Annotated in this window: 111 protein-coding genes and 1 other RNA gene (2 of these 112 cut by a window edge); 68 read left to right on the top strand and 44 right to left on the bottom strand. The window is 61.6% G+C overall.

Going from position 1 to position 114,317, the window contains the following annotated elements:
• The 4 genes from QMG56_RS08545 to groES form a co-directional block, all read right to left on the bottom strand.
• Positions 1-505: the 5' end (the start) of a M13 family metallopeptidase gene (locus QMG56_RS08545; protein ID WP_375713668.1), read on the bottom strand. 1,511 nt of this gene lie to the left of the window's left edge; only the first 505 of its 2,016 coding nucleotides appear in the window; the start codon lies at positions 503-505; its stop codon lies off the left edge, out of view.
• A gap of 131 nt (positions 506-636) precedes the next feature.
• The gene (locus tag QMG56_RS08540; RefSeq protein WP_281822127.1) at positions 637-1,770 is read right to left on the bottom strand and encodes an acyltransferase; all 1,134 of its coding nucleotides are present in this window, start codon (positions 1,768-1,770) and stop codon (positions 637-639) included.
• Between the two features lie 401 nt (positions 1,771-2,171).
• Positions 2,172-3,824, bottom strand: coding sequence for a chaperonin GroEL (gene groL, locus QMG56_RS08535; RefSeq protein ID WP_230186883.1), 1,653 nt, complete (start codon positions 3,822-3,824; stop codon positions 2,172-2,174).
• A gap of 124 nt (positions 3,825-3,948) precedes the next feature.
• On the bottom strand, positions 3,949-4,236 hold the full coding sequence (gene groES, locus QMG56_RS08530) for a co-chaperone GroES (RefSeq protein WP_230186884.1): 288 nt from the start codon (positions 4,234-4,236) through the stop codon (positions 3,949-3,951).
• A 319-nt stretch (positions 4,237-4,555) separates the two neighbouring features.
• Here groES and sppA point away from each other — a divergent pair, with 319 nt between their 5' ends.
• The 8 genes from sppA (at position 4,556) to QMG56_RS08490 (ending at position 12,081) form a co-directional block, all read left to right on the top strand.
• Positions 4,556-6,439, top strand: a complete 1,884-nt coding sequence (gene sppA / locus QMG56_RS08525; protein ID WP_281822126.1) for a signal peptide peptidase SppA — start codon at positions 4,556-4,558, stop codon at positions 6,437-6,439.
• A 133-nt stretch (positions 6,440-6,572) separates the two neighbouring features.
• Complete coding sequence (recO, locus tag QMG56_RS08520) at positions 6,573-7,307, top strand: DNA repair protein RecO (protein ID WP_281822125.1); 735 nt, start codon at positions 6,573-6,575, stop codon at positions 7,305-7,307.
• A 56-nt stretch (positions 7,308-7,363) separates the two neighbouring features.
• Positions 7,364-8,422: a 3-isopropylmalate dehydrogenase gene (gene leuB / locus QMG56_RS08515; protein WP_281822124.1), complete on the top strand. Its 1,059-nt coding sequence runs from the start codon at positions 7,364-7,366 to the stop codon at positions 8,420-8,422.
• Between the two features lie 101 nt (positions 8,423-8,523).
• The gene (locus QMG56_RS08510) at positions 8,524-8,931 is read left to right on the top strand and encodes a hypothetical protein (protein WP_230186904.1); all 408 of its coding nucleotides are present in this window, start codon (positions 8,524-8,526) and stop codon (positions 8,929-8,931) included.
• Positions 8,932-9,094: 163 nt separating this feature from the next.
• Positions 9,095-10,303, top strand: a complete 1,209-nt coding sequence (gene metZ, locus QMG56_RS08505) for an O-succinylhomoserine sulfhydrylase (RefSeq protein ID WP_281822123.1) — start codon at positions 9,095-9,097, stop codon at positions 10,301-10,303.
• Positions 10,304-10,334: 31 nt separating this feature from the next.
• Positions 10,335-10,733: a Co2+/Mg2+ efflux protein ApaG gene (apaG, locus tag QMG56_RS08500; RefSeq protein WP_281822122.1), complete on the top strand. Its 399-nt coding sequence runs from the start codon at positions 10,335-10,337 to the stop codon at positions 10,731-10,733.
• Positions 10,730-11,551, top strand: a complete 822-nt coding sequence (locus tag QMG56_RS08495) for a LysR family transcriptional regulator (RefSeq protein ID WP_281822121.1) — start codon at positions 10,730-10,732, stop codon at positions 11,549-11,551. The genes apaG and QMG56_RS08495 overlap by 4 nt, the downstream gene beginning before the upstream one ends.
• Positions 11,548-12,081, top strand: coding sequence for a GNAT family N-acetyltransferase (locus QMG56_RS08490; protein WP_281822120.1), 534 nt, complete (start codon positions 11,548-11,550; stop codon positions 12,079-12,081). The genes QMG56_RS08495 and QMG56_RS08490 overlap by 4 nt, the downstream gene beginning before the upstream one ends.
• A 150-nt stretch (positions 12,082-12,231) precedes the next feature.
• On the opposite strand, the gene QMG56_RS08485 is transcribed toward QMG56_RS08490, so the two are convergent.
• Both QMG56_RS08485 and QMG56_RS08480 read right to left on the bottom strand, forming a co-directional pair.
• Positions 12,232-14,022 (bottom strand): ABC-F family ATP-binding cassette domain-containing protein, encoded by a 1,791-nt coding sequence (locus QMG56_RS08485; protein ID WP_281822119.1) that lies wholly within the window; start codon positions 14,020-14,022, stop codon positions 12,232-12,234.
• Positions 14,023-14,068: 46 nt separating this feature from the next.
• Positions 14,069-14,443, bottom strand: coding sequence for a MerC domain-containing protein (locus tag QMG56_RS08480; RefSeq protein WP_281822250.1), 375 nt, complete (start codon positions 14,441-14,443; stop codon positions 14,069-14,071).
• A 164-nt stretch (positions 14,444-14,607) separates the two neighbouring features.
• Between QMG56_RS08480 and QMG56_RS08475 the strand changes: the two genes are divergently transcribed.
• From QMG56_RS08475 to QMG56_RS08455, 5 genes are all read left to right on the top strand, one after another.
• Positions 14,608-15,333, top strand: coding sequence for an SIMPL domain-containing protein (locus QMG56_RS08475; protein WP_281822118.1), 726 nt, complete (start codon positions 14,608-14,610; stop codon positions 15,331-15,333).
• A 93-nt stretch (positions 15,334-15,426) separates the two neighbouring features.
• Entirely contained in the window at positions 15,427-15,741 is a 315-nt protein-coding gene (locus tag QMG56_RS08470) for a PepSY domain-containing protein (RefSeq protein ID WP_230186912.1), read from the top strand.
• A gap of 39 nt (positions 15,742-15,780) precedes the next feature.
• On the top strand, positions 15,781-16,446 hold the full coding sequence (locus QMG56_RS08465) for a response regulator transcription factor (RefSeq protein ID WP_230186913.1): 666 nt from the start codon (positions 15,781-15,783) through the stop codon (positions 16,444-16,446).
• A gap of 197 nt (positions 16,447-16,643) precedes the next feature.
• On the top strand, positions 16,644-17,951 hold the full coding sequence (locus tag QMG56_RS08460; protein ID WP_309298551.1) for a HAMP domain-containing sensor histidine kinase: 1,308 nt from the start codon (positions 16,644-16,646) through the stop codon (positions 17,949-17,951).
• A 166-nt stretch (positions 17,952-18,117) separates the two neighbouring features.
• Entirely contained in the window at positions 18,118-18,702 is a 585-nt protein-coding gene (locus QMG56_RS08455) for a GNAT family N-acetyltransferase (protein ID WP_281822116.1), read from the top strand.
• A gap of 195 nt (positions 18,703-18,897) precedes the next feature.
• Here the strand turns inward: QMG56_RS08455 and QMG56_RS08450 are convergent, their stop codons facing one another.
• Together QMG56_RS08450 and QMG56_RS08445 are read right to left on the bottom strand one after the other, a co-directional pair.
• Entirely contained in the window at positions 18,898-19,749 is an 852-nt protein-coding gene (locus tag QMG56_RS08450) for a DMT family transporter (protein WP_281822115.1), read from the bottom strand.
• Between the two features lie 50 nt (positions 19,750-19,799).
• Complete coding sequence (locus QMG56_RS08445; protein WP_230186917.1) at positions 19,800-20,078, bottom strand: chorismate mutase; 279 nt, start codon at positions 20,076-20,078, stop codon at positions 19,800-19,802.
• A 133-nt stretch (positions 20,079-20,211) separates the two neighbouring features.
• On the opposite strand from QMG56_RS08445, the gene QMG56_RS08440 reads away from it, so the two are divergent.
• The 4 genes from QMG56_RS08440 to QMG56_RS08425 all read left to right on the top strand — a co-directional run bounded on the left by QMG56_RS08440 (position 20,212) and on the right by QMG56_RS08425 (position 24,540).
• On the top strand, positions 20,212-21,237 hold the full coding sequence (locus QMG56_RS08440) for a polyprenyl synthetase family protein (RefSeq protein ID WP_281822114.1): 1,026 nt from the start codon (positions 20,212-20,214) through the stop codon (positions 21,235-21,237).
• A gap of 80 nt (positions 21,238-21,317) precedes the next feature.
• Positions 21,318-21,713, top strand: coding sequence for a hypothetical protein (locus tag QMG56_RS08435; protein ID WP_230186919.1), 396 nt, complete (start codon positions 21,318-21,320; stop codon positions 21,711-21,713).
• A gap of 47 nt (positions 21,714-21,760) precedes the next feature.
• A complete protein-coding gene (hrpB, locus tag QMG56_RS08430; RefSeq protein ID WP_281822112.1) occupies positions 21,761-24,205 on the top strand; it encodes an ATP-dependent helicase HrpB in 2,445 nt (814 codons plus the stop codon).
• Positions 24,206-24,261: 56 nt separating this feature from the next.
• A complete protein-coding gene (locus QMG56_RS08425) occupies positions 24,262-24,540 on the top strand; it encodes an ETC complex I subunit (RefSeq protein WP_230186921.1) in 279 nt (92 codons plus the stop codon).
• 9 nt (positions 24,541-24,549) lie between these two features.
• Here the strand turns inward: QMG56_RS08425 and QMG56_RS08420 are convergent, their stop codons facing one another.
• Genes QMG56_RS08420 through QMG56_RS08405 form a run of 4 tightly spaced genes read right to left on the bottom strand, consistent with a single transcriptional unit; the run spans position 24,550 to position 27,155 of the window.
• The gene (locus QMG56_RS08420; protein ID WP_281822110.1) at positions 24,550-25,101 is read right to left on the bottom strand and encodes an NUDIX hydrolase; all 552 of its coding nucleotides are present in this window, start codon (positions 25,099-25,101) and stop codon (positions 24,550-24,552) included.
• Positions 25,098-25,781: a TPM domain-containing protein gene (locus QMG56_RS08415; protein ID WP_281822109.1), complete on the bottom strand. Its 684-nt coding sequence runs from the start codon at positions 25,779-25,781 to the stop codon at positions 25,098-25,100. The genes QMG56_RS08420 and QMG56_RS08415 overlap by 4 nt, the downstream gene beginning before the upstream one ends.
• Positions 25,781-26,581 carry a YgcG family protein gene (locus QMG56_RS08410; RefSeq protein ID WP_281822108.1) on the bottom strand — a complete coding sequence of 267 codons (801 nt, stop codon included), beginning with the start codon at positions 26,579-26,581 and terminating at the stop codon, positions 25,781-25,783. Before QMG56_RS08410 ends, QMG56_RS08415 begins: the two co-directional genes overlap by 1 nt.
• A gap of 10 nt (positions 26,582-26,591) precedes the next feature.
• A complete protein-coding gene (locus tag QMG56_RS08405; RefSeq protein ID WP_230187257.1) occupies positions 26,592-27,155 on the bottom strand; it encodes a LemA family protein in 564 nt (187 codons plus the stop codon).
• 172 nt (positions 27,156-27,327) lie between these two features.
• On the opposite strand from QMG56_RS08405, the gene mscL reads away from it, so the two are divergent.
• The 4 genes from mscL (at position 27,328) to QMG56_RS08385 (ending at position 29,361) form a co-directional block, all read left to right on the top strand.
• Complete coding sequence (gene mscL / locus QMG56_RS08400) at positions 27,328-27,783, top strand: large conductance mechanosensitive channel protein MscL (RefSeq protein WP_281822107.1); 456 nt, start codon at positions 27,328-27,330, stop codon at positions 27,781-27,783.
• Positions 27,784-27,932: 149 nt separating this feature from the next.
• Entirely contained in the window at positions 27,933-28,202 is a 270-nt protein-coding gene (locus QMG56_RS08395) for a hypothetical protein (protein ID WP_230186926.1), read from the top strand.
• Positions 28,203-28,307: 105 nt separating this feature from the next.
• Positions 28,308-28,658, top strand: a transfer-messenger RNA (tmRNA) gene (gene ssrA, locus QMG56_RS08390).
• Positions 28,659-28,974: 316 nt separating this feature from the next.
• Complete coding sequence (locus QMG56_RS08385; RefSeq protein ID WP_230186927.1) at positions 28,975-29,361, top strand: tetratricopeptide repeat protein; 387 nt, start codon at positions 28,975-28,977, stop codon at positions 29,359-29,361.
• 80 nt (positions 29,362-29,441) lie between these two features.
• Here the strand turns inward: QMG56_RS08385 and QMG56_RS08380 are convergent, their stop codons facing one another.
• From QMG56_RS08380 to QMG56_RS08370, 3 genes are read right to left on the bottom strand one after another with little or no spacing between them, the layout of a single operon-like run.
• Positions 29,442-30,269, bottom strand: a complete 828-nt coding sequence (locus QMG56_RS08380; protein ID WP_281822105.1) for a class I mannose-6-phosphate isomerase — start codon at positions 30,267-30,269, stop codon at positions 29,442-29,444.
• Entirely contained in the window at positions 30,266-31,930 is a 1,665-nt protein-coding gene (locus tag QMG56_RS08375; RefSeq protein WP_281822104.1) for an amidohydrolase, read from the bottom strand. The genes QMG56_RS08380 and QMG56_RS08375 overlap by 4 nt, the downstream gene beginning before the upstream one ends.
• On the bottom strand, positions 31,927-32,796 hold the full coding sequence (locus QMG56_RS08370) for an NAD(P)-dependent oxidoreductase (RefSeq protein WP_230186930.1): 870 nt from the start codon (positions 32,794-32,796) through the stop codon (positions 31,927-31,929). The genes QMG56_RS08375 and QMG56_RS08370 overlap by 4 nt, the downstream gene beginning before the upstream one ends.
• A 107-nt stretch (positions 32,797-32,903) precedes the next feature.
• Between QMG56_RS08370 and QMG56_RS08365 the strand changes: the two genes are divergently transcribed.
• Positions 32,904-34,151 carry a threonine ammonia-lyase gene (locus tag QMG56_RS08365; protein ID WP_281822103.1) on the top strand — a complete coding sequence of 416 codons (1,248 nt, stop codon included), beginning with the start codon at positions 32,904-32,906 and terminating at the stop codon, positions 34,149-34,151.
• Positions 34,152-34,194: 43 nt separating this feature from the next.
• On the opposite strand, the gene QMG56_RS08360 is transcribed toward QMG56_RS08365, so the two are convergent.
• Complete coding sequence (locus QMG56_RS08360; RefSeq protein ID WP_230186932.1) at positions 34,195-34,350, bottom strand: hypothetical protein; 156 nt, start codon at positions 34,348-34,350, stop codon at positions 34,195-34,197.
• Positions 34,351-35,335: 985 nt separating this feature from the next.
• On the opposite strand from QMG56_RS08360, the gene QMG56_RS08355 reads away from it, so the two are divergent.
• The 5 genes from QMG56_RS08355 to QMG56_RS08335 all read left to right on the top strand — a co-directional run bounded on the left by QMG56_RS08355 (position 35,336) and on the right by QMG56_RS08335 (position 40,677).
• Complete coding sequence (locus QMG56_RS08355) at positions 35,336-35,815, top strand: polysaccharide biosynthesis/export family protein (RefSeq protein ID WP_281822102.1); 480 nt, start codon at positions 35,336-35,338, stop codon at positions 35,813-35,815.
• 83 nt (positions 35,816-35,898) lie between these two features.
• Positions 35,899-36,372, top strand: a complete 474-nt coding sequence (locus QMG56_RS08350; RefSeq protein WP_281822101.1) for a hypothetical protein — start codon at positions 35,899-35,901, stop codon at positions 36,370-36,372.
• Positions 36,362-37,720, top strand: coding sequence for an outer membrane beta-barrel protein (locus QMG56_RS08345; protein ID WP_281822100.1), 1,359 nt, complete (start codon positions 36,362-36,364; stop codon positions 37,718-37,720). Before QMG56_RS08350 ends, QMG56_RS08345 begins: the two co-directional genes overlap by 11 nt.
• A 62-nt stretch (positions 37,721-37,782) precedes the next feature.
• Positions 37,783-39,912, top strand: coding sequence for a Wzz/FepE/Etk N-terminal domain-containing protein (locus QMG56_RS08340; RefSeq protein WP_281822099.1), 2,130 nt, complete (start codon positions 37,783-37,785; stop codon positions 39,910-39,912).
• A gap of 54 nt (positions 39,913-39,966) precedes the next feature.
• Positions 39,967-40,677: a hypothetical protein gene (locus QMG56_RS08335; protein ID WP_281822098.1), complete on the top strand. Its 711-nt coding sequence runs from the start codon at positions 39,967-39,969 to the stop codon at positions 40,675-40,677.
• Here QMG56_RS08335 and QMG56_RS08330 read toward each other — a convergent pair.
• The 3 genes from QMG56_RS08330 to QMG56_RS08320 all read right to left on the bottom strand — a co-directional run bounded on the left by QMG56_RS08330 (position 40,674) and on the right by QMG56_RS08320 (position 46,967).
• The gene (locus QMG56_RS08330) at positions 40,674-42,023 is read right to left on the bottom strand and encodes an O-antigen ligase (RefSeq protein WP_281822097.1); all 1,350 of its coding nucleotides are present in this window, start codon (positions 42,021-42,023) and stop codon (positions 40,674-40,676) included. The genes QMG56_RS08335 and QMG56_RS08330 overlap by 4 nt on opposite strands.
• A gap of 3 nt (positions 42,024-42,026) precedes the next feature.
• Entirely contained in the window at positions 42,027-44,366 is a 2,340-nt protein-coding gene (locus QMG56_RS08325; protein WP_281822096.1) for a hypothetical protein, read from the bottom strand.
• A 102-nt stretch (positions 44,367-44,468) separates the two neighbouring features.
• Entirely contained in the window at positions 44,469-46,967 is a 2,499-nt protein-coding gene (locus tag QMG56_RS08320) for a zinc-dependent metalloprotease (protein WP_281822095.1), read from the bottom strand.
• A 147-nt stretch (positions 46,968-47,114) separates the two neighbouring features.
• Between QMG56_RS08320 and QMG56_RS08315 the strand changes: the two genes are divergently transcribed.
• Together QMG56_RS08315 and QMG56_RS08310 are read left to right on the top strand one after the other, a co-directional pair.
• Positions 47,115-48,641: a phospholipase D-like domain-containing protein gene (locus tag QMG56_RS08315; protein WP_281822094.1), complete on the top strand. Its 1,527-nt coding sequence runs from the start codon at positions 47,115-47,117 to the stop codon at positions 48,639-48,641.
• 60 nt (positions 48,642-48,701) lie between these two features.
• On the top strand, positions 48,702-50,579 hold the full coding sequence (locus QMG56_RS08310) for an ABC-F family ATP-binding cassette domain-containing protein (protein ID WP_281822093.1): 1,878 nt from the start codon (positions 48,702-48,704) through the stop codon (positions 50,577-50,579).
• 38 nt (positions 50,580-50,617) lie between these two features.
• Here the strand turns inward: QMG56_RS08310 and QMG56_RS08305 are convergent, their stop codons facing one another.
• The 5 genes from QMG56_RS08305 to map all read right to left on the bottom strand — a co-directional run bounded on the left by QMG56_RS08305 (position 50,618) and on the right by map (position 59,289).
• Entirely contained in the window at positions 50,618-52,645 is a 2,028-nt protein-coding gene (locus tag QMG56_RS08305) for a bifunctional diguanylate cyclase/phosphodiesterase (RefSeq protein ID WP_281822091.1), read from the bottom strand.
• Between the two features lie 241 nt (positions 52,646-52,886).
• Positions 52,887-55,391, bottom strand: a complete 2,505-nt coding sequence (locus QMG56_RS08300) for a calcium-binding protein (RefSeq protein ID WP_281822090.1) — start codon at positions 55,389-55,391, stop codon at positions 52,887-52,889.
• 254 nt (positions 55,392-55,645) lie between these two features.
• The gene (glnA, locus tag QMG56_RS08295) at positions 55,646-57,058 is read right to left on the bottom strand and encodes a type I glutamate--ammonia ligase (protein ID WP_230186945.1); all 1,413 of its coding nucleotides are present in this window, start codon (positions 57,056-57,058) and stop codon (positions 55,646-55,648) included.
• Positions 57,059-57,157: 99 nt separating this feature from the next.
• Positions 57,158-57,496, bottom strand: coding sequence for a P-II family nitrogen regulator (locus QMG56_RS08290; RefSeq protein WP_230186946.1), 339 nt, complete (start codon positions 57,494-57,496; stop codon positions 57,158-57,160).
• Positions 57,497-58,458: 962 nt separating this feature from the next.
• The gene (gene map / locus QMG56_RS08285; protein WP_230186948.1) at positions 58,459-59,289 is read right to left on the bottom strand and encodes a type I methionyl aminopeptidase; all 831 of its coding nucleotides are present in this window, start codon (positions 59,287-59,289) and stop codon (positions 58,459-58,461) included.
• 79 nt (positions 59,290-59,368) lie between these two features.
• On the opposite strand from map, the gene QMG56_RS08280 reads away from it, so the two are divergent.
• Positions 59,369-60,130, top strand: coding sequence for a molybdopterin-binding protein (locus tag QMG56_RS08280; RefSeq protein WP_230186949.1), 762 nt, complete (start codon positions 59,369-59,371; stop codon positions 60,128-60,130).
• A gap of 93 nt (positions 60,131-60,223) precedes the next feature.
• Here the strand turns inward: QMG56_RS08280 and QMG56_RS08275 are convergent, their stop codons facing one another.
• Complete coding sequence (locus QMG56_RS08275) at positions 60,224-60,574, bottom strand: UrcA family protein (RefSeq protein WP_281822088.1); 351 nt, start codon at positions 60,572-60,574, stop codon at positions 60,224-60,226.
• A gap of 288 nt (positions 60,575-60,862) precedes the next feature.
• Here QMG56_RS08275 and QMG56_RS08270 point away from each other — a divergent pair, with 288 nt between their 5' ends.
• From QMG56_RS08270 to QMG56_RS08235, 8 genes are all read left to right on the top strand, one after another.
• A complete protein-coding gene (locus QMG56_RS08270; protein ID WP_281822249.1) occupies positions 60,863-61,696 on the top strand; it encodes a sulfite exporter TauE/SafE family protein in 834 nt (277 codons plus the stop codon).
• Positions 61,697-61,757: 61 nt separating this feature from the next.
• Positions 61,758-63,056 (top strand): homogentisate 1,2-dioxygenase, encoded by a 1,299-nt coding sequence (hmgA, locus tag QMG56_RS08265; RefSeq protein WP_281822087.1) that lies wholly within the window; start codon positions 61,758-61,760, stop codon positions 63,054-63,056.
• A 277-nt stretch (positions 63,057-63,333) separates the two neighbouring features.
• Positions 63,334-64,044, top strand: a complete 711-nt coding sequence (locus QMG56_RS08260) for a response regulator transcription factor (protein ID WP_281822248.1) — start codon at positions 63,334-63,336, stop codon at positions 64,042-64,044.
• Complete coding sequence (locus tag QMG56_RS08255) at positions 64,041-65,393, top strand: ATP-binding protein (protein ID WP_281822086.1); 1,353 nt, start codon at positions 64,041-64,043, stop codon at positions 65,391-65,393. The genes QMG56_RS08260 and QMG56_RS08255 overlap by 4 nt, the downstream gene beginning before the upstream one ends.
• A 267-nt stretch (positions 65,394-65,660) precedes the next feature.
• Complete coding sequence (locus QMG56_RS08250; protein WP_230186953.1) at positions 65,661-66,503, top strand: TorF family putative porin; 843 nt, start codon at positions 65,661-65,663, stop codon at positions 66,501-66,503.
• A gap of 187 nt (positions 66,504-66,690) precedes the next feature.
• Complete coding sequence (locus tag QMG56_RS08245) at positions 66,691-67,314, top strand: EF-hand domain-containing protein (protein ID WP_281822084.1); 624 nt, start codon at positions 66,691-66,693, stop codon at positions 67,312-67,314.
• 102 nt (positions 67,315-67,416) lie between these two features.
• Complete coding sequence (locus tag QMG56_RS08240; protein ID WP_230186955.1) at positions 67,417-68,136, top strand: response regulator; 720 nt, start codon at positions 67,417-67,419, stop codon at positions 68,134-68,136.
• Positions 68,133-69,488 carry an ATP-binding protein gene (locus QMG56_RS08235; protein WP_230186956.1) on the top strand — a complete coding sequence of 452 codons (1,356 nt, stop codon included), beginning with the start codon at positions 68,133-68,135 and terminating at the stop codon, positions 69,486-69,488. The genes QMG56_RS08240 and QMG56_RS08235 overlap by 4 nt, the downstream gene beginning before the upstream one ends.
• Here the strand turns inward: QMG56_RS08235 and QMG56_RS08230 are convergent.
• The 13 genes from QMG56_RS08230 to flgB all read right to left on the bottom strand — a co-directional run bounded on the left by QMG56_RS08230 (position 69,485) and on the right by flgB (position 79,773).
• A complete protein-coding gene (locus QMG56_RS08230) occupies positions 69,485-70,546 on the bottom strand; it encodes a flagellar motor protein MotB (protein WP_230186957.1) in 1,062 nt (353 codons plus the stop codon). The two genes, QMG56_RS08235 and QMG56_RS08230, sit on opposite strands and share 4 nt — an antisense overlap.
• Positions 70,547-70,549: 3 nt before the next feature.
• Entirely contained in the window at positions 70,550-71,413 is an 864-nt protein-coding gene (gene motA / locus QMG56_RS08225; protein WP_230186958.1) for a flagellar motor stator protein MotA, read from the bottom strand.
• 157 nt (positions 71,414-71,570) lie between these two features.
• Complete coding sequence (locus tag QMG56_RS08220; protein ID WP_230186959.1) at positions 71,571-72,416, bottom strand: flagellin; 846 nt, start codon at positions 72,414-72,416, stop codon at positions 71,571-71,573.
• Positions 72,417-72,444: 28 nt separating this feature from the next.
• Positions 72,445-73,779, bottom strand: coding sequence for a flagellar hook-associated protein FlgK (gene flgK, locus QMG56_RS08215; RefSeq protein ID WP_281822083.1), 1,335 nt, complete (start codon positions 73,777-73,779; stop codon positions 72,445-72,447).
• Positions 73,776-74,102, bottom strand: a complete 327-nt coding sequence (locus tag QMG56_RS08210) for a rod-binding protein (protein WP_375713662.1) — start codon at positions 74,100-74,102, stop codon at positions 73,776-73,778. Before QMG56_RS08210 ends, flgK begins: the two co-directional genes overlap by 4 nt.
• Positions 74,102-75,226: a flagellar basal body P-ring protein FlgI gene (locus QMG56_RS08205; protein WP_230186961.1), complete on the bottom strand. Its 1,125-nt coding sequence runs from the start codon at positions 75,224-75,226 to the stop codon at positions 74,102-74,104. Before QMG56_RS08205 ends, QMG56_RS08210 begins: the two co-directional genes overlap by 1 nt.
• Positions 75,227-75,243: 17 nt before the next feature.
• The gene (locus QMG56_RS08200; RefSeq protein ID WP_230186962.1) at positions 75,244-75,912 is read right to left on the bottom strand and encodes a flagellar basal body L-ring protein FlgH; all 669 of its coding nucleotides are present in this window, start codon (positions 75,910-75,912) and stop codon (positions 75,244-75,246) included.
• 14 nt (positions 75,913-75,926) lie between these two features.
• A complete protein-coding gene (flgG, locus tag QMG56_RS08195) occupies positions 75,927-76,715 on the bottom strand; it encodes a flagellar basal-body rod protein FlgG (RefSeq protein WP_281822082.1) in 789 nt (262 codons plus the stop codon).
• A gap of 23 nt (positions 76,716-76,738) precedes the next feature.
• The gene (gene flgF, locus QMG56_RS08190) at positions 76,739-77,482 is read right to left on the bottom strand and encodes a flagellar basal-body rod protein FlgF (RefSeq protein ID WP_281822081.1); all 744 of its coding nucleotides are present in this window, start codon (positions 77,480-77,482) and stop codon (positions 76,739-76,741) included.
• 27 nt (positions 77,483-77,509) lie between these two features.
• Positions 77,510-78,331, bottom strand: coding sequence for a flagellar hook-basal body complex protein (locus QMG56_RS08185; RefSeq protein ID WP_230186965.1), 822 nt, complete (start codon positions 78,329-78,331; stop codon positions 77,510-77,512).
• A 25-nt stretch (positions 78,332-78,356) separates the two neighbouring features.
• Complete coding sequence (locus QMG56_RS08180) at positions 78,357-79,010, bottom strand: flagellar hook assembly protein FlgD (protein ID WP_230186966.1); 654 nt, start codon at positions 79,008-79,010, stop codon at positions 78,357-78,359.
• Complete coding sequence (flgC, locus tag QMG56_RS08175; protein ID WP_375713661.1) at positions 79,007-79,420, bottom strand: flagellar basal body rod protein FlgC; 414 nt, start codon at positions 79,418-79,420, stop codon at positions 79,007-79,009. The genes QMG56_RS08180 and flgC overlap by 4 nt, the downstream gene beginning before the upstream one ends.
• Entirely contained in the window at positions 79,417-79,773 is a 357-nt protein-coding gene (gene flgB / locus QMG56_RS08170; protein ID WP_230186968.1) for a flagellar basal body rod protein FlgB, read from the bottom strand. The genes flgC and flgB overlap by 4 nt, the downstream gene beginning before the upstream one ends.
• A gap of 261 nt (positions 79,774-80,034) precedes the next feature.
• On the opposite strand from flgB, the gene QMG56_RS08165 reads away from it, so the two are divergent.
• From QMG56_RS08165 to QMG56_RS08130, 8 genes are all read left to right on the top strand, one after another.
• Positions 80,035-80,715: a MotA/TolQ/ExbB proton channel family protein gene (locus QMG56_RS08165; RefSeq protein ID WP_281822080.1), complete on the top strand. Its 681-nt coding sequence runs from the start codon at positions 80,035-80,037 to the stop codon at positions 80,713-80,715.
• Entirely contained in the window at positions 80,712-81,191 is a 480-nt protein-coding gene (locus tag QMG56_RS08160; protein ID WP_281822079.1) for a flagellar motor protein MotB, read from the top strand. The genes QMG56_RS08165 and QMG56_RS08160 overlap by 4 nt, the downstream gene beginning before the upstream one ends.
• A gap of 57 nt (positions 81,192-81,248) precedes the next feature.
• Positions 81,249-81,797, top strand: coding sequence for a flagella basal body P-ring formation protein FlgA (locus tag QMG56_RS08155; RefSeq protein ID WP_375713660.1), 549 nt, complete (start codon positions 81,249-81,251; stop codon positions 81,795-81,797).
• Positions 81,798-81,870: 73 nt separating this feature from the next.
• On the top strand, positions 81,871-82,146 hold the full coding sequence (gene flgM / locus QMG56_RS08150; protein ID WP_281822077.1) for a flagellar biosynthesis anti-sigma factor FlgM: 276 nt from the start codon (positions 81,871-81,873) through the stop codon (positions 82,144-82,146).
• Between the two features lie 8 nt (positions 82,147-82,154).
• The gene (locus QMG56_RS08145; protein WP_281822076.1) at positions 82,155-82,457 is read left to right on the top strand and encodes a hypothetical protein; all 303 of its coding nucleotides are present in this window, start codon (positions 82,155-82,157) and stop codon (positions 82,455-82,457) included.
• A gap of 193 nt (positions 82,458-82,650) precedes the next feature.
• Positions 82,651-83,487: a lytic transglycosylase domain-containing protein gene (locus QMG56_RS08140; protein ID WP_281822075.1), complete on the top strand. Its 837-nt coding sequence runs from the start codon at positions 82,651-82,653 to the stop codon at positions 83,485-83,487.
• 9 nt (positions 83,488-83,496) lie between these two features.
• Entirely contained in the window at positions 83,497-85,635 is a 2,139-nt protein-coding gene (flhA, locus tag QMG56_RS08135; RefSeq protein ID WP_281822074.1) for a flagellar biosynthesis protein FlhA, read from the top strand.
• Between the two features lie 13 nt (positions 85,636-85,648).
• Positions 85,649-86,383 carry a sigma-70 family RNA polymerase sigma factor gene (locus tag QMG56_RS08130; RefSeq protein ID WP_281822073.1) on the top strand — a complete coding sequence of 245 codons (735 nt, stop codon included), beginning with the start codon at positions 85,649-85,651 and terminating at the stop codon, positions 86,381-86,383.
• 8 nt (positions 86,384-86,391) lie between these two features.
• Here QMG56_RS08130 and mdoH read toward each other — a convergent pair whose 3' ends face one another.
• The 3 genes from mdoH to QMG56_RS08115 form a co-directional block, all read right to left on the bottom strand.
• Entirely contained in the window at positions 86,392-88,323 is a 1,932-nt protein-coding gene (gene mdoH / locus QMG56_RS08125; protein WP_281822072.1) for a glucans biosynthesis glucosyltransferase MdoH, read from the bottom strand.
• Between the two features lie 103 nt (positions 88,324-88,426).
• Complete coding sequence (locus QMG56_RS08120; RefSeq protein WP_281822071.1) at positions 88,427-89,917, bottom strand: glucan biosynthesis protein; 1,491 nt, start codon at positions 89,915-89,917, stop codon at positions 88,427-88,429.
• Between the two features lie 320 nt (positions 89,918-90,237).
• A complete protein-coding gene (locus QMG56_RS08115) occupies positions 90,238-91,068 on the bottom strand; it encodes a flagellin (RefSeq protein WP_230186979.1) in 831 nt (276 codons plus the stop codon).
• 423 nt (positions 91,069-91,491) lie between these two features.
• Between QMG56_RS08115 and QMG56_RS08110 the strand changes: the two genes are divergently transcribed.
• From QMG56_RS08110 to fliS, 19 genes are all read left to right on the top strand, one after another.
• Positions 91,492-92,748, top strand: coding sequence for a sigma 54-interacting transcriptional regulator (locus tag QMG56_RS08110; protein WP_281822070.1), 1,257 nt, complete (start codon positions 91,492-91,494; stop codon positions 92,746-92,748).
• A gap of 14 nt (positions 92,749-92,762) precedes the next feature.
• Complete coding sequence (gene fliE, locus QMG56_RS08105; RefSeq protein ID WP_281822069.1) at positions 92,763-93,119, top strand: flagellar hook-basal body complex protein FliE; 357 nt, start codon at positions 92,763-92,765, stop codon at positions 93,117-93,119.
• 3 nt (positions 93,120-93,122) lie between these two features.
• Positions 93,123-94,847: a flagellar basal-body MS-ring/collar protein FliF gene (gene fliF / locus QMG56_RS08100; RefSeq protein ID WP_281822068.1), complete on the top strand. Its 1,725-nt coding sequence runs from the start codon at positions 93,123-93,125 to the stop codon at positions 94,845-94,847.
• Positions 94,840-95,853: a flagellar motor switch protein FliG gene (gene fliG, locus QMG56_RS08095; protein ID WP_230186983.1), complete on the top strand. Its 1,014-nt coding sequence runs from the start codon at positions 94,840-94,842 to the stop codon at positions 95,851-95,853. The genes fliF and fliG overlap by 8 nt, the downstream gene beginning before the upstream one ends.
• On the top strand, positions 95,846-96,502 hold the full coding sequence (locus QMG56_RS08090) for a FliH/SctL family protein (RefSeq protein ID WP_281822067.1): 657 nt from the start codon (positions 95,846-95,848) through the stop codon (positions 96,500-96,502). Before fliG ends, QMG56_RS08090 begins: the two co-directional genes overlap by 8 nt.
• On the top strand, positions 96,499-97,830 hold the full coding sequence (locus tag QMG56_RS08085) for a FliI/YscN family ATPase (RefSeq protein WP_281822065.1): 1,332 nt from the start codon (positions 96,499-96,501) through the stop codon (positions 97,828-97,830). Before QMG56_RS08090 ends, QMG56_RS08085 begins: the two co-directional genes overlap by 4 nt.
• The gene (locus QMG56_RS08080) at positions 97,827-98,249 is read left to right on the top strand and encodes a hypothetical protein (RefSeq protein ID WP_281822064.1); all 423 of its coding nucleotides are present in this window, start codon (positions 97,827-97,829) and stop codon (positions 98,247-98,249) included. Before QMG56_RS08085 ends, QMG56_RS08080 begins: the two co-directional genes overlap by 4 nt.
• Positions 98,246-99,787, top strand: coding sequence for a flagellar hook-length control protein FliK (locus QMG56_RS08075; RefSeq protein WP_281822063.1), 1,542 nt, complete (start codon positions 98,246-98,248; stop codon positions 99,785-99,787). Before QMG56_RS08080 ends, QMG56_RS08075 begins: the two co-directional genes overlap by 4 nt.
• Positions 99,788-99,861: 74 nt before the next feature.
• Complete coding sequence (fliL, locus tag QMG56_RS08070) at positions 99,862-100,530, top strand: flagellar basal body-associated protein FliL (protein ID WP_230186988.1); 669 nt, start codon at positions 99,862-99,864, stop codon at positions 100,528-100,530.
• A gap of 52 nt (positions 100,531-100,582) precedes the next feature.
• A complete protein-coding gene (locus tag QMG56_RS08065; protein WP_230186989.1) occupies positions 100,583-101,452 on the top strand; it encodes a flagellar motor switch protein FliM in 870 nt (289 codons plus the stop codon).
• A 10-nt stretch (positions 101,453-101,462) separates the two neighbouring features.
• Positions 101,463-101,801 (top strand): flagellar motor switch protein FliN, encoded by a 339-nt coding sequence (fliN, locus tag QMG56_RS08060; RefSeq protein ID WP_230186990.1) that lies wholly within the window; start codon positions 101,463-101,465, stop codon positions 101,799-101,801.
• Between the two features lie 37 nt (positions 101,802-101,838).
• On the top strand, positions 101,839-102,138 hold the full coding sequence (locus QMG56_RS08055; protein ID WP_230186991.1) for a flagellar biosynthetic protein FliO: 300 nt from the start codon (positions 101,839-101,841) through the stop codon (positions 102,136-102,138).
• 49 nt (positions 102,139-102,187) lie between these two features.
• Positions 102,188-102,976, top strand: a complete 789-nt coding sequence (fliP, locus tag QMG56_RS08050) for a flagellar type III secretion system pore protein FliP (RefSeq protein WP_281822062.1) — start codon at positions 102,188-102,190, stop codon at positions 102,974-102,976.
• Between the two features lie 102 nt (positions 102,977-103,078).
• Positions 103,079-103,351 carry a flagellar biosynthesis protein FliQ gene (fliQ, locus tag QMG56_RS08045; RefSeq protein WP_230186993.1) on the top strand — a complete coding sequence of 91 codons (273 nt, stop codon included), beginning with the start codon at positions 103,079-103,081 and terminating at the stop codon, positions 103,349-103,351.
• Positions 103,348-104,130, top strand: coding sequence for a flagellar biosynthetic protein FliR (gene fliR / locus QMG56_RS08040; RefSeq protein ID WP_230186994.1), 783 nt, complete (start codon positions 103,348-103,350; stop codon positions 104,128-104,130). Before fliQ ends, fliR begins: the two co-directional genes overlap by 4 nt.
• A 3-nt stretch (positions 104,131-104,133) precedes the next feature.
• A complete protein-coding gene (gene flhB / locus QMG56_RS08035) occupies positions 104,134-105,276 on the top strand; it encodes a flagellar type III secretion system protein FlhB (RefSeq protein WP_281822061.1) in 1,143 nt (380 codons plus the stop codon).
• A gap of 87 nt (positions 105,277-105,363) precedes the next feature.
• Positions 105,364-105,846, top strand: a complete 483-nt coding sequence (locus tag QMG56_RS08030; RefSeq protein ID WP_230186996.1) for a hypothetical protein — start codon at positions 105,364-105,366, stop codon at positions 105,844-105,846.
• Between the two features lie 91 nt (positions 105,847-105,937).
• On the top strand, positions 105,938-107,335 hold the full coding sequence (gene fliD / locus QMG56_RS08025) for a flagellar filament capping protein FliD (RefSeq protein ID WP_230186997.1): 1,398 nt from the start codon (positions 105,938-105,940) through the stop codon (positions 107,333-107,335).
• A 51-nt stretch (positions 107,336-107,386) separates the two neighbouring features.
• Positions 107,387-107,803 carry a flagellar export chaperone FliS gene (gene fliS / locus QMG56_RS08020; RefSeq protein ID WP_281822058.1) on the top strand — a complete coding sequence of 139 codons (417 nt, stop codon included), beginning with the start codon at positions 107,387-107,389 and terminating at the stop codon, positions 107,801-107,803.
• On the opposite strand, the gene QMG56_RS08015 is transcribed toward fliS, so the two are convergent.
• From QMG56_RS08015 to QMG56_RS08005, 3 genes are read right to left on the bottom strand one after another with little or no spacing between them, the layout of a single operon-like run.
• Complete coding sequence (locus QMG56_RS08015) at positions 107,804-108,334, bottom strand: phosphoribosyltransferase (RefSeq protein ID WP_281822057.1); 531 nt, start codon at positions 108,332-108,334, stop codon at positions 107,804-107,806.
• Positions 108,335-108,349: 15 nt separating this feature from the next.
• Complete coding sequence (locus QMG56_RS08010) at positions 108,350-110,575, bottom strand: xanthine dehydrogenase family protein molybdopterin-binding subunit (RefSeq protein WP_281822055.1); 2,226 nt, start codon at positions 110,573-110,575, stop codon at positions 108,350-108,352.
• On the bottom strand, positions 110,572-111,045 hold the full coding sequence (locus QMG56_RS08005) for a (2Fe-2S)-binding protein (RefSeq protein ID WP_230187001.1): 474 nt from the start codon (positions 111,043-111,045) through the stop codon (positions 110,572-110,574). The genes QMG56_RS08010 and QMG56_RS08005 overlap by 4 nt, the downstream gene beginning before the upstream one ends.
• 269 nt (positions 111,046-111,314) lie before the next feature.
• On the opposite strand from QMG56_RS08005, the gene QMG56_RS08000 reads away from it, so the two are divergent.
• From QMG56_RS08000 to QMG56_RS07990, 3 genes are all read left to right on the top strand, one after another.
• The gene (locus QMG56_RS08000) at positions 111,315-112,511 is read left to right on the top strand and encodes an aspartate aminotransferase family protein (RefSeq protein ID WP_281822053.1); all 1,197 of its coding nucleotides are present in this window, start codon (positions 111,315-111,317) and stop codon (positions 112,509-112,511) included.
• Between the two features lie 154 nt (positions 112,512-112,665).
• Positions 112,666-113,592: an ornithine carbamoyltransferase gene (gene argF / locus QMG56_RS07995; protein ID WP_281822052.1), complete on the top strand. Its 927-nt coding sequence runs from the start codon at positions 112,666-112,668 to the stop codon at positions 113,590-113,592.
• A gap of 148 nt (positions 113,593-113,740) precedes the next feature.
• Positions 113,741-114,317, top strand: partial view of an Hsp33 family molecular chaperone HslO gene (locus tag QMG56_RS07990; protein WP_230187004.1) — the 5' portion only. 344 nt of this gene lie beyond the right edge of the window; 577 of the gene's 921 nt are visible here — the first part of the coding sequence; it begins with the start codon at positions 113,741-113,743; its stop codon lies off the right edge, out of view.

Genomic DNA, 114,317 nt, shown 5'->3' with positions numbered 1-114,317 from the left:
CGATGTAAGCGTCGGGGGCCTTGTCGTCCTGACCGACATAGAGCGCGAACGGACCCTTTACGCCGTTACGCGCGGCCTTGGCGACCAGCGCGGCATAGCCCTTGCGATCCTTCAAAGCCTTGATGTCGTTCAGCCACGGCGTGATGGGTGCCAGGCCTTTGGCCTCGACCGTCGCTGCGTCCAGATAGCTGGCATAGGCTGCACCGACCTTGCTTTGCGGATCGCCCTTGGCCGCATCCAGAATTTCGCGGGTGCGTGTCTTGGAAAGGTCGTCGAGGACGGTGAACATGCCGAAGCTCGATTTATCCGCCGGGATCGGATGGCTGCGTGCCCAGCCGCCATTGGCATGATCGTAGAATTCATCGCCCGGCTTGACCGTTGGGTCCATCCCCGCCGTGTCGAAGCCATAGGTGCCAAGTTGCGGCTTGGCGGTCGTCGATGCGGGTGTGGTCGTGCTTGTCTTGGCGGTCTGCGCAAAGGCCGGATACTGCATCGCGAATACCATCGCGGTGGCGGTTGCGAACCTGATCGATTTTTTCATGGACGTCCCTCTCGTGTCGATTTGCGACGATATTGGGGATGTCGTTCGTCTGCTGTCCATGCATTTCGTCGAAAATTGATCGAAACGACAATATGTTACGCGACGCGCGGTTTCTCTAATCGTTCGCTGCGTTTTGGCGGGGATTTCGGTAATGGCGCAAGACGCCCTCCGCTCAATGCCCGGGCGAAAGCAGGCGATATGCGCAGGATGATCCGCGCCACGACAATCGAAGCGCCGAGCACCAGCAGCGGATGGAGAATCAGGAAGGCGGGGTACAGCGGCGATCCCACAGGCCCGGTCCACTGGCCGATGAACGGTCCACCAAGCCAAATCAGGATCAGGTGGCAGCAGAAGAGGAAGAACGCATAAGGCTCTATCGCCAGCAATGCGTCGCGCATCCTAGAAGTCGCCAGCGCATTGGCCATCCGCCAGAAAAACAGTGCAGCCGCGATCCGCGTTACCAGATCCAGCGCCGCCATGGCATGCGGCTGAGTTGTCGGGAAAGGCGCGGGGGGTAGCGATAATGCCACCTTCACCGGAACGAGGATCGCAAAGGGCAGCAGCGCCAGCAGAGCCGGGAGCGCAGCAGTCCGCTCGGCCAGCGAAAGACGCCGCGCGATCATCCCCGACAGGAAGAAGAACAGGATGATCGGCCGCAGCAATATCGGTTGCGGCCATCCCCCGATGGCCAGCGCCGCAACGGCAAATGCCAGCACCGCCATGCCGCGCACCGGAAGGCGTACGAGCAAGGGCGCGACGATCATGCAGATGAACAGGTCGCGCAGGAACGGCATCTGTACATTGATGTCCGGCGCGCGCGTGAGGGCCAGCATTTCCTCGACTACCCAGCCGAGGCTGTGCGGGGTGGGCGCGAGTATCCAGCCAGCCGCCGCCGCGCCCGATACGCACAGGATCGCAATGGCGTTCCAAAGCAGCATTGGCAGCAGGATCGTACGTGCCTTCCCGGCGACATGCTGCCGCCAGTCGAGCACGCGGCGCGATCCGGCGACCAGATAGCCCGATATCATGCCAAGCAACGGAACCGCGCTTTTGCCCAGCCCCTCCATCAGCGTCCAGCGCAGCATTTCCTGCCCGGACCCGACCAATTGCGCCAGTTCCTCCCCCGTACGTCCGGTCCAGGCATGCACATAAACGACGCCGAGAATACAGAGGACGCGGGCAATGCCGATGGCGTCGTTGCGGGGATGGGTAACGGGTGAGGGAGGCAAGCAGGGGTTCCGGTGCGGTTCTAACGAGCGGGGAGCGTAACGATTGCGGGAGGAATTGTCAGCCTTTGGAGGTGGGGCGGGCCATTGTCGGGCTCTCCCGTGTTCCTGCGAAAGCAGGAATCCAGGGCGCTGTGCACGACCGTTTGCGTTCGCCGCCCTAGGCTCCTGCTTTCGCAGGAGCACGCGGAGGGTAACTTCAAATCCGCGTCATCCTGAACTTGTTTCAGGATCCATCGGGCCCCAGGCGCCGCGCCAAGAGGATAAATGGATCCTGAAACGAGTTCAGGATGACGGATGACCGTAAGGCACGCCGCCTCACCCACTACACCCCCCCCCACCCACAAGAAAAGGGCCGGGAGATCGCTCTCCCGGCCCCAATTCGTAGTGCGTGAACGCAGGACTTAGAAGTCCATGCCGCCCATGCCACCCATGCCGCCCATGCCACCGGGCATGCCGCCACCGGCCTTGTCGTCGCTCGGGCTGTCGCTGATCGCCGCTTCGGTGGTGATCAGCAGGCCAGCAACCGATGCCGCATCCTGCAGAGCGGTACGAACGACCTTGGTCGGGTCGATCACGCCAGCAGCGACGAGGTTTTCATAGACGTCGGTCGAAGCGTTGTAGCCACGGGTTTCGTCATTTTCGCGCAGCAGGTTGCCTGCAACGACGGCGCCATCGACGCCTGCGTTCTGGGCGATCTGCTTGACAGGTGCAGTGATTGCCTTGCGGATGATGTCGATACCACGGGTCTGGTCGTCGTTCGCGCCCTTGAGGCCTTCGAGAGCCTTGGTTGCGTACAGCAGAGCCGTACCGCCGCCGGGAACGATGCCTTCTTCAACGGCAGCGCGGGTAGCGTGGAGAGCGTCGTCGACGCGATCCTTGCGTTCCTTCACTTCCACTTCGGTCGAACCGCCGACCTTGATGACGGCAACGCCGCCAGCAAGCTTGGCAAGACGTTCCTGCAGCTTTTCCTTGTCGTAGTCGCTGGTCGTGTTCTCGATCTGCGCACGGATGGCTTCCACGCGGCCCTTGATCGCATCGGCATCGCCGGCGCCATCAACGATGGTGGTGTTGTCCTTGTCGATCGTGACGCGCTTGGCGGTGCCGAGCATACCGATCGTGACGTTTTCGAGCTTGATGCCGAGGTCTTCGGAAATCATCTCACCCTTCGTCAGGATCGCGATGTCTTCCAGCATCGCCTTGCGACGATCGCCAAAGCCAGGAGCCTTGACTGCTGCAACCTTCAGGCCACCGCGCAGCTTGTTGACGACCAGAGTCGCCAGCGCTTCGCCTTCGATATCTTCGGCGATGATCAGGAGCGGACGGCCCGACTGAACGACTGCTTCCAGAATGGGAAGGATCGCCTGCAGGTTCGACAGCTTCTTTTCGTGGATCAGGATGTAAGGATCCTGAAGCTCGACGAGCATCTTTTCCGGGTTGGTGATGAAGTAAGGCGACAGGTAACCGCGGTCGAACTGCATGCCTTCCACGACGTCCAGTTCGAAGTCGAGGCCCTTGGCTTCTTCAACGGTGATGACGCCTTCCTTGCCGACGCGCTCCATGGCTTCGGCAATCTTTTCGCCGACGATGGTGTCGCCATTTGCCGAAATGATGCCAACCTGCGCGACTTCGGACGAACCCGAAACCGGCTTGGAACGTGCCTTGAGGTCTTCGACAACCTTGAGAACGGCCAGATCGATGCCGCGCTTCAGATCCATCGGGTTGATGCCGGCAGCAACCGACTTCATGCCTTCACGGACGATTGCCTGCGCCAATACGGTCGCAGTGGTCGTGCCGTCGCCAGCGATGTCGTTGGTCTTCGAAGCGACTTCGCGGACCATCTGCGCGCCCATGTTCTCGAACTTGTCTTTCAGTTCGATTTCCTTGGCGACGGTAACGCCGTCCTTGGTGATGCGGGGCGCACCGAAGCTCTTGTCGATGACGACGTTACGGCCTTTGGGGCCCAGCGTTACCTTGACCGCGTCGGCCAGGATATCGACACCACGCAGAATGCGCTCACGCGCGTCGCGGGAGAATTTTACGTCTTTTGCAGCCATGAGAAATTACCTCTGCTATTGTTCAACTGTCATCCCAGCGAAAGCTGGGATCTCAATTCTTTCTGCTTCGTACATCCCTCAAGAAGAGGAATCCCCGCTTTCGCTGGGATGACGAAGCAAGGCGTTAGCCAACGATCCCGAGGATGTCCGATTCCTTCATGATGATCAGGTCTTCGCCTTCGACCTTCACTTCGGTGCCCGACCATTTGCCGAACAGAATCTTGTCGCCAGCCTTGACGTCGAGCGGCGTAACCTTGCCATCTTCGGCCTTGGTGCCGGTGCCGACGGAGACGACTTCGCCTTCCTGCGGCTTTTCCTTGGCGGTGTCGGGGATGATGATGCCGCCAGCGGTTTTCGCTTCGGCTTCGATGCGACGGACCAGTACGCGGTCATGCAACGGACGGAATGCCATAAATTTGCCTTTCCCTTCGAGAAGGGAACGAACGACAGCGGCCTCGATGCGAACGGGACATGATTGTCATGCCCTTGGCTCCACAATCGATGGTCCGACTCTCTCCCGCTCCCAGTGAACTTCTGTTTGTTAGCACTCTCCGGTGAAGAGTGCCAGCGCCGCAGATATGGTTCTGCGCTATTCCTGGTCAAGACCTCATAAAAGAAAAATGTGACGGTTTGAGGGGGTAGGCGAGGCAGGTCGCATGATGCGCGGGCATTGAAGCGACCATCGCAAAGCATTAGTTGAGCAGCAGGTTCGGAACGGAAGGCAGCACCCTTTGGCATTTGTACGCAGCGCATGGCGCATATTGGTCGGCATCAAGGACGCGCTGGTGCTGTTGTTCCTGCTACTGTTCTTCGGCTTGCTCTACACCGCGCTGTCTTATTCCCCAGCGCCGGTCGCCAGCGTGTCAAGCGGTGCGCTCGTGCTCGATCTGGAAGGCGTGGTGGTTGAGCAGCCGCAGGACGTCAATCCGCTGGCGTCGCTGCCGGGCCGCGCGCCGCAGATGAAGGAATATCGCCTGCGCGATGTCGTCACGGCGCTGGACGCGGCAAAGACCGACGGCAACGTAAAGGCAGTAGTCCTGAACCTCGACGGGTTCCTTGGCGGCGGGCAAGTCGCTTTGTCGCGCATCGGCAAGGCGCTCGATGACGTGCGCGCCGTGAAAAAGCCGGTGCTGGCGTATGCCACGCTCTACAGCGCCGATGGCTATCAACTCGCCGCCCATGCCAGCGAAGTGTGGCTCAATCCCTTCGGTCAGGTCGTGCTGGCCGGACCGGGCGGATCGCGGCTCTATTATAAAGGGCTGATCGACAAGCTGGGCGTGACCACGCATGTCTATCGCGTGGGCACCTACAAGAGCTTCGTCGAACCCTATATCCGCGCCGATCAGTCGCCCGAAGCGAAGCAGGCGGATCAGGCGCTGGCCGGTGCGCTGTGGCAGAACTGGCTGGATGAAGTCGCCAGGGCACGGCCCAAGGCAAAGCTCACCGCTTATGTCGCCGATCCGCTGGCAGCGGCACAGGCCGTGCGAGGCGATCTGCCCAAGGCCGCCGTGAATGCCGGACTGATCGACAAATTGGGCGAGGAATCGGCTTTTGCCGCGCGCGTCGCGGCATTGGTCGGGCCAAGCACCGACAAGAAACCGGGCACCTTCGCGGCTATCGACTATGCGCGCTATGTGAAGGCGAACACGCCAGCCAATAACGGCCAGATCGGCGTGCTGACCATCGCGGGCGAAATCGTCGATGGCGAAGCCGGTCCCGGCACGGCGGCGGGCGATACGCTGTCCGATCTGCTGTATACGGCGCTCACCGAAAAGTCGCTCAAGGCACTGGTGATCCGCGTCGATTCGCCCGGCGGGTCGGTGCTGGCGTCGGAGAAAATTCGCGGCGCTATCATGGAGGCGAAGCGGCGCGGCCTGCCGGTCGTGGTGTCGATGGGCAATGTCGCGGCCAGCGGCGGCTATTGGGTCTCCACCCCCGCCGACCGCATCTTTGCCGAGCCGGGGACAATCACCGGCTCCATCGGCGTGTTCGGCATCCTGCCCAGTTTCGAAGGAACGCTGGCGAAGATCGGCGTGACCACCGACGGATCGAAGACCACCCCGCTATCGGGCGAACCCGATCTGGCTGGCGGCGTCAGCCCGCAATTCGATGCCATCGCGCAGGCCGGCGTGGAACAAGTCTACACCCGCTTCATCGGGCTGGTTGCCAAGGCGCGGGGGCGGACGCCTGCGCAGATCGACGGCATCGCGCAGGGCCGCGTCTGGGACGGCGGCACCGCGCGGCAGATCGGCCTGGTCGATCAGTTCGGCGGGCTGGAAGACGCCATCGCGGCCGCCGCGAAACTCGCCAAGCTCGACCCGGCCACCGCCAAACCCTATTACATTGAAAAAGCCCCCGACAAATTCGCGCAGTTCATCGAAAGCTGGCTGAGCGACGGCGCAGAAGAAGCCGCGATCCCGACCGACCTGCTGGGACGGCAGGCATGGATCCAGCGCCAATGGGCGATGCAGGCGGTGGTCGATGCGCAGGGGCTGGTAACCGGCGGCGCCATGAAAGCCGCCTGCCTGGAATGCCGCGGCTACGGCGCACCGCAGCCAGTGGGTTCAGGCGAGGAGAAATCGTTCTGGGCGATGCTGGTGGGGAAGCTTTGGTAGGGGCCTGAGTCCTTGTCGTCGCCCCAGCGAAGGCTGGGGCCTCCGGCGCGGGCGGGATGAAGCCGGAAATACCGCTCCGGCCATACCCACCCCATTACCCGCACCCCGCAACTGCGCTACACCCTCACCCACAATGCCGCACCTCACCACCCCCGCGATAATCTGCGCCGTGCGCCATCATGGCGAGCATGGCGCAATCGTGCGGGCGATGACGCCTAACGACGGCCTCGTCAGCGGCTATGTGCGGGGCGGGCGTTCGCGGCAGGTGCGGCCTATCCTGCAACCCGGCAACATCGTGCAGGCCGAGTTCCGTGCGCGGACGCAGGATCAGCTTGCCAGCCTGACGGTCGAGATGATCCACAGCCGCGCGCCGCTCCTCGCCGAGCCATTGCCTGCCGCCGCCATCGACTGGACGTGCGCGCTCACCGCCGCTGCGTTGCCGGAGGAGAATGGCTATCCCGTTCTCCATCAGGCGCTCGACGCGGTGCTGGCGGCGGTGGAGGCGGCACCGGCGGCACGCGGATGGGCGGTGGCGCTGGTGCGTTATGAATTGCTGATGCTCAATGAGCTGGGTTTCGGCCTCGATCTCGACCAGTGCGCCGTCACCGGATCGCGCGAGGATCTCCATTATGTCAGCCCCAAAAGCGCGGCTGCCGTCAGCACGGCGGCTGCCACCGGCTATGAAACGCGGCTGCTCCCGTTGCCGTCCTTCCTTGTGACGGGCGGGCAGGCGGGGTGGCCGGACATTATCGACGGCCTGCGCCTCACCGGCCACTTCCTCGAACGCTCGATCCTCACCGACCGCCGCCGCGATGTGCTGGCCGCGCGGGAGCGGCTGGTGGATCGGTTGAAAAGAGCGGTTGCGTAACGGAAGCCATCCCCATAAGCGTCGCCCACATTTTCCGTCTATTGGGGATACTGACTATGCTTATCGCGCTGTTGCCGGGGGACGGGATCGGGCCGGAAGTCATCGCGCAGGCGCGTCGCGTGCTGGACGCACTGGCCATCGACGGCCTTGTCTATGAAGAAGCCCTTGTCGGCGGCGTAGCCTATAAAGCGGTCGGCCATCCGCTCCCTGCCGAAACGCTCGACATCGCCCGCCGCGCGGACGCGATTCTGTTCGGCGCAGTTGGCGACCCGGATTGCGACGCGCTCGAACGCCACCTCCGTCCCGAACAGGCGATCCTGGGTCTCCGCAAGGAACTCACGCTCTTCGCCAATCTGCGCCCGGCCAAGATGTTCCCCGAACTGGCGGACGCTTCCACTCTCCGTCCCGAAGTCGCTGCTGCCATCGACCTGATGATCGTGCGCGAGTTGACCGGCGACGTCTATTTCGGCGAAAAGGGCATGCGCAAGACCGCCGACGGTCAGCGCGAAGGCTATGACGTCATGTGCTACAGCGAAAGCGAAGTCCGCCGCATCGCGCATGTCGCCTTCCGCACGGCCCAAGCGCGCGCCAAAAACGGAGGGGGGGGCAAACTCTGCTCGGTGGACAAGGCCAACGTCCTCGAAACCTCGCAACTGTGGCGCGACGTGGTGATCGAAACCGCTGCCGAATATCCTGACGTTACCCTGACTCACATGTATGTCGACAACGCCGCAATGCAGCTTGTCCGCAATCCCGGCCAGTTCGACGTCATCGTCACCGGCAATCTCTTCGGTGACATCCTGTCCGATCAGGCGAGCATGTGCGTGGGCTCCATCGGGATGCTGGCGTCCGCTTCGCTCGATAGCAATGGCAAGGGTCTGTACGAACCGATCCACGGGAGTGCGCCGGATATCGCGGGACAGAACAAGGCCAATCCGCTCGCCACGATTCTCTCCGCCGCGATGATGCTGCGCTATTCGTTGAACCTGCCTGCCCAGGCGGACCGGATCGAAGCGGCGGTGGCCAAGGCGTTGGCGGGTGGCGCGCGCGGTGCCGATCTGGGCGGCAGCATGTCGACGGTGCAGATCGGGGATGCAGTACTCGCCGCGCTGTAAATGTAACGCGCGGAACCGGAAATGTAACATCCGAGAACCGCTCGTTAACGGATGCATCGTAGGCGTGGTTTGCAAAAAAAGCACATCAGCGGGCGTACCAAATGCAACTAAATCAAGACCATGACGATTTACGGCGGTTAACCCGCGAATTTGCGCGCGCGATGAATGCTGCCAATCCCGATATGGCGGACATATCCCGCCGCCGTATCGCCTTTTCGCAGCTTTTTCGGCAGTATCTGATACGGAAGCAGGAACTTGTCGCCACCGTACGCCTAAAGACAACATCGGTGCAGGTCGAAAACACGTTGCGCGCCCATGCGGACGGGACACGCGATCTTTTCCTGCAATATAACGCGCATATCAAGGTGTGGACGCCCGACCGCATCGCGGGCGATTGGCCAGGCTATCGCACTGCCGTTCTTAGCCTGCAACGGCAACTGAACGAACGGCTGGAGTGGGAGGAAACGACGCTCCACCCGCTCGCTGTGGCTACGGTCGAAGCGGCCTGAAGCGCCCCGCGACGCTTCCTCTGCCATCATAGGGCCAATTGGCGCAGGCTGGTTCTATCCTTCATCGTGATCGCGCGATACATGCGCATCCAGCTTGCGGTTCTGCGTATGCGCGGTATTGGCACATGCAACGTCCAGCGACGGCGACAAGGGCATAGAGCGTATGAAGAGAAAGACCGGGCAAGACCCCAGCATCACCGCCAACTGGCGCCCCGCGACTCTCGCCGTGCGCGGTGGGACGGCGCGCTCCGAATATGGCGAAACGTCCGAAGCGCTCTTCCTGACGTCTGGCTATTGCTACGACCGGGCCGAAGACGCGGCTGCGCGTTTTGCAGGCGATCAGCAGGGCATGACCTACAGCCGCCTGCAGAACCCCACGGTCGAAATGCTCGAAAAGCGGATCGCGCTGCTGGAAGGCGCAGAGGCCTGCCGCGCCACTGCCACCGGCATGGCGGCGATGACTGCCGCGCTGCTGTGTCAGCTTTCGGCGGGCGATCATGTCGTCGCGGGCAAGGCGTTGTTCGGTTCGTGCCGCTGGCTCACCGATACGCTGCTCCCCAAATTCGGGATCGAGACGACCACCGTGGACGCCCGCGATCTTTCCGCATGGGAAGCGGCCATCCGCCCTAATACGAAGGTCTTCTTCTTCGAAACCCCCGCCAACCCGACGATGGACGTGGTCGATCTCGCGGCTGTCTGCGGTCTGGCAAAGGCGCATGATATCGTTTCGGTCGTCGACAACGCCTTCGCCACGCCTGCGCTGCAACGCCCGATGGATTTCGGCGCGGATGTCGTCGCCTATAGCGCGACCAAGATGATGGACGGGCAGGGCCGCGTCCTCGCCGGTGCGATCTGCGGCACTGAGGATTTCATCGTCAACACGCTGCTCCCCTTCCACCGCAACACCGGCCCGACGCTCAGCGCGTTCAACGCCTGGGTTGTACTCAAAGGCCTGGAAACGCTCGACCTGCGCATCCGCCGTCAGAGCGAGAACGCGATTCTGGTCGCCAACTTCCTCGAAAGCCGCGTCGCGCGCGTCGTCTATCCCGGCATCCCCAGCCACCCGCAGCACGACCTTGCCATGCGGCAGATGGCAATGGCCGGTCCGATCTTCTCGCTCTATGTCGGCGGCGGTCGGGCGGAGGCGCACGGCCTGCTCAACGGCCTCGGCCTTATCGACATCAGCAACAACATCGGCGATTCGCGCAGCCTGATGACGCATCCGGCCTCCACCACCCATTTTGGGATGGCGGAGGAAGCCCGGCTGGAAGTCGGCATTACCGAGGATATGCTGCGTATCAACGTCGGCCTCGAAGACCCCGAAGACCTGATCGCGGACCTCGATCAAGCGCTTTCGTCGATTGGCCGTTGACTGTCCGGGGCCGCTGGGTGATTTTGGCCGCGTGAAATCGCTTTTCCCCTTTGCCTTGACCACGCGGGATATCACCGTGCGCGTCTCGGTCAGCTTTCTGCCTGAACAGTCGGAGCCGGATCGGGGTCGCTGGTTCTGGGCCTATCACATTCGCCTGGAGAATGAGGGGACGGCCCCCGTCCAGTTGCTCACGCGCCGCTGGCTCATCACCGATGGGCGCGGCGCGCAGCATCATGTCGAGGGCGAGGGCGTCGTCGGCGAGCAGCCGGTGCTGCACCCGGGCAAGTCCTATGACTATGTCTCCGGCTGCCCGCTGCAGACGCCCACGGGCGCGATGAAGGGTAGCTATCACATGCTCGGCGCGGATGGTGAGATGTTCGACATCGCCATTCCCGAATTTCCCCTGATCGCGCCTGCCATCGCCGAATGAAACGCACGCATCTGCCTTTGAACGGCCTGCGCGTGCTGGACGCCGCGGCGCGGCACCTGAGCTTCACGCGCGCCGCCGATGAGCTGGCAGTGACGCCGGCTGCCGTGGGGCAACAGATCCGCGCGCTGGAGGATATGCTGGGCGTCGTCCTGTTCCGCCGCACGCCCAAGGGGCTGGAACTGACGCCGGAGACCGAAGCGGGTCTCGACGCGCTGCGGTCCGGCTTCCTGATGTTCGAGGAATCGGTCCGCGCGATGCAGGTCGGCCAGTCGAGCCAGTCGCTCACCATCGCCGCCCCGCGTGACATCACCGCGAAATGGCTGCAGCGTCAGCTCGCGCTCTATGCCGCCAATCAGCCCGATCTGCATTTCGCGCTGGTCGCTGCCGACGATACGCTCGACTTCACCGAAGCCAATCTCGACATCGCCTTGCGCCTCACCGACGGCCCCGGCGACCATGAAGGAGTGCGGGTCGGCGATGCGTCGTTCGTTACTGTCACTGCACCGCAAAATGGGCCGCAGAACGGGAACGATCATCTGATCGATTGGCCGGGTTGCCCGATGGAAACCGAAGGCGGGGATGCGCTGATGCGCGTCGCCGATGCCGGTCTTGCGATCGAAGCGGCAGCCAATGGTTTCGGCCGCGCCACCGTGCCGCTGCTGCTCGCCCAGCGCGATCTGGCCGATGGCCGCGTCCGCCAGATCGGCGAGCCTGTCGACTCCGCGCGCGGCTACTGGCTCGTCGCGCCGCTGCCCCAGTGGCGGCAGAAGAAGGTGAAGGCGCTGGTGGAAGCGCTCAAGGGCGGCAACCCGACATGATCGCGCCGGAGCTTGTCGCGACCGATCGCCTGACGCTCCGCCCTTTGTTGGCCAGCGATGCGGAAGCATTGTTTCCGGCTTTCTCCGATCCCGAATTGATGACCTGGTGGTCCAGCGGTCCCCATGCCAGCGTCGAGGAAACCCGCGCCTATATCGCCCCCGATGGCGGTTATGCAGAAGACTGGTTCGCCTGGGCAATCACGCTGCGCGGCGGCGAAGCGCTGGGCCGCGTCGGTGCGGGGATGCGTCGCGCCAACGTATGGGAAATCGGCTATCTCCTGCGCCGCGACCTGTGGGGCAGGGGCTATGCCCGCGAAGCCGTGTCCGGCATCGTCGATCATCTGTTCGCGGAAAAAGATGCCCGCCGGATATTTGCCGATGTCGATCCCGACAATGTCCTCTCCATAGGCTTGCTCCGCCGCCTTGGCTTCCGCGAAGAAGGCCTCCTGCGCGGCGAATGGGAAACGCATCTGGGTGTGCGGGACAGCCTGATCTTCGGATTGCTGAAGGACGAGTGGAACGCGCGCTAATTTCCCTCTCCCCTTCAGGGGTCGATAAGAGGCACGTGACTCTTATCGAGGTGGCAAGCGAAGCGAAGCCGGGAGAGGGGGAATCACTGGAACGTCCCAGTCACTCCCCCTCTCCCCGACCCTCTCCCCTAAAGGGGAGAGGGAGCTTTATCACCCCAACCCCTCGGCCTTCTCTGCCAGTTCCAGCCACCGTTCTTCCGCCGCATCCTTCTCCGCCCGCGCCAGATCGATAGCCTTCGTCAAAGCCGCGAACTTCTCCGGATGCTTCACATACAGTTCCGGGTCCGCGAGCAACGCTTCGTCCCGCGCAATCGCCGCTTCGATTTCCTCGATCCGTCGCGGCAGCAATTCATAATCCCGCTGATCCTTGTACGTCAGCTTCACGGCCTTCACGGGCGGAGGCGGCGCATCGGGCGTGCGTGATGCTTCGGCTTTCTTGAAAGCCTTGGGCGCCATCCGCGCCTTGCGCTGCTTCACCCAGTCCTGATAGCCGCCCACGACGATATCGATCTCGCCTGTCCCGTCGAGACCCAGCGTCAGCGTCACGGTCTTGTCGAGGAAATCGCGATCATGGCTGACGATCAGGACGGTGCCGTCATAATCGGCGATCACTTCCTGCAACAGGTCCATGGTTTCCAGATCGAGGTCGTTGGTCGGCTCGTCGAGCACCAGCAGATTCGATTCGCGCGCAAATTCCCGCGCCAGCAACAGCCGCGACCGCTCGCCCCCTGAGAGCGTCCCCACCTTGGCCTCCGCCAGCGACGGATCGAACAGAAACTCCTTCAGATAGCCATGCACATGCTTGCGCACGCCGCGCACGTCGATCCAGTCGCCACCCTCGGCCAGCACTTCGCGCACCCGCTTTTCCGGGGCCATCAAACTGCGCTGCTGATCGATGAAGATCATGTCGAGCGTCTTCGACAGGGTCACTGTGCCGCTATCCGGCTCCATTTCGCCGGTCAGCAGCTTGAGCAGCGTCGTCTTGCCCGCGCCATTGCCGCCCACGATGCCGATCCGGTCGCCGCGCTGGATGCGGATCGAAAAATCCTTGATGATGGTCCGCTCGCCGAAGTTCTTGGTCGCGTGCGCTGTCGTGATGACGCTCTTGGTCTTGCTCCCGTCGCTGGCCATCGCCAGCTTCGCTATCCCCTGCGGCCCCACCATCGCCGCGCGCTGTTCGCGCATCTCGTACAGCTTGGACAGTCGCCCCTGATTGCGCTTGCGCCGCGCCGTCACGCCGCGTTCCAGCCAGTGCGCTTCGATCTTCAGCTTCGCGTCCAGCTTTTCCGCCGCGCGGGTTTCCTCGGCGTAGATTTGCTCCATCCACGCATCGAACCCGCCAAAGCCGATCTCGGCCCGGCGGATATTGCCGCGATCCAGCCACAGCGTCTGCTTGGTCAGCTTCGTTAAAAACGCCCGGTCATGGCTGATGACCACGAACGCGCCATTATAGCGATTGAGCCAGCTTTCCAGCCAGTCGATGGCCGAAATGTCCAGATGGTTGGTCGGCTCGTCCAGCAACAGCAGGTCCGGCTCGCTCGCCAATGCGCGACAAATCGCCGCCCGCCGCCGCTCACCGCCGCTTGCGGTCTTCGCCTCGCGCGACAGGTCCACGCCCAGTTGATCGGCAATCGCTTCGACTTCATGCGGTTCGGGTGAACGGTCCCCCGACAAGGCGAAATCATGCAACGTCGCAAAGGCGCTGACGTCCGGATCTTGCTCCAGCATCACGATATGCTTGCCCGGCGCGATGGAGCGTATGCCCTGATCCGCTTCGATGCTGCCGGCCAGCAATTTGAGCAGCGTCGTCTTGCCCGCGCCATTGCGCCCGATCAGCGCCAGCCGGTCGCGCTGGCCGACCTGAATGTCCAGTCCCTTGAACAGCCAGTCGCTGCCCTGATTGATGCCGAGATTTTCGAAGCTGAGAATAGGTGCCGCCATGCCGGTGCAGCTAGGCGTTGGACAGCCGCGAGGCAAGGGGCGAGCGTCAGTGCATGCGACGCCAGTTGCGCAGATGCGCTGTCGCCAGCAACAGGCTGCCCGTGACGGTCACCGGTACGTCGAAGGCGCCACCCAGAAGCGCGCCGATCAGCAGGAACAGCAGCCCCGCGGCCCCGATCAACGGTATCGCGGCGACACGATGGTGGAGATAGCCCTTGAATATTGCCGTTCCGCTGATGGGGATTGCGATCGCGATCATCACGAAATGCACCACCTCATGCTCGGGTATGATGCTGCTCATCACCGGCAATATCGCAATTATTATCGGTAACAGCAGGCAATGGATCAGGCACAGCCCGGAAAGGGCAAACCCCAGTCGATCGAGACGCGACACGGGGGCTGGGGCAGAGGAATCGCGCATTGCACAGGCTTTCATGGAGGAGGGCTCCATCTATGTAACAGTATATCATTGTTCAAGGGCTGATGCCGCTCATCCCCCGTTCAGCACGCTTCGTCATATGTGGTTTCGGAACCGCTACGATCCCCCTGCGTTAGCGGTCAGACTTTATTTCGGAGAGACCCCCCATGAAAATCGCCGCCCTGATGCTTCCCGCATTGCTCCTCTCCACATCCGCTTTCGCCCAGACTCAGGTGAACATCACCGAAACCGCGCCAGTCGTGACGCTGAACGTCTCCGAAGCGGTCGAGGCTTCGCCTGACATCGCCACGGTCGGCACCGGCGTAGAAACCCGCGCGCCTACGGCAAAGCAGGCCATGGCCGACAACGCCGCGCAGATGACGAATCTGATCGCCGCGCTTTCCAAAGCGGGAATCGCCAAAAAGGATATCCAGACCAGCGGCCTCCGCTTGAGCGCCCAATATGATTACAGCGCGCGCAATCCCGACGGGTCGCAGGCACCGGCAAAATTCGTCGGCTACGAAGCCGCCAATCAGTTGAGCGTCACCCTGCGCGACGTGGCGAAGGTCGGCGATCTGCTCGACCGGATGGTCGCGGCGGGCGCGAACAGCATCAGCGGCCCGACATTTTCGATTGCCGATCCTAAGCCCTTGCTGGTGCAGGCGCGCGGCGCGGCGCTGAAATCTGCCAAGTCTCAGGCTGATTTTTACGCGCAACAGGCCGGTTTCCGCACCGCGCGCCTTGTCTCGATCAGCGAAAGCAACAGCGGCGGCGGTCAGCCCATGCCGATGATGGACCGCATGATGGTCGCGAAATCGGCGCCTACACCGATCGAGCCAGGTCAGGTTTCCGCTTCCGTAAGCCTGACGGTCCAGTACGCGCTGGAGCGGTAAGCGAATAGGCGCGATATGGGCGACCTTAGAGAAGTTCCACATATCGCGCCTTATTCACCACCTGTTCAATGCGTGGCTGCTATGCCATGACCCATGTCCATGCTTGCCAAGTCGTTCCTGTCCCTCGCGCTCGCCGCCACCTTCGTCACCTTTTCCGTGCCGACCGTTGACGCCATGGGGCGTCGAGACGAACAGGACGCGGCCCGCCGCGCGATGCTGGACGGGCATGTCATGCCCTTCTCGATTATCAAGCGCCGGGTCGAAGCCGAAATGGGCGATGCGACCTATCTGGGGTCGGAATTCAATCCGGGTTCGAACATCTATCGTCTGAAATATGTGAAGGACGGCAAGGTCGTCTGGGTGGACGTCGATGGCAGGACCGGCGATATACGCGGCTGGGCACGATAATTTTACCGGCACCTGCCGCAAGACAAGAAAAGGGGCTTTATGCGTCTGTTGATCGTTGAGGATGAGCCCAGCCTGGGCCAGCAACTCAAGAATACGCTGGAAGGCGCAGGCTATGCCGTCGACCTTGCCACCGATGGTGAGGACGGCCATTTCCTCGGTTCGACCGAAGCCTATGACGCCATCGTCCTCGACTTGGGCTTGCCAGAGATCGACGGACTGACGGTGCTCGACCGCTGGCGCAAGGATGGCAAGACTTTCCCGGTGCTGGTGCTGACGGCGCGCGATAGCTGGTCGGACAAGGTGGCCGGGCTCGATGCCGGTGCCGACGATTATCTCGCCAAGCCGTTCCAGAGCGAAGAACTGATTGCCCGCCTGCGCGCGCTCATCCGCCGCGCATCGGGTAATGCCTCCAGCGAACTGATCGCCGGCGACGTCCGCCTCGACACCCGCTCGGGTAAGGTCACGCTGAACGGAGAGCCGGTGAAGCTCACTGCGCAGGAATATAAGCTGCTGTCCTACCTCATCCACCACAAGGGGAAGGTCGTCAGCCGCACCGAACTGATCGAGCATATCTACGATCAGGATTTCGACCGCGACTCCAATACTATCGAAGTGTTCGTCACCCGTATCCGCAAGAAACTGGGCGCCGACGTCATCACCACGATCCGCGGTCTGGGCTACAGTCTGGACGAGCCGGTTGCGTGAGGACATCCCCGCTACATCGCGTGCGGTGATTTATCCTGTTTTCGTCATTGCCCCGCAGGCGGGAATCCCTCTCCCACCCTCCGTCCTTGACGCACGGTCCGGAGCTGGATTCCCGCCTTCGCGGGAATGACTGAAATTCGCGTGTACGTTTCGTGAAGCTTCTCGGGACCCGATCCACCGGCTCGCTCAGCCGCCGAATCATCGGCATTGCGTCCTTGTGGATCGTGGTGCTGCTCTTGGGCGGGGGCGTCGCGCTGGACCGGGTGCTGGCGGACGCCGTCACGCGCAATTTCGACGACGGCATGAATTATGTGCTGACCGCAATGATCGCCTCGGCGGAAATCGGTCCCGATGGCGAAGTGCTGTTCAACCGGCCGCTCGCCGATCAGCGGTTTCTCGAACCCAATAGCGGCCTTTATTACCAGATCAGCGCGCCGGACCGCGAAGACTGGCGGTCGCGCTCGCTGTGGGATCGCGCGCTCGCGGTCGATCTGACGCATGGGGATCGCGACTTCCACGTGTACAACAGCAAGCAGTTTCCCGGCGAGGATCTGCGCGTCATGGAACGGGGCGTGGTCCTGCCCGGCTCCAATGTCCGCTGGATGTTCATGGTGGCGCAGGCGCGATCCGGCCTCGATGCGCAAATAAAGACGCTGCGCTCCACCCTGATAAAGAGCTTCGCGCTGCTGGGCATGGGCCTGATCATCATGGTCGCGCTTCAAACGTTCTACGGCCTGTTGCCGCTGCGCCGGGTGCGGCTGGAAATCATCGCCATGCGCGCAGGAGAAAAAAGCCGCGTTACCGCCGCCATGCCCGCCGAAGTCCGCCCTATGGTCGAGGAACTCAATGCGCTGCTGGCTCATAACGAGCGTCAGGCGGAGGAAGCGCGCACCCATGCAGGCAACCTGGCCCATGCGCTCAAGACGCCGCTCACCGTCATCATGAACGCCGCCACCGCCAAAGCGCCCGATCTTGGCGACACCGTGATCCGCGAAGCCACCACAATGCGGCGGCAAGTCGATCACCACCTCGCCCGCGCCCGCGCCGTAGGCCGTCGCGGCTCCGCGCAAAGCCGCGCCGAAGTCTGGGCCAGCCTGCAAGCCGTCGAACGCGCCGTCGCGCGCCTCTACCCCTATGTCCGCATCGACATGGACGGCGACAAGACAGCGGCGGTCCGCGTCGAGCGGCAGGATCTCGACGAACTGCTCGGCAACCTCATAGAGAACGCCGCCAAATATGGTGGCGGCAGCGTCTTCGCGACAGTCGAGCGCAAGGTCGATACCGTCGACATATTGGTGGAAGACGACGGCCGCGGCATCGCCGAAGCCGACCGCGAACGCATCTTCGACCGCGGCGTGCGGCTCGATTCCGGCAAACCCGGCACCGGCCTCGGCCTCGCCATCGTCCGCGACGTGGCGGAAATCTACGGCGGCACGGTCACGCTGGAGGAAAGCGAGGATCTGGGTGGGCTTCTGGTGCGACTAAGGCTGCCCGCAGCGGTCTAGCGGGATGGCCAACGCATGCGATTCGAAGGGCATGAATGTCAGTTGGCTTTCGACGGATCGACTTTTGCGCGTGAACGATGGCGCTATCGGCGGCTTCGGCATTAGCCCTCTTGGAGCTTCCATCCTGCGGCACTAGAGGCAGGCGGACAATCGACAGGAGTCCTGCATGATCACGATCGAGACCGATCGGCTTATTCTAAGAGGCTTCCGCGAAGGCGATGCGGAGGATCTCTTCGCCTTCCTCCATCATCCCGGTGCGAGTTGCTTCCTGTCGATGAAGCTTGAGACCCTTGCGGCGGCCCGTGCCGAGGCCATTAAGCGTGCAGTTTCCGATGACGTTTTTGCAATCGAGCATCGCCAGAGCGGTCGCGTTATCGGGGAGGTATTCGGTCACCTTGAGCCGCCAGATACATTCTCCATCGCGTGGCAGATGAACACGGATTTCGCGCGCCAGGGCTTCGCCTTGGAGGCAGCCCGAGCGGTGATCGATGACCTGTTCGAGAGGCACGGTATCCGTCGCATTTATGCGTATGTCGAGACTGACAACCTTGCCTCGCAACGCCTCTGCGTGCGTCTCGGCATGAGCCAGGAAGGCATGTTTCGAGAGTTCATTTCATTTGAAGCGGATGAGGCAGGGGCACCGATCTATGTCGACACACTTCAGTTCGCGATTCTGAAGAGAGAATGGCGGGGCGGGGACAAGAAGCGGCCCGAGGATACAGCCCAGCCTGTTCAGACGGGCGGCGCGTAACGCCATCTGGCTGGAAGGCGGGGGAGGCAATTTCCCGACCGTTCGCCTGTCGCGTCCGGTGGCCTTGCATTTCCCCTGTCCTACAGCCCGGTCGTTCCGCTAACGCACGCATCCCCTATCCTCACGCTTCGACTTCCCATGGTATTTACCTGCCCCGTACACGTCCATTGCGCCGGATAACCGCGTGGCTGCGGATTAGCGCCCCCGCGTAAACCACACGATCCCGGCAAGGATCATCGCCATCCCGATAAAATGATACAGCGCCAGTTTCTCGCCCAGCAGCAGCACCGCAAGAAACGCGCCGACCAGCGGCATGGCATTGATGAACTGCCCGGAAACCGCGCTCCCCACCAGCGCCACGCCGCGCGTGTAGCAGATGTAGCCGATCACCGAGGGGACCAGCGCCACATAGGCTATCGCCCCCACTGCGCCGGGGCTCCAGACGATCCGTGCGCCTTCGGCAATCTCCCACGCGGCGAGCGGCGCGACGCACGCCGCTGCAATCAGGAACGTCACCGTCAGGAAGGCGAGGGGATGCACATCCGGGCGGCGCGGCAGCAATACTGTATAGCTCGCCCAGGCAATCGACGCGATCAGGACAAGGATGTCGCCCAGGTTGAGCTTCATGTGCAGTAACGTCTGCAGGCTGCCCCGCGCAACGACCACACCGACACCGGCCATCGACAATAGGGTGCCGAACAGGCGCTGCGTTGTCGTGCGTTCGCCGTTGAGCATCCATCCTATGATCAGGATCAGCGGCGGTGTCGAAGCCTGAATCAGCAGGGCGTTGCTGGCGGTCGTGTAGTGCACGCCCAGATAGAGGAAGGTATTAAAGGCCGCGACACCCAGCAGGCCCAGCAGCAGCACCATGCGCCAATGCGCTTTCAGCACGGGCCAATCCCTGCGGATATGGTGCATCGCAAAGGGCATCACCACCAGGCTCGCGCCCACCCATCGACACGCGGTCAGCGTCATGGGCGGAATGCTGTCGCGGACGGCGCGTCCCACGATGCTGTTTCCTGCCCATGTCAGGATCGTGATGCTCAACAACAGATAAGGTTGCTGCCACAGACGGGCAGCCAGGGCGCGCAAGGCGATCACTGGTCCCGCGCGCGCTCGTGATGGCGGATGACTTCGTCGATGATGAAGCGCAGAAACTTCTCGGTGAAATCGGGGTCGAGGTTGGCGTCGATGGCAAGCTGGCGCAGCCGCGCCACCTGACGCTCCTCGCGGCCCGGATCTGCGGGGGGCAGGCTGTTGCGCGCCTTGTGCTCGCCCACGGCCTGCGTCACTTTGAACCGCTCGGCCAGCATGAACACCAGCGCCGCGTCGATATTGTCGATGCTTTGCCGATAGCGTTGCAGCGTCTCGTCCATGCTTATCTCCCAAGTTCAGGCGCGCTTTTTGCCGGATCGCTCTGCCAAGGCAAGCCCCGCCAGCGCGAAAGGAAGGCAATCGGACCATTTAGCTGTTGCGTAATGCATTGCGGATCGCCACTTACGCCCTGTCATGACCGCAACGACCCCCGGAAATGTAGTGCGCTTGGGCCGCGAGAGCGCCCCGTCGCTGGACCCCATCATGGCGCTGGTCGCCAATGGCATGAATAGCGTCAACAGCGTTATTCTGGACCGTATGCAATCGCGCATTCCGCTGATTCCCGAATTGGCCGGCCATCTGATCGCGGGCGGCGGCAAGCGGATGCGGCCGATGCTGACTTTGGCCTGCGCCGAATTGTTGCAATATCCCGGCACGCGCCATCACAAGCTGGCCGCTGCGGTGGAGTTCATCCACACGGCGACATTGCTGCATGACGACGTTGTGGACGGATCGGGTTTGCGCCGGGGCCGTCGCACCGCGAACATTATCTGGGGCAACAGCGCCAGCGTGCTTGTCGGCGACTTCCTGTTCAGCCGTTCCTTCGAACTGATGGTCGAGGATGGCTCGCTCAAGGTTCTGAAGATTCTGTCTAACGCCTCCGCCGTCATCGCGGAAGGCGAAGTCAGCCAGTTGACCGCGCAGCGCAGGATCGAAACCGACGAGAATCACTATCTCGATATCATCGGCGCAAAGACGGCGGCGCTGTTCGCCGCTGCCTGCCGCATTTCCGCGGTCGTGGCGGAACGTGACGAAGCGCAGGAAATGGCGCTCGACGCCTATGGTCGTAATCTGGGCATTGCGTTCCAGTTGGTCGACGACGCGATCGATTACGAATCGGACGGCGCGACCATGGGCAAGGACGCAGGCGACGACTTCCGCGACGGCAAGGTGACACTGCCCGTCATCCTGGCCTACGCACGAGGCGATGCCGAAGCCCGCGCCTTCTGGAAAGCTGCCATCGCAGGCCACCGCATATCCGACGAAGATCTCGCCCATGCGACGAATCTGCTCCGCGAAACTGGCGCAATTGCCGACACCATGGCCCGCGCCCGCCACTACGGCCAACGCGCCATCGACGCCCTCGGCCCCTTCGCCAACGGTCAGGCGAAAGCCGCCCTCACCGAAGCCGTCGAATTCGCGATTGCGCGGGCATATTAAGCAGGCGATGTAAGTTACTTGGGTTTAACATATAATTAGATTTGGCGACCTAGCTTGGCCATAATATGCTGGGAGCTATCATGTCAGACATTCCGAAGTTGATTGGCGCGCCCATCGCACTCGGTATCGCGATTTTCAATTGGCCAACTTCTCATTTCAAACCAACTGAGTCAGCCGCTGCGCGCATGGCGAAAATCTATACAGGTGTGCTCCCCAAGACGCTGGAAGGCGGTGTGACAGTTCAGGCGCCAAGGTCCGAAGGCGACATCCTGGTCTTCGAAGTGGCGTTGCCTTACGCGCCCTCATCTTCTCTAAATGAAGCAGAAATGGACCGCCTGATGCTCAACAGCGTCTGCGTCGCTGGCCGCGGATTGACGTCTTTCTTCAAAGATGGCGGAAAGCTGCGCATGGATATTCGTTATGCCGGAATGCAGCCTTACGCGGGGTCGGTGATGACAAGCTGCCCAGTGTCATAGGCGGTTCTTCCTTGTTTGCATGAGGTGTCACCAGTACGGCTTTTGGGGTGATACTTCCGATCCAAGTCGTCCTACCGGACCTTCTCGCTACCTTGCGCAACGGCAGCAACGCCGTGCTGGTCGCCCCTCCCGGCGCAGGCAAAACGACAGCAGTCGCCCCTGCATTGCTCACTGAACCGTGGTGCACTGGCCAAATCCTGCTCCTCTCCCCCCGCCGTTTGGCAGCCCGCGCCGCAGCGGAGCGTATCGCCGACATGCTGGGCGAGGCACCCGGCGGCATCGTCGGCTATGCGACGCGTATGGACAGCCGCCAGTCGGCCCGCACCCGCCTGCTTGTCCTGACAGAAGGCATCTTCCGCAACCGTATACAGGACGACCCGGAGCTTTCCGGTGTCTCCGCCGTGCTGTTCGACGAAGTGCATGAGCGCAGTCTGGACAGCGATTTCGGCCTCGCCCTCGCACTGGATGCGCAAGAGGCATTGCGGCCCGATCTACGGTTGGTGGCGATGTCCGCCACACTGGATGGCGCGCGTTTCGCAGCGCTGATGGACGGTTGCGCGGTGATCGAGAGCGAAGGGCGGATATTCCCGCTCGACCTGCGCCACATCGGCCGCGCCACCGAAAAACGGATCGAGGACGAAATGGCGGCGGCGGTGAAACGTGCACTGACCGAAGAGGCGCAGGGTGACATCCTCGCTTTCCTGCCCGGCGTCATGGAAATCGAACGCACGGCAGAGCGGTTGGCCGGATTGTCGGACGCCATCCGCGTGCATCGCCTGCACGGATCGCTCGAACCCGCGCAGCAGCGCGCGGCGCTCAAACCGGCCGGGGCAGGGGAGCGCAAGGTCATCCTCGCCACCAGCATCGCGGAGACCAGTCTGACCATCGACGGCGTCCGCATCGTCATCGATAGCGGCCTCGCGCGCCGCCCACGCTATGACCGGGCGGCAGGCGTCACGCGGCTCGTAACCGAAAAGGCCAGTCAGGCCTCAGCCACCCAGCGCGCAGGTCGTGCCGCTCGCCAGACACCGGGCGTCGCGTATCGGCTTTGGGAAGGGGCAGCGACGGCTGGTATGCCGCCCTTCGATCCGCCCGAGATACTCGAAAGCGACTTGTCCGCCTTGCTCCTCGACTGCGCACTGTGGGGCGTGAGCGATCCCGCGACGATGCGTTGGATCGACACGCCACCCGCCGCGGCGCTGTCCGAAGCGCGCATACGCTTGCAGGCGCTCGATGCCCTCGATGCCGATGGGCGGATCACCCCGCATGGGCGCCGGATCGCCACGCTGCCCCTCGCGCCGCGCATTGCCCATATGCTCGTCCGCGCAGCGGAACGCGACCTTGCCCAGACCGCGGCGGAGATCGCGCTGCTGCTGGGGGAGCGCGGGCTGGGTGGTACGGATACGGACGTCGCGCATCGACTTATGCGGTGGCGTCGCGAAGGTGGACCGCGCGCAGAGGCAGGTCGCAAACTGGTCAAACGATGGATTGGCTTAGTCGGTGGCAAGCCGGGTCGCAGTGATGGCGATGCCGTCGGCTTATGCCTCGCGCTGGCCTTCCCCGACCGCGTGGCAAAGCGTCGATCCGCTGACGGCGCGCAATGGGCAAGCGTGGGCGGACGCGGTTTCAAGCTCGATCCGCTCAACCCGCTGGCACGCGAGGCATGGCTGGCAATTGGCGAAGTGCAGGGCAACGCCGCCGGTGCCCGCATCCTCTCCGCCGCACCGATAACCGAAGCCGACGTTCTGGCGCTGTTCGGCGACCGCGTGGCGGAGCATCGCACTGTGCGCTTTAAGCCGGAGACGGGCGGCATCGAAGCCTTGCGTGAACGCAGACTGGGCGCGCTGAGGCTGACATCGGGATCGGATGACAAGCCCGATCCGCAGGCGGTCGCCACCGCTTTGTTGGACGGAGTCCGTGCTGGAGGTGTCGACTTATTGCCATGGTCGGAGGCTGCACAGTCGCTGCGGATGCGCGCGGCCTTTGCCGGCGTGGACGCGCTCTCGGATGCGGCATTGCTGGAAATGCTCGACGACTGGCTCCCGCCGCTTCTGATCGGCCGCCGCCGTCTGTCCGATATTGACCGCTCGGGACTTTCCGAAACGCTGGAGAACATCGTCGGCTGGGACGGCAAGCAGCGGATCGAGCGCCTTGCTCCACCCGATTTCGTCTCGCCCGCAGGCAGCCGCCACGCCATCGATTACATGGCGGAGGGTGGCCCGCGCGTCGAATTGCGCGTGCAGGCGTTGTTCGGACTAGCGGCGCACCCCTGCGTTGGCGACATGCAGGTGCCGCTGGTACTCAGCCTTACATCGCCCCCCGGACGCCCCATTCAGACGACCCGCGATCTGCCGGGGTTCTGGGCGGGAAGCTGGTCTGCGGTGGCCAAGGAAATGCGCGGTCGCTATCCGCGCCACCCCTGGCCCGACGATCCTGCCGCCGCAGCCGCCACGCTCCGCACGAAACGCGCCGACGCACGCGGGAAATCTTGACGGAGCGGCGCTTTTCGGGGCAAGGCCAAACCGCACATCGACTCCCGGAGACCATCGTGACGGCACGTATTTATCAGACGCCCAAAAATGCGATGCAATCGGGCAAGGCGAAGACCGGCATCTGGGTGCTGGAATTCAAGCCCACCGAACCCAAGCTGCCCGATCCGCTGACGGGCTGGGCCGGCTCGGGTTACACCGAGGAACAGGTGATCCTGAAGTTCCCTTCGCAGGACGCGGCAAAGGCCTATGCCGAACGCGAAGGCATCGACTACACCGTCGTCATCACGCCGCCTAAGACGCTTAAGCTTCAGGCTTATGCGGATAACTTCCGCTAAGTTTTACTTTTACGTGTCGGCTTTTAGAAAGCTGCCACCGAGCAACAACAGCATCTTGACGTCGATGGCGTAACCCTGCGCCCGTAAATCTTCGACATAGTGCGGCAGGTCATCGAGTGGAACGCGATGGACGATAATGTCCTCGCCTTCCACGCCGCCGCCTTCGCTCACCTTGGTCAGCCCGCCTGCACGGAACAGCGTGAAGCTTTCTGACACCATGCCCGGGGAGCTGAAAAACTCCCCCAGCTTCGTCATGGTTTCGGCGCGATAGCCTGTCTCTTCCTCCAGCTCACGGCTGGCGGCGACGGCATTGTCTTCGTCGGGCGCATCACCATCGCCTACAAGGCCAGCGGGCAATTCGATGCACCGCCGCGCCAAAGGCACGCGATATTGATCCACCAGCAGGATTTGCCCGTCATCGATGGCCACGATCACCGCCGCATGGATGCCGCGCGCCCTGCCGACATATTCCCACTTGCCGCGGCGTTTGGCCGTGATGAAGCGGCCTTGCCACATGATCTCTTCGGGCTGCTGCATGTCGTCGGGAATGGGCAGGGTCATAGTTCGATCAGTCGGTCCGGTAATTCATTGCGGTCGTCCGCGCTGCGCGGGAAGTGCTGGGCCAGTACGACGCCGACTTGTTCGACGGCCAGCGCCATGCCCTTGCCCGGATGGCCTGCGCGCACCTCGGCGATCAGTGCTGCCATCGCATCGCCCCATACTTCGGGCGCGACCTTGTCGTTGATTGCGGCGTCGGCCACGATTTCGGCGCGATGTTCATCTAGCGAGAGGTAGATCAGCACGCCCGTCTTGGCCCGCGTGCGCGCTTCGACGGCGGCACGGAACAGGGTGATCGCGCGCCGCCTTACCCGTCGCGCCTTGGTGGACTTTGGCGTCAGCATCATCCGCAACGGCATGATCGCCAGCAGGTAACGAACAGCCAGAAACTTGACGATCAGCAGGCAGAGCATAGCCGTCAGGAATTTCCAGTCTTCCAGTTCATGCTCCCAACTGCCCAGCAGCGTCAGCACGACATGCTCGAACCACTTGGGGAAGGCAGCGACCAAAGACAGCGCCAACAACATTGCCGCCACCGCCCAATGCAGCCCCGCATCGTGATAGCTATCGGATCGGCGCGCGACGATCGTCACGATCTCGCCATCGCTGCTCGCCTCCGCCCGCGCGACCGCGCTTGTTACAAGGTCATGGTCGGCTTCTGAAAGGCGTTTGAACTGTACCATTACCAGTCCCCCGATGCGCCGCCGCCGCCGAAGCTGCCGCCGCCGCCTGAAAAACCACCGCCACCGCCAAATCCGCCGCCACCGCCCCAGCCGGAGCCGCCGCCATCGCCCCAGCTCGATCCGCCGACGCCCGGTCCCCAGATTACGATGGGCATGCCGCTGCGACGATGACGCTTGCCTCCGCGCCGTCCGAATATCGCAGGCAGCACGAAGAACAGCAGAATGACGATCCAGAAAATCACCATGAAACCGCCGCCGCTGTTGCGGCTGCTCTTCTGTCCCTGCTCAGCAGCAACGGCCTGCGCCCGCGCTTCCTCGGGCGGCAATGTCAGGAGGGTCGCGATTGCACTCGCGCCTGCCTCTATCCCGCCGGGATAGTCGTTCGCTTTGAAGTACGGCACTACGTTCTCGCGAATGATGCGCGAAGAAAGGGCATCGGTCAGAATGCCTTCCAGACCGTAGCCAACTTCGATCCGCACCTTCCGTTCATTGGGCGCGACGATCAGCAATGCGCCGGTATTCTTGTCCTTTTCGCCGATGCCCCAGTTGCGGCCGAGCTGGTATCCATAATCGGCAATGTCATAATCCTGCAGGCTGGGGATCGTGACGACCACCAGTTGCCTTCCGCTCTGCTGTTCCAGCGCAGCGAGCTTGTCGGTCAGCGCCTTCTCACGGGCCGGATCGAGCAGATTGGCCGCATCGACCACGCGACCCGTCAGCTTTGGAAACTCCTGCGCCCATGCGCTCGGGGCGAGTGCTATCAGCACCCAGAGCAGGCAAAGGCGCAGGACTGTTTTCATGGTTGGGATATCAGTTGCCGAAATCGACCTTGGGCGCTTCTTCGGCTCCCGGCGTCGTCGCCTGATACGGAGTCATTGGCTTTGCTCCGTGGATCAGCTTGGCGCCGATGGCGTCAGGGAACGTGCGGATGCGCGTGTTATAGGCCCGCACCGCTTCGTTATAATCGCGCGTCGCGACGGCAATGCGGTTTTCCGTCCCTTCAAGCTGCGATTGCAGTTCGAGGAAGTTGGCGTTGGTCTTCAGGTCGGGATAGGCTTCGACATTGGCAAGCAAGCGACCCAGACCCTGCGAAAGCTGACCCTGCGCCTGCTGGAACTGGGCAACTTTGGCCGGGTCGGACAGATCGTCGGCGCTCACCTGAACCGATGTCGCCTTGGCGCGGGCTTCGGTTACGCGGACGAGTGTATCCTGCTCTTGCTTGCCCGCCGCCTTCACGGTCGCGACCAGATTGCCGATCAGGTTCGACCGGCGCTGATACTGGGTCTGAACGTCGGCCCACTTCGCCTTGGCAACTTCTTCTGCCGCCGGCACACTGTTGATGCCGCAGGACGCCAGCGTCAGCGCGGCAACCATCGTGAACAGGGCAGGGGCCAAACGGCGTATCGTCTTAGGCAACATCGAAACTCTCCCCAAGGAACAGGTTAGCGCACAAGTAAGGGGTCCGACGGTCCTCCGCAACTGGACAACATGTTTATCCTTCTGCATCGTTACAACGCAGTTGAACTGGACGACATGGGGATGAGAGATGACGATAGTTTCTGAATTCAAGGCTTTCGTGGCGCGAGGCAATGTGCTGGATCTGGCGATCGGCGTGATCATCGGCGGCGCCTTTGCCACGATAACCAAGTCCGTGACGGACGATCTCATCATGCCTGTGGTTGGCTGGCTGTTCGGGGGTGTCGATTTTTCGAGCTACTTCATCCGGCTCGGTGCGATACCCGAAGGCTTCAAAGGGTCGCCCGAGAGCTATGCCGACTTGAAAACCGCAGGAGTCGCGATGCTCGGATGGGGAGCGTTCCTTACGGTCGTCGTCAATTTCCTGATCCTGGCGTTCATCATTTTTCTGCTGATGAAGGGCGTGAACAGGCTTTTGGTCGCTGAAAAGCCAGCCGAAGCGGCACCCGCTCCCACGCCGGAAGACATCGTTCTCCTGCGTGAAATTCGCGATTCCCTCCAGAAAGGCGGCACCAAGCCCCTGTAAAAAAGTGCGGGTGTAAAGTTTCGGATGCGACGAGCGGTGGAACCTTCGCGGTGGAAACCGGTTGAAGCGACTTGGATGATTGCCGCACATTCCGCGCGATTGCCCAAATGTGCATATCTGCCCCTGGGGGCCCAACAGGAGAATGATCCGTGAAAACCTTTGTCAAAGTGCTCGGCCTTGTCAGCCTTGTCAGCCTTGCCGCTTGCGATTCCAAGCAGGAAAACAAAGTTGAAAATGCTTACGAAAACCAGGCCGATGCTCTGGAGAACCAGGCTGACGCGGTAAGGGACAGCACGGAAAACATGGCTGACAACGCTGAAGTCGCTGGTGAAAACAAGGCCGATGCGCTTGAAGAAAAGGCCGATGCGACCCGCGAAGCAGGCGAAGCCGCTGGCGATGCGGTCGAAAACAAGATGTAATCTTGGATGTTCGACCTATGTCGAACATGAATGGGGAGCCGCACCGCAAGGTTCGGCTCCCTTTTTCATGCGTCCGGGCAGTTCTCGACGTCGATCCGCGGTTAGTCACTTTTAATTCAGGCAATAGCGCCTATATGCAAATTGTCGGGTTCGCCCGACTATGGCGATAAATTGTGCCGTGTAATAGACGCAGCGGACGCGGGGGCAGTACCCGCCGGCTCCACCAGATGCCCCATAGCCTTTCAGGCCATGGGTTGCCTGACGGGGCCGAACCAGGATCGACGTGTGTTAAAAGACGGTATTTTTGCCCGGCCCGAGTAAGCCGTGAAACTGTTCAACAACCATAAGTGCCAACGATAACGAAGCACTCGCTCTCGCAGCATAATTAAGGCCTCACGGCTGAGATTATTCTAAAAGAACGCGGTCGAACCCACCGGGCAACAGAAGGGTCACAGCGGCTTCCGGGAGAGCCGGGCAACAGAATCTCCCGGACCCTTCCCCCCTCTCTCAAATCTTGAGCTGCGTGTCAGTCCGCGTCGATATATGGCGTGCGCCCTCTTTTTGGCGCGAATCATCTTTTCTTTTGGGCGATAGATGTTTGTTGCAGTTTGATGACAAAATCTGTCATAATAGCGCGGTCGCCAAAGGGTCTTCGTAGGCCATTGATTACAAACGAATAAATCTTATAGCCGCATCGTCCATCTATATTGCTGTAACGTCATAAAAGTGAAATACTCATCGTTATAGTAAGAAGTTTTTTTCGGAGGATGTGATGATCAAGCGGTCTGTCATGATATTGGGCGCGGCGCTTCTGGCGGCGGGCGTTTCGACATCCGCTGTGGCGGCGCCACAGGCAGAAATAGGTTATACGCCCGGTGCGCTTGGCGTGGCAGCGCTGATGCAAGGCGATTATGACGCAGCTGCGTCACGCCTCACCAGCTTGGACGGCGCCACAGTCGGCGATCCCGCTCGCCTTATCAATCTTGGGAATGCCTATGCCGGTATGGGGCGCATTACCGATGCGGACGCTGCGTACCGTTCGGCCATCAAAGCGATGCCGGTCGACCTGATGCTGGCCGATGGCTCGATCAAGTCTTCTCGCGCCATCGCACGAGAAGCCATGAGCCGACTGCCGCGCACGACATACGCTTCGCGATAAGCGTGCGTTCGCATAGGTTTCTTATAGGGCGGCGGCGCTAATCTGTGCCCGCCGCCCGATTTGTTCCATGCAATTGGGCGTTACTGGAAGGCGACGAAGCCTGCGGTGTCCTGCGCTACGGACAGGTTCACAGCACTATCGATCAACCAGCACTCGTTGGCCGACCAATTCTTGCCATCGATCGTTCCCGATCCCGTGATCGGGACGAACCAGCAGGGCAGGCTGTCTGGCAGCACGGGGCTGTCCCCTGCTTTCCATGCGATCATATCCATGGTGAACGGGGCATCCGTTCCATCCACCACCCGCGTTTCCGTACCAAGGGGTAAAACACGGTCACCGACGGGAAAAGGCTTCGCCTTGCTGACAGTAACGCCGTCGTCCAGATGCAATTCACGCGGCCGACCATAATCGAACAGGCGATAGGTGACATCGTTGTTCTGCTGAATTTCGACGAGTGTTATGCCAGCGCCGATGGCATGAACGGTCCCGGCAGGAATATAGAAGAAGCTGCCTGGCTGAACAGCTTTCCAGTCCATCAACGCTTCGATCGATCCGTCCAGCGCGGCGGCGCGCAATGCATCGGCATCCAAAGGCTGCGTCGTGCCGATGCCCAGTCGCGCATCGGGTTCCGCATCCAGCACATACCAGCATTCGGACTTCCCGCCCGCAAGGCCGCGCTCGGCGGCTTCGCTGTCATTGGGATGCACCTGAATCGACAGCTTCTCGCTGGTGAAGATATATTTGACCAGCAACGGCGGATGACGGCCCTCCGGTCCATCGAACCAGATTTCCCCGATCTTCTGGCCATCGGGATTGGGAAAGATGGCAGGCAGATCGTAGCGGCCCCAAGGTTTTTCCACGGTCTTTTGCGTCAACCGGATGGCACCCGTCTTCTGCACAGTCGTCATTTCTCAATGCTTCCCTTAACATATACGCGCTTGCCGCCGACCCATGTTTCCAGCACCTGCGTGTCACGAATATCGGCGGGACGTGACAGTGTAATGTCGCGGTCGATCAGTACAAAATCGGCCTGCTGACCCGGCGCCAAGGTGCCAAACCGCTTTTCGGCAAAACCGGCATAGGCTGCGCCTTGCGTGAAGGCCATCAGAGCTTCCTCCAACTTGACCCGTTCCTGCGGCAGCCATCCGCCGAACGGTTCCCCCTTGGCATCTTCGCGCGTCATCGCAACCGCAATGCCGGGGAAGGGATTGGGCGATTCCACCGGCACATCGGACCCGAACGCCAGCGGCACTTTGTTGTTTAACATCGTGCGCCAGGCATATGCGCCCTTCAGCCTCGCCTCGCCCATACGGGTCGTCGCCATCCGCCAATCTGAGGATTCATGGACCGGCTGCATCGATGCAATCGTACCATGCGCAGCAAAGCGGGGCAGGTCGACAGGATCGACAATTTGCGCATGTTCGACGCGCCAGCGACGGTCGCCCTTATAGGTGTCCGACAGCTCGTCAATTGCATCGAGAACTTCGGCATTGGCCTGATCGCCGATGGCGTGGACGGCAATCTGGAAATTATCCATCGCGGCGCGGCTCATCTGATTGCGCAACTGCGTCGATCCCGTCAGCGGCAAACCGCGCTGTCCCGCTGCGTCGCTATAATCCGCCTTCAGCCACGCCCCGCGCGATCCCAGCGCTCCGTCCAGATACAGTTTGACCCCGCCCATGCGCAGTCGGTCGCCATACAGCCACGGCGTCGGTCCCGGCCCAGCGATGGCGATCATCTGGTCGATACCCGATGCATAGGACATGATCCGGACGCGCAATGTGTCGCGATCCCCCGCACGGCGGAACGTCTGCCAGTCGTCCATGGTCGTGCCCATGTCGGCAATGGCCGTTATGCCGACCGACAGCAGCTTTTCCTGTGCCTTGGCAAAGGCCAGATCCCGGTCTTTCGGCGCGGGCGGCGGCACTACCCGCTCCACGAGGCTCTTGGCAGCATCGACGAAAACGCCTGACGGCTTGCCAGCCGCCATTTCGATGCGGCCCCCCGGAGGTGCCTTGGTCGCAGCAGTAATACCCGCAGCCTTCAGCGCAGCGCTATTGGCCCAGCCCGCATGACCATCCACCCGTTCCAGCCACACCGGAATGTCGGCCACGGCAGCGTCGAGTTCCGCCGCAGTCGGAAAGCGGCCCAGACCCCAAAGCTCCTGATTCCAGCCCGTTCCCAAAATCCATTTCCGGCCGGCATTTTCGCGTGCATAGGCCTGTATCTTCGCCTGCGCCTCCGCGAGCGATCGGGTGTCCGACAAGTCGAGTGTCAGCAGCGCCATGCCCAGCCCCATGACATGCCCGTGACCGTCGATCATGCCGGGGATCATCGTCCGGCCCTTGCCATCCAACTTGAACGTCGGTCGCTCGGGCCGCTTGTCCCTGCTCTGCAGGAGCTTCTCGACCTTGCCATCGTCGCCGACGATCATTCCGTCGAACGAAATCAGCTTGCCCTTGTCATCCAACGCAACGCCATTCACGTTATCGACGAGGGAAGATGCAAAGGCCGGAAGTGATAGGGATGCTCCGAGCAGTGCGACCGTAAACCCGATCCGACCCTTCATACGCGCGTGATCCGACGCACCAGTGCGCTGGTATCCTGCCGCCCGCCGCCCATCGCCTGAATGTCGGCAAAAAATTGGTCGACCTGCGCCGTCATCGGCAAGGTTGCGCCATTGGATCGCGCTTCCTCCAGCGTCAGCCCCAGATCCTTGCGCATCCAGTCGACTGCAAAGCCGAAATCGAAACTGTCTTGCGCCATAGTCTTCCAGCGATTTTCCATTTGCCAGCTTTGCGCAGCACCGCCTGAAATCGCCTCGAACACCTTGTCGAGATCGAGATCGGCTGCCTGCGCGAAACGAAGCGCTTCCGATAGGCCTTCCAGAACGCCTGCAATGCAGATTTGGTTCACCATCTTCGTCGTCTGTCCAGCGCCCGCGACGCCGACATGGACAATGCGCGCGGCATAGCTTTGCATCACGATCCGCGCCGCCTCGACCGCCGGGCCGGTCCCGCCGCACATGATCGACAGCTTGCCATTCTCCGCGCCTGCCTGCCCGCCCGATACTGGCGCATCGACGCAATGGATGGACTTGCTTTCGCCCTCCACGAACAATTGCCGCGCAATCCGCGCCGATACGGTCGTATGGTCGATGAACAGGCTGCCTTTCTTCATCGATCGGAATGCGCCATCGCGACCCAGTGTCACCGCGGCCAGATCGTCGTCATTGCCGACGCAGGTGATGACGACATCGGCGTCTTGCGCAGCCTGCATCGGACTGACCGCTACCGTGCCGCCATAGGCCTCCGCCCACGCCTTCGCCTTGCCAATGGACCGATTGAACACATGGAGCTGATGCCCTGCGCGGGCCAGATGTCCTGCCACAGGGCCGCCCATCACGCCCAGGCCGATAAACGCTATATTTGCCATTGCACCCGCTTTAGAAAAAGGCTGATTGAAGGTTCGGTCCGGCATAAGGGCAGATTTGGGCAAGAGCCAGTTTCTTCTTGAGCGCCGATAGGGTAGGGGCGAGCGCCATGAACACGCTGACCAAGATCGAGGGCGCGCTGCCGCTGCCCGTAACCGTGGACGACATACTGGCCGCGCGCGCCCGCATTTCCGGATCGATCGTGCGAACGCCCACGTTGATCAGCCGCACCTTGTCGAACATGGTCGGCGCGACCGTCTATCTGAAGTTCGAAAATCTGCAGTTCACGGCAGCCTATAAGGAGCGCGGTGCGCTCAATCGTTTGCTGCTGCTGGACGATGCAGCGCGGGCCAAGGGCGTCATCGCCGCATCGGCAGGCAATCATGCGCAGGGGCTGGCGTATCACGGCGCGCGGCTGGGTGTTCCCGTTACCATCGTGATGCCGACGACCACGCCTACCGTGAAGGTTATGCAGACCGAAGGCCATGGCGCGACCGTTGTCCTCTATGGTGAAAAGTTCGACGACGCCTATGCGCACGCCCGCACGCTGGAGCAGGAGCGCGGGCTGACCTTCGTCCATCCTTTCGACGAACCCGACATCATCGCCGGGCAGGGTACGATCGCGCTGGAAATGCTGGAGGATGCGCCGGACATCGATACGTTGGTCATACCCATCGGCGGTGGCGGCTTGTTCTCGGGCATGGGTACGGCGGCACGGGCCATGAAACCCGATATGCGGCTGATCGGCGTTCAGGCCGAACTCTATCCTTCGATGTATAGCCTGATGAACAATGCCGATCTGGCATGCGATGGCGACACACTTGCCGAGGGCATCGCCGTCAAGCAGCCGGGTATGCTTACGCGCCGCTTTGTTGAGCGACTGGCGGACGATATCGTCCTGGTGAGCGAACGCGCGCTTGAGCAAGCCGTCAGCCTGCTGCTGCAAATCGAAAAGACTGTGGTGGAAGGCGCGGGGGCTGCTGGCCTTGCCGCATTGCTATCGCACAAGGATAAGTTTGCCGGGCGAACCGTTGGGCTGGTGTTGTGTGGTGGTAACATTGATACGCGGCTGCTGGCTAACGTATTGCTCCGCGATCTGGCCCGCTCGGGTCGGCTCGCGCGCCTGCGCATCATTTTACAGGATCGGCCCGGCACGCTCTTCGCCGTGGCGCGCATCTTCGATCAAGTGGGCGTGAATATCCTGGAGCTATCGCACCAGCGTATCTTCACCAATCTCCCGGCAAAGGGCTTAAGCCTGGACGTCGAATGTGAAACGCGAGACGCTGCCCATCTCGATCGATTGCTCGCCGCTATTGCGGATGCGGGTTATGAAGTGTCCCCGGTCGAGCTCGCCTGAGATGTAATTGTCGCACCGTGGGAACGGTGCGGCGTTTACAGGATCAGGTGACGATCCACAGCGCCAGTCCGAGAACGCTGATCGCCATCACAAAGACGCCCGATATGCGGGAAACGGTGCTGATCAGGTTTTCTGCACGCGATTCGTTCCACGTCATGTCCCGTGGCGACGTCATATCTTGCATGGTGGAATAATTCATTTTCTGCGCCCTTGAAACAACGTTCACATGAACGCCCCCTGCGCGCATGTCATTTGCATCTCTCTCATTCGAGATTTTTATGTTCTTACCGTTAATATATCTAATGGTTTGAAGGGGTGTTGACAATATATATTTGTTAAACCTTAGAAAAAATCGTTAAATTTTGCAGCGCAGCACATCGCCTTTCCTCGACGAACACATGAATAATTCTAGGATATCGGGTGAAAGCGATAATTAACTATATAATATTCTAAGTAATATTATCTTACATCAAAATTATTGATGATTTTTACGAACTGCATTCTATAAAATCGCCATCATTTTCAAAGTAAATATCAAAAGGGTTACTCTTAAATCGCCGCGATCCCTCCGTTCGGCGCGGAATTAACTCTGTTTGCCGCGCCGAACAATTGCCCCATGCACTAGATACGTTCGTAAAAGAAACTATTTAATCGACATGGCTGCGAGAACTTTTTTGATGGTCGTGCGCAGGTTCGCCATTGCAGCATTAACCATGATTTCTCGTGGACGGGCGCGTGACAGGAGCGGTTCTAGGGGCGGTTCCAGGGGCGGAAATCGCCTGCCAGCGCTTGGGGCATATGTTTCAAGGTCTCAAGACAAGGTGTAAATTTTATTATGTGTAAAAATGCATATTGAGATTCTGGCATCGTAAATTGAAAATCGGGGAAATAAGGGCAAAAGAAAGTGCGATAACGCAAATACAAAAGCGCAATATAGCTATAACACAAAAATCTCATCAATAAATCATGAAACGCTATACAACTTATTCTGCTTTAGCGCGTTAATTGGTTACCGCTCTTGCTGCATCCGCGAAACAGGACTAATCTGGAGCTGTATCTAATCTTTCGATGTTGGGGTTTTGCGCGTGAATTTGAGATTTTTGCTGTGCCTCCTGGCAAGCATCTTCCTGCATGGCTGTGCGACATCGTCGTCGACACCGATGGTTGAAGCAGGCGATCGTTATATGTCGCAATCCGTCGCCGTCGAGGATTACAAGCTTGGCGCAGGCGACAAGGTCCGCATGACGGTTTTCAATGAGCCTACCTTGTCCGGCGAATTCTCGGCCAGCGCCGACGGCGCGCTGTCCCTGCCGTTGCTGGGCGACGTTCAGGCCGTGGGCAAGTCGCCCGTCGAAATCGCCAAGATCGTGCAGACGCGCTTGTCGGATGGCTACATTCGCGAGCCGAAGGTCAGCGTGGAGGTGACGGCTTATCGACCGTTCTTCATCCTTGGTGAAGTCACCGCACCCGGCCAATATCCTTATGCCAGCGGACTGACTGTGCTGAACGCCGTGGCAACAGCGCAGGGGTTCACGCCGCGCGCGAGCCGTAAGGTCGTCTACATACGTCGGTCGGGCTCGACCGCCGAAGAAACCTATCGGCTTACCCCCGATCTCAGCGTCCGTCCCGGCGATACCATTCGGGTCGGGGAACGCTATTTTTAACGGCCTTAGTGCCGCGAAATACATGAGGATGCTGAAAAATGATAAATGTTAACAGGGACAATATTGCTTTGAACGCTCAATCGATGCCGATCGCTTCAGTGCGTTTCAGTCGCCTATTCGCGGCCCCGCTGCTGGCGGTTCTGGCGATGACGACCAGTTCTTTCGCGCTTGTCGCGCCTCAGGAGGCTGAAGTAGCCGCCGCACCGGCCCCGGTGGATCCCGAACAGGTCGGTATGATCGCCGCCGCGCTGCAGGCGGATTTGTCGAAGCTGGCTCCGACGGCGTCAGTCGAAGACATGGAAGCATCAATGATGTTCGTTCTTGGTCAGGGCGAATATTCGCTCGAAACAATGGAAGCGGCGCTCGATGTCGTGGAAGCGGGGCCGAATGTTACCCCTACGCTGAAGAAAGCCATCGCTAACGTGCGTCTTGCCCTGCGTCGCAAGTTCCGTCGCGGTACGGCGGCTATCCCCGGCGGCGCTGGCGATGGCGGCGGCAGCGGATTCTCCGCTCCGGTAATTGCCATCGGTGGCGGAGGCGCGAACTATGGTAACTAGGTTCTCGCGCAGCACGCTGCTGCTTAAGCGTCCGTCCGCCGTTAAGGGCAAATCCGCCAAGCGCTTGCTGTCCGGCCTGTTGTTGGGTTGCATCACGGTGCCGACCATGGCGCACGCGCAGATCGAAGCAAGTCCGCTGGTGCCTGCGTTTCTTCCTGACGGTTTCGACAAGGGGCGCAATGTCAGCGTTACCGAACGCCCCCGCCCGGAATATGATCCGCTCGGTGTTAACCTTGGCGGGTTCAAGCTGTTTCCGAAGGTCGAAACCGGCGTCGGCTATAGCGACAACGTCTATCTGACTAACGGCAACAAAGAAGGGGACGGTTTCGCCGTCTTCAATCCTTCGGCGCGCTTGCGGTCCGAATGGGATCGGCATCAGGTGCAGTTGCAGGCAGCGGGCGCGTTCCGGCGCTTCTTCAACAACTCGGTCCGTAACGAAGACGCGTTCAATCTTGGCGCGTTGGGACGACTGGATGTGGGCAATGCCCTCTCTGTCACCGGCGAAGCGCAATATGCGCAGCAGTTCGAAACACCGATCACGGGCGACGTGGCATCCAACCTGGCCGTGCTCTCGCAATATGAGCGTGATTTCCTGTCGCTTCGCGGGCAATATGGCGTCGGTCAGGGGCGCCTGATTCTCGCGGCGGACCGCAGCCATTTCTCCTTCGATCCCATCAAGCTGCCGAGCGGCACGGTTATCGATCAGGAAAACCGCGATCGGACCTTGCATCGCGTCACGGGACAGGCCGAATATGCGGTGACGCCTAGCGTGTCATTCTACGGTCAGGTCAATTACACCGACACCAATTACGACACGAATTTTCTGCCCGGCATCGCCAATCGCGATTCGGACAGCTATCGTGCGATCGCAGGGACGAACTTCGATCTGTCGGGATTGGTCCGTGGTACGCTGGGCGTCGGCTATGCCAAGCGGAACTTCAACAGCCCGTTGTATAAGGATGTCGACGGCCTGTCGGTCGAGGCCAAGGTCGAATATTTCCCGACGGAACTGACGACGTTGGGCGTCAATGCCCGCCGCGTGATCGAGGATTCGAATATCGGCAATATCAATGCCTATTTCGACAATCGCTTTTCGCTTCGCGTCGATCACGAACTGCTCCGCAATCTGGTTCTCAACGCAATCGGTGAATATGCGCAGCAGGATTTCATCGGCAGTGCGCGCAAGACGACCTTCTATCGGGGATCGGGCGGCGCCCGCTATTTCATCAACCGGTTGCTCGGGCTTCAACTGCAAATGTCGTACATCAAGCGCGACACGACAGGCGAAGATCTGGGCCAGACATTCGACGAGTTCCGCGGGCAACTTACGCTGGTTGTCCAGCGCTGAGGTAATCTCTGAATTACGCCTGCGGGCCGTGTGAAGTTCAATCTCTAAATACGGATTACATCATGGAAATTTCGAAGCAGATGACTGACTATGACGGCCAGTTATCGGACTTGCTGCAGACTGTTCGTGATGTAATCCGGCGGCGCTGGCTGACGCTGGTGCTGGTGGCGGCCGCTGTATTGGCGTTGGGCGTCGTGCTGATGTTCATGATGACGCCGAAATATGAAACGACCGCTCGTATCCGCATCGATCCCGCGCAAAGCGTGGCACAGAACAGCGGGGGCAGCACAGCCCTCAACCCCGAAGCCATCGAAACCGAAGTGGCGGTCCTTAACTCCCTCGACCTTGCACGCGAAGTCGTGAGCCGATTGAAGCTGACGAACGATCCGGAGTTCACTGCCGGTCTGGCCAATCGCCCCGACGCCGCCACACTTGGTCAGACAGACCGGGAGACAGCGGTTGCGCAGGCGTTGCTTGCCAATCTCTCGGTTGAGCGCGACAAGCTGACATATCTTCTCGCAGTGAGCTTCACATCGCGCGATCCTGTAAAATCGGCCCGCATCGCGAACACTTTTGCTGAAACTTATCTCGACACCCGTGTCGGCACCAATGCCGGTGCGGCTGAGAAGCAGTCCGAGCAACTTAAGCGACAGGCCGCAGAGCTCGGTGCGGAAGTGCGCAGTGCTGACGCCGCCGTGGCTGCGTATCGCGCACGCGCTGGATTGACGGTCAGCGGCGATGGTAATGGCAGCGGCGGTACGATCGTCGATCAGCAGGTAGCACCGCTTTCGAACCAGCTCGCCACGGCAGAATCGGAAGCTGCCGCCGCTCGCGCCAGTCTCGCTGCTGCGGAAGGTCAGGTTGCCCGTGGCGGTCTGGACGCCGTTGCCGAAGTGCGCAGCTCCGAAGTGGTCGCAGAACTGCGTCGTCAGCGCGCCTTGGTATTGCGCGCCGTCGGTGAAGTTCAGGCGCGCTATGGCGAAAAGCATCCCGAATATGCGCGCGTCCGCGATCAGCTTTCTTCCATCGATCAGCAAATCAAGGATGAAGCGCTCCGCGTGATCGGTTCGCTCCGCGCCAATGCGACGGCGGCAGATGCACGCGCGGCCAGCTTGCGCGGCTCGATGGGCCGTCTCGAAGTGGAACGTGCGTCCAACACGCAGGCTTCGGTCATGGCCGAAAGCCTGGAACGCGAAGCCGTGGCAAAGCGTGCCGCCTTCGACCGCGCCTCGCAACTTGCGTTGGAAAGCACACAGGCTGCCCAGAATCGCATTTCGCAGGCCGTGATCGTGGATCGCGCGCAGCCGCCTTCGAAGCCCACGTCGCCTAACAAGCCGTTGATCCTTGCACTGGCGCTGGTTGCCGCATTCGCTGCGGGCGCGGGCACCATTGCCGTCCAGGAAATGCTGGTGACGGGCATGCAAACGGTCGAAGAACTGGAAAACCAGCTTGGTATTCCCGTTCTCGCCGCCATTCCCAAGGTGCCCAAGTCGGTCAACCCGGCGGACCTCCTGTTGGAAAAGCCCACGTCGCTCTTTGCCGAATCGCTCCGCATCGCGCGGGCGGGTATTCTGGGCGTGCGCTCCAGCACGCCGCCAAAGGTGATTGCCTTTACCTCCGCACCGCCAAGCGAAGGCAAGACCACGACATCCTTGTCGTTCGCGCGCACCCTTGCTTCCAACAACTCCAGAACGCTTCTGCTGGAATGCGACGTGCGTCGTGCCGCAATGCGCGCGCTGGTTTCGAACCCGCCCACCGGACCGGGCATCGTGGAAATCCTTCACGGCAAGGCTACGGCAGAAGAAGTCATCGTTCCGGGCGATGTTCCGGGCTTGGATCATCTTCTCGTCCGCGCGCCCTATTTCAGTTCGGAAGATCTGTTCGGCGCGGATAACATGAAGAACCTGCTGGATAAGCTGCGTACGCGGTACGATCATATCGTGCTCGATTTGCCGCCGCTGGTTGGCTTGGCCGATGGCCGTTTCCTTTCGGTGCTCGCTGACGTGACCGTGTTGATCGTCCGTTGGAACGATACGCCCGCCGCTGCAGCGGTCTCCGCTTTGGGTTGGCTCAAGTCCGATGGGGCCAACCCTGTCGGGGCTATCTACACTATGGTCGATTCCTCGGCGGAGGCGATTGGCGGCCTTTATTATTCGAAGAAATATTCCGCTTATTATCAGCAGCCGAACTGAGCTTAAGGGTCGTCGGCTTAACCCGACGACCGCTTTGCGCATCCAGAGTTAGCTATGGCGCGCCGATCCAACGATCCCGTCCACCGCGCCCGACATCTGACGGTGATTGCCGTCATTTTTCTGGCGCTGTCGACGCTGCTTTCCCTCGGCCTGTGGATGCGGGAGCATGCGGTTGCAACCGCCGATGCGGGCTTGAAAACGCAGGAACTTGCGCTTGCCCGAGGCGACAGTGTGACGGAACGTTCGTCCATTGCAGTCGATGCGGGGTCTCAGCCCCGATTGCTGCTGAGCGATGCGATCTACCGGGCGCGCGCCATCCAGTCGACGGGAGTTATGGGGCGAGATAATGACCTGGCGTCGCTTTCGCGTCAGGTCGACCTGGCGATCGATGCACGTCCTCATTGGGCGCAGGCTTGGGTTGTAAAGGCCTACATCGAATCCCTACGCCCCCGCTCCAGCCATCTTCAGGCGTCGCTGGCTGCGTTGTCACGATCGTACAGCGATGCTCCGTTTCTGCGCGATGCATCGGGTTGGCGCGTGACATACGGCATGGCCCAGTGGGAGTCGTTGGATGGCTTCGTACGTAACCGCGTGATCGAGGAAGCCGTATGGCTGTCGCGCGTCGATCCGGATGTACGCCGCGCTATCTTCGGAGCGGCGCGCGCGACGCGAGCCTATGAGCCTCTGGTTCTGCGCTGGCGTGAATTGCGGCTCGCCGACGGCAACTATCTCGCCAATGGCAGAAGCAGTCTCGCTTTCCCTTAGTGTTCTACGAACACACCACGACCCCACAACAACCCTGTCAGAAACAGCGCCAGCGTAATTGTCGATGGCACGTCCATTACAATGTCGACCATTGCGCAAAGCACTATCAGCAGGATCGCCAGTGCGACCGACCAGCGCCGGGTCGACCAGGGCGACCCCGCATAGTCGCGCACGATATCGCGCGCCACGCGCCACCCCAGCGCAGTCATCAACAGCAGATAAGGTACACCGCCCACCAGCAGTATCTGCAGCACTAAGCTGTGCGCCGAATTGACGATCCACGCCCCTTCGGCAAAGCGCACGCCCGACATGGCAAACACGTTGATGCTCTGAAATCCACCCAGGCCATAACCGTAGACGGGTGAGGTCATCGCAATATCCCAATACTGGCTCCATAACCCGAGCCGCGCGCCCCATTCATATGATGTGCCGTCGAGCCGCGTCTGAAAAAGCTCGGCCTGCGCAATGACGATCACCAAGATGATGGCGGGCGCGGCATATACCGCCAATCGGGTCCAGTTTATCCTGCCCCGGCTCAGCGTGCGCGCCGTCAGCAACAGGACCAGCGCAGTTGTCAGGATGATCGGCACACGGGATGCCGTGGATGCCAGCGCCACCACCGCGATCAGCCATGCGCCTGCATGGCACAGCATGTTGACGGTCGTCCGTGTATCGGGTTTTTTCCCCGGTTCGCGGCGCATCAGGCTCAACAAGCGGCCTGTCGCCAGCAGCGCGACCATCCCGGCAACCACCGCGGTCACATTCGCATTGCCTATCGTACCCGCAAAGCGCCCCTGCCGCGACAACGACCAATAATCGAGCGCACCCTGTCCGCCAACGCTCCGCACGATCAGGCCGATCAACAGGATGCCGCACATGGCGAACAGCACTGTGTTCATCGCCCAACGCGCGTCGCGACGATTGGCGGCCATCAACGCACCGATCATGAATGCATAGAGCCCGGCCATCCACCCGGCAAATTCCGGCGCAAACATATCCGGTGCGAAGGCAACGGGGCGGTCGGCGAAGGGAACGACCGGAATCCCGACTTGAATGAGGATCAGCCACAAGGCCGCACCGCCGGCCAGCGTCAGGATCGGCGCCACGCCTGTCCAGAACGACAATATAGGGGGGCGCAACAGCAGCATTGCCATCACCATCATCCCATTGATGATGGAGCAGGCCGCAGCCCCCTGTGCGCTGTCGAAACCACGGAATAGCAAGCCGGACGCCAGCCCGATCGGAACGACGATCGGCAACAGGGACCGTGCGAGAGCATAATCGAAAAAGGGCGCTGACGTTTCAGGCGCGACAGCAGCGGACAGGCTAACGCCGTGTGTGTTCATAGTTCAGTCAACAGCGCTGCAGGTGGCGTGGCTTGCCTTGGCTGTGCATGCACCGGGTTCTCCATAAATCCAGCCTGATCCCTTGTAACCGGCATAGACTCTGCCGAACACATCCTTGTCCGCTTCGATCGTTGTCACCTGATCCAGTCGCCCCAGCGGAAAGTCGACCAACCGTTGCCAGTGCGTGGCATTGTCGACGGACCGCCAAAGACCGTATCGACCGTCAACGCGGCCGGAGATGTATATCGCCGGATAGCTTTGCCCGCGCGCAGCCTTGCCGAACGCTATATCGTCTACCCTGTTAATATGCCGTAACACTTGCCAATGGTCTCCCCCGTCGGTCGACCGCCGCAATGCAGTATCGCCGTCACCAGATACGCCGCTGGTGAAGAAAAGTTGCCCTGCCTTGCCCGGAACGGCCCGTAATTTTGCAGAATATTGGCTGGCAGGCGCAATTTCCCCGCGGAACCGCCGCGTCCAGCTTCTTCCACCGTCGCTCGTGCGCCACAATCCGGCCAACGCGGCGTTATCGCCGTCGCCGCTATGCACCAGATAGAATGTGCCAGCCCTTACCCTGTCGGCGGCCAGTGTCTTCCGCTGCGTCCATTTCTGCGCATAGGATCCGGTATGCGGCAGCTTTTCGCCCTTCAACACGACCCGCCGCCAGCTTTTGCCGCGATCCAGTGTGTAGAAGGGCGCCCGGTTATACGCCGGTGCCCATATGATGTTGTCGATGGTGTCGGCGGCCACGGCAATGGTGCCAAAGGACATGCGCCAGGGATCATCGGCTTTTGTACCGGGCGGTTGGGGTAGGGTGGCAAATTTGCTCCAGCTTTTCCCGCCATCCATGCTGTATCCCGCGAGGACCGCATCGCCATCCTCCGCGCAGCAATCGCGCGTGTCCGATGCGTTAGTGACGTAGAAACCTGCTCTGGCTGGAGTCCACGCCACTTGCGGCGCGGCAATGATGACGCGCTCTTTGGGACCGTAAGTCGTCGAATAGGCATTGAGATCGGGTTTCACATGGATGCCGAAATCGAACCCCGCGAACAGCGGTGCCTGCCCCGGTGCCTGAACGATATCGGTGGTGACGATTTCCTCGACCCCGCGCGCTTGCCCCTGCCAGTCGGCCCGTCCGCAACCTTTGCCTAGGTCGGCGAAAAACGGCCCCTGACCTTGCGCCAGCCAAAGCCTCCCGGGTTTCGCCGCATCGAACCGGATCGGGCCTGAGGCGAAGAAATTCTGGTTCGCGACATGCAGCCACGGGACATCGCCTTTTCCGGCGGACACACTGCGCGTCATGGCTTGCCATCGTCGTCCATCGTCGGTCGAGCACCAGCTTTGGCCTGCCTGGCTCATCGCCACGATACGCCCGTCCTGCGGACTGGTCGCAACGCCGACAAAGGGCGCCTTGCCGATGGCGCCCGCCACGTTCAGGTTCGTCCAGCCCCCATCGCTATAACGCCACATCGTCTGCTTTTCAGAATCGGTGGCGATGAAACTGCCATCGTGCGCAAAGCTGCCTTGCGTAATGAATACAGGCCCGGTGGTCTGGCGGTTGGGCAGGGGGCGGAACGTCGCGCCGCCATCGTCCGACACCAACATGCCGTGCCCCGGCGACACTGCCCAGATGCGCGCGCCCTTTGCCTGCGGCTGAAACCAGATCATGACGCCCGGCGATTGCTGCCCCGGTGCAGGGCGCATGTCTGCGGGCTTCGGAACGGACGTAACGACTGCCCATGTCCGCCCGCCATCGTGCGATTGCCACAGACCCTGCGCCGCCGTTCCGAACAGCACATGATCCGGGTCGGTTGGGCTGACGGCCATGAAAGGCCCATGAAAGCGAAATTCGGAATTGGCGTCGAACTGAAATACGGGCGCACCCGCATCCGGCCCCTGCCAGCTTTTGCCACCATCATGCGATCGATAGACCGCACCCCGGATCGCCATGTACAGACGTTGCGGATCGGATGGCGCGACAACAATTTCGTACACGCCTTCGGCCATGCCATCCTGCACGCGCGCGCCCTTTGGCATGGCCTGTGCCGTCACCAGTTGCACCCAGCGATCCTCCGCCGCGTCCCAGCGATACGCCCCATAGACGTCCGTGCGGATCACGCGCATCAGGCTGCGGTCGTCGCTCGACAAGCCGGTGATAAATCCCCCGCCACCGACGGCGACTGGACGCCAGCGATACCGTTCCCCCACTACAGGTGAATCGGCGCCAGGGGAGGCCGCCAACGGTGCGAAGGGCGTGTCGCCCTTCGCTAGTAATGCCGAAAGCGATAGCAACGATGCAACTACTGCTATAGCCGACAGCGGCACCATAACAGCCGCCTTCATCCGGCCCATAGCCCACGCTTAGCCAATCGCCCATGAAAGCACTTCATTCGATAGGCTTAGCACAGATGCAGGGTGCAGAGCCTGTGAATTATCGCGCTTATATCATCCCAATGGCGGCCCCGGTGGCATGGGGAAGCGCGACCGCGGCCCCTTGCCCCAGCCGGGCGACACGGCCTTGGGCGCGTTCTTTTCCGGATCGTCCAGATAGTGCGCGATGTCACGGGCAGACTGGCGGTAGTGCGCGGCGGTCAGCGGATCGCTGTCCTTCCGTCCCTTCAGTGCATCGGCCAGAAGAGCAAGCCGATCAAGGATATAGGCCCGTGCCTCAGGCGCCGTTTCGGTACTGGCCCCCAGCACCATCATGGAATCGAGCGCGACTTTCTGCGTCACGCGACGCAAAGCGCGGGACGAAGCACTGCCGTCCCCCGGCGCATTCCACGTATGCGCCATCACGGCATCGACCATTTCGGGCAAGGTCACGGCATCGGCCTGACGAACGCCAAGCGATACCAGCCGCGCGCCGCGATCCGGCGCGAACAGCGGCTCGATCACGAGCGCCGCCAAAATTCGCGCCGCACGCAATTGGTCGAACATATCGTCGTTGGACAGGTCTTCCAGATTGTCGCCCGGATCGGGCGTCAGTTGTGCCAGCAGCGTTTCCGGCAGGGCCAGATTGTCCGGTTCGATGGATTCCATCAACAGCCGCAGGACATCGCGCTGCTCCTTGCCGGGAATGAACTGCGTTGGGGGAAGCGTTTCGCCCTTCACCACGATGTTCTGGAATTGCCCGCCAATATATTTGACGGCCGATTCTATGGCGTAGCGCTGATGCAGATAGGCCATCCACAACCGGATATTGCGCAACGATCCGATGGCTTCGCCCGGCTGCAACATTTGCGGCCCGTAATTGGCGAGCATGATCTTTCGCGCGGCCATGCTCTCTGTCAGGTTTTCGACCGGGGTCGCGCGGTCGTCATACCATGTCCAGCGGGGGTCGCTGTCCGGCACATAAATTATACCATCCGCACGCATATTGGCGATGATCGCATCGAGCCCTTGCTTCTCCTGCGCGGCTGGCAATGGCGTGTAGGAATAGCGTGTCATGTAGACATCGTACGCACCGATGGCCTTCTGGAAGGATTCCGACAGGTCCAGTTTGCCGTTGGTCACTTTCACGCGCGGCGTGGGATATTCCATCACTGACGCACGATCGTTCAGGCTGGACGCGAAATTATGCCCAAAGCCCAGGGTGTGACCCAGTTCATGCGCCGTCAGCAATGCCTGCCGCAACAGCGCCATGTCACGCTGGCCCTTCGGCATATTAGCCATGCCATCGGGCGTCAACAAATTGGGGTCCGCAATGGTTATCCCGCTGCCGTCCTCTGGCAGCCCGCCGCTATAGGCGTCCCAGTAATTGCCGATGCTGCGGATACGGTGCGTGTCCATATGCGTCTTCGACCCCAGCACTTCGCCGGTGCGCGGATCGCTGTAGTTGCCGCTGCTGGAAAAGCCGCGCTCGTCGCGATTGATCCACAGGACATAGGCGTAGCGGATGTCCATCGGGTCCATGTCCGACGGCGCGTCTTTCGCCTGAATGGCGTTGATGAAACCAGCGGCCTCGAACGCCTTGTTCCACCACAACAATCCTTCCTTCATCGCCTGCCGGGTGTCGGCGGGGATCGCGGGGTCGAAATAATAGACGATGGGTTTGACCGGCTCGCTCATCGCAGCGGACGGGTCTTTTTTCTCCAGCCGCCAGCGCGATATCCAGCGTTCTTCCGGTCCTTCGCTGATCGGTTTGGAGTAGTCGTGGAAGCTGGGGCCGAATATCCCGATCCGCGGATCGGACTCGCGCGGGACGTAACCGGTCGGTGCTTTCAGGAAACTGTGATGGATACGGATCGTGAAACTGCGCGGGTCGGGCGTGACATTGCGCACCAGATTGCCGGGCGCATCGGCGGCAAAGGTTGCCACCGTCTCGATCTCGGTGTTTTCCGGGAACGCTTTCATGCGCGCGGGATAAAAGCTGCTGCGGGCCGCATCGAATTTGAAGCTGCCCTGATTGGCGCGCTTCATCGCCGCTTCGATGTTCGCCGCGTCCCGCATGAACAAGGATGTCGCATCGACGACTACCCGACCCCCGGTGCTGGACTCCACCGGCAATGCCGCAAGCACCGAAGTGGGAAAGGAATCCGCAACGCCCTGTTTATGGGCGTCGTCACCATTGAGCGACCGGTATTTCAGGTTCTGTTCGACGACCAGAACCTTCCCCCCCGCCCGCTGAAAATGGATGACGGCGCTGTCCAGCACTCCCCGATCGAGCGGGAGCTCGACCGAACCGCCGCCCGTCGCCGCGGACACATAATACAGCACATCGGTGTCGAAGGCGGAGATTTCCATCAACACTTTCCCGCGCGCCGCGTCGAAGGTGAAGGGAATGAACCCGTCCACCCGAGCCGCAGGGGCAGTTGCCGCTGCACCGGGCGCAGCCGAAAGGGGGGAGGGGACGGCACTGGAAAACGCCAGCGCAATCAACGCTACGCCACATAATCTGCGTATCCGCGCTCTGTTGCTTCGCTCTGCCGCCATGACCGCTGCCATTTGCCCATCTCCAATTGTTCAGTCGCTCTGGGGAACGGTTGAGTCTATCGCAATCCGCTATCTCTATTTGTCATTCACGGCGATGGGACAATACGGAACGAACGGGCCATCCGGTCGTTACGCAGAAGGTTCGATTTTGGGGGTGCGATGACGCGGGCGAACGACGGACGGGCAGGCGCCTTCGCGACCACGCAATTGCTGACCCCCGGCGACAATTGCTGGCGGATCGAGCCAGCCGACCATTTTTCGCTGATCGTCGATGCTGACGATTATTTCGCCGCCGCGCGTCAGGCTATGCTTGGCGCGAAAAAACGCATCATGCTGATTGGCTGGGATTTCGACGCGCGAATAAACCTTTGTCATCCGGGCGCGACGGACGAAGGACCGACGCAACTGTCGGACTTCATCATCTGGCTGGTGGACCGCAACCCGGACCTGCAAATCTATCTTCTCCGCTGGGACGTGGGCATGGTGAAGGCCGTTTTTCGAGGCAATACGCTGGCGACACTTCTTCGTTGGAAAGCGCACAAACGGATCACCGCGCGGATCGACAGCGTGCATCCTTTCGCCGCGTCGCATCATCAGAAAGTCGTGTCGATCGACGACAGCCTGGCCTTTTGCGGCGGCATCGACATGACCAGCGAACGCTGGGACACGCGCGATCATGCCGACGATAATCCTGACCGCACTTTGCCGGGCAGCAAGACGCCGTACAAACCCTGGCACGACGCCACCAGCCTGTTCGATGGCAAGGCCGCCGCCGCAATCGGCGAACTGACGCGGGATCGCTGGAAGGCAGCTTGCGGGCAGACGCTGAAGCCGCTCGACACCATCACGTCGCAATGGCCGAAGTCGGTTAAGCCGACACTCGAAAAGGTGAATCTGGCCATCGCCCGGAGCTATCCGGAGATGAAAAAGCGCCCCGCTGTCCTAGAGATCGAGCGGCTATACGAGACGCTGATTGCGGAAGCCAAGACGCTCATCTACGCCGAAAGCCAGTATTTCGCCTCGCGCCGCATCGCCATTGCCATTGGCAAGCGGCTGCAGGAGCCCGACGGTCCGGAAATCGTTATCGTCAATCCCCTGACCGCTGACGGTTGGCTGGAACCCATTGCGATGGACACCGCACGCGCCCGGTTGGTGAGTGCGTTGAAACATCTCGATACCCACAATCGCCTGCGCATCTATCACCCCCAAACGGCGAAGGGGAACCCGATCTACGTCCATGCCAAGGTGACGGTGATCGACGACCGCGTGCTGCGTGTCGGCTCCTCGAACTTCAACAATCGCTCGTTGCGGCTGGACACGGAGTGCGACGTCGCGCTTGACGTCGCGGGCAACCCGGAACAGGCACAGACCATCGTCGATATCCGCGACGACCTTATCGCCGAGCATCTGGGCGTCTCGCCGGAAACCGTCGCGAGGGAATATGCGGCATCCGGCTCCATGATCGCGGCGATAGAAAAGCTGCGGGGGGAGGGGCGCAGCCTCATCCCCTATGAAGTGCCCGATCTCAACGATGTCGAAAAATGGCTTGCCGACAACGAAGTGCTCGACCCCGAAGGCCCGGAATCCATCTTCGAAAGTTTCGCCGGGGACAGTCGCACCAAGCGTGGCCTTTTCCGCGGGTGGTATATGGTCCGCAAACTGCGCTTCCGCCGTCACAGGGATTAGCGCCAAGTAATTCGCGACCACCCCTCACGCTGCGCCGCAACATGTGCTATCGGCCCAGCCATGCTGAACGTAAACAATGTCACGGTGCGCCTGGGTGGGCGCGTCATTCTTGATCGAGCAACCGCAATGTTGCCACCGCGCAGTCGCGTCGGCCTCATCGGTCGCAACGGCGCGGGCAAGTCCACGCTGATGAAAGCGATGATCGGGCAGATCGACCCGGACGAAGGCGAAATCGACAGCCCGCGCGGCACCCGCGTCGGCTATTTGCGGCAGGACGCGCCCAGCGGTACGCAGACCCCGTTCGAAACCGTCCTCGCCGCTGATATCGAGCGCGACGCGCTGCTCATCGAAAGCGAAACCTGCGAAGATCCCGACCGGCTCGGCGAACTCTATGAGCGGCTGAACGCCATCGACGCCTACACTGCCCCCGCACGCGCCGCCCGCATCCTGGTCGGTCTAGGGTTCGACGAAGAAATGCAGGGCCGCCCGCTCGACAGCTTCTCGGGTGGGTGGAAGATGCGCGTCGCGCTCGCCGCGCTGCTGTTCTCGCAGCCCGATCTGCTGCTGCTCGACGAACCGTCGAACCATCTCGATCTCGAAGCGACGCTGTGGCTCGAAAACTTCCTGAAATCCTATCAGGCGACGATAATCGTCATCAGCCATGAACGCGACCTGCTCAACAATGTCGTCGATCACATCCTGCATCTGGAAGGGGGGAAGATCACGCTCTACCCCGGCGGCTATGACGCATTCGAGCGGCAACGCGCCGAACGTCTCGCGCAACTGCAGGCGGCCAAGGAAAAGCAGGACGCCCAGCGCGCCAAGCTGCAGGACTATGTCGCCCGCAACAGCGCCCGCGCCAGCACCGCAAAACAGGCGCAATCGCGGCAAAAGGCGCTCGCCCGGATGCAGCCCATTGCCGCCGCGATGGAAGATCCCAGCCTCTCCTTCGTTTTCCCCAGCCCCCCCGAACTGCGCCCGCCGCTGGTCACGCTCGACATGGCATCGGTCGGCTATGACGACACGCCGATCCTGCGCCGCGTCAACCTGCGCATCGATCCGGACGACCGCATCGCGCTGCTCGGTCGAAACGGCAATGGCAAGACCACGCTCGCCCGCCTGATCGCCGCGCAACTTCCCGCGATGGAAGGGGAAATGACCAGCTCCAACAAGATGAAAGTCGGATACTTCACCCAATATCAGGTGGAGGAACTCGACACGACCGACACCCCGCTGGAACATATGGCGCGCCAGATGAAGGGCGCGACCCCCGGCGCAGTGCGCGCGCAGCTTGGCCGCTTCGGCTTTTCGGGCGACCGCGCGATTCAGAAAGTCGGCAGCCTGTCCGGTGGCGAGCGCGCCCGCCTCGCCCTCGCGCTCATCACGCGGGAGGCGCCGAACATGCTCATCCTCGACGAACCGACGAACCACTTGGACGTCGATAGCCGTGAGGCACTGGTGCAGGCGCTCAACGATTATCAGGGCGCTGTCGTGGTCGTCAGCCATGACCGCCACATGATCGAACTGGTCGCCGACCGCCTCGTGCTGGTGGATAGCGGCACCGCCAAGGAATATGGCGGCACGCTGGAAGACTATACCGACTTCATTCTCGGCAAGAGCGGCGGCGTGTCCGACAGCGGCGAGAAAATGTCGAAGGGCGACCGCAAGGCCCAGAAACAGGCACAGGCCGCCGCCCGCGAACAGGGCAAGGCGCTCCGCGAAGCCGTCACCAAAGCGGAAAAGGCACTAGCTGCGCTCACCGCCCACCGCGCCCGCATAGAACGCGCCATGTTCGACCCTTCGACTGCGGGCCCGGAAGAAGCGAAGCTGACCATGGGCGAATTGATGCGCAAACGCGGCGAGATCGAAAAGCAGATGGAAGCGGCGGAAGCGGAATGGATGGCGGCGAGTGAGGCGTTGGAGGCGGTGGCCGTTTAGGATCGGTCGCCAGTCTCAGGCCTCAACGCACAATATCGTCACCGTGTGCTTTCGGGAAATACATTGGGCAGGCTGATCTCGAAATAGACGCCCGCCTTGCCCTTATGCGCCCAGCGAATATTCCCGCTCCAGCGCTGGCCTTCCAGAAGTTCGACAAAAACCTCTTTGCCGATGTCATCGGGATGGAGTGTCGCTCCTTCGATCATCAGGCCATGCTTGGAGATGTTGCGTATTTGAATTTCTGTTTCGCGGGCGGAATGGAGAAGCTTGGCCGACCGGAACACTTTCACGCGAGGATCGCGGCTGATGCTGTAACCGATCGGTTGCACCAGCGATGGGTCGCCCATGCTGGTCATCACGGACTCCAGCGGCATGGGCCGACCATAGACGAAGCCTTGAATATGGCTGCAACCCAGCTTGCGGATGAGCGTGATTTCGTCTTGTGCCTCTACGCCCTCCGCCGTCGTTTCCATCCCCAGAGCATCGGCCAGTGAAACGATTGCCGCGATAATCAGCGCGTTCTTGCTATCGGAGGACATTGCGCCGCGCACGAAGCTCTTGTCGATCTTGATCTTGTCGAACGGCGCATTTTGCAGATAGCCCAAGGACGAATAGCCCGTGCCGAAATCGTCGAGGGCCAGGCGCACGCCGATGTTCTTTAGGGCTTTGAACATCTGGCTCGAATGCGTATCGGTATTGAGAAAAACGCCTTCCGTTATCTCCAGCTCCAGCCGATCCGGCAGGATGCGCGACGTGGCCAGCGCGCTCGCTACGATCTTGGGAAATTGTGGGTTGGAAAATTGAATGGGCGAAACATTCACGGCGACGCGGACGGTGTCCGGCCAATGCGCTGCATCGTTGGCCGCAGTGCGCAAAACCCACTCGCCTAACGCTTCGATCAGACCGCATTCTTCCGCCACGGGAATAAACTGATCCGGGCCGATCAATCCAAACTTGCTGTGCTTCCATCGCAACAGCGCTTCGTAACCGACAATTTTCGTGGATTGGGTGGACACGATCGGCTGGTAGGCGAGGTGCATCTCGCCCTTTGCGAGTGCATCTCGGAGGTCGTCTTCCATCTGTCGACGGCTTTGCGCGGCGATCAGGAGATTGTCGGTGAAGACGCGATGTACGCCCCGGCCGGCATCCTTCGCCGCATATAGGGCAAGATCGGCGTTGCGGACCAACTCGTCGGGCGTACCGCCATGCTCCGGCGCGATCGCGATTCCTATCGAGCACCCGATCTGGATCGCCATGCCGTCGATATCATAGGGTTGCGACAGTGAAGCGATGATGGACCGCGCCAGCCCCGATGCCTCGGCGCGCGAGGAATCCTGCGGAACGATGATCTGAAACTCGTCACCGCCAAGCCTGCCGAGCAAAGCGGTGTCCGAAGTCAGTCGCTGCAGGCGACCGGCCACCTGTTGCAGCAGCGCATCGCCTGTCTGATGCCCCAGCGTATCATTGACGTATTTGAACTTGTCGAGGTCCATCAACATCAACGCGGTCGGATTGAATCCGCTCGAACGGCTCAGCAAAGACTGTTCGAGCCAGGAATTGAGCATGGCGCGATTGGCTAGCCCAGTCAGGCCGTCCGAGTAGGCGAGGCGGCGAATTTCCGTTTGCGAGTTGCGCTTGTCCATCAGGTCGGCGGCCGACCCCATAAAGCCCCGATAGACTCCGGCTGCATCGAAATAAGGGCGTCCCGAGATCGCCCATAGAAAATTCGTCGTATCGGATACGATACGAATGGGGAAACCGGTAAACGCCGTCTTGGTCGTCAGATTGTAACTCAGGCTACGCTGCACATCCTGCGCACTGGCGTCGGGATGAAATATGGCGACGAACTTTGCACCGATGGGATCGAGACCGTGCGCGACCAATATGGCGCAAATCTGCGGGGACAAATAGGTGATCTGCCCGGCTGCGTCCGTTTCCCAGAACCAGCCTGCCGATTGTTCCTCATATACGGACACGAGCCGGTCCGCGCGCGAAACAGGCAAAGTCTGCTCAGCACGATTTGCTTTGGAAAAGCTTGAAAAAGCAGGGGCGATCCGACGAAGCATAGTCCGCTTTAGTGCAATCGCGGTTAGCAAATAGTTGCATTTTGCGGGAGCATTGTACGCCCGTTAAAATAAATAAAATGGTGGTTTGGTTTGCAAATTCTGTTCGTCGCGCTACCCGCCCACCGCGCCCGCACCGAACGGGCTATGTTCGACGTCCGGGAGGATGTGAGGCTGCCAATACGCGCCCTGATGGGAGGAAGCGCAGGGGCGACGGCGAGGGAGGCCGTTGAGGCAATACGGGCTAAAGCAAAAACTCACCCCCGCTCAGCATGTCGATGCCGCGCAATAGAATGGCGAAATCGGCGTTTCCATCCCCGTCGACATCGCCTTCCACCCTGGCATTGCCTCCAACCGCTTCATATCGCAGTTCGCCTTCCCGTCCGGTGAACGCTCCTGTGCCTAACCATAGGAATGCGTCATCAGTCGCACTCGTTGCAGCCGCATCGATCCGGCCGATATCGATTACGTCGCCTTGGGTCTGACTGAAATCCAGAATGAGGTCGGCTTCACTCGCGCTGCTGTCCGTCACCGCACCAAACTCAAAAACGTCGGAGCCTTCGCCGCCGATGAGATGGTCGAACTCAACGCCGCCGATCAAGCGGTCATTACCCGCGCCTCCACTAAGATAATCCCGGCCGCCGTCGCCGATCAGCGTGTCGTTGCCGTCATTGCCATAGAGCGTATCAGTGCCCGCACCGCCATCGATGGTGTCGTCGCCTGCATTGCCGCCGATCAAGTCGTACCCGGCCATGCCGTAAAGCGTGTCGGACCCATCGCTGCCCCAGATGCGGTTGCTCTGCCAGTTACCGGTGATGGTCAGGTCGGGCAATGTCGCCGATACCGTCTCAATTCCAACATCGATCCTATAGTCTACCTTGGTAGCAACGAAGTCATCGCCGCTCTCATCGACTATTTTCGTGGTCGTGCTTTCGACCAGATAGTGATCGTCGCCTGCCCCACCGTTCAACAGGTTGATCCCACCCCCGGCGGAAAGGCTGTCGTTGCCATCTCCCCCGTAGATTTTGTTGTCCATCGTGCCGCCCTTGTCGATCAGTATGATGTCGTCAAATTGGGTTCCGATGATGTTGAGCGCTTCGACATTGCGGACGTCGCCAATATAGCTCCCCGTTCCGCGCTGAAAATTCACACCCGACGCCCGATTCTCTGCGTGCAAAATGACCGTATCGTAACCGCTGCCGCCATCGATCCTGTGATCGCCGGGGGTTTCTATGATGTCGTTGCCGTCGCCGCCGAAAATACTCTTTCCGTACCCGGAGCCTCCCACAAGGCCGACGATATGGTCGTTACCGCCATCGCCATATAGCGATCCTCTGCCGGTAAGGGTGTCGTTACCGTCGCCGCCCCATACACGTGCGCCGGTTAAGCCCACATCGATGATATCGTCGCCGTCCTCGCCATGGACGGTGCCGGTCAACTGCCCCGCACCGCTGACGACATTGTCATTTCCGCCGCCCAAACGAATGTCGCCGAAGATCGTCCCGATATTGACGATAGTGTCGTTGAAATTTCCGATGATATCGATCGCCGATCCCGCATAGATCAGCGACGTGTCGATCGTTATTGTGCCGCTATTATGCAGCGTTAGGGCGCCATGGCCCGCGCCGCCATGGCCGTCACTGACCAATATGGTCTTGTTATACCCCGTTATCGAACCTGCATTTTCTATCGTCCCGCCGCCGATGGACAGGACGGTCGCCGACGAGGGTGCTTTGCGCAGGACACCGTCATTGGTGAGGGCGATGAGCCCGGAAACATGTATGCTCTCACCTTCGCCGTAGCTACGGATCACGCCCGTCGCGTGATTGACGATGGTGGTGATCGCGGTGGGTGCCGTATCCAGGTCTATGCCCGCGCCCAGACGCCCAAGGATTTGGCCGGAATTTTCGATAGTGGCGGCATTGTTGCCGGAGATGCCGCTGCTGACACCGCGAATTTCGCCGCCTGCGTCGTTCCGAATACTGACCCCAATTGCGCTGCCTATGTCGATACCGTCATTGCCCAGACTGCCGCCCGCACGAATGAGACCGCCCAGGTTCGTGATTTCGGTATAGTCTCCGGGGTGGATCGCGTCGGCGTCTACCGCGATGATCGACCCGGCGTTGCCGTTTATAATGCGGAGTTGCTGCGGAAATGACGCGCCTAAATCGGCGGTATCAATTGCACTCCCGGCATTGGCGCCTTTCCCGTTACTCAGGATCGTGCCGAGATTATTGATATACATATAGCCATCGAATTGCGGGATCGACGGGGCGCTGGATAGGCGAATAGCGATGCCGGAGTCGCTCTGTATCGTGCCGCTGGCATAATTTAGGAGGTAGAAAGGGCTGAGGCCAGAACCCGACGGCGTCCCTGAAACGACAGCGTCGATCACCGATCCCCCATAGGATTTTAGCAACCCTCGATTGTCGACTGCGATCGACCCGCCGTTCAATGGCGACCCTATACGCAGGACATCGTCTTGCGCGCGGATGGAAGAACCCGCCTGCGTGTCGATCAGGAGGTTTTGGCTCGTGTCGGCCGTCCCAGCCGTGTCGATCGCCACGCCGCTGCTGGCGCGAACAGCCCCTTCGACATATAATCGGACCAGACCGGATGTGCCGCTCAAATCCCATTCAACGGCAGTTTCCGGCGTATGGAGAAAGCCATTGGCATCGATGGTCAGGGTATCGCCGGAGCGTACAGTCTGGCGCGTCGTGACGCTGCCGGAGATGGTGACATCGCTCATCAACTTCTCCATTTCGGATCAATTCATGCCATTAACCACATCCGGCATCTCCGTGCGAAAGATTTGTGGGAAACTATGTGGAATATCTGACCTTTAGGTAGCGGCGACCAGGGGTATTTGTCACAGCCCAGTCGATCTCCATGTCCCGCGTATCGCTCGATATGAAAAAGACCCGGTTGCCTCGCACAACCGGGTCTCCATTGGCAGGGGGCTGGAAAGGAAACAGCCCCCTGTAGCATTCGTCAGCGGGCAGTTTAACCGCTGTAGTACATGTCGAATTCGACCGGCGACGGGGACATTTCCCAACGCGCGACTTCTTCCCACTTCAGTTCGGCATAGGCGTCGATCTGATCCTTGGTGAACACGCCGCCTTTCAGCAGGAAGTCGTGATCGGCTTCCAGGCTGTCGAGGGCTTCGCGCAGCGATCCGCACACGGTGGGGACGAGCGAGAGTTCTTCGGGCGGCAGGTCGTACAGGTTCTTGTCCATCGGGTCGCCCGGGTGGATCTTGTTCTGGATGCCGTCGATGCCGGCCATCAGCAAAGCTGCGGTCGACAGGTAGGAGTTCGCCAGCGGATCGGGGAAGCGGAATTCGACGCGCTTCGCCTTGGTGCCTGCGCCATAAGGAATGCGGCACGATGCCGAACGGTTGCGCGCGGAATAAGCGAGCAACACAGGCGCTTCGTAACCCGGCACCAGACGCTTGTAGCTGTTGGTGGTCGGGTTGGTGAAGGCGTTCAGTGCCTTGGCATGCTTGATGACGCCGCCGATGAAGAACAGGCAGGTTTCGGACAGACCGGCATAGCCGTCGCCCGCGAAGGTGTTCTTGCCCTTGTTCCAGATCGAGATATGCGTGTGCATACCCGAACCGTTGTCCGCCTTGATCGGCTTCGGCATGAAGGTCGCGGTCTTGCCATAGGCATGAGCCACCATCTTCACGACATACTTATAGATCTGGATACGGTCGCAGGTTTCGACGAGCTTGCCGAAGGTCAGGCCCAGCTCATGCTGGCTGCCCGCGACTTCATGGTGATGCTTGTCCATGGGCAGGCCCATTTCGAGCAGCGTCGTCACCATTTCGGCGCGGATGTCGGTGGTGGTGTCGACCGGGCCGACGGGGAAGTAGCCGCCCTTGGCACGCGGGCGGTGACCCATGTTGCCGCTTTCGTAGGTCGTGCCGGTGTTGGTCGGCAATTCGACATCGTCCAGCTTGTAGTAAGACGAGTTGTAGGTGTTATCGAACTTCACATCGTCGAACATGAAGAATTCGGGTTCCGGGCCGATGTAGACGGTGTCGCCCAGGCCGGTGGACTGCAGGAAGGCTTCGGCGCGCTTGGCGGTCGAGCGCGGGTCGCGGGCATAGAGCGAACCGTCCGAAGGCTCGACGATGTCGCACACCAGGATCATCATCGGCGTCGCGCTGAACGGATCGATATAGACGGCGTCCAGATCGGGCTTCAGGATCATGTCGGATTCGTTGATCGCCTTCCAGCCTTCGATCGACGAACCGTCGAACATCAGGCCGTCGGTCAGTTCATCTTCGCCGATCACGCCTGCGCACATGGTCAGGTGGTGCCAGATGCCCTTGGGATCGGTGAAGCGGACATCGACCCATTCGATTTCCTTTTCTTCGATCATTTTCAGGATGTCTTTTGGCTTATTCGCCATCGTTGCTTACCCTTCCATATGGTGCCCCCGCGGGCGTTAGTCATAAAAGTAAAAGTGTTTTCGCGTCGGGCCGCGGCCCGATTGAGATGATGCCTTGGGTCAGATTGCGTCGTCGTCCCGCTCTCCCGTGCGGATGCGCAACGCGGATTCTACGGCATAGACAAAGATCTTGCCGTCACCGATGCGGCCGGTCTGCGCGGCTGCAGCAATCGCTTCCACCACGCGCTGCGCCAGGCCGTCCTCGACCACCACTTCCAGCTTCACCTTGGGCAGGAAGTCGACGACATATTCCGCGCCGCGATACAGCTCAGTATGGCCCTTCTGCCGCCCAAAACCCTTGGCTTCGGTCACGGTAATGCCGGACACGCCGACTTCGTGCAGTGCCTCTTTCACCTCGTCCAGCTTGAACGGTTTGATGATGGCTTCGATTTTCTTCATCAGCTTTTGTCCCAGCCCCTTTTTGGCAACATGCATGCAGCGATGCGTAAATGCCCCGCCACCGTGTTCACGAACCCGTTATGCACGCCCCCTGCGCGCATGTCGCATCCGTAAACAAACAATTACCGTGCCAATTACCGAATCGCCAGAATAGCTTCTGCGATGCAGCATGATTTGTCCATCGCGCCCGGTTTTCGGGCAATTTGCGATGGTGGTGCCTAATTATTGGGCAAGCGTTTGCGGGGGCGTGAAAGCCGCGGCGTGGCTCTAACTTCTCTAAGGTCGCGCATATGCGATAGGTGGGTGCGGTCGCTTGTTGGATTTGGGAAGTTATTTTCCTACATCGGTAGGGTTTGGGATGGTGGTTCCGGGGTGGAAGCTGTCCTTTTTGCACGTGCGCGTCGAGACTTGGCAATCGCGCCGGGTATAGTACTGTGCCATGATGGCCTTCAGAAATTCACAAATGTCTATTTTCTCACTAGGCTTGGCAATGAACGCCAGCGCGGGCGTCGCGTGCTCGCTGCCTACGCCAGATTACAAGTCCCCCTCTCTTGCAGTCCAAGCGAGGCAGCACATTGCTCAGGCCGATGCAATCGTGGACGGAGAAATTGTGAGGATCAGTGGCTGGGACTATAAGAACAAGAGAGAAATTCCTGCTCTTCTTAAGGTAACTAAAATTTTGAAGGGTCCAAAATTTACGGCTTTCTCTCTGAGAATCCCAGGAGGTGGGTGCGAAATCTTTTTCCGGCGAAAGGAAAGGGTTAGATTGCTTCTTAGCGGAAGCAGAGGAAGTTGGGCCGCGTTACACACGTTAAATCTGCCTTGGCCCGTATTCTCGGGTTCGATCGACAACCACATACCCTACGCTCGATTGATAGATAAGCAGATCGGATTACCTCGCAGTCCTGATACTGCCATAGCGCCAGAGGGACTTTAAAAAACCGCCATTCCACCAAAACCCATCACCCCAAATAGGGCGGCGCGTTCAGCCCCTTCGGGCTTTGCGTGAATATTTCGCAGCCTGTCTCTGTTATCCCGATCGAATGTTCGAACTGTGCGGACAGGGTGCGGTCGCGGGTTACGGCGGTCCAGCCGTCGTTCAGCATCTTTATGTCGCCCTTGCCGATGTTGATCATCGGCTCGATGGTGAAGAACATGCCGGGGCGCAGCTCCGGGCCGGTGCCGGGGCGGCCCAGATGGACGACTTCGGGGCTGTCGTGAAACACGCGGCCAAGGCCGTGGCCGCAAAAATCGCGGACCACGCCGAAGCGGTGCTTTTCGGCATGGCGCTGAATCGCGTGGCCGATATCGCCCAGCCTGTTACCGGGCTTGGCGTGCTCGATGCCCAGCATCAGACATTCGTAGGTGACTTCGACCAGCCGCTTCGCCTTGATCGGCGCGTCGCCCGCTATGTACATGCGGCTGGTGTCGCCGTGCCAGCCGTCGATGATCGGGGTGACGTCGATGTTGACGATGTCGCCGTCCTTCAGCTTCGTTTCGCCGGGGATGCCGTGGCAGATGACGTTGTTGATCGACGTGCAGCAGCTATGCGTATAGCCGCGATAGCCCAAAGTCGCGGGCACGCCGCCGCCGTCCAGCGTCATGCGCCGCACGATGTCGTCGATCTCGCCGGTCGTGACGCCCGGCACCACATGCGGCACCAGCGCGTCAAGGATCTCTGCGGCCAGCCGTCCGGCCTTGCGCATGCCCGCAAACCCCGCCTCATCGTACAGCTTGATCGCGGTGGAGCGGGACACGGGCGCGTCGGCGGTCATCGTCATATATTCGGTCATCGTCACTTTATAGGGCGAAGCGTTGCCTTTTGCGAGAGGGTGCTTTGCCGAACCGGCCCATCGCGCTATGGGCGAGGACATGAACAGCCCGACACGCATCTGGACAGCCGCTCTCGCCATCATTGGCGATGAAATTCTTTCCGGGCGTACGCAGGACAAAAACATTGCGCAGATCGCCGCTTGGCTGAACGTGCAGGGCATCCGCCTGAAGGAAGTGCGCGTCGTCGCGGACGATGAGGACGCCATTGTGGAGGCAGTCAACATCCTGCGCGCCCGCAACGATTATCTGTTCACCACCGGGGGCATCGGCCCCACGCATGACGACATCACGGTCGATGCGATTGCCGTGGCGCTGGGTGTCGGGGTGGTCGTGCATCCGCGCGCGCGCGCCGTGCTACAGGACTATTATGAGGAACGCGGCGGGCTGACCGACGCGCGGCTGCGCATGGCGCGCGTGCCCGATGGCGCGGAACTGATCGAAAACCGCATGTCGGGCGCGCCGGGTATCCGCCATGGCAATATCTTCATCATGGCGGGGGTGCCGCACATCACCGCCGGTATGCTGGAAAGCCTGACCGGCACGCTGGAAGGCGGACTGCCGCTGCTATCGCGCCAGATCGGTTGCTGGGTCGCCGAAAGCGAAGTGGCGGACCTGCTGCGCGCCACGGAAAAGGCGCATGATGGCTGCCAGATCGGCAGCTATCCGTTTTTCCGCGAAGGCAGGGTAGGGGCCAATTTCGTCGTGCGGTCGACGGATCAGGATGCGCTGGATGCCTGCATCGCGCAGTTGACCGACGCTTTGGATGAACAGGGCCGTCCGGTAACGCAGGGCGGCATCTGATCCGGCCTCACAGCAATGACGGCATGCAAGAAACCCGGCGAACATGGGATGTCGCCGGGTTTCTTTTTATCGGACGGGTAAGACTCGCGCTCTTCAGCGTGACGCGATGCGCGTGCGGGTCAGGCCGGCATCGGCCATGGCTTTGGACTGCGCAGCATTGACGCAGCGCTGATAGTCGCTCTGTCCGGAGACACCGACGGCCTTGTCCTGGCTGCACACCGTTTTGACGGCGGCCATGATACGGTGCTTGGCGAGGTATCGGCCCTGGGCGGAAGACAGGCGCAGGTCGGATATGTCGACGGGCTTGGCCTGCGTCACTGCTGCGCCATTGTCGGAATAAGAAACGACAATGTCGGAGCCCGCCATGGCAGGCGCGGCAATCGCTAAACTGGCGGGAATTGCGAGCGCAGCGATGGCGCGCCCGAATATACGGGGGTTAGACATGGGCATCCTCCTGGCGAGGTCGGTCTTTGACCAATCCTCTCTTCATCGCTCCTGAAAAGATAGGAGCGCCTGTATAATGGGCTTTGTGGCGCGTGTTTTCAAGCAAACTTGCGGTGTCGCGCTGGTGGATATGCCGCTCCCGCTCGTTTGATGATGGCGGGGCGTCTCCCCCAGCGATACGACCGTCGATCCATGCGATTGACCAATCGATAGGATGCTTATTTTCATGGACGATGCGGGGCGACCGGCCAGTTGCCATCCACGCCGAACCGAACGGGCGCGATACTGATGGCGCTGGCCGATCTTTCGCAGTGGCTGGTGCCGGTCGTGGCGATGCTGGGCGCAGGGCTGGTCGCCGGATTTGCCGCGGGCATGTTCGGCATCGGGGGCGGGTTCGTCGTCGTCCCGGTCCTTTTCCTCGTCCTGCCGTTGCTGGGGGGCGATCCTGCGCAGCTTGCGCATGTGGCCATCGGCACATCGCTTGCCACCATCGTCGTCACGTCGATCCGATCGGTGCAGGCCCATGCGCGGCGCGGCGCAGTCGATTTCGAGTTGCTGCGAAGCTGGGCGCCATGGATGGTGCTGGGTGTGGGCGGCGGGGTGCTGCTGGCCAATCATATCGGCAATCAGGGATTGGCGCTGATCTTCGGCGGCGGCGTGTTCCTGATGGCGCTCAATTTCCTGCTCCCGGTCTTTTCGGGAAAGGTCTACTGGAGTGAACTGCCCGATGGGTATGTGCGCGCCGGTATTGCCAGCGGCCTCGGCGCATTCTCTTCATTATTGGGTATCGGTGGCGGCGTGATCGTCATCATCGTGATGACCCTGTGCGGCAGGCCCATCCATCGCGCCATTGCGACCGCTGCAGGCGTCGGCACGCTGATCGCAGTGCCCGGCATGATCGGCTTTGCAATCATAGGCCTGGGTCAGCCCGGCCTGCCGTTCGGATCGCTGGGATATGTCAACGTCCCGGCGGCGGTGGCGATCACATCGACATCGGTAATTACCGCGCCTTATGGCGTCGCGGTGGCGCACAGGCTCAATCCGCGCGCGCTCAGGATCAGCTTCGGCGTCTATTTGCTGTTCGTCAGCTACACCATGGTCATGAAGGGCCTGCATGGCTGACCGCCCGGCATTGACTATATAGTAACATATGATACCACATGGACGAGAGAGGATACCGTCCATGCCTACCGATTTTGCGATGATGTCAGGGTTCGGCAACAGCTTCGAAAGCGAAGGCGTGCCGGGGGCCTTGCCGATGGGGCGCAATAGTCCTCAAAAACCGCCCTTCGGATTATATGCAGAGCAGATGTCGGGAACGGCCTTCACTGCGCCACGGTCAGAGAACCGGCGCAGTTGGCTCTATCGTCTGCGCCCGAGCGCGCAGCACCCGGCCTTTCAGCCGTATCGCGGAAATCCCGCGCTTCTTTCCGCGCCTTTGTCGGACAACGGACCGTTCAGTCCAAACCGTCTCCGCTGGGATCCGCTGGCTCTGGGCGACCGCCCCGTCGATTGGGTCGACGGACTGTTTACTTATGCGGTCAATGGCGACGCCACAGGGCAGACGGGCATCGGCATTCATGGCTATGTCGCCAACCGATCGATGGTCGATCGGCTGTTCTTCTGCGCGGACGGCGAATTGCTGATCGTGCCGCAGATGGGCGCTCTCGATATATTCACCGAGTGCGGGCGCATTCATGCGGAGCCCAATCATATCGTGCTGATCCCGCGCGGCATGCGCTTTCGGGTGGAGCTGCCTGACGGTCAGGCGCGCGGCTATGTGTGCGAAAATTACGGCGCGCCTTTCCGGCTGCCCGATCTGGGACCGATCGGATCGAACGGCCTTGCCAATGCCCGCGATTTCCTGACGCCCGTCGCCGCTTTCGAAGATGTCGAGCGCCCGACGGAGGTCGTGCAGAAGTTCGCTGGAGCCTTGTGGACGGCGACGCTTGGCCACAGCCCGCTGGACGTCGTTGCCTGGCACGGCAATCTTGCGCCGTGCCTGTACGATCTGGCGCGGTTCAACACGATTGGCACCGTCAGCTTCGATCATCCCGATCCCAGCATCTTCACGGTGCTTACCTCGCCCACGGATCGAGCTGGCACGGCCAATTGCGATTTCGTGATATTCCCGCCGCGCTGGATGGTGGCCGAAGATACCTTCCGTCCCCCGTGGTTCCACCGCAACATCATGAGCGAATTCATGGGGCTGATCCACGGCGCTTATGATGCGAAGGCCGGGGGCTTTGCCCCTGGCGGGGCGTCGCTGCACAATTGCATGAACGCGCACGGTCCCGATGTGGCATCCACGCGCGCCGCGACCGATGCGCCGCTCGCGCCGCACTATATCGCCGATACCATGGCCTTCATGTTCGAAAGTTGCTTGCCTATCCAGCCGACACGGCAGGCAATGGAAAGCCCCTTGCTCCAGCCTGACTACGACGCGTGCTGGGAAGGCTTCGCCAAGGCGCAATTGCCCTGATGGCAACCCGACAAAGCGGAGGTAAAAGAAATTTCGTTCTACGGAACGGTTCCAGCAATGTTTTGTTACATTACCACAATGTCTCGGACATGCTCGGTCATTAACTCATGATGCGTTCCGCACGCGATGATCCTGCAGGGCATTCCACATTTGCAATAATGTGGTGTGTAGCAGTGTTTCGCCAGATGAAGGATTGGCATAGAGCATGGGTAATTTTGTACGCGATATACCTCCGGCCGAAACCAAGTCTTATGATGCTCAACGAACGCCCTACGCGATGACCGCGCCCAATGTTCTCATCGTGGAAGACGATCCGGCGCTGCGCACATTGGTCATGCGCGCGTTGCAGCAGAACGGATTCAACGTCCGCCCGGCAGGCTCGGCGCCGGAAATGTGGAACATCATGGCGGAATCGCCGGTGGACGTCATCATCCTCGACATCATGCTGCCGGGCACGCACGGTCTCGACCTGTGTCGCCAGATTCGCCAGCAAAGCGATGTGCCGCTGATCTTCGTGAGTGCCAAGGGCACCGAAGTCGACCGGGTCATCGGGCTGGAGTTGGGCGCGGACGATTATCTGGCCAAGCCATTCGACACGCGCGAGCTTATCGCGCGCATCCGCGCCGTGCTGCGTCGTGGCCGGATGGACCGCCAGCATGAAGGGGCAGGGCGTCGTGAAGCGCGCTTCGACGGCTGGACCGTGAACTTCCCCCGCCGCGAAGTTACCTCTCCCGATGGCGCCGTCGTCGATCTGACGGGGGCGGAGTTCGACTTGCTGGCCGCGTTCATCGACAATCCGCAACGGGTGGTTGCCCGCGAACGGCTGATCGAACTGTCGCGCGCGCGGCTGGGCGATTCTTCGGACCGTAGCGTCGATGTGCTGATCAGCCGCCTGCGCCGGAAACTGTCCAGCGAAGGCGGAAAGACGCCCATCGTGACCGTGCGCGGCGTCGGCTATATGTTCAGCGCAGAAGTCGAGCGCGTTTGAGGAACCTGCTGCATCCTTCGCTGGGGTTGATCGGACGGGTTCTCATCATCGTCCTGCTGACGATCCTCATCGAATTTTGCGCCGGGACCATATTATACGATCGGGCCAGCAGCCTGCGCGTGCGCGAAGACGAAGCCAATCGCATGGCGGAGCATATCGCCGCCGCCAGCCGCGTGATGATCCAGCGCGACCCTTCGGAGCGTCCGGCGATGGCCAGCCGCTTGTCGAGCGCCAACTTCACTGTGACCTGGCACCGGACCTTGCCGCCGCCGCCACCGATGTCCGCCGATCTCTTCGAAATGCGCGATCAGATCGTGGCGCGGGAGCCGGTGTTGGACCATCATATGCTGCGCCTCTATCTTCGGGAACCGGGACGCAGAACGGTGGTCGTCGGCAGCCTCGCTCTCGATGACGGCACTTGGCTCACCTTCAACGCGCCGCAACTGGTGGATGAAGGCAAGTTCCGGATCGCCTGGATCGCGATGATGATCGTGGTGGCCATCGGCCTCAGCCTGATCGCCGGTCTGATGATCCGCACGACATTGCAGCCCGTGCGTAGGCTGGCCGTCGCGGCCGCACGCATCGGCCATGGCGAGCAGGAGCAGATCGCCGAAACCGGCATCAGCGAAGTGCGCGACCTTATCCGCGCGTTCAATGAAATGCAGGGGCGAATTCACTCGCTGATTGCGGACCGGGTCGAGGCTTTGGCCGCGGTGGGCCATGATCTGCGGACACCGCTTGCCCGCCTTCAATTGCGGGCGGAAGGGATTGGCGACGATCAACTGCGCGAATCCATCGGGGCCGATGTGCGGGAAATGGCGGGGATGGTCTCCTCGCTGCTGGCCTATCTGGGCGGCGACGATGATCCTGAGAATCCGCAGGCTGTCGATCTGGCGGTGATGGCGGCGACGCTGGTCGACGACATCGTCGATCAGGGACGGGATGCAAGCTATGCCGGTCCCGATCATCTGACGCATCATCTGCGCCCGCTGGGCTTCAAGCGCGCGCTGCGCAACGTGGTCGAGAATGCTGCCAAATATGGCGACATGGTGCAGGTGACGGTGAACGCGGATCAGGACCATGTCACCATACAGGTCGAAGATGACGGACCCGGCATCGACGCCGAGCGGCTGGAGGATGTGCTGCGACCGTTCGTCCGGCTGGACGATGCGCGCGGTCGCGATACGCAGGGGCTGGGCCTCGGGCTCGCGATAGCCGTGCGCGCGGTGGAGATGGAGGATGGCACTATCCATCTTGCCAATCGGGACTCCGGCGGTCTGTGCGTTACTATTTCCCTGCCTCGCGGCGACGGGGGTATTGCGCAATCGCGTAATGCAGGGCGGCACTAAGGTAATATTGGGAAATATCATCCCATAAAAAAGCACATTTATGGCTTTAGAAATAATCAGAAACAATCTGTAAACTAAACAGACATGAACTGTTGCTTGTTAAGCACTGATTTTCGCAAAATTGCTGCTTTGCACAATTGTCGTTTTGTTCTCCGACAGCAGAGAGATACAGATTGGGCATCCGGATCGATCCGTACACCGCGAACACCGTGTGAGATGTACGGACGACAAGGACGCAGGTCGGAACATGTCTTTTTCAAAAAGGGGATGTTCATGCGCTATATTCTTGCTTGCGCGGCTTTCAGTGTACTCGCGGCCTCGCCCGCCATGGCTCAGGAAGAGCCGACGAGTCCGATAACGGTTTCCGGCAGTGTCGGTATCGTTTCCGACTATCGTTTCCGGGGCGTTTCACAGAGCGACGAAAAGCTGGCAATTCAGGGCGGATTTACCGTGTCGCACGAAAGCGGCCTGTACGTAGCGACCTGGGGTTCCAATCTTTCCGGCTGGGGCACGTTCGGCGGTTCCAACATGGAGCTGGATCTGGTCGCCGGTTACAAAATGCCACTGGCGGGCGGCGCGCTGGACATCGGTGCCACCTGGTACATGTATCCGGGCGGCTTCGATAACACCGACTTCATCGAACCTTATGTAAAGCTTTCCGGCACCGCCGGCCCGCTGAACCTGCTGGCAGGCGTCGCTTATGCGCCCAAGCAGGAAGCATTGGGCAACTGGTATCTGAACGGCACTTCCGCTGCTGCGGGTGTGTATGACGTTCCCGGCGACAAGAACGACAACCTCTATCTGTGGGGCGATGCGTCGGCCGGCGTTCCCAACACCGGCCTGACCGTGAAGGGCCATATCGGCTATTCGAACGGTAACAGCGGCCTTGGCCCGTTCGCGACTTCGGTTGCGCCGACCGGCGAATATTGGGACTGGATGGTCGGTGCCGATTATGCGCTCGGCCCGGTCACGCTCGGCGTCGCCTATGTCGATACCGATATCTCGAAGGGCGAGTCGGCTTATCTGCAGCCCAGCTTCAGCAAGGGCCAGGACGGCACGGGTTCGATCGCCGATGCGACGATCCTCTTCTCGGTCACCGCTGCGTTCTGATCCGCGATTTTCTCTGAAACTTGCCTGACGAAAGGGGCGGGGACCATGCGGTTCCCGCCCCTTTTGCTGTGATGATGGCGAAAAGGCGCTGCGACACATTGCGACAATTGAGGGGGCGCGCTGACACATCTGTGGGACAAGTGGCCCCGATAAGGGCATCACAGTTAGTGAAGTAAAGGACACCCTCATGAAAAAGTTACTGATCTCCGTCGCGCTTGGCAGCATGCTCGTCACGGGCGGCGTTGCCGTTGCACAGCCTAACGGCCCCGGTCCGAAAATGGGCATGCGCGGCCCGATGATGGCCGACGCCAACAAGGATGGTAAGCTCACCAAGGCCGAAGTCACTGCCGCAAGCGAAGCTGCCTTTGCCAAGATGGACCTGAACGGCGACGGCAAGATCACCAAGGAAGAACGCGACACGCTTCGCCAGAAGCGTTTCGACGATCGCTTTGCCAAGATGGACACTGACGGCAACGGCCAGATCAGCAAGGCCGAATTTCAGGCGCAGCACGATGCTCGCCAGGAAAAGATGGCCGAATGGCGCGCTGGCAAGGGCGGACCCGATGGCCAGCGCATGGGCCGGATGCACCACCGCGGCAAGATGGGCGGCATGTGGGGTAAGGATGCCGACAAGGATGGCACTGTGACCCGCGCCGAATTCATGGCACGCCCGATGGCCATGTTCGACCGTGCGGACGCCAACAAGGATGGCGTTGTCACGGCTGAGGAAATGAAGGCTGCGATGCCGGGTCGCGGCGAACGCGGTAAGGGTCGCATGGCTCCCCCGCCGCCGCCTGCGCCGCAGAACTAAGCAAGACCAGACATGCCCCGATGCTTTATAACCGGCATCGGGGCATATCTTCTGCATGGCTTCGCTCTTTCTTCTCGTTTCCTCCCATGACAAGACACGCACATGAACGAACGCCCGCATCTGCTGCTCGTCGACGATGAACGCTCCATTCGGGAGCCGCTCGCGCAATATCTGCAGCGCAACGGATTTCGTGTGACTGCCGTCGAGAATGCCAGCGAGGCGCGGATGCGGCTGGCGGCCAATGCCATCGATCTGGTCATTCTGGATATCATGATGCCCGGCGAGGACGGCCTCAGTCTGTGCCGCCATATCCGCGAGACCAGCGACACGCCGGTCATATTGCTGACCGCGAAGTCCGAGGAGACGGACCGTATCGTCGGTCTGGAAATGGGTGCGGACGATTATGTCCTCAAACCCTTTTCTCCCCGTGAGCTCGTCGCGCGGATTAAGGTGATTTTCCGGCGGGTGGCCACCGGCGGTCAGCGGGTCAGCACCGCAGATGGCGCCAGCTACGCTTTTGCCGGCTGGGTCCTTCGGTCGCAGGAGCGGACACTGGTGGACAGCGAAGGCGTATCCCTCCCGCTTTCGACCGCCGAATATAATCTGATGCTCGCCTTCGTGACGCGGCCCAATCATGTGCTGAGCCGCGATCAGTTACTCGACATCACACAGGGCCGCGAAGCCAATGCGTTCGACCGTGCCATCGACAATCAGATCAGCCGACTGCGCAAGAAGATAGAGGACGATCCGAAAAATCCCGCCCTTATCAAAACGGTGTGGGGCGGCGGCTACACTCTGGCGGCAGAAGTGCGGAAATTGTGATTCAGCCTTTACGCCGCGTCCTTCCCAAAAGCCTGATCGGCCAAGTCATTCTGGTTGTCGCGCTGGCGCTGTTCGTGGCGCAGGCGATCAACTTCGCGTTTCTGATGCGGGAGCGCAACCGGATGCTGCTGACGGCGGCCACGGCACCTGCCGTCGCGCGCATCGTCGATGGTTTGGACCGGCAGGAAGAACGCCGTCTGGGTGGACGGGACGGTCCGGGACGCGTCACCTTCTTCGACGCAAAGCCAGCCTTCTCCGGGCATCGCAGAGTCGATGCGGAACATCGCGCGACCGACATGTTTGCAGATGTCGGCTTCACGGTCCTTTCTGTCGAAGCTTATGAAGGCGTGGCGCAGCTTCGCACGGGCCGTCGGTCGCGATTGCGTGACCGCATCGAGCCGCACCGCCCGCGCGAAGTCCATCTGCTGACTATCGCCGTGGAATATCAACCCGGTCGCTGGGTCACCACGCAATCGCGGATGAGCAAGGGCATGCCGCGATTGAATGGCTGGCTGCTGGGGCAGACTCTCATTCTCTATGTGATCGTCCTGCTGCCTTTATTGTGGGTGGGGCGCCGCCTTGCCCGTCCCCTCAAAGACCTTACCGCCTCCGCGCGCCAGTTCGCTGCGACCGGGTCGGCCGATCCGGTCGAGGAGCGCGGGCCGGGCGATGTCCGCGATCTGACCACGGCTTTCAACGCCATGCGATCCCGCCTGCGGGCGATGCTGGATGAAAAGGACCGGATGCTGGGCGCCATCGGTCACGATCTGCGCACGCCGCTGGCGTCGCTGCGGGTCCGTACCGAATCGGTCGAAGATGAAGGCGAGCGCGCGCGCATGTCCGACACGATCGAGGAAATGAACCGGATGCTGGAAGACATCCTCTCGCTCGCGCGGGCGGGGCGCAGCATGGAGCCGGTCATCAAGGTCGATCTGTCCGCTCTCGCCGATGCCGTGGTGGAGGATTTCATCGAACTGGGTTCGCCCGTCGATATGGTGGACAGCGCGCGTGCCGTGGCCCCGGTCCGGCCGCAACTCATTCGCCGGGCCTTGCGCAATCTGATCGAAAACGCAGTGGTGTACGGGCATCGCGCGCATGTGTCCGTCGTGCAGGATGCCGCCGCGATCCGCATTTGCGTGGCCGACGAAGGGCCGGGCATCGCGGAAGAGCGCATGGACGAAATGATGGAGCCGTTCACCCGCCTGGAAGGATCGCGCAATCGCGAAACCGGCGGCGCGGGCCTTGGCCTTGCCTTGGTGCGCGCCATCATGGCCGAACATGGCGGCGCGCTCCGCCTCGCCAACCGCCCGGACGGCGGTTTGGAGGCTAGCCTCGTTTTGCCGATGGCTTAATGCTTGCCGGGTTTCGCGCCACCGGCTTTCGCATTGGGATTGACGATCACTGCCCCGGTCGGAAGCCCGGTGCCGCCCATGTCGAGCGCAGTGGCTTCCTCCCGCGCCTTGCGTTGCGGATTGTCGCGTTCGCGGATCGCGGCGCGCGTCTCGGCATCCATGCCTGCCAGTTCACTGGCATTGGACCGGCCACCTTTTGACCAGCCAAGCACGATGGACATGCGCCGGTTGCGCGGATCGTAGATATTGCCTTCGATGAACGGCTCACGGTCGGCGACGCCTTCGATCTTGGCAAATCGTTCGTTGCTGAGGCCTGAGTCTGCCAAAGCCTTGCGCGTCGCTTCGGCGCGAGCTGAGGATAGCAGCCAGTTGTTCATCGTTCGCCCGGTTGCATAGGGCAAACCATCGGTGTGCCCCCGCACGATGACATCGTTTGGCATGTCCTGCAGCACCTTCGACACTTCACCGATCAGCGAGCGTGCTTGCGGGAGCAGGCGGTCGGTTGCCATGGCGAACATCGCAAAGTCGGCTTCGTCGATCAGGTCGATCCGCAACCCTTCGTGGGTCTCGGTAAAGCGGATGTTCTTGCGCATCTTGGCCATCAGCTTGTTGGCGGCCATGCGCTGTTCGATCTGCTGCTTGATCTTCTCGAACTTCTGGCGGTCGGCGGCGCGCTTCATCTTGCCGCCTTCGTCCTTCGTGCCGGATGCATCGCGCGGGATGGTGATCGCCATATTGCCCTGGCCGCCGGTCGTCGGGTAATTTTCCTTGCCGGTGATGCTGTCGCCACCCAACAGGCCGGTCGCGCCTGCGCTCCCGGCTTTCATGGTGACCATCGTCGGCGTGAAATAGTCGGCGAGCGCCTTGCGTTGCTTTTCGGTGGTTGCCCCGAGCAGCCACATAAGGAGGAAGAACGCCATCATCGCCGTTACGAAGTCGGCATAGGCGACTTTCCACGCGCCGCCATGGTGACCGGCATGGGCCTCCACGATGATCTTCTTGACGATGATCGGGCGCGGTTCCGGTTCGTTCCCGCGCTTCTTGCTATCGGCGGCCATCGCTTATTTGCCCCGCATGCCGTCGAACACTTCGGCGAAGGCAGGCTGGTTGGCGTGAGTCAGGCTGGAGCGCGCGGCTTCGATGACCAAAGGCTGCGGGTGACCGTGCAGCGATGCGATGATGATTTGCTTCACGACATGATAGATAGCGCCATCGGCTTCGATCACCGATTTGCAGCGTGTCGCGAACGGACCGACCAGACCATAAGCCAGCAAAATACCGAGGAACGTGCCGACGAGCGCCGAACCGATCATCGCACCCAGAATGGCCGGCGGCTGATCGATCGAACCCATCGTCTTGACCACGCCCAGAACCGCCGCGACGATGCCGAGTGCGGGAAGCGCATCGGCAAGTCCCTGCAGGTTTTCGGCAGGCTTGATCGCTTCGTGGTGATGCGTCTTGAGCGTGTTGTCCATGACGTCCTCGACCGCGTGCGGGTCAAGCGTGCCGGACGATACGACCACAAGGCGCAGCGTATCGCTGATCAGATGGATGAGCGTCTTGTCTTTCAGAAGGCGGGGATATTCACTGAACACAGCGGACGATGCGGGATCTTCGATATGCGGTTCCAGCGCTACCGGCCCTTCGACGCGCAGCATCTTCATCAGCTTGCTGACGAGGAAGATGCAATCGAGGAAATCCTGTTTCTTGTACGTTGCGCCCTTGAATACCTTGGCGAAACCGCCGCCCAGCGCCTTGAGGTCCGCGCCGCTGTTGCCGATGATAAGGGAGCCGACGGCGGCGCCGCCGATGATGAGCATTTCGTGTGGAAGGGCGTGCAGTACCGGGCCAAGATCGCCTCCGGTAAAGGCGAACCCCCCGAAGACCATGCCGACCAGAACGACGATACCAATGACTGCGAACATGCTGTTCCCCACGTGAAACCCATCGCGTGGCTGCGCACCGCGATACCGTTTGATTGTAAGGACGGTTTGGTTACCGTGGGGTTTAGGTTATTCTGATTAGTGCGATTAAATTATCGCAGTCGGCGCTTTTTTTAGCGTTGGCCGCCACATCGGAATATTATCGAATCAGGTCGAACAGCGTCTGCTGGTTGATCTTCGCGAACACGGCCTGCGCGGCCTGCAACGTCGTCAGTTTCGACTGAACGCTGGCCAGCGTTTCGGTCAGGTCCGTATCTTCCAGAACGCTACGCCGTTCGCTGAGCGTCAGGTTGACTTCGACCAGACGATCCTTTGCCGTATCCAGCCGGTCACCGCGCACCCCCTGCGACGTCTGCTGGTTGATGACGTGATCCAGACCCTTGCGCAGTCCATCGAGCGCGGCGCTGCGCTGGGCGTCTGTCCCGGTCGAAACAGCGGCGATGGCATTGGCCAGGATGTCGTCGATCGACATGACGGTGCCGCCCACATTGATCCCGGTCGAAACCTGTTCGCGCGTGCCGACAACCTGAAGATTGATGCCGCGCGAGACGGGGATCGCTGTGCTGGTGCCGACGTCGAACACGGGCGTGCCCTGAAAATCGGTTTCGTTGATCAGTTCGTTGGCGACGATGCGGATATTGCTAAGCTCCGCCGTGATCGCGGCCCGACCGCTGTCGTTGGTGGATGCGGTCGTGGCTGTAACCATCAATTCCTGGCCGCGATTGAACAGGTTATACAATTCCTCAAGATTGGAACTGGCCTTGGCCGAACGCGATTGCGCATAGGACACGTTGTGCGACCATGCCGCCTGCTGCGACTGCTGACGGGCAAGGTCGGACACCTGCACCCACGCCAGCGGGTCCTGCGACGCCTTGGTCAGCCGCGTGCCGCTGGACACGGCGGTCTGATCGGCCATGATGCTTTGCGACAACGCTTTCTGGCGGCGGATTTCGTCGGCCAGCGTCTGTGCGGTGATGGCTACCATGGCCTATAATTCCCTTTAAAAATCTTGGTCACATTATCGACAGAATGGCGTCGACAGTTTCGCGCGCCACCTGGATGATCTTTGCGCACCCCGAATAGGCTTGCTGGACACGCAGCAATTCCGCTGCCTCGACATCCAGATCGACGCCGCTCACATTTTCGCGGGCGCTGCGGGCCTGTTCATCGCGCTTCTGCGCGGCGCTATGCTCCGACGTCGTGGCGTTCAGGATATTCGCGTGGGCGGCGATCAGTCCGGTCCACCCTTGTTCGACGCTTCCTGTGCCGCGCACGGAAGAAATGTTGAGCAGGTTGCCGTTCAGCCGACCGTCCGCAGACTTCGCCGCGACATCCGCGCTGTTGCTGATGACCAGCGCAAGGCTGGATGCGCTGGTGCCGACCGAGAACAACGCACCGCCCGCCGTACCCGCATCGGTCAGACCCTGACTGTGCCAACTGTTCATGTCGGCCGCAAATTGCTGAGCCAACGTATCGATCGTAGCCAGCCGGTCCTTGGCAGTGACGGCGCTCTGGAACAGTCCGCCCAGCGATCCTGCCCCCGGCGATGCGACTACCGCACCCGCAACGCTCAGCGCCAGCGTGCCGTTGGCATTTTGCGAGACGGCAAAGTTGGTGGGGACAGCACCGTCCAAAATGGTCGTGCCGCCATAGCTGAGCGCGGTCGTGCCGTTCGCGCCAAAGGATATCGTGATATCCATGCGCTGCGTGATCTGGGCCAGCGCAGCATCGCGACTGTCCAGCAATTGCGCGTGATTGGCCGTGCCGTCCTGCGCACGCAGCAAGTTGATGTTGACGCGCGCCAACTCGGCCAGCGCGTTGTTCACCGTGTTGATGTCGCTGCTGGCATCCGTGGCAATGCCTGCCTGCGCTTCCTTGATGCCGTCCGCCGTCTGGTGGAATGCATCGACGACGCGCTGCATCCCATAGATCAGGGTCGTGCGTAACGATCTGTCGGCGGGATTGGCGGCCAGCTTTTCAACGCCGCCGAACATGTCCGACAGCAGATGTCCGACGCCGGTGTCGCTGTCATCCAGCGCGGTTTCCATGTCGCTCAGCCAGCGCAGACGCGATGTCGCACTGCCCAGCGCCGTACCGGTCAGACGGACCGTGGCATCCAGATAGGGGTCGTTGTCGCGGTTGACGCGCAACACGTCGACACCGCCGAAATTCGTCTGCGGCGCATAGATCAGCATGGTCGATGCCGATGCGAGGGATTCCCGCGTCGTAATGGATCGCCGATTGTAATTGGGCGTATTCGCGTTGGAGATATTCTCCGATATCGCGCCCAGCATGGTGCGATAGGCTTTGGTGCCCGACGCGCCGATGACGAAAAGGTCGCCGCTCATTTCGGCGGCTCTTCAGCAACGGGTTTTGCATTGGGATCGGTCGCCATCTTCGCGCCAAGCTGCTTTATCAGCAGCTCCGCGATGCCGAAGCGTCCCGTCTCCGCCATGTTATCGGCGGTGCGCGAGTCCGACATATCGCGAAATTGCGCGGTTGCGTCGCTGTCGGTCAGCCCTTCGCCCAGGCTCGACGACCGCATGGTGGCGATCATCTGCCGCAGGAAAATGGCTTCGAAGGCCTTGGCCGTTTTCTGCAACTGCGCGCTCGGTTGCGCAGCCGTCTGGCTGGTGCCGGTCGCGGTCGTCGTCATTGCAACTTGCGTCATTACAGCACCACCAATTCTGCTTTCATCGCGCCGGCTTGCTTGAGCGCTTCCAAAATCTCGACAAGGTCGGACGGGGAAGCGCCGATGGCATTCACGGCTTTGATTATATCGGCCAAAGACGCGCCACCTTTAAAATCTATTACCGGGCGCTTCTCTTCCTCGATGCTGATCGCGCTGTTCTGCTCGGTGGCGGTCTGCCCCTGAGAGAAAGGCGCGGGCTGCACGACGGTCGGGGTTTCCTTGACGCTGACGGTCAGTTTGCCATGCGCGACGGCGGCAGGGGCGATCCGGACCGCGCCGTTGATGACAACCGTGCCGGTACGTGCGTTGACGATCACCTTGGCGGGAGCCTCGGCAGGCTTTACTTCGATATTCTCGATCATTCCCATCATCAGGATGCGCTGTTCGGCACCCTGTTCGGCGTCGATGGTGACCGACACCGCATCCATGGCGCGCGCACGGCGGTCGCCAAAGGCGCGGTTGATGCCGTCTGCGACACGCAATGCGGTGGTAAGGTCAGCTTCGGCCAGATTGAAGGTGAGGGTAGGGGTCGTGTCGAACCCGGTGGCGACGGCCTGTTCGATGGTCGCGCCGCCCGGAATGCGACCGGCGGAGGGGATGTTGACCGACACCTGACTGCCATCGGCACCGGATACGCCCAGACCGCCAACGGCAAGGTTACCCTGCGCCATCGCGTAAATCTGTCCATCCGCACCGCGCAATGGCGAGAGGATCAGCGTACCGCCGCGCAGCGACTTCGCCTTGCCCATCGCGGACACGGTCACGTCCAGACGCTGACCCGGCTTCGCAAATGCCGGAAGGTCGGCGGTGATCAGCACAGCCGCTGCGTTTTTCAACGCGGGGTTCACGCCCTGCGGCAGGGTCAGGCCGAAGCGGGCAGCGATGCCCTTCATGCCTTCGGTCGAATAATTCAGGCTGTCGTCGCCCGTGCCTGCAAGGCCCACGACGATGCCATAGCCGGTAAGCTGGTTGGGCCGGACCCCCTGGAACGTGCCCAGATCCTTGATCCGCTCCGCATGGGCAGGCGGCAGGAACGCGATGGCCGCCAGCAGCCAGACGGCAACGCTGACGATCTTGATCGCGAAGGAGGATGTCGGGCTCATGGCTATGGCTTTCCGCATCAAAAGGGGCTGAGCATGGTGAAGAACCGCTGCAACCAGCCCTGACGGCTGGCGCGGGCGATTTCACCCTTGCCCGTGTAAATGATCTTGGCATCGGCAACGCGCGTCGAAAGCACACGGTTGTCGGGGCTGACATCGGCCTGACGGATCAGCCCGGAAATCTGGATGAACTCGTCGCCGCGATTGAGCGTTAGCGCCTTTTCCCCACGCACCAGCATGGTGCCATTGGGATAGACCTTGGCAATCGTAACCGTGATTTCCCCCGACAGCGCATTGGACTGCGCGGCCGTGCCGCTGCCCTTGAATGCGTTGTTCCCACCGGCGCTCACGTCGCTGGGGTTGAACAGTGAGAACGGGCCGGTCGTCGGCGGCGTCAGACCGATGGAGCCATTGCGGCTGGTATCGGCGCTGTTGCTCTTGGTCGCCTGCGTCCGTTCGACGAGGGTGATCGTGATGATATCGCCGATGGTGGAGGCACGCGCGCCGCTGGTGAGCGGGGAATAGCCCGATGCGATCTGGAATATCGATCCATTGGGCTGCGCAGGCACCGGCGCAGGCTCCGAATAGGTCGGCGCATAGACGACCTTTTCGACCTTGCGCCGTGCGTCGGCGGGCTGCGCGATCAGCGCGACGGCGACGATGGCCAGCGGTGTAAGAACGGGACGCATGGCGGTCATCATCCTCACAGTTGCTGGTTCACATATTGCAGCATTTCGTCGGTCGCCTTGATCATCTTGGAATTGACTTCATAGGCACGCTGCGTCTCGATCATGTCGACCAGCTCCTCGACGACATTGACGTTCGATCCTTCCAGCGAGCCGGAGCGGACCGATCCGCGGCCTTCCAGCCCCGGAACACCGACCTGCGGCGTGCCGGAAGCGGCCGTCTCGACCAGCAGGTTCGCGCCAATCGACTGCAACCCTGCGGGATTGACGAAGCGCGCGGTTTCGATCTTGCCGACTTCGGTCGCGGCCGCTTCGCCCTGAATGGTGGCCGATACGGTGCCGTCATTGCCGATGCTGACATTCGTGGCGCCTTCGGGAATCTGGATCTGCGGGATCAGCGGCAGGCCTTCGGAACTGACGACCGTGCCTTCCGCTGTCAGGCTGAAATTGCCTGCCCGGCTGTAGGCGATGGTGCCGTCGGGCTTCTGCAACTGGAAATAGCCAGCGCCTTCGATGGCGATATCCAGTGCGTTGCCGGTCTGGTTGAGCGTGCCCTGCGTGTCGATCTTGCTGGTGCCGGTCAGCGCCACACCCGACCCGAGCGACAGGCCAGTGGCATATTTGTTCTCGCTGTCCGATGCGGACCCCGCCGCGATCATCTGCTGATAGGCCAGCGTTTCGAAATCCGCGCGGTCGCGCTTGAACCCGGTGGTGTTCACGTTCGCCAGGTTATTGGCGATCACGCGCATCTTGGTGTTCTGCGCGTCGAGGCCAGTGCGGGCGACGTGGAGGGCGGCGTTGCTCATCGTTCAATCCTTCCTAAGTTCGATCAGGCATCAAGGCGCATGAGAGATGCGCCGCCGTCGTCGATTTCCTTGGCGGTGGTGATCATCTTGATCTGGGTTTCCCAGGCGCGGCTGGCTTCGATCATCTGGACCAGAGCCTGCGTCGCATTCACGTTCGATCCTTCGACCGATCCCGACGTGACGCTGCCCAGCGCATCCTGCGGCAGGATGCCGCCATTGGTTTCGCGGAACAGGCCGTCCAGACCCTTTTTGACGCTCATGCCCTGCGCGCTGGCGAGCTTGAGTGCATCGACTCGTTGCGGCTGGCTGGCTTCGCCGCCCTGCGGGACGATCCAGATGCTGCCATCCTTGGCGATGGTGATGCTGTCGGCGGCGGGCAAAGTGATCGGCCCGCCTTCGCCAATGACCGGATTGCCGTCGCCGGTGGTCAGCAAGCCGCTTTCACTCAGTTTGAGATCGCCGCGCCGGGTATAGGCTTCGCTGCCGTCGGTCGCCTGCACTGCCAGCCAGCTATCGCCGTTCATGGCGACGTCCAGCGGATTGCCCGTGGCGGTCACGGCGCCCTGGTTCATATCGGCGGCGACCACCTGCTCGGCCTGCTGTGCGCGGGTCTTGAAGGTTTGGCCGTCGATATATTGCGTCGACGCATTGGCGATTTCGCCGCGAAAGCCGACAGTGTTGGCGTTCGCCAGATTGTTGGCGATCGCTGTCTGCCGCGCCATTGCGCCGCGCATTGCCGTAAGCGAAGTGTGAACCAGGCGATCCATGATCGATCCTCAGTGGGCTGTGCGGTCTTAGGTACGCAGGTTGACGATGGTCTGGGTGATCGCCGTGCTCGTTTCGATGGCCTTGGCGTTGGCCTGAAAATTGCGCTGTGCGGAGATCAGGCCGACCAGTTCCTCGGTGATGTCGACATTGGATCGTTCCAGCGCGCCGGAGCGTACCGACCCGAACATGCCTTGCCCGGCACCCCCGTAAATCGCGTTGCCGCTGTTAATCGACGCTTCCCAATGGGCGTCGCCCTTCTGGCGAAGGCCGTCCTGGCTGGCGAAGTTGGCCATCGCGATCGATCCGATCGCTTCGGTGGTGCCGTCAGCGTAGGTCGCGGCAATAACGCCCTTTTCGGAAATCGAGACGCTGGCCAGTTCGATGGTCGTGCTGGGCTTGACCGAAGGAATCTGCAGGTCGGTGAGCGCCGTGCCGGTAATCGCGCCCGTTGCCGGATCGACTGGCAAGACCTGCAGGCGTGCGCCGGTCGTGTCGACCACGAAGCGGCTCTTGTCCATCGTGAATGCGCCGTTGCGGGTATAGGCGGTCGTGCCACCCGTGCCCAGCGTCTTCACCGTGAAGAAGCCTTCGCCGGTTACTGCCAGATCGAGTGTCTTGTCGGTGGTTTCGATGGTGCCCTGCACGAACTGCTGGTTGATGCCCAGCACGCGGACGCCCTGACCGGCGATCTGGCGCGTGTTCTGCGTCGGGGCGGAAGCGAAGATGTCGCCAAAGCTTGTTTTGCTCTTCTTGAACGCCGTCGTGTTGACGTTCGCGACGTTGTTGGAGATCGTCGAAAGGTCAGCCTGCGAAGCTTTGAGGCCGGAAAGCGAAGTGTAGAAGGACATGATTGTTACTCCTTAGAAATTGCGTTCAGCCGAGCTTCAGGGCGTCGGACGGGTTGAAGGTGCCAAGCGGCGTGATGAGTTTCGATGTCGTGCCATCGGCGGGTGACTGGACTGCGGCGATGCTGGCCCAGGTTGCGACCTGCGTCGGCGTTGCGCCGCGCACTTTGACCTGCAGCGTCTGCGTGCCGATATTTTTGCCGTCGGCATCCTTGCCATCCCAATAGAAGGACACGTCGCCGGCTTCATGCGCGCCCAGGTCGAGCGTCTTGACGACCTTGCCCGTGCCATCGACCAGATCGACGCTCAGCGATTCCGTCGCGGCTTTCAGGGTCATCTGCCCGGCATATTGTCCGGCGACGTCCGGCGCGGCGAGATTGCTCTTCACCAGCATCGACTTCCCGATCCAGCTTGCCGCATCGCCAAGGCGCGAGCCGCTCAGTTGATCCTTGATCTCGCGCAGCGACACATTCATTTCCGCGATGCCGCTGGAATTGGTGATCGTCGCCATCTGCGCGACCATCTGGCTGTTATCCATCGGCTCGAACGGGTCCTGCGTCTGCATCTGCGCCGTCAGCAGGCGCAGAAAGTCGGCCTGGCCCATCTGCGATTGCGTGGCGGCTTTCGTGGCGGTGGCCTGCTGCGTCGTCAGGCCTGCTTTATCGACTACGGCTGCGGTCATTTGCCCATCCTTATGGTTTCCAGCATGAGGGACTTTGCGGTCTGAAGGACCTGCACGTTGTTCTGATACATCCGCGCCGACTCCAGCATGTCGACCAGTTCGGCACTGCTATCGACGGCGGCTTCCCACACGTCGCCATTGGCGTCCGCGAGGGGGTGATTGGGGTCGTGGCGCTTCGATGGCTTGGCATCGGTCGTCACCACCTTGTCCACGCGCACGGTCGAAACGCCGGGCTTTTCCGTGTCCGAGGAAAAGACCGGGCGGATCGCGCGATAGGCGGTCTTCTCGCTACCGGTCACATTGCCTGCGTTCGCCATGTTGGATGCTGTCGCATTCAGGCGGACGAGCTGGGCAGACATGGCCCGACCGGCAATGTCGAAGACGTTCATGGGTTCGCCGGCCATCGTCATTCTCCCCGAAGCGCGCGGTTGATGGTGCCGATGCGCCCTTCCAGAAAGGACAGCGTGGTGCGGTACTTGACGGCGTTCTCGGCAAACAGAGTCTGCTCGGTCGAAAGCTCGACGGTGTTGCCGTCCATGCTGGGCTGCAGCGGTACGCGATATCCCATCGCGCCCTTGGCGGCGTTGCTTGCGCTTTGGCCTGCGTCGGTCGCGGTTTTCAACGCCGCTTCGAAATCGATATCGCGCGCCTTGTAATTGGGCGTCGACGCATTCGCGATGTTGGAGGCGAGCAGGCTCAGACGCTGCGAGCGCAGCGCAAGCGCTTTCCCATGCACTCCAAACAGACTGTCTTCCACACTCATTTTTCTGCTCGTCCCCATTAAAGTTCGTGTTCGGCCTGCCGTCCTTGTCCCTGTGGAGCATGATGGCGGGCCTATCCCGTCACATATCTGCAAAGGCCGTGCCAATTCACGGTGGGGAACCGTCTGCCGCTGTCGGATCACGCATTTCTGCGGGTTTGCCGGGGCAGGGCGGCAAGGGCGGCAATTTTTTGCCGCTCGGCGGCGCGCATTTGCCGTTGCTTAACCCTGTGTGTGGCAGGGTTGGACTAAGGGGACGGCACGATGGGCTTTTTGACGCATATCCTTGACCCGCTGACGCTGGCGCTGATGATTTCCGGCGTACTGGCGATTGCCATGCTGCAGAACGGACCGGCCGCATTTGCGCGCGGGTTCCGCGCCTTGCACCCGCTTCTGACCGCTAAGCCCGACCGGGATCGCGATGCCGCCCGCGCGGCGATGCTGCAGGTCGATCACCTGGCCCAACTGCGCGGGCTTGCCTGCACCGATCGCGTCTGCACAGACCGTATGCGTACCGCGCATCCCTTTCTGGGAGAGGCGGTCCGCAAGCTTTCGCACAGCGAACGCATCGATCAGTTCGAAATCTGGGCAGAGCAGCAGCTTGCCGACCGCGAAGAACGCCATCGCACCGTCCACAACATGTGGCTGTCGATTGCCGATACGGCCCCTGCGCTGGGTATGGCCGGGACCATAATCGGCCTGATCGGCATGTTCGGCGCGATGAACGATCCGGCGGCCATCGGCCCTTCGATGGCGCTGGCGCTGCTAACGACGCTGTATGGCGTGGTCATAGCCAACCTGATCGCGGCACCGATTGCCGGACGCCTTGCCGATCTTTCGATGCGCGAACTCGCGTGGCAGCGGGCGCTGTGCGATCGGATGCTGGTGGTGGCCCGCCGTGAACATGCGCCGGTGCGTCGGGCGTCGATCCGCGAAGTCGCATGAACCGCGCGCGCAGCGCCCGCTGGGCGATCAGCTTTGCCGATCTCGCTTTGCTTTTGCTGGGATTTTTCGTGCTTCTGCAGGCAAGCGGCACCCGCAGTGCGCAGGTGCTGTCGGGCGTCGGCGCGCAATTCGGGGCGCGACCGATGGTCAAGGCTGACGAGTGGCGCGCCTCCGCGCTGTTCGTTCCGGGCGAAGCCATTCTCACCGACGCGGGCCTGCGCAAGATTCGCGCGTCTGCGGCACGTTTCGTGACACGCGGCGGTGCGGTCGAACTGGCATCGTCGGGACAGGACAAGGCCACGGAACGCTTCGATAGCTGGGATCTCGCTGCGGCGCGGCTGGGCGCTGTCGCCCGCGCCCTCAAGGATAGCGGCATCAGCGAAAAATCCCTGATAATCCGGGGGCTCGATCAACGCATGGATGGCGGGCAGGGGCAAGTCATTCGCATCGCTCCCGGTCCTGCCAAAACGCCCTGATCGTCGGCTGGCACAGTTATTGCTTATATGTACGCAATGAATGTCAGGAGACAAGTTTTGCGTGGTATTTCGATTTTGGCGGTGGCTTTGGCTGTATCCAGCCCGGCGGCGGCACAGCAAAAGTTTGAAAATCTGGACCGGCTGGACAGCCTGGTCGCGATGACCGTGGGCGCCAATCTGGGCGAGCCCGGCGGCCCCGTCGCGCCGATCGACCGTCGTCTCAAACTGATCCCTTGCCCCGGCACGCCCAGCATAGACGGCCCGGTTTTCGGGGCGGCAATCGTCAAATGCGATGCAGTCGGATGGCGCATTCGCGTGCCTCTGGCCAATGGCGGGGTGCAGGCGAACGTCACCGTTCCTACCCAGCGGGCCGCTCCGCAACGCGCGCCTGCGCCGTCACAAGAAATCGTCGTAAAGCGCGGCGATCCCGTGCAACTGGTGGCGGGCGGCGCAGCTTTCAGCGTCACGCGCCTGATGGTGGCGGACGAGGATGGCCCCATTGGCGGCATGATCCGGGTGCGCGGCGAAGATAAAAAAGCCCCGCCGGTACTGGCTCAGGTCGTGGAAATGGGCATGGTGCGTATTCCGGGATTTAAGGAAAACTAGATGGTGCCGTTTATAACAGCGACCAGTATGTCTTCGGGGTCTGCAATGGCCCGGACGCAAGAAGGACGTGACCATGATTAATTCCATTGGATTGGGGCTTGGCTCCGCCATTGACACTTCCAAGCTGCGCGAAAGCGGCAAGAGCGCGCCGAAGGGCAGCGTGCCGGGTTCCAGCGCACAGACCGCAGGCCTGTCGCCCAGCCCGGCAGCGCGCATGGCTGCACAAGGTGCGCCGGTCGATACGGACAAGATCGCCGCGATCAAGGCCGCCATCGCCTCGGGCAACTATCCCGTGGATGCCGAAGCCATCGCGCAGAAAATGCTCGATCTCGATCTTCCGCAGGACTGACGAAAGCCATGACCTTGTCCGCCCTCGATGCCCTGCGCGAAGCCTTTGCCGATCTGCGCAATGCGCTCGATGGCGATGACATGGCGCAGGTGGATGCAGCGACAGCCCGCGTTCGCGAAGCAACGGCGCAAGTCCGCGCGCAGGGCGCATGGCGCGATGAGCCTGCGGTCCGTGAAAAGCTGAACAGCCTGATGCCGATCATCGATGCGGCCCGCGTTCGCACCAACGTACTCACCGACAATGCCCGCCAGCGGATGGATCTGCTGGCCGCGCACGGAGCAGACCACGCGCCGCTCACCTATCGTCGCTAACGTTCCGGCGTCATCCCGGGCTTGACCCAGGATCTCACTTCTTCCTCCGCACCAGACAGGCAGCGGGACCCCGGATCAAGCCCGGGGTGACGATAATTGCGCGTCGGTAGCGCCCGGTAATCCGCATAACCCATCACCCGAAAACTGGCACGCTAATTGCTTAAATAGCCCCGTAGGTAATAGGGGTTATTCAGTGTCTGCCTTTGCTGACATGAACATTGCAGGATCGAACGGCATCGGCGGTCGCGTGAACAACGCTATCGCCATGGCCAGCCGCCGCACGGGTATCGACTTTGGCTATCTGCTGGGTCAGGCGAAAATCGAAAGCAGCCTCAACCCGACTGCGCGGGCGACGACATCGTCCGCCACCGGCCTATATCAATTCATCGACCAGAGCTGGCTCGCCGTGGTCAACGATCATGGCGCCGAATATGGCCTGAGCTGGGCATCGGACGCCATCAGCAAGGGCACCAACGGCCGCTATTATGTGGCCGACCCGGAATTGCGCCAGCAAATCCTCGACCTGCGCAAGCATCCCGAAACCGCGTCCGTCATGGCCGCCGAACATGCTGCCGATAACAAGGCGTATCTGGAACGGCGTCTGGGTCGCGAAGCGGAGCCCACCGATCTGTATCTCGCGCATTTTCTAGGCGTCGGCGGCGCGGCCAAGTTTCTCGCCGCGAACGAAGCCACGCCGGGTGCAGCCGCCGCTTCGCTGTTCCCCGCTGCAGCACGCGCCAACCGCTCGGTGTTCTTCGACCGTCAGGGTAGCCCCCGTAGCTTCGCCGATATCCGCGCCAAGTTCGCGGCAAAGCTCGATCAGAACTCGCAGGGTGCCAGCGTCCAGTACGCCACTGTCCAGACTCCCTCGGACTGGTCATTGCCGGAAGGCAGCAAGGCCGTCCAGCCGGCAGACTATGTCCGCATCGAAACCCAGCGCCTCGCGGCGCAGGGCGAAATCGACACCAACAAGCCGCAGCCGGCAACGGCGCGGCTCGCCTATCTCATGCTCGCGACCTTCGGAAGGTAACACCGGAATATGACACGCAGTCAGGCTAACGGAAAAGTGTGGTTGAGCGCCGCCAAGGGGGCCGTGCTCCCGATGGCGACGCTCATGGTCGTTCTGTTCATGATGGTGCCCGTGCCTTCGCTGATGCTCGACATCGGGTTCATCACCAACATCATGATCAGCCTTGCGGTGCTGATGGTCGCGCTGAACGCGGCCAAGCCGCTCGACTTTTCCAGCTTCCCGACCGTCCTCCTTTTTGCAACGCTGCTCCGCCTCGCGCTCAACGTCGCGTCGACGCGCGTCGTGCTGGTGAGCGGCCACACAGGTTCGGACGCAGCGGGCCATGTTATCGAAGCGTTCGGCCATCTGCTGATCGGCGGCGACTACATCGTCGGCATCTTCGTCTTCGCGATCCTGATGATCATCAACTTGGTCGTCATTACCAAGGGCGCGGGCCGCGTGTCGGAAGTGTCCGCGCGCTTCACCCTCGACGCGATGCCCGGCAAGCAGATGGCGATCGACGCCGATCTCAACGCTGGCCTGATGACCCCCGAAGAAGCCAAGCTGCGCCGCGCCGAAATCGCGACCGAAGCGGATTTCTACGGTTCGATGGACGGTGCCTCCAAATTCGTGAAGGGCGATGCCGTCGCCGGCATCCTCATCCTCGTCATCAACATTGTCGGCGGCATCGTGCTCGGCACGGTCAGCCACGGCCTGTCGCTCAGCGAAGCGGCCTCCACTTACATCATCCTCGCCATCGGCGACGCGCTGGTGGCGCAGGTGCCTGCGCTGCTGCTGTCGATTGCTGCGGCCTCCATCGTCACCCGCGTCAAATCGGAAATGGACCTTTCGGGCCAGATCGCCAGCCAGTTCGGCGCAGGCAAGGCCTGGGTGCCGGTCGCTGCGATCCTCGGCTTCCTCGGCATCCTGCCCGGTATGCCGCACATGATCATCCTGCCCGCCGCGGCCTTCACCGCCTTCCTCGCGTGGAAGCTCAACAAGACTGCCAAGACCAAAGCGAACGCTCCGGCCCCGGTCGAGGAAGCGCCCAACCCCGCGCATATCGAATGGGACGATGTGTCGGACGGCGCGGTTCTCGGCCTCGAAATCGGCTATGGCCTCATCGGCATGGTCGATGAACGCAAGGGCGCGCCGCTCATGGCCCGCATCACCGGCATCCGTCGCCAGTTGAGCCGTGAGCTCGGCTTTGTCGTGCCTATGGTCCGTGTGAAGGACAATCTCGCGCTAGAACCCAATGCCTACCGCATCACCATCGCTGGCGTCGTCGTCGGCGAAGACGAAATCTGGCCCGACGACCTGCTCGCGCTCGACAGCGGCGCGCTGGAAGGCGAAGTTGCCGGTCGCGTTTGCAAGGACCCGACCTTCGGTCTCGACGCCGTGTGGATCGGCCAGGAAAAGCGCAGCGAAGCTGTCGTCTGCGGCTATACCGTGGTCGATCCCGCGACTGTCGTCGCGACGCACCTCAATCAGCTTATCGCCATGAACGCTGCGGAAATGTTCGGCCTCGACGAAGCGCGCAAGCTGCTCGATGCGCTGAAGGACACCGCCCCGCAACTGGTCGATGGCCTCACGCCCGCATTGCTCAGCCTCGCGCAGATTTCCGCCGTCTGCCGCTCGCTGCTGATGGAAGGCATCGCGCTCAAGGATTTCCGCCGCATCTGCGAAGCCATGATCGACGCCGCACGCCCCGATTACAGTCACGAACAACTGGTCGAGGCGGTGCGTCAGCGGATCGGGTCGCTCATCATTCAGGGGCTGGTCCCGGTCAAAATGCCTCTGCCGGTCATCACGCTGGACGGCGATCTCGAAGCCTTGCTGGCACAGGCCATGCGCGTGGCGGGCGATGCCCGTCATCCCATCGAGCCTGCGCTTGCCGGTCGTATCGTCGAAGCGGTCACGACCGCTGCGCGCCCGATCATGGGTCAGGCGCGCAATTTCGCGATCGTCACGTCGCCAATGGCGCGCCGCGCGCTTGCACGACTTTTTAAGCCTCATCTGCCAGAAACGCCGGTGCTGTCCTTCCTGGAGATTCCCGATGGGAAACCGGTGGAAGTGGTGGCCGTGGTGGGGGGCGAATCGCAACGGCCTGCGCCGCGCCATGATCCGTTGCCCGGGCTGATGGCCCCGCCGCGCGAACGAGTCGCTTGAGGGAACGCCGCCGATGTACATGAAGAAGATCACGGCTGCCGACGGCAACACCTACGGGCGCAATGCCGGACCGATGAGCCCTGCGCATCTTTCGAAACAATATATGCCGCTGGTCCGCAAGATCGCCTGGCACGTCCACGGTCGGGTATCGAGCGCCATAGAGATCGAGGATCTGCTGCAGATCGGGATGCTGTCGCTGGTCGAAGCCGCCAACAGCTTTGAGGATCGCGGCCACGGCTTTGCGACCTATGCGCAGATGCGTGTGCGGGGCGCGATGATCGACCATCTGCGTCGTCACGCGACTCTGTGCCGCTCTGCCATGGCGACGCGCAAGAAACTCGGCAAAGCGCGCAACGAACTGGAACAGAAGCTCGGCCGCCTGCCGACCGAAGCGGAAATGTCCGCGCATCTCGACATGGCGCCCGCCGACTATCGCATTGCCGCCGACAGCGCGGAGATGGTGCAGCACACCAGCATCGACGAAACCTATTCCGATCAGTCGATGTGGTTCGCCGATGTCGAAGAGCGCGCCGACGAAGCCCTGGAACGCGAAGGCCTGAAAAAAGCCATTGCGCAAGGCATCGGCAAGCTGCCCCAGCGCGAAGCGATGGTGTTGCAACTCTATTTCGTCGAGGAAATGAACCTTGAGGAAATCGGCCTGACGCTGGACATCGGCGCGGCGCGCGTGTGCCAGATCAAGAAAGCGGCACTCGACAAGCTACGCGGTATGCTCAGCGACTGGGATTAAGCTGCCGATCAGGTATCGTTCGCCACGCTGATCGGCGCGGTCCATACCGAATTGGACCGGCCCACCGACAGACGGGTACGCAACGGGCGATAGCTGCTAAGCTGCCACCACGCCTTCGGCACAGCCATCAGGCCGCGCACTTCCAGCGCCCGTGCCGCATCCTTGCGTGCCGAAAAAGACGCCAGCAATGGCGCGCCCAGCAGGCCCAGCACGATGGGCATGAGCCACAGCATCGTAATCCCCGAAGCCAGCCCGCCGACCACTATGATCGCGCCCAACGCGACATGATAGCGGAAGGTGCGGAACGCTTCGGCCAGCGGTATGCCGTCGCAATCGCGGCTCTGCCCGTTCCATGCGCTCTTGCGGCCCGACAATATGCTGATCAGGTTGATGCTGTGCGTCAGCATCTGGATCGGCGCGGCCAGGATCGACAGAATGGTTTCCATGATCGCGCCCACCCACAGGCGCAGCGTACCGCCAAAGGCCACACGGCGTTCCTCGTCCCGCATCGTCAGGATGATCGCCATCACCTTCGGACCGAACAGCAACACGACCGTCAGTGCCAGCAAGGCGCCCGATGGCAACAGCGCATTGGCGCGCCATGCGCCCGCAAACTCCCCGCCGATCACCAGCAGGATCAGCGCGAGCCACATGGGCGACGTCACATAAGCCGATGCACCCACCAGCAACTGAAAGCGATTGACGATGTGCAGACCGGCAATGCGCGCGATCAGCGGCACATGCTGGATATTGCCCTGACACCAGCGGCGGTCGCGAATGGCCAGATCGGGCATCGACGGCGGAAATTCTTCGAAGCTGTCATCGGCCATCACCATACGCACGGCCCAGCCGCGCCGCCGCAGCAGCGCCGCTTCGACCATGTCGTGGCTCATGATATGCCCGCCAAAGGGCGCGCGGCCCTTCAACTCGGGCAAGCCGCAGCTTTCGGCAAAAGCCGACACGCGGATGATGGCGTTGTGGCCCCAGAAGGTCGCCTGACGATCCGACCACCAGATCGCACCGATGGCCGACATCGGACCGTATAATCGGCTGGAAAACTGCTGCCAGCGCGCGAACAGTGTCTGCGCACCCACGACCGCCGGGATTGTCTGGATCAGCGCGACGTTGGATTCGCGATCCATCTGCGCGGCCATCTGGCTCATCGTCTTGCCGCTCATCACGCTGTCGGCGTCCAGCACGATCATATATTCATAAGCGGCACCGAAACGCTGCACCCATTCGGCGACATTGCCCGGCTTGCGACCGGTGTTCACGGTGCGGCGCCGATAATAGACCGGGCGCACAAAGGCATTGCGCACGCAATCATAGGCATCTTCTTCCAGCTTGCCGTTCTCGGCACTGGAATCCGACAGAATGAAAAAGTCGAACTGATCGCGACCCGGCAGCGTTTCCATCGACCGTTCCATGATGGACAGCCGCCCGATGATCGTCAGGAAATCTTCGTTGCACACTGGCAGCAGAACGGCGGCGCGTCCTTCCGGTATGCGGGTCGTGGATCGCTGATAACCCCGACTGTTGTGCACATCGCGGGCAAGGATCAGCACGAATCCGATGATGCTGTTGGCAAAGCCGAAGGCAATCCATGTGAACAGCGGCGCGGCCAGCATGACATACGCAATCTCCCACGCGGAAAATCCATGGGGCTGCAACCCGTCCAGCATCATCGAAATGCCGATGAATGCCGCGCCGATCGACAACAGGAACAGCGCGCCGACGCGCGACAGGCCCGGAGCAATGGGGGGAGAGGGGCGTGAACGCGGGGGCGCAACGTCGAAATCCTGCACCGGCATGGCGATGGGCGCTTCGGGGGGAAGCGACGCGCCGGTGGCATCGGGCGAAGGCATGGCCAGTCGCGTGCCCCGCAGGACACGTCCCTTTTCCATCATGGCACGGCTACTGCCGGGCAATAAACTATCCATTGCGCTTTCCGCCCTTGTGTCGCCCTTCGCGGGTGTCCGGCCATTCCGGCGACCCCGCCTGTAATTATGTCCGGATTAACCGCACATGTGCGCCGAAGTTCCGTCAGGCGTTAACAGGATAATGGACCATTTCGGACAGGGGACTGTCGCCGCGCCGCAATTGCGCGCGAATCTCGGCACCCAGACCGGGGTCTGGCGCGACGTCCAGCACCACGCGCCACCGCCCCGCCTGACCCAATACAGGGTAGACGGCGCTTTTCACCACGCGCCCGTGAATCGCTTCGCTCCATACGGCAATGCCGTCCTTCTGCGCAGGTCCATCGCCGAAATCGAGCACGATGCGCAGCGTTTTCTCGTCGACTGTCCCCCGGAACAGGTCGACCAGCGGCATTGGCGAGCCCGCCATCGGCGGCGCGTCGTCCTGCCAGTCGAGGCGATAGGATATGTCCAGCCTGCGACCGGGCGTGACGGGGGAGGTGGGCACCCAGTAAGCGGCGACATTGTCCTCATATTCGCTGTCGGTCGGAAACGCATATAAGCGCACCTGTCCGTTGCCCAAGGGCTTGCGCGGTGTGGCGAACAGCGAGGGGCGGCGGTCGTAAAATACGCCATCATCCTGATAATGATCGAAATTCCTGTCCCGCTGCAACAGGCCAAAGCCGCGCGCGTCGGGTTCGGTAAAGCTGCTGATATGCGGCGCGCCGGGATTGATCAGCGGTCTGGCCTGCGCGGCTCCATTGGCCGACCGCACGAGCAGCGTATCGGAATCGTGAATTTCCGGCCGCCAGTCGGTCGCCTGTTTGCGATGCGCCTGATCGTACCAGAACATGCTCGTCATCGGCATCAGGCCCAGTTCGCCGATTGCGCGGCGGGGAAACAGCGCCGCGTCGATATCCTGATGCACCCCGGTCTCGTCGATGCTGTTGCGCAGGCGATAGGCGCCCGTAATGCCCGGCCCGTCGAGCAGCGCGTAGACCGTCAGCGCGTTCGGCCCGTCATGCTCCAGCCAGAAATGCGTGAAGCGTGGAAATTCTTCCTTGCCCGAACTCGTGTCGATGGCGATGGCCCGCGCGGACAGGCCATATTGCTTGCGCGCGCCCGACGCCCGGAAATAGCTGGCACCCATGAACACCAGCCAGTCGGCATCGCGCGCCTTGGTCATGATGCGGAAGCCTGCGAAACCGGCATCGGGGCCAAGCGCCGCGACCGGGCTGTTCGTCGGCATATCGAAATAGGCCGGATCATAAGCCAGCGGCGTTGCCTGCCCCTTGTCCACCAGATGCAGGAACACTGGCTGATTGGCACTCCTGCTCAGCGGGAATAGCCGGACGCCGGTCGCATCGTTCCGGTCGTTCCAGATCGTGCGCTCGTCGCGAAAGCGGACCTGGTGTAAGGCATCGTAATCGACGGCCTGCGCACCGGGATGCGGCGGAACATTGACGTAGGCGGATCGGGCCAGCGCCTTGGCCCGATTGACCAGCACTTGCCAGTCGAAACGTCCGGATGTCCCTGCCGCGCGCGCCGATGTGCTGCCCGCCATCATCAGCGCCGCGCCGGTTGCGGCGACCATTTCGCGTCGGTTCCATTCTGTCATGCGGGTCACTTCGTATCGTGGGCCGAAATTATCAAGCGGTCTTGGATGTTACGCCCGCGAAACGCCCTGTCGCCGCGACCAACGTTTAGGGCGCGTGAAACGTGTACATACAAAAAGGTACGTACATCACATGATTTTTGCGTATCGGCTTATTGCGCGACGCTCCCCAAAACGAGGAAACCCTCGCCCGGGGGGACGAGGGTTTCGGATGATCCGTGATCGAAAGGTGGACCCCCGGCACGGTGGGGACCGTTGAGTGCCGGGGGCCTATCGACTGGCGCGATGGACCAAGACCACGCCAGTCAATTGGGTTCCCGCTATTAGCGGATGAGGCTCAGTACGCCCTGCTGGCTCTGATTGGCCTGAGCGAGCATCGCGGTCGAAGCCTGCGAGAGGATCTGCGACTTGGCGAGTGCGGTGCTTTCTTCGGCAAAGTCTGCGTCTTCGATCCGCGACCGCGATTCCGACAGGTTGGTGACGGTCGAGGTCAGGTTCGAAATCGTTGCTTCCAGACGGTTCTGGCTGCCACCCAACTGGGCACGTGACGAGGAGATCGTGGTGATCGCAGAGTCCAGAGCCGTAAGCGCGGTTGCAGCGTTTGCTGCGGTGCTCAGGTCAGGGCCGGTGGCCGGAAGACCCAGAGCAACGTTGCCCATGCCGGCGATCTTGACGGTGACCTTGTCAGCGGCCTGCGTGCCGGTCTGGATGTCGACGTCGGTGGTGGCACCGGCTGCTGCGCCGAGGAGCGACACGCCGTTGAACTTGGTCGTCGAAACGATGTTCGTGATCTGGTTCGTCAATTCGGTAACTTCCGAACCGATTGCGGTGCGGTCTGCCGTGCCCAGCGTGCCGTTGGCCGACTGAACGGCCAGTTCACGCATACGCTGCACGATGTTGGCGACCTGGCCCATGGCGCTTTCTGCGGTCTGCACCAGCGAGATGCCGTCGTTGGCGTTGCGGCTGGCTTGCGTCAGGCCGCGGATTTCGGCGGTCATCTTGGTGGAGATAGCAAGGCCGGCTGCGTCGTCCTTGGCGCTGTTGATGCGCTTGCCGGTGGACAGGCGTTCCAGCGAAACCTGCAAGCCCTTGTCGGCCTTGGCAGAAGCATTGGTGGCGCGCATTGCGGCTACGTTGGTTCCGATAACACTCATGATATAATTCCCTTTTCCCGCTTCAACTCAGGTCGCTTGCCCTCGTGGCGGTTGCGGCCTCGAAAGGGGATAACGGCGGCTGCGCGCAGACCTTAAATCGACAGGCGATTTTTTTTCGCCGCCTCACGCGCACGCAGGATTTCATAAGATAATCAGGTGCTTTTGTACTTCAGTCATCGCCGCGAAGGCAGGAAACCATTCCCCCCGGCTGGCTACTTATGCGCAGGCGGCAGGTCGTCAGCAGCCTTGCGGCTATGATCGCCACCTGCACCATATTGCCGCCCCCGGAAATTTCTTGCCGCTTTCCGGCAATTCTTGCGATCCGTTAACCATATCATAATGTCTCGAAGCGAAATTGGGTCATCGAATGAGGTGGTGCGGCACGGGGGTGCCAATCGACCGTAAAGTGGGGACCAAATACGCATGTCGGTACTGGACATGAGCCTGAACGTCTGCGCGCTCCTTCCGGGGTTGCAGGTCTGGCTCGAAAATGCCTTCTACACCGTCAATCGGATCGACGCCGCCAGCCCGCGTGAAAAGGGTGCGGGGCGTATCCTGCTGGCCAGCGAAATTGCTCACGCCACCCATCGCGACATATTGATCGATCTGCGCGACGGCGCACCGCTGTATCAGCCTGCCGCATCCGGTATGCCTGCCCGCGTCGCCTTCGCTCTGGAGGACATGGGCCTCGCCATGGCGCTGATCGCCGAACTGGCCCGCCCCACCGGGATGCCCGCTGTCGGCGACGTCGGCAGTGCAAAGCTGATGCGCCTCGCCACCCGGATGGCCCGCAGCGATGCGACCGTTCTGGTTCAGGGCGACACCGGCACGGGCAAGGAAGGCATGGCGCGCTTCCTCCACGCCCACAGCAATCGCTCAGATAAAGACTTCATCGCCGTCAATTGCGCCGCGCTTCCCGAAACGATGATGGAAGCCATGCTCTTCGGCCACCGCAAGGGCAGCTTCACGGGCGCCGCCGCTGCATCGGACGGTCTGTTCCTCGCCGCCGATGGCGGCACGCTGTTCCTCGACGAAATCGCCGAACTGCCGCTCGCGCTGCAGGCCAAGCTGCTTCGCGCGTTGCAGGAAGGCGAAATCCTTCCCGTCGGCGCGACGCATCCCGTGCCCGTCAACGTCCGCGTCATCGCAGCCTGCAACCGCGATCTGGCTGCGGAGTGTGAACTCGGCCGGTTCCGCAACGATCTGTACTGGCGCTTGAACGTCATGCCGCTGGAACTGTGCCCGCTGGCACAGCGCCGCAACGACATCGCCGCCATCGCCGCTGCACTGCTGCTGCGTCAGCACAAGCAGATGGGGCAGCTCGGCGCGACCGATGCTTTCCCCTGGCCGACGCCTGCTGCCATCGACAAGCTGGTCGCCCACAACTGGCCGGGTAACGCGCGCGAACTGGGCAACGTCCTGCAACGCGCAATGGTGCTGCGCGAAGGCGACCGTATCGAAGCCGACGATCTCCATATCACCGGCACTCCGCCGGTGCGCACCGAAAGCACACCGCCCGTCCGCCTCCAGGAAGTGGCGCGCATGTCGAAGATGGACGCCATTCGCCTCGCCCTGCGCGAAACCGACGGGCACCGCGCTCTGGCGGCACGCAAGCTGGGTATCTCTGAACGCACGCTCCGCTATCGGCTCGCCGAAATGCGTGAGCTGGCGGCAGCGTAAGGGAAGGCTGACCGATGTCGGGCATATCCACTGACGGAGTGATGGCGATCCGCAACGCCATCCTTCAGAAAAACGCGGCGCTGCGTGACGTTGCCGCACCGGTCAACGGTGGCGCGGCGGGCATCGGTGGCGGCGTCGGAGGCACCAAGCCTGGCGACTTCACCTCGGCCCTCAAATCCGCGCTGGAGCAGGTCGATGGCCTTCAGAACAAGGCGGGGCAAGCCGCCGAAGCCTTTGAGCGTGGCGAAACCACCGATATCGCTGCGGTCATGCTGGCCAAGCAGCAAGCTTCGATCGGGTTTGAAGCCACGCTTCAGGTCCGGAACAAACTTCTGTCCGCTTACAAGGACATCATGAGCATGCCGGTATAAACCATGAGCGACGCAAACCTCACACTCGATCGCGCTTCTGGCGCGCCTGCCGGTCTCCCGGCGATTTCCGGCGGCATGGGCGGGGCAGGTGCCCTGGACTTAGCGCGCGCCCGCTTTTCCGGCTTCATGGGTCAGGCGGCGGTGCAGAAAAGCCTGCCGATGCTGGGCTTGCTGCTTGTCGTCGCGTTGGCGGGGGCCGCATGGCTCGCCTTGCGCGAACCGCCGCAGCGCGACTTGTTCCGCGGCCTGCCCGACAGTGACAAGGCCGCGATCAGCGAAGTGCTGGACAAGAACGCCATCTCTTACGATTTCGACAGCAGCGGCGCGCTCACCGTCAGCGAAGACGACTATTTCAAAGCCAAGATGATGCTCGCGTCCGAAGGCCTGCCCAAAAGCGCACCCGACGGCAACAGCATGATCGACAGCCTGCCGATGGGCGCCAGCCGCGCGGTCGAAGGCGAAAAGCTGCGCTCGGCCCGCGAAATGGATCTGGCGCGCACCATCGAAGCCATCGACTCTGTCGAAAGCGCGCGCGTCCATCTGGCCGTCGAGCCGCCCAGCATCTTCCTGCGCGACCGCGTGAAGCCTGCCGCATCGGTCATGCTGCGCCTCTCCAATGGCCGCAAGCTTGGCGATCAGCAGGTACAGGCCATCGTCCATCTCGTCGCGTCGTCGGTGCCGCAACTGTCGCCGGACGCGATTTCGGTCGTCGATCAGAATGGCCGCCTGTTGTCCGACAATGGCGGGGACGGCAGCTCCGACAAGCAGATCGACGTGCAGGCGAAGATCGAGGAACGCTATCGTCAGGCCGTCGTCGCCCTTCTGACGCCGATCCTTGGCGCAGACAAATTCTCTGCCGAGGTTCATGCCGAAGTCAACTTTGCCGAACGCCAGGCCACCCGCGAAACCTACCCGCAGGACGAAGCCCGCCTTCGTGCCGAGCAGGGAAGCTGGCAGGCGGACAAGAACGCCAATGGCGAGGCAACCGGTATCCCCGGCGCGCTTTCCGATCAGGCACCGCCGCCGCCCGTCGCCACGCCGACACCGCCGGTAGCGCCTGCCGCCGCCGGAACGACAGCCACGACGCCCGGAACGCCTGCCGAACCCGCCATGAAGACTGCCGAAACCTTCAACCGCAGCTTCGAACTGGGCCGCGAAGTCTCGGTCACCCGCGACGCCGTCGGCACCGTAAAGCGCGTGTCGGTCGCCGTGGCGCTGGACACAGATGCCAAGGGCAAGCCCCGCTCTAAGGAAGAGATTGCCGCACTTGAAGCACTGGTAAAGGGCGCAGTCGGTTTCGATCAGACACGCGGCGATACCGTGGCACTGTCCTCACGCGGCTTCATCAAGGAAACGGTCGAGGAAACCCCCTGGTATGACGCAAGCTGGGTATCGATGCTGACGCGCAACTTGTCGGCTCTGGCGGTCACGCTGGTCCTGATCTTCGGCATCGGTCGCCCGCTGATGAAGCGTCGCGCCGCAGCCAGGGAAGAGTTCGCCGCCGTCAACAAGGTGCAGGGTCAGAAACTCGGTCAGGAAATCGCGACCGAAATCACCCGCACGGCGCAGAACGATCCGGCCCGTCCGATCACCCTCGACATGATTTCCTCCACGCCGGACTATGCCCAGCGCGCGAGCCTCATCAAGAATTTCGTCAAGCAGGATCCCGATCGTGCTGCGCTGGTCGTCCGCGACTTGCTGAAGGAAGGGAAGAAGGAAAATGCCTGACGCCCTGACCGCCCCCAAACTCCAGGGGAGCGCCGCCGCCGCCGTACTGCTGATGCTGTTCGACGAAGATGAAGCCGCCGAAATTCTCTCGCGTCTCGAACCCGATGAAGTGCGTCAGCTTGGCTATGCCATGTACGATGTGGCCGATGTCGAGATCGACGAAGTCAACGAAGCGCTCGACCATTTCGTCAACAAGGCGAAGAAGCGCACGACAATCGGCTATGGCGCGAGCCAGCATATCCGCGGCGCGATGACCAAGGCTTTGGGTCAGGACCGCGCGGACAACATGCTCGCGCGCATCACCCCGCCGACGCGCTCGAACAAACTTGCTGTTCTCAAATGGCTGGAAGCAAAGGAAATTGCGGCGCTGATCGAAGCGGAGCATCCGCAGATCATGGCCATCGTGCTTGCGCATCTCGATCATCCTGTTGCTGCCGAGGTGCTGCAATTGTTGCCCGCCGAGTTTCAGGAAGAAGTCATTTATCGCGTGGCAACGCTCGGACCGGTCAGCACCGATGCGCTGGACGATCTGGAACAACTGCTGATGCGCGGTTCGCCGTCCAGCAAGCCGGGTAACTCCTCGCAGCGCGGCGGCACTCTGGAAGCCGCAGCGATCATGAACAACGTCCGCAAGGAAAACGAAGTCCGCATCATCAAGGCACTGGCCAAGCGCGACAAGATCATCGCCCAGTCCATCGAGGAGGAGATGTTCGTCTTCGACAACCTGATCGACATGGACGAAAAGAATCTGGGTGCGCTCATGCGGACCATCGACAACGATGTGCTGGTCGTGGCGCTGAAGGGCGCGAACGACATGCTCAAGGGCCGCATTTTCGGCTGTATGTCGGCGCGCGCGGCATCGTCCATTGCGGACGAACTGGCCGAACGCGGACCGATGCGCCTTGCCGACGTTATCGAAGCGCAAAAGCTCATCATCGCGACCGCACGCAAGATGGCCGAAGCCGGCACCATCATGCTGAGCGGCAAGGGGAACGACTTTGTCTAATTTCTGGCGCGACGGCCACGGTGCCGACGCAGTGGCCGTCGGCATCGGCAATATCGGCGGCATCATTTCTCAGCCGCGCTCCGGGTTCAAGGCGTTCTATGGCGACCGTCAGGACGCTCGCCCCAACAGCAATTATTCCCGCCGTCCCGCACCCGAACCGCAGGTGCAGGAAGATCCGATGGAACAGGCCCGGATCGAAGCCTTCACCATGGGTTTCGAGGAAGGTTGCCGCGTCACGCAGGAATCGATCGACGTCGATCAGGACGCTTGTCAGCGGCTGGCCGATGCCCTTGAACAGCTTGCGCCTGCATCGAGCGGAACGCTCTCAACCATATTGTCCGCCGCCGTCCTCCGGCTGGTCGGGCAGATCGTCGGCGAAGTCGAAATCGACAGCGCGCTTTTGCTGCAACGCTGCGAAACCGTTGCGGCATTTATCGAGGATAGCGACGGCAAACATGCGCTGCATGTCCATCCCGAAGACCTGCCGCTTATCGAAGGCTCCCACATTGGCGTGCCGGTGGTGGCCGACGCCGGATTGCGGCGCGGTTCGGTGCGTCTGGATACGGCCGATGGCTGGATCGAAGACGGCCCGGACGTGCGCCTCTCGCGCCTCAAGGCGATGCTGGACGATATGGAAGGCAAGCTGTGATTCAGGCGGCCATCCGTCAGGCGGAAACGCTGTTCGACCATCTGCAGGTGCAGAATAATGCGCCGCGCCATGTCGGGCGTCTGGTCAGCCACGATGCCGGTATGCTGGAAGTCACGGGCTTCCGTCGCCCCATCGGCGCCGGTGCGCGCGTCACGGCCAGCGATGGCACGACAGCCCGCGCCGAAGTCGTCGGCTTTCGTGGCAATCGCACTTTGCTGGTGCCCCTCGATACCGACGCGCCAGTCGAAAATGGTGCGCGGGTAGAACCGGATAGCGCCGCGAACATGGTGCAGGTCGGTGAAGGATTGATCGGTCGTGTGATCGACGCAATGGGCCAGCCGCTCGACCGCAAGGGACCGATCATCGCCGCCGGCATCTGGCCGCTCAATGGCGTGCGCGGCAATGTGCTCGACCGGGGCCGTGTCACCGAACCCTTCGATCTGGGCGTGCGCGCGGTCAACGCCTTGCTCACTGCCGGGCGCGGTCAGCGCATCGCTATCATCGCGGGCTCGGGCGTCGGTAAATCGGTGTTGATGGGTCAGATGATCGCAGGCGCGGAAGCCGACATCGTCGTCGCGGGCCTGATCGGCGAGCGCGGTCGCGAAGTCGCCGACTTCCTCGAAACCAAACTCTCCGGCGGCATGATGCGCAAGAGCGTCGTTGTCGCCGTGCCCGCCGACCATCCCCCGGTGTTGCGCCTGCGCGCTGCGGCACGGGCAACGGCCATCGCCGAATATTTCCGGGCACGCGGCAAGAAAGTGCTGCTGCTGATCGACAGCCTGACCCGCTGCGCCCATGCGCAGCGCGAAATCGGCCTGGCGCTGGGCGAACCGCCCGCGATGAAAGGCTATCCCCCTTCGGCCCTGTCGTTGATTCCCAAGCTGGTGGAACGGGCAGGGGTGGACATCCGCACCGGCGGTTCGATCACGGCGCTCTACACGGTGCTGGCCGATGGCGACGACACCGACGATCCCATTGTGGACGCCGCCCGCGCTATCGTGGACGGGCATTTCATCCTGTCCCGGCATTTGTCCGAACAGGCGATCTTCCCTGCCATCGACATCGGCAAGTCGCTCTCGCGCGTCATGGCCGACGTGGTCGATGACGAGCATCTCGCCGCAGCATCGGCCTATCGCCGCTTGTGGGCGGCTTACGAAGAAAATCGCGACCTTATCCTGATGGGCGCCTATCGCCCCGGCAACGATCCGGTCATCGACGAAGCCGTCGCACGGCGGCAGGAAGTGCTCGATTTTCTGCGGCAGGATGTAAAGAGCCGCATCGATCTGGATAGCAGCGCAGCGGCGCTGGTGGCTGAGTTCGGCGCGTGAAAGGACTGCTCGCCCGTCGCCATCGCGTACTCCGTGCGCGCCATGTCCAGCATGCGCTGGCCGTGGCCGAAACCGTGCGGGCGCAGGACGAAGCCAATTCGATCGCCAGCAACGCCGACCGCCTCAAACGGGTGCGTGGGCAGTTGTTCGAGACGGACAGCCTGTCGAGCGGCGCATCGTTCGCGGCGTATCGTGAACTGGCCGACCGGCTGGAACGCGCCAGTCGGCAACTGGACGGTGCGCTCTACGACGCCAATCGCAAGGTCGAGGAAAAGCAGGGCAAGCGCATCGAAGCGACGCGCGAAAAGGAAATTGCTGCGCGGCTGAAGGATCAGACACGCGCCATCATGGAAGAGCGGATGGAAGCCAAGCTCGCGGCGCTACCCCGCTATCGCAAGGTACAAAGGGCAGAGGGATGAACCTTATCATGGGCAACATGGGTAACGGCGTATCGCAATTGCTGACGCCATCGGCCACCAACGCCAAGCTCGGCGGCAAGGCGGGCGCAGGCGAGGGTGCAACCCTGCCATTCTCGGCATTGCTGACGCAGATGGCTACGCCTTCGGCCGGCAAAACAATCGAACTGCCGGCCGTGACCGCGCCGGTCGCCGATGCGGTCGCAACCCCGGCGCTTTCGCTCGCGGATCTGCCGCTGACCGACCTGTCGCAGCCTGTGGTTGAAGAGACGGTTGTGCCGAAAACGCTACCCCAGAACGCAGAGGCAAAGCCGGCCCTAGGCCCGAAAATTGCAATCCTTGGGAAGCCTTCCACTGCAAAGGGACGTGAGGAGCCGAAGCTCGCTGAAGCTTCGACCATTCCCGTGTCCGATGCCGATCCGCTATCGGACGAACCTTCGGAACACGCTACATCGCGCCCAACATCCAATGATGTCATCGCCGAACACCCCATCGACACGCAAGCTGTCGTTGCCACGATACCTGTAGCACCCAACATTCAGCCCACCGCCGCCGCGAAAACCGCACCGGAAACCCCCGTAAAAGCGCGGGGCACAACGAATGTCGTTCAGCTCCAGCCGTCCGAAATATCGCCGCCCCCCGCAAATCAGACCACAGCGCCGGATGCCAAGCAGGCCGCGCTGCCACCCGGTCTCGCGCAAATGGTCTTGAGCGAGGCGATGGCCCAGACCGAGCCAAAGGCCGCGAAGAAAGCCGCAACGCCCGAAGGATCGCAAATCGCAAACGCGATGCCACGGCTCACGCAACCGGATGCGCCGGTCGTCGCCAGGCGCGCGCCCGTCGATAGCGTCGCGCCGGTGGAAGGCCGCGCTGTACCGGCGCCCGATACGGATGCACCTGCCGCCCCGGTCGGCGCCCCATCTCCGTCGACCGCTGTCGTTCAGCCGACAAGCGGCACACCCACCGTCGATCTTGCCGCGTCTCTCAGCCAGCAAGTCATCGACATGGGGTCCGACGGTCAGTGGATCGACGGCTTGGCGCGCGAGATCGCGACGCTCAGCAAAAGCGAAGGCCATGGCAGCTTCCGCCTGTCCCCCGAACATCTCGGGCCGATGCGCGTCGATATTCGCCCCGGTGAGCAGGGCGCGAATGTGACCCTGACGGTCGAGACCAAGGCGGCGGAATCGATGCTGATGCAGGACCGCGCAACATTGAAAGCCGATGCGCAACTCGCCGCCGTCAGGATCGGTGAAGTGACCGTCGAGCGTGTAGCCAATGTGCAGGAGCCAACTCGTGCCGATACGGCCACCGGGCAAGGCAATGGCGGCCATAGCCAGAGCCAGACAGCCTCACAGGGGCAATCGGGCAACACCGGCAACGGCGCAGCTCTGGCGCAGGGCCAAGGCCAGTCGGGACAAAATGGAAACCACGCGGGTAACCGTAAAGTTTTCCCGGAGCAGACCGTATCTAGTCAGGCGGAGCCACGCGACATGGGCAGCCGGGATACACCCGACGCCGCCCATCGCGCGCGCTACGCCTGATCGCACCCGTTGCACGGGTCGTTCAGAGGCCGACTGACCGACCAACTGCGTGCCAAGACAAAGGGGACTGACCAATGAGTGACGACGCCAAGCCGAAAAAGGCCAAAGGCAAGGGGATGAAGATGATCCTGCTGCTGGGCGTGATTGCTTTGTTGGGCGGTGCCGGTGCCGCTGGTGGTCTGTACGCTGCGGGTTTCTTCTCCAAGGAAGAAACCGGGCCGAAGATCGACCCGAACAAGCCCGTACTGGTGCTCAAGGGTGAAGACCCCGAAGAAATCGCCAAGGCGCATGGCGCACCCGAAGGGGGCCATGGAGAAGGCGGCGCCAGCGTCGCCAGCTCGGCCCATGAATCCGCGCCGGGCAAGGGGCATGGCGCTGCTGCGGACAAGGGAATCGATCTGCCCACGCCTGCCGATGCGTCCCGATATCAGGCGACCTATTTTCAGGTCCAGCAGCCTTTCACATCGAACATGGCGGACAGCGATGCCTTTGCCCAGATCGCGCTGGCGGTCAGCACCTATTACGACGCGCGGGTGACGCAGGCGATGACTACGCATGAGATGGCGATCCGTTCGGCAGTGTTAATGGAACTGGCCGAGCAGGAGCAGATGTCGTTGATGACGCCGCAAGGCAAGTCTGCACTGCAGAAGAAATTAAAGAGCATTATCAACGATGTACTAAAACAGAAGACTGGCTATGGCGGCATTGATAACGTTTATTTTACCAATTTCGTTATTCAGTAGCACTGTCCGATGCCGGGTCAGTCCCTTGGTATCGGCCGGGGACTGATGTGTAATGGACGACGTTAAATCTTTCGCATTCGGCAAGGGCGATACGCAGGCGCCGGTGATGCTGTCCGGCCTCGACCGGCTGGGTGAAAAGCTGGGGCGTCGCCTGCGCGCCGTCATGGAACCGCTCGTCGGATCGCGCCCGGAAATAGAGCCGCAGCCCGTCTCGGTCATCGACTTTGGCGAGTGGTCGCAGGGCGTGGCCAGTTCCGCAAGCATCAGCGTCTATCGCGTGCTGCCGCTGAAGGGCAACATGCTGCTCCGCCTTGACGCAGGCATGATTTCGACGCTGGTCGATTGCTTCTATGGCGGTGTCGGCAACCGCACCATGCCATCCCGCCCGGAATTCACCCCTACCGAAGATCGCCTGATCGCGCGCCTCTCGCAATCCATCGTGGAACAGCTTGCGGCCTGCTGGGCGGACGTACTGCCGCTCGATGTCACGATGACCGCGCGGGAGATTGGCGTGGGCTTCGCGTCCGCTACGCCTGCCAGCGATCAGATGGTGGTGCAGCGCTTCACCATATCGCTGATCCGCAACGAACAATGGCCCATCGACATCGTCTTCCCGCTGGCCGCTTTGCGCGCCGTGGAAGCTCTGACGGGATCGAAGGTGCATGACGAGCAGATAACGGTCGATGTCGCCTGGCAGACGCAGATGCAGCGCCAGATGGCCCATATCCGCTTGCCCACCCGCACCGTGCTGGCGCGCCCCAGCCTTACCCTTACCGAACTGATCCAGCTTCAGCCCGGCGACGTCATCCCCGTACATATCAACCGCAGCCTGCCGCTGATCGTGGGCGACCGTATCGTCGCCCAAGGCTCGATCGGCGAGCAGGACGGACGCGCTGCGTTCATGATCGAAAAATTGAATTAAGGACCAACAGATGAGTGACATGACCGAAGCGCCCAGAATCGAAAACGTCCAGTTGGGCCAGCTCGATCGCTACACCGACAACCGGCAGTTCCGGTTGCTGGCCGATATTCCCGTTCGCCTGTCGGTCGAAGTCGGCTCGACCTCGCTGAAACTGGCCGAAGTCATGGACCTGGCCGAAGGCAGCATCGTCGAACTTGATCGTCAGGCCGATGAATTGCTTGACATTATGGTTAATGGTGCGCTGATCGCCAAAGGCGAAGTGGTGACGGTAAACGGGCGTTATGGCATCCGTATCGTCGAAGTCGCCAACACCGAAACGCGGATGGCTGGCGTCGAACGACGCGGCTGACCGCTGGTCGGTCTGTTGATCGGGGGCGCGGGACTGCATGTTTGAATATATCGTCAGGTTACTGATCATGGTGCCGCTCGTCGGCGGCATGGCTTTTGGTGCATTGTGGCTGTGGAAGAAATATCAGCCCGGCATGATCGGCGGGCAGGGCGACCGCGCGCTCAAGATCGTCGAAGCGCTGCCCATGGGCACCTTCGGCAAGCTCGCCATCGTCGAATTTGATGGGCAACGCCTGCTGATCGCCATCACCCGCGGCCGCATCGAGAAACTGGCCGAGGGGAAGGCCGTTCCGGCAAGCCTGTCGGGTGTTGCCGGGGGCATCGGGCGTGTTCGCTAGGTCTGCCTTCAAAACAACAACCAATCTTGTCATCCCCGCGAAGGCGGGAATGACCAATTTTGTTCTCGCAACGCTGATCGTCCTCCTCCTCGCCTTCCTGCTCATCGACCCCGCTTTCGCCCAGGCTGCCCCTGTGGCGCCCGCTGGCCCCGCCGCTGCATCCGGCGGCCTTACGCGCGCGCTCAACGAAGTATCGGGCGAAGGCCGCCCGCTTTCGCTTTCGCTGCAAATCCTGATCCTCATGAGCCTGCTGACGGTGCTGCCGTCGCTGGTGCTGATGATGACAAGTTTCACGCGCATCATCATCGTCCTGTCGCTGTTGCGTCAGGCGCTCGGCCTGCAACAGACGCCGCCCAATCAGGTGCTTGTCGGCCTCGCGCTATTTCTCTCGCTGTTCGTGATGCGGCCCGCCATCGACCAGATCAACGGTCAGGCCTTCGATCCTTATGGCAAGGGTCAGATTTCCATCGAGGAAGCCGTCGGACGCGGTGGCAAGGTGTTGCATGGCTTCATGGCCAAGCAAACCCGCGAAAGCGATCTAAAGCTGTTTGCCGGCCTCGCCGAAGCGCCACCCTATCGCACTATTGCGGACGTGCCTTTCACGATCCTGCTCCCGGCCTTCGTGACCAGCGAGCTAAAGACCGCGTTTCAGATCGGCTTCATGATCTTCCTGCCGTTCCTCATCATCGACCTTGTGGTGGCGTCTACCCTGATGGCGCTCGGCATGATGATGCTGTCGCCCACGATCATATCCATGCCGTTCAAGCTGTTGCTGTTCGTGCTTGTCGATGGCTGGGCGCTGACGATGGGGTCGCTGGCCGGGTCATTCGCGACGTGACGCTTGGTCCCTCCCACCCAATTCCGTTCGTCCCGAGCGAAGTCGAGGGACCAAGGCGCATGTCCCTCGACTGCGCTCGGGACGAACGGGCGGTAACGTCCAATGGATAACGCCGATTTCTTCATGGGCCTCGCACAGCAGGCATTGTGGATCACGGCGCTGGCCGCTGGTCCTATCCTGCTGCCTGCGCTGATCGGCGGCGTCATCATCGGCATGATTCAGGCGGCGACCTCGATCAATGAGCAGACCGTCAGCTTCGTGCCCAAGCTCATTATCGTTGCGGCCACGCTGGCGCTGGTCGGCGGCTCGATCCTGCTGCTGATCGCAGACTTCACCCGCGAGATATTCGAGCGCATACCGGACATCCTCAAATGATCGCGCCGGGCTTCGTCGGTGTCGAAGCGCAATTGTGGGTATGGCTCATTGCCATGATCCGTCCCGGCGCTGCGTTTTTGGCGGCCCCCATATTCGGCGCGAATGCTGTGCCGGTGCAACTCCGCCTGATCCTCAGCCTCGCGCTCGGCATCGCCGCGCTCAATACCGTGACGATCACCTTGCCCGATGGCGGCATCGCCAGTTTCGCAGGCTTCTCGATGGTGATCGGCGAAGTGCTGGCAGGTCTCGCCATGGGATTTGCGCTGCAGATCGGTTACGCCGCTGCGTTCGTCGCAGGCGAGACCATCGGCAACACCATGGGTCTGGGCTTCGCCGCCATGGTCGATCCGCAATCGGGGCAATCGACGCAGGCTGTCGGCCAGTATCTCTCCATCGTCGCCACCTTCACGCTGCTGGCGATGGACGGGCATCTGATGCTCATCAGCTATGTGGTAGAAAGCTATAAGGCGCTGCCGCCCGGCGGGCCGATGCTGTCGGGGCAGACCGCCTATAATCTCGTGATGTTCGGCGGCACCTTGCTGGGCGCGGGGCTGACGGTAGCGTTGCCGGTCGGCTTCGCTCTCATCCTCGTGCAACTGGTTATGGCGATGCTTGCGCGGTCCGCCCCGGCGCTCAACCTGTTCTCGGTCGGCTTGCCGGTCACCTTGCTCGCAGGTCTCGTCCTGATGGCGATGGCTGCGCCGATCATGGCGCAGGGGATCATGGCTTCCTTGCGCGCCGGTCTGGAACAGGCCGAAGCGATTGCGACGGGGCAATAGGCGATGGCGGACAAACCCGGCGGCGGCGGCGAAAAGACGGAGAAGCCAACGGCCAAGAAACTGGCCGATGCTGCCAAAAATGGCGACATTCTCCAGTCAAAGGAACTGGGCACCGCCATGGTGGTGATGGCCGGTGTCGGTTGCATGGCAGTCACTGGCCCGATGCTGTTTTCCGCGCTGGGCGACATGATGCGCCGCGCGCTCCGCTTCGACCGGGGCGACGTCGTTGATTTCTCACCTGCAGAGCGCGGCTCGGAACTCTTGCAGGCCATTGCCTTGCCCGTCGGCACGATATTGCTGGCAACGCTGGTGGCTGCGATAGCCGCGCCTGCCATCCTCGGTTCGCTAGGCTTCCGCGCCAGCGCTTTCGCGCCCAAGGCCTCGAAGCTCAATCCGGCCAGCGGCCTCAAGCGCATGTTCGGGCCGCAGGGTCTGATCGAGCTTGTGAAATCGCTGGCGAAAGTCGTCCTGATGGGCGGCATCGGCTTCTGGCTGATATGGGATCATCTGGAGGCCATCGTCGGCATGGGCAGTGCGCGGCTCGAACCGGCGCTGATGGAACTGGGCAGCATTTTCATCCTGGCCTGCCTCGCCATGGCCGGGGCGCTGTTCGTCGTCGCGGGGATCGACGTGCCCGCGCAAATCCTGCAACGCGGCAAGCGCCTCGCCATGACCAAGCAGGAAGTGAAGGACGAGCATAAGGAAAGCGAAGGCTCGCCTGAACTCAAGGGCATGATCCGGCGCAGACAATTCGAGATGATGAGCGGATCGGCGCGTCAGGCCGTTGCCGAGGCGAACGTCATCATCACCAACCCCACCCATTTTGCCGTCGCATTGCGCTATCATCCCGGCAAGGATGGTGCGCCGGTCGTGGTGGCGCGGGGCAGCGATGCGATCGCGGCGGCAATCCGCGAACTGGCCGATATGAACAACGTGCCGGTGCTGCAATATCCTGAGCTGGCACGCGCCATATATTTCACTTCGCGCACCGGACAGATCGTCGACGAGGCGCTCTACATGGCAGTGGCGACGGTCCTGGCATTTGTGTTCCGCATGGAAAACCGGATGGCGAGCGAAATGGATCGGCCGTTCATCACGGTGCCGGACGGTCTGCGCTTCAATGCGGACGGCAAGAAGGTCGAATAGCGCCCTGGAGACCGCGCCACAGGGTAAATTTAAGTTTATCCGTGTTCGTCCGTATTATGTTCACGGGGACGCTTTAGGATATGCGTCATGAACGACTATGTGCAGCGTAACGAGATATCGCCGGTGGACCGGGTCGCCCCGCGTCCCGTCGCGCCGGTTGTCGCTGTTCGCCCCGGCGACAATAGCGGCCCGGAGGTCGATGCGCGCGCGCCTGCGCTGCCGATATCGCCCGTAGACCATGGTGAGGGCGCCGACATCGATGCAGACAGCGAAGCGCAACTGGCCAGTGCAGCGGAATATGCCCGTATCCACGCGAAGGTTGTCGACATGCTGGCGTCGGTTCGCCTCGCTGGCGAAAGTAACGAGATGACTGTCGGCAGCACCGACGGCACCGATCCTCTGATCCCGACGCCTATCGTCATCGTCCCCATGTTTCCGGCCAGCCAGAACATGATCGAGCAAGCCGCGCGCGTCGCGCAACGGATGCTGGATGATGCACTGCTGGCCCGTGCGGCTCAGGCGCATATCATGCCGGGAACAGTCGACCAGATATTGTCGCAGGTCGCCTGACAATCTGCCGGGCGGCTCCCCGTCCGTCAAAACAATTCCCTAAACATCTTCTGCGCCGTGCCGTTCTTTTCCATTGAAAGGACCGCATTTCATGTCTTCCATCAGTAGCAGCATCGCCAATTCACTGGGTATAGGATCGGGTATCGATTCCGCTCAGATCGTTGCTGACCTGACGGCGGCTGCGCGCGATCCGAAGGCAAAGGCGATCAACAATCGCATTTCCCTCAATAACGCGCGTATTTCCGGTCTCGCTTCGGCGACCAGCTCGCTCACCACTTTCTCGAAAGCCTTGACCGACCTGCTGGGTGGAACGGGCTTTTCCGGGCAGCCAGCATCCAACGATCCGACCATTGCGGGCGTCAGCCTGTTGCCCGGCGGAGTGCCCACCGGCCTGCCTGCCCAGATCGAAGTCCAGCGGCTGGCTTCAGCGCAGACCATGGAATCGGCAATGCTGGCGAGCAAGACCTCGGAAGTGGGTCTCGGCACACTCACGCTCACCAAGGGTGGCACGAATTACACGATCGATATCACCGCAGGGAACAACACGCTGGAAGGCCTCGCCGCTGCCGTGAATGCCACCGGATCGGGTGTCTCCGCTTCGGTCGTCACCGATAATCGCGGCGCGCGCCTCGTGATGAAAGGCCCCACGGGCGAAACCAATGGCTTCTCGATCACGGCCGGCACGGCGGACGCCAACCTTCAGCGTTTCGCCACGAGCGGCGCACCCGGCGCAATGGTGCAAAAGACCGCTGCGCTCGACAGCATCATTTACATCGACGGTATCGAGATGCGCAACAACACCAATACCATCGACACCGCGATCCCCTATGTTCGCATCGATCTGAACAAGGCGGCTCCCGGTACGAAGGTAACCTTGGCCAGCACCGAACCGGCGAACACCATGCGCGATCTGGTGACCGAGTTCGTGACGGCGTACAATTCGTTGCGCTCGGCCCTGAACACCGCAACGGCAACGGCCACCGACCCATCGCAATCGGGTGCGCTGAACGGTGACACGGGTATTCGCGAGATGCAGCGTCAATTGTCGCGTCTTACGTCCACGACGCTTACCACATCCGGCCCCTATCGCACCTTGGGCGATCTGGGCGTCGCGACCAACCGCGACGGCACGCTGAAACTCGATATGGCGCGTCTCGACGCCGCCATCGCGGCTGACCCGACGGCTGTGACTCAAATGCTCAACCCTGCCGTTGCGACCGATGAAAATCCAGGCATTGCCGGCGCGGTCAAGAAAGTGAGCGACACGCTCCTGTCCGACACGGGCGCGCTGAAAAGCGCGACGTCGAAATATGATGCGCTGAAAAAATCCTACGCCGCCCAGCTCGAAAAGCTCGACAAGGACATGGACGCTTATGAAGCGCGGACTTCCGCAGCGTTCGCCGCGATGGACACCAAGCTCGCGGCCCTGAAAGCCACGCAGAGCTATATCGAGCAGCAGGTCAAGGTGTGGACGAACAGCAATAGCTGATCGCCAACAATCTGAAATTTTACGATCACTTCAAAAGGGAACGGACCAATCATGTTCTACAGTCAGGGATATGCAGGCATCGGCGCAACGGCACGGGCAACCAACGCCAGCAAAGCCTATGCCGCGATCCACGCCGGCAGCCGCATCGAAGGGGCGACGCCGCACAGCCTGGTCAAGATCCTGTTCGACGAACTCGTCTTCGCACTGGACGCTGCCGTTCTCGCCGAACAGCAGGAAGAAAGCGCCAAGGCCGCCGATAAGCAGGCCCGCGCCATGTCGATCCTGCACGCGCTGGAATCGAGCCTCGATTTCGAACGCGGCGGGGACGTGGCCGTATCGCTTGCGCAAATCTATCGTGAATCGCGCCGCTTGCTTCTCGAAGGGGTCCGCGCCCGCACGATCGCGCCGCTGGAAAAAGCACGCGCCATGATCTTAGAAATCGCCGATGCCTGGAACCAGATCGGCTGATCAGGCAAGGCGTTCCGGCACGGCATGGGCGTCCGCGGCTATCGTCGCCTGCGGTGCCATCGCTTTCCAGGGGAAAATGAACCATCGCTTGTCCGTCGCCCGGTCGATGGTTTCCGCTGCATAATCCGACACCGCGGTGGAGCGCATATTGTGCAGGAACACCGCGACGCGAACATGATCGCCGATACCGCCCGCTTTGCCGATGGCGTCGCGCAGAAAGGTAATGGTCGATCCTGAATCGTTGATGTCGTCAACGATCAGCAAGCGTTCGCCCGCGCGCGTCTTTTCCGCCAGACGTTCAAGCAGCGCCCCTGAAAATCCAAACTCCTGCGCACTCAAATCCACCGATAAAAGCGCATGGCCGCTCGCGTGGCTGAGATATGCGCCGGGCACCAGGCCGCCGCGTCCGACCCCGATCAGATAGTCGGGTTTCCAGTCATCGGCGGCCAACTGAGCCGCAAGCAGCGCAATGCCGTCGGCAAATTGCCGATGACTGATGGAGGCGAAGTGCGGCGTGTCGGAATGGCTCATGCCCCCCGATAAACGTCAGAACCTGCTTCCGTCCAGCCTGTCGCCAGCCAGCCAGCCAGCCAGTCTTTCGTCAGGCAGTCGCCACCTCGGCAATGTCGCCGGACGCGCTTTGCCCAAGGCTGCCAGTGCATTGGCGACGGCAGGGGCGATAGGCGGAACGCCCGGTTCACCCACGCCGGTAGGCGCTTCGGTCGACGAGACGATCATGACCTCGACCTGCGGCATCTCGGTGATCCTGAGCGATCGGTAGCCATCGAAATTGGTAACCGTCGGCGCGCCCTTTTCCAGCGGTATTTCCGCATACAGGGCATGGCCCAGACCAAAGCCGATGCCGCCTTCCATCTGTGCGCGGATCACGTCGGGATTGACTGCCACGCCGCAATCGACCGCACACCACACCTTGTGAACGCGCGGAGAACCGTCTTCGTTCAGAGAGACTTCGGCGATTTGCGCGACATAGCTGCTGAAACTTTCGACTACGGCCACCCCGCGCGCACGCCCCTTTACGGGCTTTGTGCCGGACCAGTTGGCAAGCTTGGCCACGGCCTTCAGCACGCCCACCATGCGGGGCTTGTCGCCCAGCAACGCGATGCGCCCTTCGATCGGGTCCTGCCCGGCGGCGACCAGCAACTGATCGATGAAGCATTCGACTGCATAGCCCGTGTGCGTGTGGCCGACCGACCGCCACCACAATGTCGACACCGGCGACGGGTCGACATGCACGTCGCAGCGGGCCGCCGGCAAAGCGTAAGGCAAGTTGGATGCGCCTTCGACCATCGCGGCATCGACGCCGTTCTGCACCATCATGTCAGCCAGCGGCGATCCGAATGCAAAGGACTGGCCGCAGATCGTATTCGACCAGCCGACGACCTTGCCGTCCTTGACCGCGCCGCGCATCGCATGGACCGTAAGCGGACGGTAATAGCCGCCCTGAATGTCGTCTTCCCGCGTCCATATCAGCTTGAACTTGCCGGGGCCGAATGCCTTGGCCACTGCGCCCAATTCGGCGGCAAAATGCGAGTCCGCCTGCCCCCGGCGACCGAAGCTGCCCCCGGCCAGCATGACATCGATGGCTATCGCGTCCGGCGAAATACCCAGAGCAGGCGCCAGTGCCGCTTTGTCCATGCCCGGACCCTGCGACCCGAAACGGGTCTCGGCTTTCTTGCCGTCCCACGCAATAAAGCCCGTCAGCGGTTCCATCGGGGCGTGCGCCAGATAAGGAAAGGCGTAGGTCGCTTCGATCAGCTTGGCGCCTGCAAAGGCGGCGTCCACGTCACCCTTTTTACCGGCCAGAGTGCCGGGCGATTTTGCCTTTTCCAGATATTGCGCAGTCATTTCGGCGGTGCTGCGTGTCTCTGCGGCGCTGTCGTCCCACTCGACGGTAAGGGCATTGCGCCCCTGCATCGCTGCCCACATGCCCTTGCCATAGACGGCAACGCCTGTCGGCACTTGCTTGACGGCCACGACGCCCTTTACTTTCAGGGCAGCGGCGGCATCGAAACTCTTCAGCTTGCCGCCAAAGCGGGGTGTCCGGGTAACCAGTACCGTCAGCATGTCCGGCTCGTAGACGTCGATGCCGAACTGCGCGGTGCCATTGGTCTTGGCGACTGTATCCACCCGGCGCAAATGTCCGCCCGCACCGTCGCGGCCGATCAGCGTGAATGCCTTGGCCTCTTTCAGCGGCACGGTCGTCGGCGGCGTCAGGGTTGCTGCGTCGGCGGCAAAGTCCCCGAAACGGCCCGATTTGCCCGAAGCGGCATGCGCGATAACGCCTTTGGTGACTGTCACCTCCGACGCAGGTACGCCCCATTTGCGCGCGGCCGCGGCAACCAGCATGTTGCGCGCCATCGCGCCTGCGGTCCGCATCTGGGTATAGCTGTTGGCCATGGCCGACGAACCGCCCGTCAATTGCGTGCCCATGGACAGATTGGCGTACAGCTTGTCGTCGCCCGGTGCGCTGATCGTGCGCATCTGCGCCCAGTCGGCGTCCAGTTCCTCGGCAACAAGCGTTGCAAGACCCGTATTGGGCCCTTGGCCGAATTCGATATGCTTGATCAGCACGGTAACGGTGCTGTCCGGTGCAATGCGGATGAAGGCATTGGGGCTGACCGGGGGCATCTGCGGCGCACCCTGTGCGCGCAGCGCGCCGCCGACCGGCAACGTCATGCCGATGACGAGGGCGCCGCCCGTTACCAGAGCATCGCGGCGGGAAAAGCGGGTTGTCGGCAGGATGGCGTTCATGCTGCCATCTCCTTCGTGCTGAGGCTCTTGGCCGCTTGATGGATCGCTGCGCGGATACGCATATAGGTGGCACAGCGGCACAGATTGCCGTTCATCGCGGCATCGATGTCATCGTCGGTCGGCGTCTTGTTGTCTTTCAACAGGCTGACCGCGCTCATTATCTGGCCCGACTGGCAATAGCCGCATTGCGGCACGTCCAGCGCGACCCAGGCATTTTGCACCGCCTTCGCTTCCGGTCCGTCAGCCCCTTCGATCGTCGTGATTGCGCCTGTCGCCGCCGACACGGGGATGGAGCAGGAACGGGTAGGGGCACCATCCAGATGCACCGTACACGCGCCGCATTGGGCTACGCCGCATCCGTACTTGGTGCCTGTCAGGCGCAGATCGTCCCGCAGGACCCACAGCAGAGGCGTTTCTGGATCCACATCGACCTGACGCGACGTACCGTTGACGTTGAGTGTGATCGCCACTTGTCGTTCCCCGTACAATTAAAGCTGCTTCTGAAAGTGGATCGCCCCGCGGGCGCAATCTCAAATATTGATACTGAGGTGCAACTATTTCCTATTGATGACAGCTTGTAAAGTGTCACGCCGTGATATTTCGCGGTGTTGACGCTCCGCCTTGGGTGGCTGTATAGACGTTTCTCGCAAATGGGCGGCCCGGCGGGGGCCGCCTTTTTGGTTTCAGGCACCTTTGCCGCCCTTCCACTTCCCCGCATCGTTGACTGAAAGGTACGCTCATGTCGATTACGCCGCTCATGCCCGTTTACCCCCGGTGCGATGTACGGCCGGTCCGAGGGGAAGGCTGCTACCTTATCGGCGAACGCGGCGAGCGTTATCTGGACTTCGCCAGCGGCATTGCGGTGAACTTGCTGGGTCACGGGCACCCGGTGCTGACCAAGGCCATTGCCGATCAGGCTGCGACGCTGATGCACGTATCGAATCTCTACGGCAGTCCGCAGGGTGAGGCTTTCGCCAAGCGGCTTGTCGATACGACGTTTGCAGACACCATGTTCTTCACCAATTCGGGTGCCGAAGCGGTCGAATGCGCGATCAAGACGGCGCGTCGCTATCACTACAGCAACGGCAATCCGCACAAGCACAAGATCATCAGCTTCGACAATGCGTTCCACGGGCGTACGCTGGGCACGATCAGCGCGACGAGCCAGCCGAAGATGCGCGACGGGTTTGAGCCTCTTCTGCCCGGTTTCACTGTGGTGCCGTTCAACGATCTGGACGCTGCAAAGGCGCAGATCGACGACAACACCGCCGGTTTCCTGCTGGAACCGATTCAGGGCGAAGGCGGCGTGACGGCTGCGACGCAGGAGTTTCTGAAAGGCTTGCGCGCGCTGTGCGACGAGCATGGCTTGCTGCTGATCCTCGACGAAGTGCAATGCGGCTACGGTCGCACCGGCACCTTCTTCGCGCACGAGCAATATGGCCTGACGCCGGACATCATGGCTGTGGCCAAGGGCATTGGCGGCGGCTTCCCGATGGGCGCATGTCTGGCAACCGAAGAGGCTGCCAAGGGCATGGTCGCGGGTACACACGGCTCAACCTATGGCGGCAATCCGTTGGCGATGGCTGCGGGCAGCGCCGTCCTCGACGTCGTGATGGAGCCGGAATTTCTGGACAACGTAAAGGCGATGGGCAACCGCCTCCGCTCTGCGCTGGAACAGATGATCCCGAACCATGACGAGATGTTCGAGGAAGTGCGCGGCATGGGCCTGATGCTCGGCCTCAAGCTGAAGGACGGTTTCGAGGCGCGCGGTTTCGTTGCGCATCTGCGCGACAATCACGGGCTGCTGACGGTGGCCGCCGGCCAGAATGTCGTCCGCATCCTGCCTCCGCTCGTGATCGAGGAAAGCCACATCAGCGAATGCGTCGAACGCCTGTCCGCAGGCGCCCGGAGTTTCGCAGTGCCAGCAGCGGCGTAATTTTGCTCTTCTCCGTCATTCCCACGCAGGCGGGAATCCATCGCCCAACCTGGCGCCAAGGATAAGGTTCGGGAGATGGACCCTCGCTTTGGCGGGGGTGACATGGATGTTTTGAGCAGCGTTTAACGCGACCAAGGAACGGAGTACCCTTCCGATGACCAGACATTTCCTGAACCTTTCCGATGCTGGCGGAGACGCCATCGCCACGATGATCGCCGACGCCATCGACCGCAAGGCTGCGCGCGCCGGCTGGCCCAAGGGCAAGGCGGATGCCGACGCGCCGCTGGCCGGTCACACGCTGGCGATGATTTTCGAAAAGAACTCGACTCGCACCCGCGTATCGTTCGACATGGCCATTCGCCAGTTGGGCGGCACCAGCATCGTCATGGAATCCGGCTCCATGCAATTGGGGCGCGGCGAAACGGTCGCCGACACCGCGCGCATCCTGTCGGGCTTCTGCGACGCGATCATGATCCGCACCGACGACCATGCCAAGATCGAGGAAATGGCGCACTATGCCACCATCCCCGTCATCAATGGCCTCACGGACATGTCGCACCCGTGCCAGATCATGGCGGACCTGCTGACGGTTATAGAGCATGGCGTCGCGCTGCCCGGCAGTGAGTGGGCATGGCTGGGCGATGGCAACAACGTGCTGCATTCGATTATCGAAGCGGCGGGCCTGATGAAGTTCAACGTCCGCATTGGCGTGCCGCAGGGCTATGAGCCCGATCCCCGCTTCGCCGAAGAGGCAACTGCGCGCGGCGCACAGATCACCGTATCGCGCGATGCCGCAGAGGTAGCCAAGGGCGCGGACATCGTCGTCACCGACACCTGGATATCGATGGGGCAGGAGCACGCGCATAACAAACTTGCCGCCATGATGCCCTATCAGGTCGATGCGGCGCTGATGGCGCTTGCCAAGCCGAACGCGAAATTCCTGCACTGCCTGCCCGCGCATCGCGGCGAAGAAGTGACGGCGGACATCATCGACGGCCCGCAATCGTTGATCTGGCCCGAAGCAGAAAACCGCCTCCACGCGCAGAAGTCGGTCCTGCTCTGGGCGCTTGGAAAGCTGTAGAGCGGTACTATATCCTGTGTTCGCCTCCCTGAAAGGGAGGGGCTAGGGGTGGGTCGCGAGCGTAGCGAGCGCCTTTAGCTGTCGCCGCCGCTGTCGCGGCGGACCCACCCCCAACCCCTCCCTTTCAGGGAGGGGAGAGAGACGTCCGTTGACTACCTCCATCGATCTCGACCAGGCCATCGGCTTCAACATCCCCGCCCGCCACGTCCGCGGTCGCCTCGTGCGGCTCGGCCCGGTGCTGAACGACGTGCTGGCCGCGCACGCCTATCCGCCGCCGATTGAACGCTTGCTGGCGCAAGCGCTGGTGATGGCCGCGCTGCTTGGGTCCACGCTCAAGCATGTCGACGGGCAACTCACCATGCAGGCGCAGACCGAGAACGGCGTCGTCAAGCTGCTCGTTGCCGATTATCAGGGCGGCGCGGTGCGCGGCTATGTGCAGTTCGATGCGGATCGTCTGGCGGAACTCGGCACCGATCCGACCTTGTTCGGCCTGTTCGGCAAAGGCTATCTGGCGATCACCTTCGATCAGTCCGCGCCTGCCGAAAATGGCGGAGTCAGCCGCTATCAGGGCATCGTGCCGCTGGAAGGCACGTCGCTGGGCAAAGCGGCGGAGCATTACTTCAGCCAGTCCGAACAGATTCCCAGCTTCGTTCAGATCGCGACGCGGCACGATGCCGACGGGCGCTGCATGGCGGCGGGCGTCCTGCTCCAGCACATGCCCGAAG

The sequence above is a fragment of the Sphingobium sp. BS19 genome (genome assembly GCF_027925545.1).
In the GTDB taxonomy this organism is placed as follows: Bacteria; Pseudomonadota; Alphaproteobacteria; order Sphingomonadales; family Sphingomonadaceae; genus Sphingobium.
The sequence above is the reverse complement of the archived record's forward strand: the minus strand, read 5'-3'. Positions and strand labels throughout refer to the sequence as shown.

What these genes read in the sequence shown, in the direction of transcription:
- QMG56_RS08365 (WP_281822103.1), top strand. Translation starts at nt 32,904, where the DNA reads ATGAACACGCTGACCAAGATCGAGGGCGCGCTGCCGCTGCCCGTAACC.
- fliR (WP_230186994.1), top strand. Translation starts at nt 103,348, where the DNA reads ATGATCGCGCCGGGCTTCGTCGGTGTCGAAGCGCAATTGTGGGTATGG.
- QMG56_RS08405 (WP_230187257.1), bottom strand. Translation starts at nt 27,155, where the DNA reads ATGGTTGCCGCGCTGACGCTGGCGTCCTGCGGCATCAACAGTGTGCCG.
- QMG56_RS08160 (WP_281822079.1), top strand. Translation starts at nt 80,712, where the DNA reads ATGAACCGCGCGCGCAGCGCCCGCTGGGCGATCAGCTTTGCCGATCTC.
- QMG56_RS08420 (WP_281822110.1), bottom strand. Translation starts at nt 25,101, where the DNA reads ATGACCCTGCCCATTCCCGACGACATGCAGCAGCCCGAAGAGATCATG.
- QMG56_RS08310 (WP_281822093.1), top strand. Translation starts at nt 48,702, where the DNA reads ATGCTGAACGTAAACAATGTCACGGTGCGCCTGGGTGGGCGCGTCATT.
- QMG56_RS08015 (WP_281822057.1), bottom strand. Translation starts at nt 108,334, where the DNA reads ATGAGCCATTCCGACACGCCGCACTTCGCCTCCATCAGTCATCGGCAA.
- QMG56_RS08065 (WP_230186989.1), top strand. Translation starts at nt 100,583, where the DNA reads ATGGACGACGTTAAATCTTTCGCATTCGGCAAGGGCGATACGCAGGCG.
- leuB (WP_281822124.1), top strand. Translation starts at nt 7,364, where the DNA reads ATGCTTATCGCGCTGTTGCCGGGGGACGGGATCGGGCCGGAAGTCATC.
- QMG56_RS08305 (WP_281822091.1), bottom strand. Translation starts at nt 52,645, where the DNA reads ATGCTTCGTCGGATCGCCCCTGCTTTTTCAAGCTTTTCCAAAGCAAAT.
- QMG56_RS08490 (WP_281822120.1), top strand. Translation starts at nt 11,548, where the DNA reads ATGATCGCGCCGGAGCTTGTCGCGACCGATCGCCTGACGCTCCGCCCT.
- flgB (WP_230186968.1), bottom strand. Translation starts at nt 79,773, where the DNA reads ATGAGTGTGGAAGACAGTCTGTTTGGAGTGCATGGGAAAGCGCTTGCG.
- QMG56_RS08165 (WP_281822080.1), top strand. Translation starts at nt 80,035, where the DNA reads ATGGGCTTTTTGACGCATATCCTTGACCCGCTGACGCTGGCGCTGATG.
- QMG56_RS08210 (WP_375713662.1), bottom strand. Translation starts at nt 74,102, where the DNA reads ATGACGCAAGTTGCAATGACGACGACCGCGACCGGCACCAGCCAGACG.
- QMG56_RS08415 (WP_281822109.1), bottom strand. Translation starts at nt 25,781, where the DNA reads ATGGTACAGTTCAAACGCCTTTCAGAAGCCGACCATGACCTTGTAACA.
- recO (WP_281822125.1), top strand. Translation starts at nt 6,573, where the DNA reads ATGCCGCACCTCACCACCCCCGCGATAATCTGCGCCGTGCGCCATCAT.
- QMG56_RS08260 (WP_281822248.1), top strand. Translation starts at nt 63,334, where the DNA reads ATGACCGCGCCCAATGTTCTCATCGTGGAAGACGATCCGGCGCTGCGC.
- flgG (WP_281822082.1), bottom strand. Translation starts at nt 76,715, where the DNA reads ATGAGCAACGCCGCCCTCCACGTCGCCCGCACTGGCCTCGACGCGCAG.
- QMG56_RS08205 (WP_230186961.1), bottom strand. Translation starts at nt 75,226, where the DNA reads ATGAGCCCGACATCCTCCTTCGCGATCAAGATCGTCAGCGTTGCCGTC.
- QMG56_RS08375 (WP_281822104.1), bottom strand. Translation starts at nt 31,930, where the DNA reads ATGAAGGGTCGGATCGGGTTTACGGTCGCACTGCTCGGAGCATCCCTA.
- QMG56_RS08220 (WP_230186959.1), bottom strand. Translation starts at nt 72,416, where the DNA reads ATGGTAGCCATCACCGCACAGACGCTGGCCGACGAAATCCGCCGCCAG.
- QMG56_RS08185 (WP_230186965.1), bottom strand. Translation starts at nt 78,331, where the DNA reads ATGTCCTTCTACACTTCGCTTTCCGGCCTCAAAGCTTCGCAGGCTGAC.
- QMG56_RS08455 (WP_281822116.1), top strand. Translation starts at nt 18,118, where the DNA reads ATGATCACGATCGAGACCGATCGGCTTATTCTAAGAGGCTTCCGCGAA.
- QMG56_RS08230 (WP_230186957.1), bottom strand. Translation starts at nt 70,546, where the DNA reads ATGGCCGCCGATAGCAAGAAGCGCGGGAACGAACCGGAACCGCGCCCG.
- QMG56_RS08030 (WP_230186996.1), top strand. Translation starts at nt 105,364, where the DNA reads ATGAACGACTATGTGCAGCGTAACGAGATATCGCCGGTGGACCGGGTC.
- QMG56_RS08345 (WP_281822100.1), top strand. Translation starts at nt 36,362, where the DNA reads ATGGTAACTAGGTTCTCGCGCAGCACGCTGCTGCTTAAGCGTCCGTCC.
- fliL (WP_230186988.1), top strand. Translation starts at nt 99,862, where the DNA reads ATGAGTGACGACGCCAAGCCGAAAAAGGCCAAAGGCAAGGGGATGAAG.
- QMG56_RS08410 (WP_281822108.1), bottom strand. Translation starts at nt 26,581, where the DNA reads ATGAAAACAGTCCTGCGCCTTTGCCTGCTCTGGGTGCTGATAGCACTC.
- QMG56_RS08360 (WP_230186932.1), bottom strand. Translation starts at nt 34,350, where the DNA reads ATGAATTATTCCACCATGCAAGATATGACGTCGCCACGGGACATGACG.
- fliG (WP_230186983.1), top strand. Translation starts at nt 94,840, where the DNA reads ATGCCTGACGCCCTGACCGCCCCCAAACTCCAGGGGAGCGCCGCCGCC.
- QMG56_RS08275 (WP_281822088.1), bottom strand. Translation starts at nt 60,574, where the DNA reads ATGTCTAACCCCCGTATATTCGGGCGCGCCATCGCTGCGCTCGCAATT.
- QMG56_RS08315 (WP_281822094.1), top strand. Translation starts at nt 47,115, where the DNA reads ATGACGCGGGCGAACGACGGACGGGCAGGCGCCTTCGCGACCACGCAA.
- groES (WP_230186884.1), bottom strand. Translation starts at nt 4,236, where the DNA reads ATGGCATTCCGTCCGTTGCATGACCGCGTACTGGTCCGTCGCATCGAA.
- QMG56_RS08335 (WP_281822098.1), top strand. Translation starts at nt 39,967, where the DNA reads ATGGCGCGCCGATCCAACGATCCCGTCCACCGCGCCCGACATCTGACG.
- QMG56_RS08380 (WP_281822105.1), bottom strand. Translation starts at nt 30,269, where the DNA reads ATGACGACTGTGCAGAAGACGGGTGCCATCCGGTTGACGCAAAAGACC.
- map (WP_230186948.1), bottom strand. Translation starts at nt 59,289, where the DNA reads ATGACCGAATATATGACGATGACCGCCGACGCGCCCGTGTCCCGCTCC.
- QMG56_RS08000 (WP_281822053.1), top strand. Translation starts at nt 111,315, where the DNA reads ATGTCGATTACGCCGCTCATGCCCGTTTACCCCCGGTGCGATGTACGG.
- motA (WP_230186958.1), bottom strand. Translation starts at nt 71,413, where the DNA reads ATGTTCGCAGTCATTGGTATCGTCGTTCTGGTCGGCATGGTCTTCGGG.
- flhB (WP_281822061.1), top strand. Translation starts at nt 104,134, where the DNA reads ATGGCGGACAAACCCGGCGGCGGCGGCGAAAAGACGGAGAAGCCAACG.
- QMG56_RS08355 (WP_281822102.1), top strand. Translation starts at nt 35,336, where the DNA reads ATGTCGCAATCCGTCGCCGTCGAGGATTACAAGCTTGGCGCAGGCGAC.
- QMG56_RS08370 (WP_230186930.1), bottom strand. Translation starts at nt 32,796, where the DNA reads ATGGCAAATATAGCGTTTATCGGCCTGGGCGTGATGGGCGGCCCTGTG.
- QMG56_RS08010 (WP_281822055.1), bottom strand. Translation starts at nt 110,575, where the DNA reads ATGAACGCCATCCTGCCGACAACCCGCTTTTCCCGCCGCGATGCTCTG.
- mscL (WP_281822107.1), top strand. Translation starts at nt 27,328, where the DNA reads ATGACGATAGTTTCTGAATTCAAGGCTTTCGTGGCGCGAGGCAATGTG.
- QMG56_RS08300 (WP_281822090.1), bottom strand. Translation starts at nt 55,391, where the DNA reads ATGAGCGATGTCACCATCTCCGGCAGCGTCACGACGCGCCAGACTGTA.
- QMG56_RS08445 (WP_230186917.1), bottom strand. Translation starts at nt 20,078, where the DNA reads ATGGACGAGACGCTGCAACGCTATCGGCAAAGCATCGACAATATCGAC.
- QMG56_RS08115 (WP_230186979.1), bottom strand. Translation starts at nt 91,068, where the DNA reads ATGAGTGTTATCGGAACCAACGTAGCCGCAATGCGCGCCACCAATGCT.
- fliS (WP_281822058.1), top strand. Translation starts at nt 107,387, where the DNA reads ATGTTCTACAGTCAGGGATATGCAGGCATCGGCGCAACGGCACGGGCA.
- QMG56_RS08325 (WP_281822096.1), bottom strand. Translation starts at nt 44,366, where the DNA reads ATGAAGGCGGCTGTTATGGTGCCGCTGTCGGCTATAGCAGTAGTTGCA.
- QMG56_RS08330 (WP_281822097.1), bottom strand. Translation starts at nt 42,023, where the DNA reads ATGAACACACACGGCGTTAGCCTGTCCGCTGCTGTCGCGCCTGAAACG.
- mdoH (WP_281822072.1), bottom strand. Translation starts at nt 88,323, where the DNA reads ATGGATAGTTTATTGCCCGGCAGTAGCCGTGCCATGATGGAAAAGGGA.
- QMG56_RS08485 (WP_281822119.1), bottom strand. Translation starts at nt 14,022, where the DNA reads ATGGCGGCACCTATTCTCAGCTTCGAAAATCTCGGCATCAATCAGGGC.
- QMG56_RS08290 (WP_230186946.1), bottom strand. Translation starts at nt 57,496, where the DNA reads ATGAAGAAAATCGAAGCCATCATCAAACCGTTCAAGCTGGACGAGGTG.
- flgK (WP_281822083.1), bottom strand. Translation starts at nt 73,779, where the DNA reads ATGAGCGGCGACCTTTTCGTCATCGGCGCGTCGGGCACCAAAGCCTAT.
- fliP (WP_281822062.1), top strand. Translation starts at nt 102,188, where the DNA reads ATGACCAATTTTGTTCTCGCAACGCTGATCGTCCTCCTCCTCGCCTTC.
- QMG56_RS08120 (WP_281822071.1), bottom strand. Translation starts at nt 89,917, where the DNA reads ATGACAGAATGGAACCGACGCGAAATGGTCGCCGCAACCGGCGCGGCG.
- fliQ (WP_230186993.1), top strand. Translation starts at nt 103,079, where the DNA reads ATGGATAACGCCGATTTCTTCATGGGCCTCGCACAGCAGGCATTGTGG.
- QMG56_RS08320 (WP_281822095.1), bottom strand. Translation starts at nt 46,967, where the DNA reads ATGGCAGCGGTCATGGCGGCAGAGCGAAGCAACAGAGCGCGGATACGC.
- flhA (WP_281822074.1), top strand. Translation starts at nt 83,497, where the DNA reads ATGACACGCAGTCAGGCTAACGGAAAAGTGTGGTTGAGCGCCGCCAAG.
- argF (WP_281822052.1), top strand. Translation starts at nt 112,666, where the DNA reads ATGACCAGACATTTCCTGAACCTTTCCGATGCTGGCGGAGACGCCATC.
- groL (WP_230186883.1), bottom strand. Translation starts at nt 3,824, where the DNA reads ATGGCTGCAAAAGACGTAAAATTCTCCCGCGACGCGCGTGAGCGCATT.
- QMG56_RS08250 (WP_230186953.1), top strand. Translation starts at nt 65,661, where the DNA reads ATGTTCATGCGCTATATTCTTGCTTGCGCGGCTTTCAGTGTACTCGCG.
- QMG56_RS08280 (WP_230186949.1), top strand. Translation starts at nt 59,369, where the DNA reads ATGAACAGCCCGACACGCATCTGGACAGCCGCTCTCGCCATCATTGGC.
- QMG56_RS08055 (WP_230186991.1), top strand. Translation starts at nt 101,839, where the DNA reads ATGTTTGAATATATCGTCAGGTTACTGATCATGGTGCCGCTCGTCGGC.
- QMG56_RS08200 (WP_230186962.1), bottom strand. Translation starts at nt 75,912, where the DNA reads ATGCGTCCCGTTCTTACACCGCTGGCCATCGTCGCCGTCGCGCTGATC.
- QMG56_RS08470 (WP_230186912.1), top strand. Translation starts at nt 15,427, where the DNA reads ATGTCCATGCTTGCCAAGTCGTTCCTGTCCCTCGCGCTCGCCGCCACC.
- QMG56_RS08130 (WP_281822073.1), top strand. Translation starts at nt 85,649, where the DNA reads ATGTACATGAAGAAGATCACGGCTGCCGACGGCAACACCTACGGGCGC.
- fliN (WP_230186990.1), top strand. Translation starts at nt 101,463, where the DNA reads ATGAGTGACATGACCGAAGCGCCCAGAATCGAAAACGTCCAGTTGGGC.
- QMG56_RS08245 (WP_281822084.1), top strand. Translation starts at nt 66,691, where the DNA reads ATGAAAAAGTTACTGATCTCCGTCGCGCTTGGCAGCATGCTCGTCACG.
- flgC (WP_375713661.1), bottom strand. Translation starts at nt 79,420, where the DNA reads ATGACGATGGCCGGCGAACCCATGAACGTCTTCGACATTGCCGGTCGG.
- QMG56_RS08270 (WP_281822249.1), top strand. Translation starts at nt 60,863, where the DNA reads ATGGCGCTGGCCGATCTTTCGCAGTGGCTGGTGCCGGTCGTGGCGATG.
- hmgA (WP_281822087.1), top strand. Translation starts at nt 61,758, where the DNA reads ATGCCTACCGATTTTGCGATGATGTCAGGGTTCGGCAACAGCTTCGAA.
- QMG56_RS08075 (WP_281822063.1), top strand. Translation starts at nt 98,246, where the DNA reads ATGAACCTTATCATGGGCAACATGGGTAACGGCGTATCGCAATTGCTG.
- metZ (WP_281822123.1), top strand. Translation starts at nt 9,095, where the DNA reads ATGAAGAGAAAGACCGGGCAAGACCCCAGCATCACCGCCAACTGGCGC.
- glnA (WP_230186945.1), bottom strand. Translation starts at nt 57,058, where the DNA reads ATGGCGAATAAGCCAAAAGACATCCTGAAAATGATCGAAGAAAAGGAA.
- QMG56_RS08495 (WP_281822121.1), top strand. Translation starts at nt 10,730, where the DNA reads ATGAAACGCACGCATCTGCCTTTGAACGGCCTGCGCGTGCTGGACGCC.
- QMG56_RS08475 (WP_281822118.1), top strand. Translation starts at nt 14,608, where the DNA reads ATGAAAATCGCCGCCCTGATGCTTCCCGCATTGCTCCTCTCCACATCC.
- QMG56_RS08240 (WP_230186955.1), top strand. Translation starts at nt 67,417, where the DNA reads ATGAACGAACGCCCGCATCTGCTGCTCGTCGACGATGAACGCTCCATT.
- fliD (WP_230186997.1), top strand. Translation starts at nt 105,938, where the DNA reads ATGTCTTCCATCAGTAGCAGCATCGCCAATTCACTGGGTATAGGATCG.
- QMG56_RS08465 (WP_230186913.1), top strand. Translation starts at nt 15,781, where the DNA reads ATGCGTCTGTTGATCGTTGAGGATGAGCCCAGCCTGGGCCAGCAACTC.
- QMG56_RS08350 (WP_281822101.1), top strand. Translation starts at nt 35,899, where the DNA reads ATGCCGATCGCTTCAGTGCGTTTCAGTCGCCTATTCGCGGCCCCGCTG.
- fliE (WP_281822069.1), top strand. Translation starts at nt 92,763, where the DNA reads ATGTCGGGCATATCCACTGACGGAGTGATGGCGATCCGCAACGCCATC.
- flgF (WP_281822081.1), bottom strand. Translation starts at nt 77,482, where the DNA reads ATGGATCGCCTGGTTCACACTTCGCTTACGGCAATGCGCGGCGCAATG.
- QMG56_RS08440 (WP_281822114.1), top strand. Translation starts at nt 20,212, where the DNA reads ATGACCGCAACGACCCCCGGAAATGTAGTGCGCTTGGGCCGCGAGAGC.
- flgM (WP_281822077.1), top strand. Translation starts at nt 81,871, where the DNA reads ATGATTAATTCCATTGGATTGGGGCTTGGCTCCGCCATTGACACTTCC.
- QMG56_RS08340 (WP_281822099.1), top strand. Translation starts at nt 37,783, where the DNA reads ATGGAAATTTCGAAGCAGATGACTGACTATGACGGCCAGTTATCGGAC.
- QMG56_RS08385 (WP_230186927.1), top strand. Translation starts at nt 28,975, where the DNA reads ATGATCAAGCGGTCTGTCATGATATTGGGCGCGGCGCTTCTGGCGGCG.
- QMG56_RS08145 (WP_281822076.1), top strand. Translation starts at nt 82,155, where the DNA reads ATGACCTTGTCCGCCCTCGATGCCCTGCGCGAAGCCTTTGCCGATCTG.
- QMG56_RS08435 (WP_230186919.1), top strand. Translation starts at nt 21,318, where the DNA reads ATGTCAGACATTCCGAAGTTGATTGGCGCGCCCATCGCACTCGGTATC.
- QMG56_RS08180 (WP_230186966.1), bottom strand. Translation starts at nt 79,010, where the DNA reads ATGACCGCAGCCGTAGTCGATAAAGCAGGCCTGACGACGCAGCAGGCC.
- QMG56_RS08510 (WP_230186904.1), top strand. Translation starts at nt 8,524, where the DNA reads ATGCAACTAAATCAAGACCATGACGATTTACGGCGGTTAACCCGCGAA.
- QMG56_RS08110 (WP_281822070.1), top strand. Translation starts at nt 91,492, where the DNA reads ATGTCGGTACTGGACATGAGCCTGAACGTCTGCGCGCTCCTTCCGGGG.
- QMG56_RS08480 (WP_281822250.1), bottom strand. Translation starts at nt 14,443, where the DNA reads ATGCGCGATTCCTCTGCCCCAGCCCCCGTGTCGCGTCTCGATCGACTG.
- fliF (WP_281822068.1), top strand. Translation starts at nt 93,123, where the DNA reads ATGAGCGACGCAAACCTCACACTCGATCGCGCTTCTGGCGCGCCTGCC.